The sequence below is a fragment of the Tritonibacter scottomollicae genome (genome assembly GCF_032924845.1).
In the GTDB taxonomy this organism is placed as follows: Bacteria; Pseudomonadota; Alphaproteobacteria; order Rhodobacterales; family Rhodobacteraceae; genus Epibacterium; species Epibacterium scottomollicae.
This window is the reverse complement of the sequence record NZ_CP136704.1, coordinates 3,625,172-3,735,306: the sequence shown is the minus strand read 5'-3', so window position 1 is coordinate 3,735,306 and position 110,135 is coordinate 3,625,172. Positions and strand designations below refer to the sequence as shown.

Sequence of the window (110,135 nt, the reverse complement as noted above, 5' to 3'; positions counted from 1 at the left end):
GACAACAGTTGCTGGATCAGGGCCGCCAGATGGGCAAGGCTGCCACCGCGTTGACCCTGTCCGCCAGCGGTCAGGCCAACGCCATCGAGGGCACGGTGCGGATCACCGCCAGCGACATTCTCTCCGCCCATGTGCTGCCGCCGGTGCTGCACCACCTGCGCCGGATCGCGCCCAACCTGAAGGTCGACATGGTGGCCACCAATGACATCCGCGACCTGATGAAACGCGAGGCCGATATCGCCATTCGCCATGTCCGCCCCGACCAGCCCGACCTGATCGCCCGGCTGGTGCATGAGGGTAACGCGCATTTCTATGCCGCCAGCAGCTATCTCGACCGGCGCGGCCGCCCGCAGGCACCGGCGGACCTGCCCGGTCATGACTTTGTCGGATTTGGCGACAACGCCGAGATGATCGCCTATGCGCAAGGCCTGAACCTGGAGATCACCCCCGAGCAGTTCCACATCGGCTCCCGCAATGGTCTGGTCGCCTGGGAGCTGGTCCGCAGTGGCTTTGGCATCGCGCCGATGTACACAAAGGTCGCCGAACAGACTGCAGGCATCGAGCGGGTCCTGCCCTGGGTCGATATACTGCGGTTTCCGTTCTGGCTCACCACCCACCGCGAAGTGCATACCAGCCGCAAGATCCGTCTGGTGTTCGATCACCTGGCCGAAGCGTTGAGCAATCAAAGCTGACGGGCTTTCTCTTGTCCCAAAATGGCGCAGCGCGCGCGAAGGGCTGGCCCCGCGCACCCGCAAAACGAACGACGAAAACGAAAAACGCGCCCCATAACAGGGCGCGTTGCTTCGATATATTTAGACGTGCAAGCGCGCGATCAACCGCGCAGGGTGCCGCCGGTGGCCTTGGTCACCTTGGTGACGATCTTCTCGCTCACCGCCTCGATATCCTTTTCGGTCAGGGTCTTGTCCGTCGGCTGCAGCCGCACCGCGATGGCCAGAGATTTCTTGCCCTCGCCCAGCGCGCCGCCGATGAACTCGTCAAAGACCCGCACATCGTTGATCAGCACCTTGTCGGCACCGGCAGCGGCATTGACCAGCGTCAGCGCCTCCACATCCGCATCCACCACAAAGGCAAAGTCCCGCTCCACCGCCTGCAGATCGCTGATCGCCAGCGCGCTGCGGCTGGCGCTGGATTTGCGCGGCAGAGGGATCTCGTCCGGATAGATGGTGAAGGCCACGGCAGTGCCCTTGATGCCCAGTTCGGCCAGTACCTTGGGGTGCAGCTCGCCAAAGACGCCCAGCGTTTTCTTCGGCCCCAGACAGATGCGACCATGACGGCCCGGATGCCACCAGGCCTCGCCCTTGCGCAGGACCTGCACCTTGGCCGGTGCGCCGATCGCGGCCAGCACCGCCTCGGCATCGGCCTTGGCATCATAGACGTCCCAGTTGCGCGACGCGCCATGCACGTCCTTGGGCCCGTTGCGGTTCACCAGCAGGCCCGCGATCTGGATGCGCTCATCGCCCGGCTCGCCACCGGTGAAGGCAGGTCCGACCTCGAACAGCGATACATCGGCAAACCCGCGCGCCTGATTGCGCGCTGCCGCCTGCAACAGACCGGGCAGCAGGTCCGGGCGCAGATGCGACATCTCCGAGGAGATCGGGTTGGCCAGCATGGTGGCGTCGGTGCCGCCGCCAAACAGACCCGCTGCGGCCTTGTCGATGAAGGTATAGCTCACCACCTCGTTGTAGCCGAGCGAGGCCGCGGTGCGACGCGCCATCTGCAGGCGGCGCTGCTGCGGCGTCATCACCGGCGCCGGGATGCCTGCGGTCAGACGCGGCAGCGGCTTACCCTCGAGCTTGGTCAGCGAAGCAATGCGGGCGACTTCCTCGACCAGATCCGCCTCGCCCTGCACATCGGGGCGCCAGCTCGGCACATGTGCCATATTGCCCTCAAGGCGAAAACCAAGCCGGGTCAGGGTCTGGCGCTGCTCGCTTTCGGGAATGTCCATGCCCACCAGCGACTGCACGCGTTCGGCGTTCAGCCGGTAGCTGCGGGAATGATCCGGCACATCGCCTGCAGCGACCACATTCGACGGCTCGCCACCGCAGAGATCGAGGATCATCTGCGTTGCGCGCTCCAGCCCCTCGTAGGTGTACTCCGGGTCGACGCCACGCTCGAAGCGGTAGCGCGCATCGGAATTGACCTTCAGCGCACGGCCAGTGGTGGCGATCTGAACGTGATCCCAGAACGCGCTTTCGAGGAAGACATCCACGGTCTCCTCGGTGCAGCCGGTTTCTTCGCCGCCCATGATACCTGCGATGCTCTCGGCACCATTGTCATCAGAGATGACCATCTGGCCCGGCTGCATCGTGTAGGTTTTCTCGTCCAGTGCCAGCAGCTCCTCGCCGCCCGCTGCCCGATGGATGCGCAGGTTGCCGGTGACCTTTGCCGCATCAAAGACGTGCAGGGGCCGGTTCTGGTCGAAGGTGAAGAAGTTGGTGATATCCACCAGCGCCGAGATCGGACGCAGGCCGATGGCATTCAGCCGATCCTGCAGCCATTTCGGCGAGGGGCCGTTCTGAACGCCACGGATCATGCGGCCCGTGAACAGCGGGCAACCATCCAGGGTATCGTCATCGATGGAGACCTTGATCGGGCTGTCGTACTGCCCCTCAACGGGCATGTAATCGCGGGTCTTCAGCGTGCCCAGACCGCGCGCCGCAAGGTCACGGGCAATGCCGAACACACCCAGCGCATCGGGACGGTTCGGGGTGATCGCGATCTCGATCATCGGGTCGACCTTGGCGGCGTCATTCTCCGCCAGCCAATCCACCAGCCGCTCGCCAACCTCACCCGAGGGCAGCTCGACGATGCCGTCGTGATCCTCGCCCAGCATCAGCTCTTTCCACGATGCCATCATGCCATGGCTCTCAACACCGCGGATTTTGCCCACGGAGAGGGTGAAATCCAGCCCCGGCACATAATCGCCCGGCTTGCACAGCACCACGGTGATGCCTTCGCGTGCGTTGGGCGCGCCGCAGACGATCTGCTTTTCGCCCTCGTCGGTCATCACCCGGCAGACGCGCAGACGGTCCGCGTCGGGATGCTGCTCGGCGCCCACCACCTTGGCCAGGGTAAAGGCCTTGAGGGCGTCGGCGGGGTTCACGACCTCCTCGACCTCCAGCCCGAGGTCGGTCAGGGTCTCGGTGATCTCCTCAACGCTTGCGTCGGTGTCGAGGTGGTCCTTGAGCCAGGAGAGAGTGAATTTCATCGGTCAGCGCCCTTTGGCAAAGTCATCAGGTTTGCCCATGGCAATGACAAAGATTGCCCCCGGGTTCAAGCCTTGGCGCACCGGAGCGGGACCATGACCGGCAACTGCGGCGCGATTGTCGCCGCGCGCAAGCGGATACCCTGCCGACAGGCGGCTCCTGCCCACCATCGCGACAGCCCTCAGGGGTAGGACGGAGCACGCCCCATCAGCTCGTCCAGCTGCCGACCGATCCAGCCATGCGGCACAAAATGCCCGCCCGGATGCAGATCCAGCGTCACCGCCCCCTTGGCGCAGGCCCAACTGGTACGCGTAAAGGTGAGGAAGCTGCGCAGTTGCCAATTGCCCTGCCCCAGCCCGGCAGCACAGCCCAGCCGGGCCCGCCAAAGCGCCACCGGATAGGTGGAGTCCCCGCCCGGCCCCATTGGGAAATCCATCACCGTATCGGACAGCCCATGCACATGGCGCACCACCGGCGGCGCCTCGGCGCAGGTCTCGCGCTGGTCGATACTGCCGGCGACCGCAAGCAGCGCCGCAAGGTCATCACCGCTCTCGCAGGCATAGCGCCAGGCCATCGCCGCCCCATAGGAATACCCAGAGACATAGATCTGCTGCGCATCCACCGGATAGCGCGCCAGGACATCCGCCAGCACCCGATCAGCAAAGCCCACATCTTCGCTGCCCGCGCGCCAGAAATCCCAGGTTTTGCGCCGCCCGTTCGGGGTGACCAGCAACACGCTCCGCCGCCGGGTGGAGGCACCGATCCGGTCACTGTTTTGCGCATGCACCCCGGTGCGCGCCCAGCCGTGAAAATGCATCAGCACCACCAGCGGCGCCTCGCCATCCCAACCGTCGGGCTCCATGACGTGATAAGAGCGCTCACCCAGCGTGCAGGGCACATCAAGATGGCAGCGCTCGGCCGCCATCTCGGCGTGCAGCGTCGGCGCAAGGGACAGGAGGGCGAGAGCACAGAGAACAAGGCGCAGCATAATCGGGAGCCTAGCCATCGCAGCGCCCCTGTCATCTCACATGTTTGTGGGAGGCTTATCGCTCATAGCGCTCCGCGAGCTCCTCATCCTCGCCCATGGCCGCGAGCTTGATCTCTCGGATCAGGCGAATGCTGGGCTTGGCGGCAAAGAGGATCGAGCCGATGAGGAACAGCCAGGTGCCTGCGGTCATCAGCCGCTCGGAGAAAAAGAAGATAGAGCCGATCACAAAGCTGAAGGCGGCGCCGAAATCCGCCAGCGTATAGGCGATCTCGAACCGGGCATAGCGGCGGCGCTTGGCAAGGCCGCCATGTTGGTGGTCGCGGTCAAAGAGCATGTGTGTTCTCCGGCTTTTGGGGTCCGGTGCGGAAGCTAGCGACGCAGGAGATGATTGCAAGCGGTCTGATATTGGTCGACGGCAACAATAGCTCCTCGCAAATGAGCCAAGCCACCCGATCAGCCCAAATAGAAAACCCGCCTGCAAGAGGCGGGTTGTTCAGAAATGCAATGTAAGCCGGATGCAGCCTTTAGCGGCTCAGGCCCCCGTGCAGCGTCGGCACGTCAAGGCAGCTGAAGCCGTAGTGGCGCAACCAACGCAGGTCGCTGTCGAAGAAGGCGCGCAGGTCTGGGATGCCGTATTTCAGCATCGCCAGACGGTCGATACCGATGCCAAAGGCAAAGCCCTGGTACTTTTCGGGGTCGATGCCACCGGCGGCAATCACCTTCGGGTGCACCATGCCGGAGCCGAGGATCTCCATCCAGTCGTCGCCCTCGCCGATCTTCAGCTGACCATTGTCCCAGCTGCAGCGAATGTCGACTTCGGCCGACGGCTCGGTGAAGGGGAAATGCGAGGCGCGGAAGCGCAGATCGACGCTCTCCACCTCGAAGAAGCTTTTGACGAACTCCTCCAGCACCCACTTGAGGTTGGCCATCGAGATGTTCTCATCCAGCGCAAGCCCCTCGACCTGATGGAACATCGGCGTGTGGGTCTGGTCGTAGTCGGCGCGATAGACGCCGCCCGGACAGATGATGCGCAGCGGCGCGCCCATCTTCTCCATCGAACGGATCTGCACCGGGCTGGTGTGGGTGCGCAGCACATGCGGCGGGCGATCATCGCCCTCGGCACGGTGCATGTAGAAGGTGTCCATCTCGGCACGGGCGGGGTGGTGACCGGGGATGTTCAGCGCGTCGAAGTTGTACCAGTCGGTGTCCACCCGCGGCCCTTCGGCAACGGAAAAGCCCATTTCGGCAAAGATCGCGGTCAGCTCCTCGGAGGCCTGCGATATCGGGTGGATCGAGCCCTGGCCGCGCGGGCGCGTCGGCAGCGTCACATCGAGCCATTCGGAGCGCAGACGCTCATCCAGCGCCGCATCGCCCAAGGCGGCCTTCTTGGCGGCCAGCGCCGAGTTGATCTCGTCTTTCAGCGCGTTCAGCGCCGGGCCCGCCACCTGGCGTTCCTCCGGCGTCATCTTGCCCAGCTCGCGCATCTTCAGGGCCACTTCGCCCTTCTTGCCGACAGCCGCAAGGCGCACGGCCTCCAGCGCGTTTTCATCTGCGGCTTCGGCGATCTGGCCGAGGTATTTTTCTTTAAGATCGTCCATGACGGCCCCTCACGTCTCGCTTTGATGTCCTGCTACCACACGAGGCGTCGAAAGCAAGCACCTGCGCCGCCCGTAGCCTCCACAAGGCCCCTGCCCTGTCCTCCCGGTCACAGGGACGCGCCTGTATCGACCGGTGGATCGCTGTGGCCTGATGTCACCCTGCGTCAACAAGAGCAATTCATGCCTCTTGCAAGCCAGCCCTCAAAGGCCCACTTTAAGGCGACTCCTTATCCTAGGCCCAACCTGATGCGTGACCGGATCACCCGAAAGCTGACGACGATTCTCGCTGCGGATGCAGAACAGTTCAGCACGGCCATGACAGCGGATGAGGTTGGTACCTTTACCGAGCTGCAAGCCGCAAGGGATGTGTTCTTCAAACTGATCGAGCGCCACGGCGGCCGGGTGGCCAATACCGCCGGCGACGGGCTGATCGCGGATTTTCCCTCGGTGGTCGAGGCGGTGCAATGCGCCATTGAGGTGCAGCAGGAACTGGCCGCCAAGGACAGCGCCCTGTCGTTCCGTATCGGCGTCAACCTCGGTGATGTGATCTGCGACGGTGACGACCTGATTGGCGAAGGCGTCAACCTCGCCGCCCGCCTGCAAACCATGGCAGAGCCCGGCGGCGTTTTGATCACGCAGCAGGTCTACGACCACGTCAAAAACAAACTCACCATCGGCTTTGAGTATCTCGGCGACCGCCGTCCGCGCAATCTGACCGAAGACATTCCCGTCTATCGCATCTCGCTCGGCGCACCACGCCACAGCCGCACCGCGCAGGTCTGGCAGGAACCGGATCCCTTTTCCGGTGCGCCCAAACGTGATTTCGCAGAGCCCGACAGCCCAGACCAAAGCTCAGCGCAGGCCGCCCCCCTGCGCGGCCTCGACAAACTGTGCGGACGACGCCTGCCGCTGGATGGCACAAGCCGTGGCCTGGGCATGGTGGCCGCGGGGCTGCTTGTGCTCGACCTGATCACCGGTCGCGGCATCTGGGCACATTGGCCAATGCTGGCCCTGTTTGCGGTGATTGCCCTGCGCGACGGGCACAGGATTGTGGGCCGGTCAGAGTTTCTGGGCGCGCCTCTGAAAATGTGGACCATCGCTGCATTTCTGTTCTGTGTGAACCTGTTCAGCTGGCAAGGGGCGCTCTGGTCCCTCTGGCCGATTGGCGGCCTCGCCCTGATCGGCCTGTTCAAGCGCCGTGGCGCCTCCCAACCCGAATAGGCCTGCGGAGACAAGCCACGAACGGCTCACCGCTGCTCCCCCGATCACATCCGCATCGCGAGCGCACCGCGCATAGAAAAACCCGCCGGATCGCTCCGGCGGGTCTAAATCAGCTCAGCTCAACCTGAAATCAGGCGGCCAGCGCGTCCTGTGCCTGACGCACGATTGCACCGAATGCTTCGGGCTCGTGCACGGCGAGGTCTGCGAGAACCTTCCGGTCCACTTCGATACCGGCCAGGGTCAGGCCGTTGATGAAGCGGGAGTAGGTCAGTGCCTCGTCGTGGCTGCGCACAGCCGCGTTGATCCGCTGGATCCACAGTGCGCGGAAATTGCGCTTGCGGTTCTTACGGTCGCGGGTTGCGTATTGATTTGCCTTGTCGACGGCCTGACGGGCGACCTTGAAGGTATTCTTGCGGCGGCCATAATAACCTTTGGCTGCCTTGATAACCTTCTTGTGACGGGCGTGAGTGACGGTACCACCTTTAACGCGGGACATATCTCAGAACTCCTCTTAGCGGTCGTAGGGCATGTAGCCCTTGACGGTCTTTGCGTCCGGTGCGGACAGAGTGGAGGTTCCACGCGCGTCGCGAATGAACTTGTTGCTGCGCTTGATCATGCCGTGCTGCTTGCCGGCCTGCGCGGCCAGGACCTTGCCGGTCGCGGTCACTTTGAAGCGCTTCTTGGCGCTCGACTTTGTCTTCATCTTGGGCATTTCCGTCTCCTTTTAAGTAGGTTCGCTACACACGCGACTCGGCATGCCACTTTGGCCGGTCGCGCGAACAGGGGTGCCTGTTACGGCAGCTCGCCCGAAAGGGCAAGCAGATTCGGTCAGAGAAGTTGGCCGATGACCCGGAAAAACACATCCGGCACATCCGTAAGCCTATATCCATCGGGGTGGGTCAATGCCGCCCAGGCGATACACCCGCCCCCCGAAAGCAACAACGCCACAGCCATCACAGGGCTGCGGCGATGCGCATATGCGGAAACGGCCGCGGGCACTCCAAGCCAGGCAAGAACCAGCCCAATCACCAGAAATGCATCCGCATCCATATCTACCAGCACCCTTCACTACACGAAGGGTAGCCTATTATTCCGGGTCGGTGTTGTAAATCAGGCGTTCATCACAGGGCGCGATCCGCAGGATGTTGGTGGTGCCCGGCACGTTGAAAGGCACACCGGCGGTCACAACCACCTGATCGGTCTCACCCGCGAACCCGCCCGACCGCGCCGCCCGCGCGGCGGACACCACAGCCCCCTTGAACCGATCGACCTTGGCGGTGATGACGCAGTTGCACCCCCAGCTGAGGCAAAGACGGCGGGCGGTGTTGGCCAGCGGCGTCAGCGCAAGAATCGGCACATAGGGCCGCTCCCGCGCAGTCAGCAGTGCAGTGGTCCCGGACTGGGTGAAACAGCAGATCGCCTTGATCTCGGTTTTTTCCGCGATCTCGCGAGCCGCGGCCACGATGCCATCCGCGATGGTGTCGCCCTTCGATGTACGAGAGGCAGCAATGATCTCGCGATAGGTCGGATCCTGCTCCACCTCGGTGGCCACCTTGTCCATCGTCTGCACCGCTTCGATCGGATACTGACCGGCCGCAGATTCCGCACTCAGCATGATGGCATCCGTGCCTTCATAGATCGCGGTGGCCACGTCAGAGACCTCGGCGCGGGTCGGCATCGGGCTCTCGATCATGCTTTCCAGCATCTGTGTTGCCACGATCACCGGCTTTGCGGCGGCACGGCTCTTGCGCACCAGGCGCTTCTGGATCGGCGGCACATGCGACACCGGCAGTTCGACACCTAGATCGCCACGGGCAACCATGATCCCGTCAGACGCGTCCAGAATCTCGACAAAATTGTCGACCGCAGCCGGTTTTTCGATCTTCGACAGAATCGCCGCGCGGCCATCTGCCAGGGTGCGGGCCTCGAAGACATCCTTTGCGCGTTGCACGAAGGACAGCGCCAGCCAGTCAACGCCCAGCGCACAGACGAATTCCAGATCCGCCCGATCCTTCTCCGACAAGGCAGCCAGCGGCAGGATCACATCCGGCACGTTCACGCCCTTGCGGTTGGAGATCGTGCCACCCGTGGTGACCACGCAGTTGGCGAAATCCTCACCGCAGTCTTCGACCTTGAGGCGAATTTTGCCGTCGTTCACCAGCAGCGAAGCCCCGGCTTCCAGCGCCTGGAAAATTTCCGGATGTGGCAGGCACACGCGGTTGATATCCCCCTCGGCCGGATCCAGGTCGAGACGGAATTTCGCCCCTTCTTCCAGTTCTTCCGAACCGCTGGCAAACACGCCAACGCGCAGTTTCGGCCCCTGCAGGTCGGCCAAAATCGCGATGGTCGAGTCCAGATCGGCCTCCACCTGGCGGATGATCTTGTGCTTGGAGGCGATTTCTTCGTGGCTGCCGTGAGACATATTGAGGCGGAAAACATCCGCGCCCGCTTCATGCAGCGCACGAATGGTCTCGTAGGTCTCGGACGCAGGGCCGAGTGTGGCCACGATCTTGACGTTGCGCGTGCGTTTCATGGGATCTCTATCCTCCGGCTGTCCGTGTTCAAAACGGCGGTGTCTCATATCAGTTCGCGCGACAGGGCCACTGGCGGACAGACCAGCGCAGCGGCTCATGTTATCGCAAACATATTTATTGGTCTTATGGCTCAGATCACGCTGTGCCGCAACTGTTCTCCAGCTTCGCCACCAAATGATGACAGGGCGGTTAAGGACCTGTGACAGGCACACCTTATTTCACCCTGCATCGCTCCGGCAACAGGGCTTCGGGCCAGATCCGCGCCTCATGCCACCCCATGACAGCAAAAAGCCCCCACCATTCGGCGAGGGCTTCGGGATCTTTTTCCGGAGGTCGCTGCCTAGGCTGCCAGCCCCTTGGATCCGATATCGAGGAATTTCTGGCGGCGATCCGAGATCAGCGCCTTGGCATCCATGTCTTTCATCTCGGCCAGCATCTCGGTGATGGCTGCCCCGACGGCGCGGTAGCTGGCCTCGGGATCGCGGTGCGCGCCGCCCAGCGGCTCCGGGATCACGCGGTCAACCACTTCGAGCGTCTTCAGGTGCTGCGCGGTCAGGCGCAGCGCTTCCGCGGCCTCGCGCATTTTCTCCGCATCTTTCCACAGGATCGAGGCACAGCCCTCCGGCGAGATCACGGAATAGACCGAATGTTCCAGCATCGCGACGCGGTTTGCAGTGGCAAAGGCCACGGCGCCACCAGAGCCACCCTCACCGATGATCACCGAAATCACCGGCACGCCAATCTTGAGGCTCATCTGTGTCGAGCGTGCAATCGCCTCGGACTGGCCGCGCTCTTCCGCGCCCTTGCCCGGATAGGCCCCGGTGGTGTCCACCAAAGTGATCACCGGCAGGCCAAAGCGGCCAGCCATCTCCATCAGCCGCACCGCCTTGCGATAGCCTTCGGGGCGCGCCATGCCAAAGTTATGGGTGATGCGCGATTTGGTGTCAGAGCCCTTCTCGTGCCCGATCACCACAACCGGCTGGTCGTTAAAGCGCGCAAGCCCACCCATGACCGCAAGGTCATCGGCAAAATTCCGGTCGCCGGCCAGCGGCGTGTACTCGGTAAAGAGCTTTTCCACATAGTCCTTGCAGTGCGGGCGCTCCGGGTGACGTGCCACCTGGCATTTGCGCCATGCGGTCAGATCCGAGTAGAGATCCGTCAGCAGCTGCGCGGCTTTCTTGTCCAGCGCGGCGGCTTCGTCATCCACATCCATTTCTTCGTTGGTGCGTGCCATCGCACGCAGCTCTTCCGCCTTGCCTTCGATTTCGGCCAGGGGTTTTTCGAATTCCAGATACTGGGTCATACTGTCTCTACTGTCACGGTTTATCCGTTATATGGACTTACCCTGCGTCCGATGCAACTCTCCGTGTCACATCCAGCGCTTTGCGCGACGGAGGAGGCAGACCACCGCCGCCCGTCTGGCTGCTGAAATGCGTGCCGCTGCGGCCGCAGGGGCAAACTCAGCAAGATTTGTCACGCGGCTCTCTGGCATCACGGCAATGGCACCACAGAGAAGGACAGGCGGATGGCCACAGACTACGAGGATCGCATCCGGCGGGTGCTGGACTACATCCACAACAATCCGGCGGGCGACCTCAGCCTTGATCGGCTGGCCGATGTGGCGGCGATGTCGCGGTTTCACTGGCACCGGGTGTTTCGCGCCCTCACCGGCGAGACCTGCGGCCAATCGGTGCGCCGCATCCGGCTGCACCGCGCCGCCGTGGCGCTGGTGACGTCGCAGACCTCCATCGAGGACATCGCCGCCACCGTGGGCTATCCCAACCGCTATTCCTTCTCGCGGGCCTTCACCGCAGCCTACGGCCAGGCGCCGGGGGCCTTTCGCACGGCCGGGCTGAACCTGCCCCCTGCCGCGCTTCGCGATCCAAAGGAGCTTTTTATGTATGATGTTACCCTGCGCAGCGAACCTGCGCGCCACCTCATCACGACCCCCCATCGCGGGCCCTACCCCGAAATTGGCCGGGCGTTCGAACAGTTCTCGGCCCTGGCCACCGCCCGCAATCTCTGGCCCGATCTTGGCCCCGTCATCGGCGTCTATCTCGACATGCCCGGCGCGGTGCCGGATGCCGAACTGCGCAGCTACGCCGGGGCTGAGTATCGCGCCGACACCACCCCCGAGGGTCTGGAGCCGTTTGACTTACCCGGTGGCAAGTCGGCCATCCTCACCTTCAAGGGGCCATATGTCGGGCTTTCTGCGGCCTATGACAGCCTGTTTGGCGGCTGGCTTCCGCAATCCGGCGAAACCCCGGCGGATGGACCCTGCTACGAGATTTATCTGAACGATCCGCGCAGCACCGCCCCCGAAGACCTTCTCACCGAAATCGTGCTGCCGCTGAAATAGAGCGCCAGCCTTTTTCGGCCCCGCCAAAAAAGGGCGCGCAAAGGCCCCTCGATGGGGGTTTTGCGCGCCACAACCCGATGTGCGTTTCTGGGTCCGCAGGGGATCAGTGCGGCCAGATCACCGGATAGAGCGAGCCCACCAGCAAGACGGCCATGGTCCAGTTGAAGGCCATCAACCGTCGCGGGCTGGTCAGAAACCGCGCCATTTGCTGGCCCAGCACCGTCCAGGACCCCACCGATGGCAAGTTGATCGCTCCAAAGATCACGCCAACAAGCAGGATCGCCCAGAGCGTATGATCCGGCGTGTAGGCGCTGATCGCCGTCAGGGCCATCGCCCAGGCCTTTGGATTGACCCACTGGAAGGCCGCCGCCTGCAGGAAGGTCATCGGGGTGCCCACATCACCGTCCGTCCCGGTCTTGGCCGCCCCTGCGTTGGCGATCTTCCACGCCAGATAGAGCAGATAGATAACGGAGCCGACCTTCAGCACCGTGTAGCTCACCGGATAGGCGTCAAAGACCTGCACCAGCCCTGCCCCCACCAACAGCACCATGAACACGAACCCCAGCGCCACCCCCAGCATATGCGGGATGGTGCGGCGAAAGCCGAAATTGGCACCGGACGCCATCAGCATCAGGTTGTTCGGCCCCGGTGTGATCGAGGAGACAAAGGCGAAGAGCGCAAGTGCGGCAACAAGGTCATAGGTCATCATGCGCAATACTTTGCCGCGAGACCGTACAAATGAAATTGCAAACTTGCACCGTTATCGCGTATTTACACAACAAATGGCGAAATCAGACCGAATAAACCAGCATATATTGCGTGAACTCACCAGCGACGGACGCCTCTCGAACCTGGAGCTGGCGGAGCGTGTGGGCCTGTCGCCCTCCGCCTGCCTGCGCCGCGTGCAGGAGCTGGAACGCGATGGGGTCATCACAGGCTACCGCGCAGTGCTGGACCCGCAGGCCATGGGCGTGGGGTTTGTCACCTATATTGGTGTGGGCCTGGGCGAGCACACCAAGGAGGCACAGGAGGCCTTTGAACGCGCAATGCGCAATGCGCCGGAGGTGGTGGAGTGCCACAATATCACCGGCACCATCGAGTATCTGCTGCGCGTCGAATGCGCCGACCTCAAGAGCTACAAACAGTTCCACACCGAAATCCTCGGCACCTCGCCCTTTGTGACCGCGATCACGACCTACGTTGTGATGGGATCGCCCAAGGACCAGCGCGCCTGATCCGGTCGCAGCGAGCACCATGGGTGTTGCATACCCTGCGCACGCCGCCTCAGCGAAATCTTCTTGATCTCTCGCTAGGATCTCAGGTGATCGCGATCATCGACCGGGCCTGACATCCCGGTCACCTAGGAACCGGCTCTCCCTGACGGGAGGCGTGCAGAGACAACGTTTAGCGCGCGGGTGGATACACCCGTCCATCTCCGATCTGGCGGCGCCGCCCCTTATCGTCCTGACATATCAGATCCCCAGCCAATCCGAGGATCTCGCACACAGCAACACTGACACGGCGCCCCTTCACTGGGACCGCCGGTTGTTCTGCTGCCGACAAGGCCGGCCTGGAGGGTTTGCGCCGCGCTGCGCGCGACGCCGCAGGGCCGGGGCCGCGCCTTCGGCGCGGCCCCGGCTTGGCCCAACGCTTTTGGGTCAGGTTTACCCTGATCCGCAAAGGGGCGGGAGCGCTCCCCTCCCACCCATCTCGAAACCTCACAGTCGCGCATTGTCTGGGCTGCAATAAACGCTTGAGCTCAACCCCACTTGAGACCGCAAGATCCCCGCAACGTCCTCATGCAGGAGAACGACCGACATGGACTTCACACAAGCGGGTATCATTCTGTTCACCCCCCACTATGAGGCCTGCATCGTTTTCTACGGTGAAGTCTTGGGGCTGACATTGCTCCACAGGATAGATCGCCCGGGAGAGACCCTGAGCACCTTTGACCTGGGGGGAGCCTACCTGATGATCGAACCGGAAGAGGCCGCAGGTCCGCGTGAGAGCGGGCTGCCGCTCAAACTACGCTTTAACGTGGCTGACGTGGTCGCCCGCTGTGAAGAGCTGCGGCGGCGTGGTGTGAAGGTCACGCTGCACCACCACAGCTGGGGCACCACTGCAGAGTTCCACGACCCGGCAGGCACACGTTGCGCGCTGCGGTCAGATGCGGGGTTTGGACTGTGAGATGTGGACAATCTCGCCCGGTGCGGGAAGATAGCGCGAGGAAGAAAGGCTCTGCCTCGCGCGCCGAGACGTTGTCCGCTCGACGTGGGAGCGGCAGCGCGATCGCCGCGCTTCAGCCGCTTTTGGCGATAAGTTCGGACTGCGCCACGATGACCTCGGCCTGTTTGATCGAGGCGATGTCGACCAAACGACCCTTGTAGACGGTTGCGCCCGCACCGCTGGCTTTGGCCTCTTCCATGGCGGCGAGAATGTCGCGCGCCTCGGCGACGGCCTCATCGGAGGGGGTGAAAACCTGATTGGCCAGGGCGATCTGTTTGGGGTGGATCGCCCATTTGCCGACCATGCCCAGCGTCGCGGAGCGTTTGGCCTGCGCGATATAGCCCTCGTCATCGGAGAAATCGCCAAAGGGGCCATCCACCGGCAGCACGCCATGGGTGCGACAGGCGGCGACAATGGCGGCTTGCGCCCAGTGCCACGGATCGGACCAATGTTTGGTGCCTTCGCGGAGCATATAATAGTTTTCCTGCGTGCCACCGATGCCAGTGGTCTGCATCCCCATGGAGGCGGCAAAATCCGCAGCGCCAAGGCTCATGGCCTGCAGGCGCGGGCTGCTGGCCGCGATGGCCTCGACATGGGCGATACCTGCGGCAGATTCGATAATGACCTCAAAGCTGATCGGCTTTTGACGGCCCTTGGCACGCTCGATCGCCGTCACCAGCGCGTCCACCGCATAGACATCCTCGGCGCAGCCCACCTTGGGGATCATGATCTGATCAAGCCGTTCGCCCGCCTGCTCCAGCAGGTCCACGACGTCGCGGTACCAATAGGGCGTATCCAGCCCGTTGATGCGCACGCTCAGGGTCTTGCGGCCCCAGTCGACCGTATTGATCGCCTCGATCACATTGGCGCGGGCCTGATCCTTGTCTGAGGGGGCCACGGAATCTTCGAGATCGAGGTTGATCACATCCGCCGCAGAGGCGGCCATTTTGGCAAAGAGTTTCGTGTTGGAGCCGGGGCCGAACAGCTGGCAGCGGTTGGGGCGGGCCGGGGGCGTGGGCTGAAGGCGAAAGCTCATCTCTGGTCTCTCCAGGTTCATAAATTCCAAAATTGGTTCATGTTTTGGTATTTCGTTGCTTACACAATGGCAAGTCTTATTTGCAGTTGCAGCATCTCAATGATGCCGCGCTTGCATAGTCTTTCTACGCGATCCGCGTCATCTCACGCGTATTCTGGCGTAGGGTGGGAATATCTTCGAAGAATTCACCTATTGCTCGAAGAATTCACCTCGAAGGCCTGCTGCACTGGCAAATTAGACAGGAAGTTGCAGCGCGATTGCCGCAAGCTACCTTGAACTCTGACGAATTCCAAAAAAGGACGCTGGATATGATCGAGACCCCTTATCTCCTGTTCCTCGGCGATGCGCCCGACATGCTGGCCGCCAAGGTTGCCATTGGCATCCGCGACTGGCGCCCCGACCATGCAGTTGGCCAGATCAGCCTGCCCGGCTGCGGTGCGAACCTCGGCCTCACCGAGATGACGCTGGCAGAGGCCAAGGCCGCCGGGGCCAAAACGCTGGTGATCGGTGTTGCCAACCGAGGCGGCAAGATCAGTCAGGAATGGAAAAAAGTGCTGGTGCAGGCGCTGGAAGAGGGCTTTGACCTTGCCTCCGGGCTGCACAACCTCTTGCGCGACGAGCCGGATTTGGCCGCCGTGGCCGAAGCAACCGGGCGCACCTTGCATGATGTGCGGGTGCCTTCAGTGCAGTATCCGATCGCCGATGGCGTCAAGCGTCGCGGCAAGCGGTGCCTCGCGGTGGGTACCGATTGTTCGGTCGGCAAAATGTACACCGCACTGGCAATGGACGCAGAGATGCAGGCGCGCGGTATCAAATCCACCTTCCGCGCCACCGGACAGACCGGCATTCTGATCACCGGCGACGGTGTGCCTTTGGATGCGGTGATCGCTGACTTTATGGCTGGCTCCATCGAGTACCTCACCCCCGACAATGATGACGACCACTGGGATCTCATCGAGGGTCAGGGATCGTTGTTCCACGTGTCCTATTCCGGTGTGACCATGGCACTGGTGCATGGCGGCCAGCCCGACGCGTTGATCCTGTGTCACGAGCCGACCCGCACTCATATGCGCGGTCTGCCCGATTATGATGTGCCCTCGCTGGAGGAGCTGCGCGATGTGGCCCTGCCGCTGGCGCAACGAGCCAACAAGGACTGCAAGATTGTCGGCATTTCCGTGAACACCCAGCATCTGGGTGAGGAGGAAGCGGTGGCCTATCTGAAGGAAGTTGAGGGCCGCATGGGCCTGCCTGCGGTGGATCCCTATCGCCACGGTGCCGGTCGTCTGGTGGACGCGCTGGCTGCGGTCTGATTGAACATCTTTGCCGGGGGCGTCTGCGGATCTCGCAGGAGCCTCCGGCGGAGGTATTTTTGAAAAGATGAAGAAGGGGTGGCGGCGCTGCCCGAAGGGAGAGCCATGAAAATCACTGTCACCCCCGATGTGTTCAAACTGGCGCAGGTGTTCACCATCTCGCGCGGATCGCGCACCGAGGCCAAGGTGCTGACGGTTCGGGTTGAGGATGGAGATCATGTGGGCTGGGGCGAATGTGTGCCCTATGCGCGCTATGATGAGACGCTGGAGTCGGTAACAGCAGAGATCGAAGCGCTGCCTGACGTGTTTACGCGCGAGGAACTGCAATCGCTGCTGCCCGCCGGGGCCGCGCGCAATGCGGTGGATTGTGCCCTGTGGGATCTGGAGGCCAAGAAGGCCGGCAAGCCGGTCTGGGAATTGGCTGGGCTGGATCAGCCGGGGCCAGAGATCACTGCCTATACGCTGTCGCTGGCCTCTCCTGAAGAGATGCAGACACAGGCCGCAGAGAATGCCCATCGTCCGCTGTTGAAGATCAAGCTCGGCACGCCCGAGGATATGCCCCGCCTTGAGGCGGTGCGCGCGGGCGCGCCCGAGGCGCGGATCATCATTGACGCCAATGAGGGCTGGTCGGCCGAGGTTTACGCCGAGCTTGCACCGCATCTGCTGCGCCTTGGGGTGGAGCTGGTGGAACAACCCCTGCCCGCAGGTGAAGATGAGGCCCTGATCGGGATGGAACGTCCGGTGCCGGTCTGCGCTGATGAGAGCGCGCATGACTGCGCCAGCCTGCCGAAACTCAAGGGCAAATATGATGTTGTGAACATCAAACTGGACAAGACCGGCGGCCTGACAGAAGCCTTGAAATTGCGCGATGCGGCGCTGGCCGAGGGCTATCAGGTGATGGTCGGCTGCATGGTGGGATCGTCGCTTGCGATGGCGCCCGCGACGCTGGTGGCGCAGGGTGCGCTGGTGACGGATCTTGACGGGCCGCTGCTTCTGGCCGAAGACCGTCCCGAACCGCTGACTTTTGACGCCGACGGGGTGCACCCCCCTCGGCCTGCGCTCTGGGGCTAAGGAGACGACCATGACCCGTACCGTATATGTAAACGGCGACTACCTGCCGGAAACCGAGGCCAAGGTCTCTATCTTTGATCGCGGCTTTCTGATGGCGGATGCGGTCTATGAGGTGACCTCGGTGCTGGGCGGCAAGCTCATTGATTTTGAGGGCCACGCAGTGCGCCTGAAGCGGTCGCTGGATGAGCTGGAGATGGCCGAACCCTGCACCAAGGACGAGCTGCTGGAGATCCACCGCAAGCTGGTGGAGCTGAATGGTATCGACGAGGGGCTGGTCTATTTGCAGGTCACGCGCGGCTCGGACGGGGATCGGGATTTTGTGTTCCCCTCCGCCGACACCAAGCCGACCATCGTTTTGTTTACGCAGAACAAACCCGGTCTGGCCGATAGCCCGGCGGCCAAGAAGGGCGCCAAGATCATCTCGATCGAGGACATCCGCTGGGGCCGTCGCGACATCAAGACCGTGCAGCTGTTGTACCCCTCAATGGGCAAGATGATGGCGAAGAAAGCCGGTGCAGATGATGCCTGGATGATCGAAGATGGCCATGTGACCGAGGGCACCTCCAACAACGCCTATTTCGTCAAGGATGGCGTGATCGTCACGCGCCCGCTGTCCAATGACATCCTGCACGGCATCACCCGCAAGGCGGTACTGCGCATGGCCGAAGAGGCGCAGTTGAAGGTCGAAGAACGCCTATTCACCATCGACGAGGCAAAAGAAGCCGACGAGGCGTTTACCACCTCGGCCTCTGCCTTTGTGATGCCGGTCGTGGAGATCGACGGTGTCGCGCTGGGGGACGGCACGCCGGGCCCGATCGCCAAGCGCCTCCGCGAGATTTACATTGAAGAAAGCGTCAAGGTGGCGGTCTGAACACCGCGAGACGTGACGCAATTATTCAAAAGGCCGCTCCTTTGGGGGCGGCCTTTTTTGCTGTCACTGATCCGACATTCCCAAAGTTGACGCCGCGCAAGGTAGCTGTTTGAGGGCAGCCTTTTGGCGCGCTGTCCCTTGGCCGCGCCGGGCGCAGCAAGGGGCGGGCTATGCTGTGCCTCCCAGTCCAGGACAAGGGTGACCTGCGTCCCTGCCTGCGCCAGCGCAGGAACGCGGGCCCGCTCAGCCCTTATCGGTGCCGACGTTTTCCGCAAAAGCCTGCTTGAACGCATCCTGCGTCTGCGCGCTGGCATCGGTCTGATAGTTGGCTTTCCACTCCGCCATGGTCATGCCGTAGAAGATCTCGCGCGCATCCTCCTTACCCATCTCGATGCCCCTCTCGTTTGCCGCTTCCTGATACCAGCGGCTCAGGCAATTGCGGCAGAACCCCGCAAGGTTCATCATGTCGATATTCTGCACATCGGTCCGATCTTCCATCAGATGCTTGCGCAGACGACGGAAGGCAGCGGCTTCCAGTTCGAATTGCGTCTGGGCGTCGATATCCGGCTGGGTCATGTCTCGCTCCTGTAGATGGGTTACGTCAGAGGTAGCAACGACAACGACCTGCGGCAAGGCGGCACGCTCGCCCGCCCGAGACCGCTACGGGGCAGAATCGGACGGCTTAGTGCCGTGACCCGCAGCGCGATCACAAGCTGCGAACGACGGCGATTCTGGCCGCGAGCACCGCACGACAAGTAGCGCGCAGCAAACACCAACGCGACGAGTGACGACGCCCTAGGCAGAGGAGCAAGTCATTGATTTGATTTGGGGGATTTCCATGGTGCTGCTGGAGAGAATCGAACTCTCGACCTCTCCCTTACCAAGGGAACCGATCTATTCTGAAATACCTCAACAAAACAATCTGTTGCGCGAAATTTGAAAATCACCTGCACGCGCATTGCACCACTTTAGGTTTCAACCGCACCGCTTGGCTACCAAATGAAAGCGCAAAAGAGAGGGCCGCACCAGCTGGCGCGGCCCCAAACTGGCACGGAAAAGCCTAACCAAACCGTGCATAGGCATCAAAAACGTGCGCTCGCGCTAAGAGTTGACCAGCGCCCAAATCGTGTCGGTCAACTCTGACAAACCTCGATTGTTATCCACGAACAAATCGGCATCGTCCTTGGTCAGATCCATGCTTGCGGCTGGCTCCAAGGGCAGGCGCTCGGATGCATCCACCCAAATCACCACATCAAACAAACTCTTGCTGCGGTCAAACTCGGCACGGCTGCGCATCCCCACGTAAATGGGGGCCAGCGCCAATACCTGTTCCGCCAAAGATGGACCCGGGCGAAGATTGTAAGCCTCGATTGCGTGGCGCCATAAAGCGCGGTGCTTGCGCCGATCCTCGAAGCAAGCGCGCCAATCAGCATACAGATCTGACACCAGAGGATAGACAGCCCTAGCCGCACAAAACTCTGAGCTAGAGATGAACGCCACACCCAACTCGCGCCCCAGACACAGCGCCGCAGCGTCTTTTCCGTGTTCCGCGTGCCCGATCACAAGGATTTTCATACCTGGCCGAATGGTAGAGGCACGTTGGCCGGGCGGCGGCACCACACCCCAGCCGTTGCAGGCGCCACACTCGTGCATCACGCCACCTCGGCTTGTCTCGCTCTTTGTGCCACCGCATGCGGCGCACACTACCCGTTCACCCTGCATATTTAGGCTCCTCCACCAATCGACAAACAAGCATCGCCCCGCCAAGGGTCACGACACAGAACAGCAGCGATAAGCCAAGGAAGCCCCCAGCGTGGGCAGCCCGTGCCCACAGGCGCAATTCGACGCGGAATTTCACATGCATCATAGCGCGCACCTCAGAACGGGATTTCATCGGGAATGGGTGGATTTTGGCCAGCGGATTGACCGCCGCCAGATTGGCCGCCGTAGTCGCCTGCCTGCCCCCCACCAGACTGACCACCGGCCCCATTGGGATCCTTGCGGTCCAGCATTTCCAATGTGCCATTGCGCCCACGCAGCACAACCTCGGTGGCGTAGCGATCCTGCCCATTTTGGTCCTGCCACTTGCGGGTTTCCAGCTTGCCCTCGATTAGCACCTTGGCACCCTTGCGCAGGTACTGCTGACAAATCCGGGCCAGCGGACCAAAGATCGCCACACGGTGCCACTCTGTCTTTTCCCGGCGCTCGCCCGTGCTTTGATCCTTCCACGTCTCAGTGGTGGCCACATTGAGATTGGCCACCATACTGCCATCGGTAAAGGTTCGCACCTCGGGATCCCGGCCGAGGTGCCCGGTCAAAAAAACCTTGTTCATATTCAGGGCCTCATTTGTGCTTGGCTTTACCGCAAGCATTACCGCTTCCACATGCCCCAGATTATTCGCCCTGATGGCTTCGGTGGAATGACCAAGCTTTTGAGGCACTAAGCGTGAAGAGGGCGACTCGTGTCGCCCTCTGCTCATTCAGAACCATACTTTGCTTGGCTTTTTGAAGTGGTTTGGCGCTCACCAACCCCGCTTCTGCCCTTCAGTAAGCGCGCGAAGAATGGCGGCAGTGCCGCGTGCCTCTAGGGGGCTGGACATCGCTCACATCGCGAAAAAGCGCAGAAAGCGTAGTTTGCAAAGTCGTGGCAGCGGGCCACCTTGAAGGGGTGAACGGCCCATAGCTGCCCTTGGGCGGTGGTCGTTGTCGCTGCGGTGCGCCCCGTCGGACCTGACATTCGCTGCACGAGAAGCCAAACTTCCAACGGGGGAATTGGGAACAAAATGCGCGCTCAATGGAGCGGACCTTAAGACTGAAAGCAGTAATTCAGTATTTCCCCAAAACCGACCTCTTCGCGCTCCAACCTGCGTTCTAGCTCTTCCAACTTAGCGATGCTCTGATATTCGTCGCTAAACTCAATGCAAAGTTGAAAACTTACATCCTCCTGCTTCCCGATATTGGTTAGCTGGTCGCTAAGTGTGTCCAAAACATGGGACGCAAGTTCAACTTGAAGCTTTCTGAATCGAATAAGACGATGACAAATAAAGAAATCTGAACGGTTAGTATGCGACGATACTGTTCTGCTCCAGCCCGTAAGCCTAGTAGCTGTAAATAGCGCTTCATCCTGGACTTCTTTCCAGACGCGAAAGTCAAAATGGTTCTTTGGATTTGGATTTTCATGCGTTGGGCGAGGCATATGCTTTACCCCACCATCATGCGCATACCTGTCCAACGTCTTGAGGATACGATTTTGGTAACGCACCTTCCTCTGTATTGATCTCTTCCAATCAAAAAAGAGGAGGTTCTGACGTTTCAGGAAACGAATTTCGCGCTGCACAAGTTCGTCGTCTCTGTCCCAGTGCCGTCTAACTCGTCGAGGTATATATTGAAAAACTAAGCCTAGAAACCTAAAGATCGAGCTAGCTGGGATGGCACGAAAAAACTGACCTTCATCCTCATGCTCTTGTAGAATGTACACCGCTTTACCGTGGCAAATGAGGCTTTGAACCACCTCTTCGACCAGCTCTTCTACTATAGAGTGCCCACCCGAATAGTTGTGCCTGATGACGAAAGCCCCCACCAGCTTGTCCTGCAGTTCTTGGTTATTCGATGAAATCCGAAAAGTATTTGCATCTCGCCGCGAACCGCCGAAGAACATATTATGAAAGTCATCATTGAACATGTTCTGGTTGAAGTTACCCATGTGGTCAACGGGACGAAAAACCATCGCTTCCAGCGCATTGGGTGAAATCTCGTGACTAACGAAAAATTCAGGAGCATCGAGAGAAACTCTCATTCTGCCTCTCCTTCTCGCCGCTCAAGTCGCGACTTGAATCTAGTGATTCGGTGGCCGACTTGGTCATCCGACAGGTTAACTTCATCTAGAATATGTAATGCAAAGAAGACGTCGCTGGCACTGTAGTAGCCGCCTCGAAACTCATCGACAATGTCGCTAGGGTGCTTTGGTCCATGTGAAGAAAAACGATCATTGTAGCCTGCATCTCTCAAGAGGGCTTCGAATTTCATCGTCCACTCGGCTCTAATCATGTCTCTCGGGGAAGCGCTCATGCTAAATTTTCTGCTATCGCTCAACAGAATCGTTCTTTCCAAATAGCCCTTGCGGTCCTTGGCGGCTTCTATCAAGCCTTCCCAAATTTGAAGTGGGATAGTCTTAAGTGCCTCATTTTGATGATGCTCAGAGTACAAAATTGCAAACCCTAGAAGCGTTGCAAGGTCCTTGTTAGCGCTAGAAACAAGGTGAAGACGAAATTCTTGATTTACGTCCAAGTCTGGGTCAATGAACTTGAAATTTACGGCCAAAAACGCCAGTCCAAAAAATGTTTGAGAAACCCGCTCCAACACATCCTCATCGTTCTGGTGAAGCGCATTGAGGCATTCATTGGCGAGCACGAAATATGTCTGTCCAAAGTGGTCAGGAAGGCTAGTGTCGTGTCCGCGAGAGGAAAACAAATGGCTTCCCAACTTTATGTCGGACAAGAGTTTCATCAATTCACTGCGTTGGATTTTAAATTGGCTCCGAACCTTTGCAAAATCCAAGGCTGGAAGCTTGTACATTTCGTCATCATACCGCTGGTACTCAGCGTATCGTGAAAACAACCTGTCCAAGTCATCATACCAACCGGGCAGTTTCCAGTTCGAGTGGAGGGTACTTAAAACGACTTGGGTTGCTGCCGCTGGATGTCCCGATGCCACCAGTGTTTGAGTAAACTTCGGAAGTTCGATACTCTCGAAATCCGCTACTGTTTCGACGATTTTGATGTACTCTTCCAAAACGGCCTTGATGGTCAGTTGCTGCAAATACTTCGGTCGAGACAAACGACGCTGCTCAATTTTTTGCTCGAAGACTATTCTCTTTTGAAGAGGACGAATTTTGACTTGTAGAAATATTGGAAGATTCTTGCTTGCAACGAAGGACCAATCATCTTCAGCGAAGAACTGCATCAGTTCCTTGTCAAAGGTCTGTATCCTGCGCAACGTTTCAAGAAAGAAGTTCTGAACGATAGCTACCCATGTATCAGCCAATGCAATTGCGTGCTTTGATGCTTCGCTATTCTTTCCTTCAAGCTCTGGCAGGTATTTTTCAAGTAAGAGCCGCACCGCTGCGAAGTCGTCCAGCCCTGTCTTAAAATATAGTCCATTAGCATATACGGATGCGCGGAGGGAAAGGTCTAAAACCAGTCGCAGCGATAGTTCCCACCTCTTCGCCTTCAAAGCCCGTTCGAGATGTTGATGAATTTTCTCGAGTGTCTCTTTCTCAAGCCAGTCCAAGTCCGGTCGTTCTTCGGGCGGGAGTTGGGAACTTGTTTGGAGGGCAATTGAGGTAGCCGAATCTCCAGCTAGGAACCAGTTCGGGTGGAACTGAATTCTTGGGAACCAGTAACTGTCCTCGGGAATCTTGTGCTTATGTTGCAAATAGTAAGCCAGAAGGCCTGAGTACCTTTTGGTTAGCAACGGCAAACTTTGCTCAACTTTACTTTGCTCAGTTTGCAGCTTTTCGTTTATGAAATCGAGTTGTTTCAGCTTTGTTTTAGTTAGTTGAGAAAAATGGTTCTGATAGGAAATTGAGTTCCGGTCCTGAGCGACGCGCTCGATATTTTGAACGATTTTTGGGACGATTTCACCGTCAATCAACGGCGTAAGCTCAAAGAACTCGAACAAGCGTCGACCAATGGGGAAAAGTGTCAAGACAGACAACACAGTCAAGCAGCTTGAAACCACGTATACTGCAAGCCCTGTCTGATGGTCAAAGATGTTGATAGCTGTGACCGTGAGGCAGAATGCGGTCGCGAATATGAGAATTGACGTGTACAGGTTGCCGACTTGTTCGCCTATCAGCAAGCTGATGATTTTTCGATTCAACTTGGCGTAACCGGTGCTGAGAATGATACCAATGGTCGCAAAATATATCGAAAAAATTGCAGCCAAGAGAACTGCGTAGAATTCAAGTTGTCCGTTATAATCGTCGTGTGAAGACACATCAGGCCAACTCGTGAGCTGAAACTCATCTACTATGCTATGTTCTGCGTATTCCAATGCTAGCAAGGAAAAGCCAACGGCGAGAAATTTTTTCAAACCAATCCAGATAAGCTGCCAGCCAATCCGCGATTTCTGAATCTGCGCTCTTACACCTGAGGAGCCATCATGCCTCAGCTTTTCGGCACGAAAAATCTGCCGCGAGAACCAACTTCTTGCTTTCCAAAATCCGCCTGTGGAAACCGCCCAAACTCTTAATCTTGTTAACAATTCGTATTCCCAATCAGCTATAGGGACCTATATGCCTTCGCGGGCGTACAGATTTCAGTTTTTTGAGCCGACCTTTTCCAAATAAGAAGAGAAGTGTTCTCCAACCAGTACCACACTAGCTCACATAGCATGTTGCTGAGACCAACCGTGTTCTGCAACCCATTGTTGAAATTCTTTTCGGTGTGTGCGTTAAACGACTGCTTGTGAAGCTATCATTCAACTGTTTCCCACTGCAGCGAATTTCCGCTTTCCGCCCCCCGTGTCGGTGCCTGGCACCATGCTGCGCCTTACACGAATGTCGTGAAGGGGCTGTCTCCGGCCACCCAATGCCACAAGCACGGATGACAACTTGCAGGCAGCGTAAACGCTTTTGACAAACAAGGTACTTTGATCAGATGCCTTGCATTACCTGTCGCTGCAAATCAGTCAACATTCGCCAGCCCCTTCCTCTTGCGCGCAAGACGGTCGCGGATTTCGTCGGACACGGCCCAGACGGCCGCAGCGGTAAAAAACATCAGCAACGCCCAGACCCACGGCGGCGCCTCATTGCGCACGGTAATGGATTGCACTTCCTCGGCCCGCACGCCGGTTTTGCCGGTGGATTGTTCGATGCTGCGCGACTGCGGCCGCACCAGCCGCAGATCATTTTGGGTGGAGGTGCCGCCCACCACTTGCGCGTTGCTGCGACCCGCCTGGACATTGGTGGCCACACTCGGCCCACCCCCGGGAAGGACACCACGCACCAGCTGTTTAGAAACGGATCCGCAGCTGGCAAGGGCGGCCATGATAATAACCGCCGCCCAAAGGCTTGCGCCCCGCGTCACAAGCCCACCGCCTGCACATGCATCCAATCGAAATCGCGGGCACGGCCGAGGCTAGTCCAGCCCTCGGCTGCCCACACATCCCAGAAGGGTACAGCGTCCCGATGTGCCAAACGTGCGCGATCCTTCCCCCAATTCAAGCGGTTCCGCGCGGGGTCAAAGTCAATGGCGATGCCATAGGCATGGGTGGACAGGCTTGTGCCCCCCCGCTTTGTCCGGTGGTTGAAACAGCCGCCAAACAGATGCAGGCCGAGGTCTTCTATCTGTGACGTGGCATAGATCGCCGCGATCCGGTCAAAGGCTCGCTGCGCGCTTGGTGCAACCAATTCGTGACAGCTGAAAGAGGTGATCACCTCCGCAGTATCCCACGCCAGCACCATCCGCCACGGTACAGTTACCCGCCCGGCAGTACATCGGGCCGACCCCGCCGGACCAAAGCGGCTTGCCATATCCGCCTGGCGCCATGGCAAGCCTGCACCAGACCACGCCAAATAGGCCGCATCTGTTTGCGGCCCCCAATGACCATCCACCGGGCCGGGATCATGGCCGAGGCTAGCAAGCACCGCCTGACCAGCTGCGACCAGCTGGCGATCCACGCCGATCAGATCCGGTCGGTTGCGCACCTCGGGCACACAGGCCACCGCAGATAGCGTGCGTGCGCCCGTGATCCCGTCGATTGCGCCAGTATATCTGGCTTCCACGCGCAGCAGTCGCTGCACGCGCTTTACGCGGTCAGAGTACATTTGACCCCTCCAATGTCAGATAGATGATCCACAGGGCGACGCAGACGGCGCCCCAGATCCAGAACCGGGTTTCACGGCGGGCGGCCGCTTTGGCCGCCACTCGGGCAGCCTCAGCTTTCCGCATTGTCCGCCTCCTTGGCGGCCCAGAACCGCCTCAGGGTGTCGATCACGAACCCCGCAAAGCCGATGCCGCCGAGACCGACGACAAAGGACGAAAACCCGGCAGGATCCGCCGGGGTGATTTTTCCGATTAGCGGCGACAGCACCGGGGCTACCAGCGGGCCGAGATAAAGGGCGCAGATACACCCAACCACCAGGGACACCATCCCATCGGTCCAGCTTTCCCGCAGGGTTAGCCAGCGGACCAAGCCACCAGCTGCACCGGCTAGCGCCATCTGCCCCACGTCAGAGTAGAGCCACGCCCACAACCCGGAAAAGATCCCTTCCTTACCGATCATTGCCGCCCCTTCTGTGCACATTGCACGTTTTTACGTTCCACTTGGGCGCACCTGTACGCCTAATCGATCCGGCCATCTGGCACAGAATAGCTAGTCGGCCGATCAAACTTTATGTCGGCCCTCAATTTGTTGCTTGTCAGGCGGCCGGGGTACCAAGCTTCAAAACCGCTGTCAGATTGGTGATGAATGTGGAACCGCTTGCAGCAGCCATGCGCTTGAACTGGCGCAAATCCAAGCCATCCACGGTGTCAGGGATCGCATCGAGATCAGCGATGACCTGCTGCACGGCTGCGACCTGCGGAATGGTGGATACAAAGGGTTCCTCAGATGGGGTTGGGGTGATTTCAGTCATATGCCAGGTCTCCTTTGGCTTTGGTTAGATGTTACGCGCGACCATGACGGTCGTGTCGTGGAAGAATGCCCCTGCGTATCCGACATCCGGAACCAAACCGGGGCGCAGTCCGGCTATTGCGATGCGATCCAAAAGGAACGCGGTGTCGTCGATTTGTCGCAGCCTTGGAACCCATGCCGCCCCCGATCCCGTGTAGAGAAACGAGGTGTAGTGCGGCGCGCAGACAAATGATCCGGGCGCGGGCGAGCTGATGGTGTAGGTACGAGTGGCCCCGTTCTCCAAGACAGCCACCATATCGGCCTGTGACATGTAGAAATGCCCCGCGAGCGAGATCATCTTGGCGCGGCTATCAAAGGCGACTGCGCCGCCGGGCTTGCGGATCTGCATGCCGTAGTCGCCACTCAGAGTGGCGGGCAGATTGTCACCGGCCATCTTGAATGGCAGGCCCGTGGCATCTGTTCCAACCGCCCACATCATGACCCGTGGCCCATTGCTGGGATACCGAAACGGCACCCCCAGCATGCCCCAAATGCCCTCGCTCGGCATTTTCACAAAGGGAAAGGTGTTTAGGGGCCAATCGTCATTGCCGGTGAGGACGCGGTAATAGTTATAGAGGTCCTGCGTCCGGCCCGTTGTGATCCACTTGGTACCCTTTGCAATCTGCTCAAAGCGGGGCACTTTGGGATTAGATCCAGTGTAGGTCGACCAGTTGTAGAACAGGTGCTTATCGAACCCGATGGACGGCAGAGTGGCCAATCGACGGGTGACGCCACTGTCCATTTCAAAAAGAACGTCCTCATACTCGGTGATTGTTTCACCAAGATCATTTTGCAGAGTGATACCATAAGCCATTTCAAAACTACCTGTAGTGAATGCCCCAAGCGAACCAGAGAAACACAGCACTGGTGCCGTAGGTTTCCCCGGCCACTGCGGTCAGTTCCTTGGTGGAATTGTCCCAGTGCAGGGTTGGCATGGAGATTGGGTTGTAAAAGAACTCGCCACTGCGCGCGCCGGGGCCTGCACCTTCGCCATGTACGAAATTGTCATAGATGGTGTAGCGGAACCCCAGCGGAGCCATCATCAAGGCCCCCCGGTTATCATCAAAGTCCGGAAAGGTGCCCAGCGACCCGGTGAAGGTTGTGGACCACCCGATGCGAAACACGCGGCGCGGCAGGGTCTGCCTTCCCTCCAGAACCAAAGACCCGTCCGCATTCCTCATCTCAATTCCATAGGCCATTAGGTGAGCCTCCCAATGACGACCCGCGCAACACCGCTGCTGTCGAACACCCGAATGCGATCATCCTCGATCTCCACACGCTCGCCGCTGGAGGCGCTCTTGAAATGACCGATGTTGGCGGTGATGGCCGACAGCTCATTGACGTTGACTTTTTCGGCAGTCACCGCGCCGGTGGCGATGCGATTGCCGTTGATCAATGTGGACCCTTGCGGGCTGTAAGGGGTTGGCAGGGTCGCGCTCTCAGTCGTCTGCGCGAGCTGCGGCTTGTGGACGAATATATAGCTGTTTGAGTGACCCGGATTGGTGGCCTTTTTGCGCAGGTGGATCGTCGCATAGGCGGCCCCTACCGGAACCTGGGCCTTCCCCCAAAGACGGGGCCAAAGCTCAGGGTTGATCGCGGACCCCGAGAACCCATTGTTGCTTTCAAGAGCACCCGAATAAGATACCAGCGCCCCTGCCGCGTCTGTGAACTGGATACGAAGCTCAGCGCTGCACCTGTGCGCTGACACGTAGGCGCTAACCTCAACCCACTCACCCGCAAGCACGGCGACGCCATTGGCTGCAGATACTCCGTTACCGTATCGTGGATGATAAACAATATCGCGATACCCATCCGTTGCGCCAGAGTCCTGCCAGACCATGAGCGTCGGGTAGAACTCTCCGGCATAGGACTGGCCTGCCGGTCGGGTTTGGATTGACGAGTCAGTGTAGCCAGAGCCAGTTCCGGTGCCAAAATCCCAACCTGCAACCCCATCAACAAAGTCGGTATTGCCCAAGAGGTTTTTACCCAGCCCAACGGTCAGCCGGTTGGTGGCCATTGACCCCTCTGCGATGACATCCCCCAGAAGCTCAAGAACGGACCCTCCAGCACCGCTCGGATCGCTCCAGGAGTTTGCCCTGAAGCCCGCAATTCTCCCGCCGTTCGTCTCAGCAGTGACACCCGCGAATGCGGACGAAAACCCGTCCACATCCGCCTGCGTCTGCAGCAGACTTGTAACGGTGGCCGAGCTGCCGTTTGTGTCGGTGTTCAACTCAGTCAGCATGTTTGCCAGCGCCGTGCCGGTCAGAGCGTTTATGTCGAGGGTCTTGATCTCATCAATCGCCCCGCTCAGCTCGTCGGCATCGGTGATGTCCTCGATCTTGATGTAGGAGATACCGATAAAGCCGGGTGATAGCGATGCACGCTCCCCCCGGATCAGGATGCCAGGGCGCCAGTATTGGGCGGTCTTCTCGTTCGTGCAGGTCACCTCTGCAGTGTATTCCCCCCAGACACCTGACGGAGCGGGGGTAACTGCGGTCGCCATCGCATTCGACCCAGCATACGCAAAGTTCCGGTCCATTCTGCGGATGAACAGTTGCAGGATATTCGGATTGCCCGTCACGGTGCCCTGAACATAGCACCCGACAGACACGCGATAGCGACGGCCCAATTCAGGTGTAAAGGCACCACGCGACCAGAGGTGGACCTGTTTCGTGCCGTCGATCTCTGAGGCGTCAAGCCTGGCGTACCGGTATCCGGGGCCAGCAAGGCTGTTGAAGGTCCAGTATGGAATAGCAGCCTCATTGGCTGGCGACCCATCGGGGGCGCTTTTCCAGAACTTCCCCCTGTCCGCAAAATCCGGCACCATCGTCATGGCACGGGTCGTGTCTATTTCCGCACGCAGAGTAGTTTCTGACACGGTGACCGCGCTGTCGGCCTGGGCGCGGGTGTAGTAGTTCTGGGACAGGTCCGAAGACACCCCGTCAATCGAAGCCTGCAGGGCTGTTTCAGACGCTGCGATTGCCTCCCCGGTCTGCACCGCTGTCAGGTAGTTCTGGGAAAGGTTGGCCCGGATCTCGTCAGCTTCGGTCGTATCCTCTGCCCTGAAGTATGACACTTGCCACGTACCGTCGCCATGGGCGCCGGTCCCGCCATATAGGCTGAGCAAGCGGATACGGATAAAAGCCGTGTTCGGGTCGGGAGCAGGGGGGATTGCCTTTGCACGGAGTTTGACCCATCCGTCTTCCGCCCGGAGCGGGTTGACGGCACGGGTCCATCCGTCAACGTCGCTAAGGGAGAATGCCCCCAGGTACCCGCCGTTGGCTGCTAGATAGACGCCATCAAGAACAAACCGCTCGGCGGTCCCGCCGGTGATCGTGCTGTCAATCGTAACGCGTACCTCTGCCTCTGCCTCATAGGTATGACCAGCGACAAACGGGAGCAGCGCAGCGTGGGATAGCTGCTGAAAACCGCTTCTCTCGAAGACCCACCTCCCGTCAGATTGCTTGATATGGGATGAGTCGATCAGCGGGGGGCTGATCCCGCCACCGGGGTGACCCGTCCAACCTGTGGTGCCCTCTACAAAATCCCAGCGCATGTCGCGGTGCAGTACAGACGAAAGCCGTGTGACGTCCGTCTCGATGTTCTGGATGTCGCCCGCATTGGCGAGTGCAGCAGCAGCAGCGGCCCCTGCTTCATCTGACGCGTCCTGCGCCGCCTGGTTGGCAATATTGGCGGCGTCGGTTGCGTTCTGTGCATCCGTGAGAGCCTGCGCCGCGCCCTGCCCTGCAGCGTCCGCCGCCGCCTGCGCATCGTCGATGATCTCGGCAATCGACGGCATGTCACCAGCGCCAAGATAGACTGCGGGAGTGGTGGCCTCGACCCAATCGGTCCAGCTTCCGCCCTGCATGGCGCGAATCCGCGCACGGGCGCGATAATCTGTACTCGGCAATATCCCACCGGACAGTATCAACTCACCACTAACCAGATCGGTCTCAGCACCGGACGCCACAGGCGTGCCGTCAGCCAGCTGCAGGCGCCACTCCAGTATGTCATCAGATGCAATCTGCGACGGGTTCCAAGTCATCCGCAAGGCAGCACGGCGAGCGGTACTTGCGCCATCCACTAGAACATGAGCAAGCAAGCCAAACCCCGGTACAGTCCGCAAGTCCGGCACCACGACGATAGGGCTGGGGGTCAGCGTCACCACCTCATCGGACGGATTCCAGACAAAGTCCGCCGCGTCGCGTTCCCGCAGCGCCATGGTCTGCAGGCACGTCACCAGATCATCGGTCAGGTCGCCCACCTCGAAGATCTTCGACGTGTAGCCCTCACGCGCGCTTGTCCAGCTGCATGTGTCCAGCGGCTCCAGCGTCATGGCATCCGGTGGCAGGGTCAGGCCATGACGGCGGAAACGTCGCTCATCCTCGATCCATGCTTGCATCAAACGCTGTGCCTGATTGCCGGAATTGACCGCTGGCAGATCTACCTGTGCCACCAGCTGGCGCCCGCCGTCCTCGCTCTCCCATTCCGCATTGTAGCGCGGCGGCGCGTCCCGCACCTCCCACAACGCGGATGGATCCGGGTAACTTGCGTGGATCGCATTGTGGACACCATCCAACCCCGGGAACGGGGTCAGGGTCTGGCTGCGATCCGCCACAATATCCTCATCCGTGAAGAAATAGACGGGCAAAGCAGGCGGACCGACGCGAACCTTGTAGACACCACCAAACTCCACCAGCTCCGCGCTGGCAGCGTTCTTGAGTTGATCAATCACATCGGCGGGCTGATCATCGGTGGAAACCTCCAGCCCCGCCCGATACTGCGCAACACTTTGGCCCTCGGCCGTCTGAACTGGTGCATCGCATTCGTTCATCGCGGCAAACCAGTTTGACAGCGGCAGATCCTCACGCTGCACGCGACCGCCCCAGATGGACCCATCCGGCAAGGTAATACCGCGCAGGATGTTGTAGATCATCACAACAGGATTTTCCGTAAACTCCCACGTTGACGGATCCGCCCATCGGTGTGCGCCAGAACCGCCCACACTGGTATCCAGGCGCGGATCATAGAGCGGGATCCCCAGAACCTCGAAGCGCACAGCAGGCAGCTGGTTGAACAGGGCACGATTATAAAGAAAGGTCAGGACCGCATAGGAAACACCGGCACCAACCATGTCCTCGGACCATGGGCGCTCCGGGTGGCCCGCGTATTCGGCCATCATGATCGGATCCGCTGCAGTCTGGCTGCCGTTATGCCAATTCACATAGAAATGGTGCGCGCCATCGCGCAGCATCCCGCGCCATGTATTTAGACCCGGGGCAGGCTCAAGGTCTGCGACGTATTCACCGGCCACCATGACCCGAGACATTTCGACACCGGGCAGATCAGACACATCCACCACGTAGTGGAGGTACCGGTTTGGTACATCACCGCTGTTCGGTGTCGAATAGGGCGGGCAAACCATATTGCCAGCCGTCGCCGTGCGGCCAAGAATGAAGGTTTGCGGATTTACCCCGCCGGTGGTCGTGGTGTCGGTGCGGATCCCCGGCGCGCGTTGCGCCTTTGGCTTGCCCTGCAATGCAGTGGAGAGTGCCGACAATGCCAGCGAAACACCGATCCGCACAACAAAGGCAGCAACGGCCGAGGATGCGGCAAAAGTCTGGATTGCCGTTATGGCAGCAGCCAGCGGGCCAGCGGCCGCTGGGTCCGGCGTCAACACAAAGACGCAGGCAACAGCCAGCACGATCAGAATGTTGCTCATACCGCAAACGCCCCTTCGACTGTAAGACGATCCGCAACAACCAAACCGGACGGGCGCAGCATGTAGACGCCAGCACCTTGGAAAACACCAAGCGCGCCCCGCTCGCCCTCCACATCACTCGGCATCACAGCCAGATCACCAACCTGCGCCAACGCAGGCGCCACGGCGTTGAACAGGCTTTCGGCCAAGGCGATATGATCGGCAAAACCCTGTGCCTGCAGAACCTCATGGCCCTGATCCAACGTGCGATAGGATCCACGGTACTCGGCCGCCAGGTCACAGCCGGTCATGGCTGCAACCGCCCCGGCGGCAAACAGCGCGCAATCGTGCTGACCGGGCCGAAACTTGGCGCGCGCCACTTGGTTCAAGTACACACTGAGGCGCGGCCGCCAGTCCGGCAGACGTTCTAATTTGTTGCCGGTCATCATGAGCGCAGCTCCCCCCAATAGACCGGGACGGACCCGGAAATATCGCCATATTTGCGAAATTCATCCTGCGGATCGCGGCGACGGTGGCTTTCGTCGGATTTCTTGAGCGGCAGCTGGCGGGTAAGTACCCGGGTTTCGCTTACAGCCTGCACCGCCACAGCCGGAGTGCCGCCCGGCTCTGCCCGGGGGAAATCAATGCCGTCAATGCTGCCGCGAAAGACCCGATGCGGTTGCCCGACCTGCACCCGGGTGGCAGGATCCAGAAACATGCGGTGGACCTCAATCGGCGCGAACCGGGTTTCATACCCCTTGACCAGATCCTCAACCTCGGGCGCAACGGCTGAAAGCTGGATGCGATACACACGCACCTGCAAACCAGATCCTGCAGAAATCGGTTCCGACTGCAAAAGAGGCCCTGCACCCAGATAGGTGCGATCCTGCCCGCCGATCCGCACCACCAGATCATCCTCAGCACTACACAGACCAAGGGTCTCTGGCGCACCGAATTGATTGCGCGCGGTGATCCAAACCAGCCGCACGGAAACAAGCCCCTCGCGATTTGCCAAATACGCGAGGGTGTCAGCGTCATAGCTTCTCATGGTGTTTACCTCCGCAAAGTCTGGCGGAACTCAAACCCGATCCCGCTTGTGACGTTGCCCTTGGTAGTGCCGTAACTGACCGATCCCGGGACAATCCCCGCCAGACAAAACGGCTTGATCAAATCAACCGCCGCCCCGGGCGAGGCGCCCGCGCGAATTGCCGGTGTGATCATCAAATTTGGGGTATTGCCATCGCTTGCGGCCGCAGCACCTTCCACGACGCGATGCAATGCCCGCCGAATACCATGCCCCGGGTCATAGTCGAATGACAACAGATCCCCCGATTGCAGCGCAAACCCCTCGGGAAGACCACTCAAACGCAGCAGTTGCGGATCCAGCGGGTCAACGGCGAGGATCTGCGGCGCAGCCCCCTGCAGCACAGCCCCAAGAGAGTCTGCCGCAGGGCCGACCTGTTGCGCTTTAAAGGCCTCGAACTTGCGCCCGGGCACCTCCAAAGCCGCCAGCATCGCCTCCACCTTGTCCGACGCTCGCTTGCTCATTGGGGCAAGGGACACAACACCACGCCACAACGGCGGCGCCACCTCGGCCGCTAGGATTTCGCCACCAGACAGACCTGTGTGTTGGTCCTGGCGTGACAACCAGAATTTGACCTCTTGCACTGGCAACAGATCTAGGAAATCGGCGCGGGTCAGCGGGAACGTGAAAGCCATCAACCGATCCTCCGAGGGTCATTGTTGATTGCAGCGACAGACCGAGGCAAAACCTGCCGATCATATTGCTGGATTGCCTCATGAGCGCCTTGCCGGGCCATATCGCGGATTTGCGCATCCGTATTGGCGCCGTACACATTCACATTCAACTGAGGCGTGCCATTCGATGCAGAGGAAATCGGCGCACGCTGACCCTTAGTGTGATCAATGACGCTTTCCTGCGGGTGGATCATGGCCAGCATCCCGCCCTTGCCATCAAGGCCGCCGCTGCGCGGAGCGCTTCCCGTGTATCCACCACCGTCGAAACTGAGCAATTCGCCGACCGAGGCAAAAATCCCCGTATCCTTGAAAAGCCCCCCGAATGCGGCATTGGCGAACATGCCCGCGAGGTTTTGCAACAGACCGGACACGGCATCGCTGGCGCTTTGCGAACCCGTCACAATATCCGCCAGCGCCCGGGTGGCCGAGGATCGCAGACTTTCGGCTGCCGACTTCGCACCCTCGAATTTGCTTTCGACCGCGCCCACCGCCTCCTCATACTCTGCGGCGGACAACTTGCCTGCCCGATAGAGCACGTCCAACTGTGTGAGTTGATCCCGGTAGCCACTACCGGCCACTGCGGCATCACCAAACACGCCCCGGATCCGCTCAACCACGGCAGCGTAATCCGTCAATTCCGGCACAGCGGCCGAGGCCGCCCGGCCGCTGGCCTCCACCGGCCCCCTCAAGCTCGGCTCAATCGGATTGATCGCCGTGCCCTCGACCGAAACCAGCCCCCCGCCAGATTGGCCGATGGCCCCCTCCAGCGCGGTCATATTGCTAGCGGTACGATCCAGATGCGCCTGCAACTCACCGTCTACCTTGATCAGCTCCTGCCGCTGTACGATCAGCGCGGCGAGCCTCTGCTGCTCTTGCTCGTAAGCATCGGCGCGCCTGCTGGTGGCAATGTCGCCATGAAACCCCGAGGCCATCAGTGTCGATTGCGCGTCATTAATCTGCGAGGTCAGGCTGGCCCAGCTCTCAGACCCCAGGACCATCGCCTTATGTTCCGAGATCGCGGCCTTTGCGTTTGCATGCCGAGTGCGGGCCTCTTCCAACTTGGCCTTGGCGACCGCCTGGCTCATGGTCACACCACGCCCCAGCGCCTGATCCAACAACTGCGACTGGCGGATTTCGTCGCCCATCGCCATCACCAGATTGTCAGTGGCTTGTTGCAGCTGGGTCTGCGGTTCAAGAAAATCCTGCACCGCATCAATGCTTGAATTAATGAAACGCGCGAAATCGGCCAATGCAGTGGCGCCCCCCACCAGAAGCGGGGCCAATTCGACCAATGCGCTATTCAGCTGCGCGTCGATCACACGGGACATTAGGTCCAGTTTCGTCTGTGCATCCTCGGCACCGCGGATCAGGCTTTCATCAATGATGATCCCAAGATCCCGCGCCTCTTGACGCATGCGATCCATGCCTGCGCTGCCCTCGCGCAACAGGTTGACCATGGCCACGCCCTCGCGCCCAAACAGGGCGGCAGCTGCGGCCGCGCGCTCGGTGGGATCGGCCAAACCAGCGATCTGATCGGCCACCTGTTTCATGGCCTCATCAAGGCCAGCCGTGGCCAATTCGCCCGCGTCCAGCCCCAACTGTTTGAGCATCTTAGAGGCCGCGCCGCCGCCTTGCTGCGCCTCCCCCAGCCGCTTGTTGAACCGCTCCAGAGAACTATCCAGCGCACCCTGTGCCACACCTGCGCTCTCGGCAATCGTGCGCCATTCCTGCAGCGCGTCGGTGGTCAGGCCGATCTTGTCAGCGGTTTTGCCAATGTCATCCAGCGTCGAAACCGTCCGCTGCAGCTTGCCAATCACCGCCCCCGCGCCAAGGGCCGCGATCAATGGCCCCATCCGTTTGGCTGCAAACCCAAGCGCGTCAAAGCGCTTGGAGATCTTGGACAGGTCGCGCTGCGAACGGGCCGCAAATCGCTCCACTCGGCGGATATTGCGATCCATCGCGCGGGCAAATTCACGGTCCCGCGCGGCCAGCACGATATTCAGGCGCTCAAAATCTGTTCCGCTCATCCGTAAAGCCTCACCAATTCGTCCACCTCAGCCTTGCTCGGCGCAGTCCCGCCGGGCTTCATCGCTTGCGCCTGGTCCTCATAGCCGCGCTTGATCAGCAGCCAGTCACGCGGGCACATTGCCCGCACTTGGTCCGGCAGGATCCCCAGCGGCGCTGCGCTGCGGATGATCCGCCTCACGCTCCAAGCGCGGGATCGGTCTTTTTTTCGGGTTCATCCTCTGGCGGGGCGTCTGGCTCATCGCCGCCGCCCTCGACACTGTCAGGCATGAACGCCACGCCGATCAGCCCCTGCGCGATCTGATAGAGGAACAGGTTTTGATCCGGGCCAAGGCCCGCCACGAGACCATCCGCCGCCGCGTCCAGCATGCCGCCGCCGACAAGCCCCAAGGCCACCATGTCGCGCACCTCGCGCGCGTTTGGCTTCGCGGATCGGCCAAAAAAGCCATCCCACACGTCAAAGATCCCCCGGTGCTGATCCTCAAACCGCTCAATCTCTGCATTCCGCAGAACCAACGGGCGCGACGATCCGGCCAATTCCTCGACCAGACCGCCCCGGGGCGCTTGTGCCGCGATACCCATGGATTAGGCGGGCGCCATGGTGGTGAATTGCACCGCGCCGCTACTGGCCCCGGTGATCGAGAACGTTACCGTTCCATCATCGCCCAGCTGCAGGGTGATGGAAAAAACCCCCTCATATGTGCCCCAGGCGGGCACAACCAGCTGGAACGTGCCTTCCATGCTGTCACCATGCACCGACGTTTTCAGAAGCTCCTCGGCGGCGTCGTTGACCACACGGCCATCGCCGGAAAAGCCAATGCTACGCACACCATCCAGCGATTTTGCCCACAGCGGCCCCTCGGGGTTCATCGCATCCGGCACCGTGGCGTCGATGCGCTCGCCATTAATGTCCAGCGACTTGCCGGTGATCCCGGTCAAGGCGATGAAACCGCCCGCGCCGTCAGAGATTTTCAAGAGCCACGCGCGGCCCACTTTCGGTCCAGACATGCCGGATCCTCCTTTTTTATTCAGATTGAAAGGGAAACCACCCCGCCGGGCAGCATCAGGCGCTAAGGCGCACAGTCAGGGCCACGCGGCCCTCATAGGATTTGCCGTCCCGGGCACGGTCTACGGCCCAGGTCTGCACCTCCACATCCACGACAGTGAAACCGTCGCAAATCAGCGTTTCAGAGCGATGCAACCCGGCTTGGATCGCCTCGCAGATCCGCGCGGCCTCCACCCGCCCACCGGACTGACCGGGGCGGGAGTGAACGACCAGACCAGCCTGCACTAATGCGCCTAGTGTGCCGTCGGTGTCATCGGCCACCGGCTCAAGACGACCGAGGCGGATATAGGGAAATCCGATCCCCTCGCCCGGCTCATCCACCACCCGATCCCCGACAATCCCGGTCACACCGGGATCGGCCAGAAGCGCAGCGATCAGCCCCGCCATGGTCGCGGTCACATATCCGTCAGCCACGGCTCGCCACCTCTTTTGCAGCCTTGCGCACGGCGCGGCTTATGCGATTGCGAAACTTCTTGCCGAGGTATTGCCGGGTGCGCTGCACATGGTGGCTTCCTTCGGTGGTGCCCCGGTCGCCCTTCTTGCGGCCGTGTTCGACAGAATAGGCGCGGTCTTTGTCGGCCTGCGGCGCACCGGAGGCGATCACCACCACCTCGCCCACCATGCCGTTGTCATGGTATTCCGTGGTGATCTCATCGCGGGTTTCGCCGGTGGTATTTGGCGCCAACACGCGGGCCACCCGGGCGCCTTCCTCGGTGCTGGTGGCGATGGACTTTCGGACGTGGCGCCGCTGCGCATCCGGCAGCGAAGACAGCTTGCGGATCAGTTTTTTATGGCCCTCAACCTTCATTCAACCGCACCCCCGCGCTCCAGCAACAACTCGACGCACTCGCCGCGTCCTTCGGGATCAATCGGCGCGCCTTTGATGGCCCAGATCTGACTGCGCACCTTGACGCGATCCGCGCCGGTGATCCCCCACGCCGGGCTTGTTAGACTTGCGCGGATCCGCAGCGTCGCCGTCGCTGTATCCTCCAGCCGACCGGCTGCAATTTTCTCTTTGCCAGACGTCTGGCGCAGCCACCCCCGGGCAGAGAACAGCCGCACCCAGTCACCGGGCTGCAAATTTCCATAGCGGTCACGACCGCCACCTGCGGCCATGCGCTCGACCAACACGGCATCGCGATACTTGCCCGCCCCCATGCCTACGCCCCGAACTCGCGATAGGGCGCCAGCATGGCTTTCACCCCATAGGGCACCTCTGCCATGACACCGGGCGCGACCGCCTCGCGGTTTACATACCAATGCGCAACCAGCAGACGAATGGCCTGCAGCACACTTGACGGCCATCCCTCGGGGAATTCCTCATCCAAATCGCGCCGGAGGTGGCGAAGCACATGATCCTCGGCCGCGTCCATATAGCCAGTGATCAGAGAATCATGGCCCAGATCATCCTCGGGCACCCCAAGGTGCACCTTCATATTCTCCAGCGCGATCTGGGTCATTTCGCAGTCACCTGGCCTGTTGCATCCTCTCCGGGCGCAGCTGCCTTAGCATCGGTGGTCACATCGGGATCGGGCTTTGCAGCAGGCCCGACTTTCAGATCCTCGACTTTCGTCGGCATAAGCGATTTGACTTTGTCCAATTCGGCCTCGGCTTCCTTTTTGCTGATCTCCTTCAAGGCCGGATCCTTGGCCCCGATCAGCGCCTTGATCACCTTGGCACCGTCCGCGCCTAGCTTGGCCGTTTCATAAACCCCGGGCCGCAGGGTGCCGATTTTGGTGTGGCGGGTTTGGCTTACTTTCACAAACACGGGCTTTCCCCCTTTGCGTTGAATAGAAAACCCGCCCGGGTCATCCCGGGCGGGTCACGTCAGATCGACATGCGGACAGATCAGGCGAAGGTGAAATCCCCAGCAACCATGGCGGCCGGGCGCTTGTGCGCCAACGCGGCCCGCTTGCGCGCTTTCATGGTCAGCATGTCCTCGACAAAATTCTGATCGTGTTCCGAGGAAATCAGCACTTCGGCCTCGCTGCGATCATAGTAGGTCGCGGCCATTTCCAGATCGCCGGTCAGCCATTCATTCTGGGACATGGTGGCGCTTTCCACCACATCCTTGCCCCAAAGCAGCGGCGTGGACTGCGCGTGCGGATTGCCGAAGATATAGCGGCCTTCTGCGTCTTTCAGCAGGTCGATGGCCGCCCAATCCAGCGGGTTCAGCACAAAGGCGGTGGGGATGTAATCCGCCAGAACCACCTGTAGCACCGCAAGGCGCAGACGGTCGATCCGGGTCTGGTTCGGCAGACCTGCGGCCGCAGCGAAGGCGGTCGCGTTTGGGATCAGGCCGTGCAGGTTTTCACCAATGCCATCCCCTGCGAGGATCTGCTTTTCCTCCTCCAGATCCAGCCCATAGCGCAGCTCCACGTCGATCTCGGTCTGGAGTTGATCCGCGTCTGCCATGGTTTCCTCGGTGATGTTGGTCACAGCACCGATTTTCTTCACCTTGGCGTCCGATTTTTCCCAGCCAAAGGACGAGGCCGGATAGGTGCCCCCTTCTGCGATGGCTGCCGTGCCATCGGTGCGCAGCACCTGTTTGCGAAACGTCACAAGATTGGACCCGGTACGCCCACGGCTCAAAAGGTTGACGATCCGCAGGCGGCGGCGGGCCATGTTCACCGGCGCGCGTTCTTCATCGCCGGTGATCAGACCACCCCCAGACCCAGAGGCCGAGGTGACGGCATTGTTGACCGGGATCTGCAGGCTGCCTTTTGCACCGTTGTCCAGGAATGCCTTGATCTGCTCGCTCCCCTCGGCGAGCGCCGCCTGCCCCATGGTCATAACCGCAGCGGAACCACCACGCCCCGCACCTGCGGCCACCGACTGCGATAGCTCAAGGAGCTGTGCAGATTGCCCCTCCAGCTGTTCGGTGATCTTGTCAGCAGTTTGTTTCAGCGTATTCTGCTCGGTCAGAAGCTGATCGGCCTGACGCTTGGTTTCCTGCGAAACATCACCGGCCTGTTTGGCCTGCCTCAGCGCATCTTCTGCGGTCTGTTTCACCTCGCCATTCAGGCTGTCCAGTTTCTGGTTGACCTCGCGCAGCAGGCGCTCCGGGTCCGCCGCTTCATTGCGCAAACCGGACAGCAGAACAGCCGAGGAGGGCGCAGCCGGGATCATTGCCGCCACTGCCATGGCGGGCATCATGGATTTTTTCATGTCTGATTTCCTCAGTTACAGTGAGTTGATTTTGGTAAGCGCACCCTGCGCCCACTCAGCCACGGCAGCGCCAGACGTGCCGTTTGCGGGGGCAGCGCCTGACGTGCCCCCGCCTTTGATCGCCGCCACAAGATCGCGACGGTCAGATTTCGGAATGCGGATCCCACAGGCCAGAAAAAGATCCAGTTTCTTTTGCGCGGCCATGGGCGACAGGTCGGCGGAGGCTTGCGCGCTTTCCACCACATCACTGTCCAGCAGCCCATCGGCAAACCCCTGCTCCACCGCAGCGCCACCGCCGATCCACGTTTCCCGGTCCAGCTGCTGCGCGATCTGCGCGACGGTCTGGCCGGTGCGGGCCGCGTAAACCTCGGCCGCCGCTTGGTCGAACGGCTCCAGCCAAGCCGCCACATCGCGGAACGCATGGCGGTCGCCAGCGGCTGCAACCCATGTGTTATGGATCATCAGGAAGGCCGCCCGGCCGATCAGAACCTGATCACCGGCCATCGCGATCACCGACGCGGCAGAGGCGGCCATCCCAAGGATCCGCACCGTCACCTTGCCCTTGTGTTCACGCAAAAGGTTGTAGATGGCCAGCCCCTCGAAATAATCACCGCCCGGGCTATTGATATTCACCACCACGTCACGATCCCCAATGGACCGCAGCGCCGCCGCGATCCGCTTGGACGTGACACCATCGCCCCACATATCCGCGCCAATCGGATCCAGTACCGAAACGGTGGCCACCTCGGGATCCTCAGCGGTAGCGGCCCGCAGATCCGGGTTCCATCGCTGCGCCGCGCTTGGCGTCAGGTTGCTGGAAACACCGGGGCGGCCCGGAATTGTAGCGCGTGGAAGATTGCGATTTCCCATGGATTAGTCCTTTCCCAGATCCTGAATTGGAAGCATGGCGCCCTGCGCCAGCAGGTCATTGGCCGAGGGATCCGAATGGGGCGGCAGGTTCAGCTTGGCCCGCCGCTCATTCGCGGTCATGGTCGCAGAGCTTGCCATTTTGCTCAGAAACTCGCCCTTGGCCTTGCTGTCCATTTGCAGCAGCGCCTCGCGGTTAAACTCGACAAACCACCGGCGGCGGCGTTCGCGCGGGATCAGGTCCAGACGCGCCTGCGCCTCGATCTTGCGCAGGCTTGGGTTTAGGCCCAGCGTCAGCCATGACAGCATGATCGCCTCAACACCGCTGCCCCACATGGTCTGACCTTGCGCCGCGTGCCCCACGATCACCGGCGGCGTCCCAAACCAGCGGCACACGTCCTCGACATTGAACCGGCGCGTGTCCAGCAGCTGCACATCCTCGGGGTTCATCTGCAGCGGCTGAAACTTCAACCCCGCCTCCAACGCCATGATCTTGCCGCCGTTCTTAGAACCTCGGTAGGTCTCCAGAATGCGCTCCAAGGTCGTCCTCTGGGGGTCCGTCAAGGTTTGATCAGACGTGACCACACCGCTGGCCATCAGGCCCGATTTGAACACCTCACTGGCTGAGTTATCCGCCGCCACGGCAGCCCCAAAGGCATTCGCCCCATATTTGATCGCAGACAGGCCAAGGCCCGTCCCAGCGCCGAAGCCACGCACATGAAACACCTTCTGCGCGGGCAGCACCTCGCGCTTGCCGCGATCTACGAACGAATATTCAAACTCTCCATTCGGCAGGCGCCGGGGTGTGACACCCTGCAACGGCCGCAAGCCCACCAGCCGGTTGCCGACTTCCAATCGCTCCGAATAGCCATTGCCATTCAAAACCGTTTGGGCGGCCATGCCCTCCCAATAATCAACGGCTGTCATACCCGGGCACGGCGAAACCGTCAGGATCTCGGACAGATCGGTTTCAATACGGTGTTTCGATCCGTCCGGCTGGCGCTCATAGACAGCCAGGGGCAGCGTGGCGACCGCCTGCGCATTCTTGCGCACACAATCAAACGCGGCCGAGATTGTCATGGCAGTGGATTGGCCCACCGCAACGCCCGAGACAGTCACCGACGCGGCTGCATCGTTTGCGTTGAGCCAACCAGATTGCCCGGCTGCAAGTTCGTTTCGCACGGCCCGGGCGGCCGCTTTGATTAGTCTCGCTGCGATCATATCACCAACACCGGATTGCTTAGGAAATCATCCAGGCCGCCACCCTTGGCGACCGGATTGCGACTCATCAGGAAGACCGCGTTAAAAATCCCGATCAGAGGATCAATTTTCGCGCGGCCCGACACCGCCTTTTCAACCGCGACCGCGTTCCCGCGATCCACGGTTTTTGCATTGCCCACGCACCAAGTCAGCATTTCCTGACCGCAGGACACGAAAGACCCATCCCGCAGCTTGCGCTCCAAGCCTTGGATCGCGGGAGACAGGCGCCAGCCTTGGCTGATAGAGGACAGCAAATCATCCTGCATTTCTTTGGCCACCAGTTCATCGACCAGCGCCGTGATCCCGGCGGGATCCAGACCTATCCCGTATTTCTCAGGGAACAGACCGGCCTTGTGGATCCGGCTGCAAATTTCGGCCACCTCACGCAAATCCTGCGAGGCGTCATCGCACAGGATCACATCACCCTGTTTCGCGAAATCCTCCAACTGGCTGGCAATGTCCTGGCGCCGCTTTAATACCTCGGGCTGTGCCCAGGCGCGCGCCCACCCGTACCATCGCCGTGTTTCCTTGTGGCGCCCCACCAACCCCAGCCCCAGAAGGTCATCTAGACCGCCCCCGTCGATCCCGGCCGTGATGCAGTCCGACTGTTCCAGCAGCTGCTCCAGCGTCACCAACGGCACATCCTGCGGCCAAACACTTGCGCCAATCCATGTTTCCGCGTGGGTGCCCATGCCGATCTGAATATTCAGATGCTGGGTGGCCCAAACCAACTCCTCATCAATCCCCTTGGCCTCGGCCATGCGGTAGAGGTTCATCAGGCGATCAATGGTGATGGATCGGCCGAGGTTCGGCAGCACCATCGGCCACAGGCGCGGATCCCGCCACGCCTTGTCCTTGCTCTTTTGGATCGCCTCGGGGAACTCATAGAGCATCGCCAGAAGGCGGCCGCCCTTGTGCTTTCCGTCGCGCACCTCGCGGGCGTATTTCAGTTCCTGACGAAACACGCCCTTTGGCGGCTCATCGCTTTGCGTTGTGATGACCAGCAACAGCGTGTCCGGCTGGGTGATCATCCCGCCGCGCAGCTGCGCCAACACCTTGGCCGCGTAGGCGTTGCCACCCAGAACGTGCAATTCGTCAATGATCACCAGCTTTGGGATCTTGCCCGTCACCACCTTGCGATCAAATGACTTGACCGCCAGCGTGGCGCCGGTCCAGCGATCCACAATTTCCTGCGTTCCCTCGCGCACGTTGAAACGGTCCTGCAGGTAACTGCGGCCCGTTTCGGGATCCTCGGGGTCTGCCTCAATCATCCCCGCCATCTGGCTGAAACAGGTATCTGCCACGTCCTTTGTGGGACCGACGATCAGCATTGTGGCGTTAGGCGTTTGGTTCATCAGCAGCGCCGTGATCCCAAGCGCCGCTGAATTGGTGGTTTTGCTGTTTTTCTTTGGGACGAGGCAAAAGATCTCGCCCACCCGGTTTTCGCCGGTCTCAGGATCCCGGCTCCCAAACGCGGCACGCACCAGCGCCCGGAACCAATCGCCGCAGGCGGTTTCCATGCGCGGCTGCCCCAGAACATCAGGCAGGCGCAGTTCATTAAAAACATCCACCGCCTTTTCGGCCGCCGCTTCATCCAGCGGCAGATCTGGGATCGGCGGCAACCCGGCCTTTAGCCGGTCCTCCCAATCGGGGCAGGCAAAATCAAACGGCATTTATTGCAAGATGCTGCCCCACCGGCCGGTGGGTTTTTTGGCGGCATCGGCCAGCTGCTCTTTCTTGCCTTTGGCCGGGGTTTCCTCCTGCTCGGGCGTGGCTGCCTCGGGCTGTGTAGGGCGCAGAGGTGGAGCGGCTCGGCCCTTTTCTGCCATCGCGATCACACGATTTGCGGCCGTCACGTTGCCGTCGCGCATCCGCCGGTGGATCGCCAAAATCGCCTCTCCTTCGACCCGATCCGCCGCCTCGGTTAGCTCTAGGGAAAAATGATTTCGCAACGTCTTAACATCGCACCCCAGATAACGCGCAATCCGCTGCTGGGTCCAACCAGCCGCTGACAATGCAATGACAGCCTCTTGTTTTTCCTTAGTTTTTTTATACCCCGGGCGCCCCCAGCTTTCCTTGTTCTGTTCATATGGATCCCCCAACAGGTCACGGGGGCCGCCTTCCTGTTGAAAATCGTCACTCATAGGGAAAAAAATCTCCAAATGCGGGGGAGTGCGGGTTCGCGCGCTCGAAGGTTTTAGACTTTTGACCCACCCCCCGGGGCACCGTCCCGGGCGGCGGCGTGTTCGGCTGCCTGCTTTTCAGTGTCATGGAACCGCTTGCACACGGCCTGCAGATTGCATTCATCCCAGAACAGCGCGAGGTTTCCCCGATGCGGCTCTATGTGATCCACCACCGGACTGTCTGGCTCTGGCGCCTTCCCGACGAGCAGGTGCGGCACGGCGCAGCCCTGGCACATCCACCCGGCCCGGGTCAGGATAACCAAACGCAAATCACGCCAGCGCTTTGTGCGGTAGAGACGGCGCAGATTGTTGCCCTCGACACGCGCCCGATCCCGGGCACGCTCCGCCTCGGCACGGTCCACGAAGCCCACGACGCGCGGGGTAAAGCCCAAGCGCCGGGGCGGCCCCTTCAAGCGCGCCACAGGATCACCTCATGTCTGGAATAGAAAACCCGGCGCCCAAAGGGCTGCCGGGTGGCTGACGCACCTTTGCGCCGTTGTTCATAGGTATGTCCGAGACGGTCAGTTTGTGTCAAATCGTTTTCTTGGCGGCATGCGCATAGCCCATTTCCAACGCGATCAGATCCAGCGTTTTCAGCACGGCATCCCGTACCTTGTTGCGGTAGGACGTGCGGGCGGGCCAACCATGGCGGCGCAGGATTTCATCCATACTGAGACAGTCCACACACGCCAGACAAAGCGCGTCAAACACTTTTACACTATAGCGATTGGCCGTGCGGCGGCGCACGGCCAGCGCCACACGCGGCACCCGGTTGGCGCGGGCCTTGCGGCGATCCAATGGCCAACCGTTCGCCATCGCCTCAAAGTCGCGAAGACGCGCAGCGTGCTTTACGCGGGTGGTGGCGCCACCGTCTGAGATTTCGCCCTTACTGTCCGATCCCGCGAAATTGGAACCGGGCACAGCGCCCAGCCGCTCCGCTGCATCTACAATCATCTGCGCCACCACTAGGCGCGGGTCAGCTGAGTCCATAGAAGACAGCAGACGCGGCAAGCTGCGGCGTGCCGTCCTGTAGCCTAACGGCGTCACACGCTCGGCCTTGCCGCCCGGGATCGACCGGGACAGCTCCACCAGCTGCACCGGGGCACCCTGCAGGGTTCCGGGCAGCCGGGCACCCACACCCCTGCCCGCTTGCATCCGACGCACACCGGCCGCCTTCACCAGCTGCAAATTCATATTCGACAGATAGAGGGCAGCGCGCCCCAACTCAGATCCAGTCAACACGGCAAAATCTCCATATATAGGGTGGATCCGGCCTATACCCACAACATGCTGTAAATGATTGGGATTAACCCCAACCCTATGGGATTAGAATGGGATCAGCATGGGATCAGTGAGCATTGATAAGTAACTGTTTTAATTCACAAATGCATCACAATGGGATCAATGGGACCAGTTTTTGCGCCTGACATGCGCGACACTTTCGCGCCACCCCGCACCCCCTTTTCACGTAATAGGCGAAGCCCAGAGAATTGGTCCCAATGATCCCAAACCGCACAAGCGCTCATTTATCTCGTTGGAAAAAAACGGAAATTCATCGGGACCACCGGGCAAATATTGTCCCCACATCAGGGATCAGTGGGACCAGTGGCGCGCGCATGACCTCATTAGAGTGCAGGGGTGCGGGGATTTGCAGTCGCTTTGCACGGCCGGATCCCCCCGCCGCAGCCGTCGCCGCTCCGCTTTCGCCACACCCAAGGGCGCAGATCCCACGGGATACAGCAAGCGCAGAGGCGCAGGTGTTGCGGGATCGGCCGAGCGGGCGCATAGTCGCGCCGCATTGAACAGGAGAAGATTGCCCTATGATCCGCTTTCCTCTGGCCACATTGACGGCCGTTGCTCTGACCCTCACCGCCTGCAAAGATGACAGCGAGACCAAGGCCGGGTGCAGCAAACCAGCTGCTTATGAGAGAGCCAAGGCAGAGGTGAAGCGAAACCTCAAATCCCCGTCCACTGCAGAGTTCCCTCCGCTCCCGAGCGGCCCGCTCTACTCGAACGGGCAGGTGATAATTTCCGAAGGTTCCGCAATCTGCCAATTTACGGTGTCAGCATGGGTAGACGCACAAAACGCATATGGCGCGATGCTACGAAGTAATTTCACCGTGACCCTTACGCACAACCCAACCTCCGATGATTGGCACATCAACGAAACATTGATCGCTGCAAGATGACCGCACGATTCGCAGCCAGGCAATTCATCAGGTGATAAACCGACCTCGGCCACCAATGTGGCCAAGTAAAAGCGGCTCATAGGTCAATCGGCATCAAATAAGCGCGGGCTGCCGGTCATCTGGCGCGGGGTGCGGGGCAGCACGCCACGTCTTGCGCCGCCCTGCCAACGGATCCTTGGCATCCACCAGCGCGCGGCACCGGGCGCGCGCCTGCGCCTTGCACCCCTCGGCCCCACAGGTTTTGATCGGGCGCTGAATCGGGATCCCGAGGCGCGGCGCGGGTGCAAAGCCAAAGGGTGCGACAGGGGTGCCGCAAAAATCACAGCGAGGCATCATGCAGCTACCCGCTCAAGCCCTTGGCCCGCCCACTGTAGTGCGGCCGCTTCCATCATGCCCGGAAAGGACCGGCTGCGGAGCCGTGCCCGCTCTGCGCTGGGTGGCATTCGGTGGATCTTGTTCCATCGCTTCCATTCGTCAGAATTGCGCTCAGGCTCGATCAGCATGTTGGTGGGCATCAAGGGTTGCAGATTGCGCAGATACCAGCCGGTTGATTTATAGGCTGACTCACCAAACCAGAACGGCTGCACCAAGTGCGGCCCGGGCAGATCGTGCGGCATGCGATCGCGTGCCAGATCGTTCATTTCGGGGTTTTCAATCGCGACCCGCTCGATTGGAGCATTCCAACAGGCGGTAAACACACTGACCCCTAGCTCAAATTCCTCCAACATGCTGGCAAGGGTTCTACCTTTGGGCAGTTTCTTTGGGGGCGTCCATTTGCCCGGGCCAGACATCCAACGGCGGCCGGATCTACACAGGCGCGTGCAAGGTGGGTGCATGACCGCTAGAAGATCCCAGCCGTCCAGCAGGATCCCGTCCCGGATATCGCAGCGGATATGTCGGTTAGAGCCATCCTCGGCCGCCTCCAGATCGCAGGACCAGACGTCATGCCCCAGACGGTCGAAAGCACGGCGGGCGATGCCAGAGGTTTCACAACCAACAAGGATTTTTAGCGGCCTAACGGATGCGTTCATTTCCGCGCCTCCAGCCGTTCCCGGTAAACGTCCAGACGGGTCAATGCATCCTGTTTCAGGCGCACGCCGCGATACACATAATTGCTGGATTTCACGCGCTCGAATGTCTCGCCATTTGGGCCTTTGATGGCGCCCACGCGCAGCAGCATCTGATTGGACAGGTGGCGCGAGGTCCACGCGGCATTGCCATTATCCAGCTGCCACGCATTAAAAGCGTCATTCATAATGCGGGCCATAACGTCATCCTCGGGCGATCCGGTAATTTCGCATTCGTCCTCCAAGAACTGGCGCACGGGGTCGCTTGTCAGGCGATAGTCGGCTGTAGCCTCCAGAATGGCCTCGGGCGGACGTAGGCCGCCTTGCATCCAATCCAGCGCGCCCTGCACCATCCACGACAGGATCCCGTCACGCTCGGCCCAGAGCTTTTGGGGCAGCAGCGGATCCACTTCGTCCTGGGGAATCTGCTGGAGGAACGGGACCAGCATGATCCGGCGCCAAATGCCATCATCTGCACCGCGCACTTCGGGCCGATAGTTGCCGCCAATGGTCAGTTTGAACTCGGGCACCACCTCCACAAATTCCTGCATCATGCGGCGGATCATGATCGCCTCGCCGCCGGTGAGGGATTTGATAAGGGCTTCCTTCATCTTCTGACCCTGTTCCGGCTCAGAGGCGCGCACATAGCGGGCGCCGGGCAGGCGAACGAGATCAGGGGTGGCGTCGGATCCCTTGCGCTGTTCCGATCCGGTCAGCGTTTCAATCGGGATTGTGGTGCCGTAATCATCCATGATCCGGCCGATCAGATCCATCAGGGTGGATTTCCCGTTCCGGCCACCCCCAAACAGAAAGGCCAGCTTTTGCTCAGTGGTCAGCCCGGTGAGATTGTAGCCACACCACCGCTGCATGAAGTCGCGAATTTCGCGTTCCGGCAGGATACGCTTTAGGAAAGCAAGGAAGGTGGGACAGGTGGCGCCGGGATCATATTTGGCCCGCACCATCTTGGTGATCATGTCGGCGCGGTCGTGATCCTCCAGTTTGGCACGCGGCACCAGCTGCGCCTTTTCTCCCCACTCGGCGGCATGTTCATCCTCGACCATGGAAAACCGCAAAACGCCATTCTCGACGCAGAGTGCCAACTTATCTGCATTCAGATCATCAACGCGCACGGCCTTGGCCGGTTGCGCCTCTTGCAGCATGTTGGAAATCTTACTGCTATTGCCCGAGGCTCTGGCGTGGTCGCGGTGGCTTTTCCTGAGGCCCGCTATCGCCTTTTCGGCCGCAACGCCTTTCTCGCGAATCCCCTCCAATTCCTCCAGCCGCTCCGCGTCACCTTCTGCTCGGTCCTTCACCTTCACGCCGATCAGCTTGCGATATTCCGCCTTCACCTCGCGCCAGAGATCCAGCGCATCACGCTGCCAATCATCCAGCGCAACGAACGGTATTTCGTGCAGTATGCGGTCAGAGATTTGCTGTGCGTCCCGGCGCACCAAGATTTCATCCTCATCAGCCTGCCAGCGACGGCCGTCCCAGCGATACCAACCGAGGCGCGGCACCCAGACGAAATCCCGCCCGAAATAGTGGATCAGGCGCTGCCCGTTGCCGTAATCGGTCAGCGGAAAACTTGCACCTTTTGCCTCGGGCTTATCTTCCAGATAGGCATCATCCGGCGGGCTTTCTTCATGCGGAGGCAGTGGGCTGCCCCGATCTTCCTTCGGTCCGTCATCGCCCTGCGGCATGTCAGCAGCATCAGGGGTGCCCATGTCCACCTTTTCGGCTTGTGCAAATGCTGTGTGGATCCCGTTATCATTCGTCATTTTCGGGGGCCTTCCTTAGCATGTCATTCAAATCGCGGCCCTGTTCGGCCTTCACAATCCAGCCCTGCAGCCCGGGATGGTGGTGGGCTGCCCGGCGCAGACCAGACAGAAGTTTTGCGCGTGTGGAATTGGGATCGCTGTCACCGTCCTGAATAAACACAAGGCGAGTGATCCCGTCGGGCGGCAACCAAGCATCGCCGTCTTGCAGATCAGGCTGACCGCTCCAACGGGCACCCGGCGTCTTTTCCATGATCCCGCCCATATTGCCGAGGTCTACCCCGGCCCAATAGACCGCATCGGTGCGGATCCCGGCCGTCAGGGGCGACAATGTGGTTTCGATCCCCTCACCCATGATCATAAGGCCCGTGTCATTGAACCGGGTCAGGCGAATGGCTCCGCCCTTTTTGGATCCGCGCACCAGCTTGGCAGGCCACGGCTTGCCCTTTTCGTCGACCGCGCTGCCATCTGGCGCAACCACGAGCCGCTTGCGCCCGGGCCGGTCGGGGTCGAGAAAGGTCTGATGCACCGCAGTCACGCGGCCGTTGCGGTCTTGGATGGCCGCGATCATGCATGGCCCATGAAACCAATCGACCACCCCCCGGCCCGCAAAATACTTGCGGTACGGATGATGCGGCAAATACCGCAGCGTGGGCGGCCACTCAGGCAACCGGATCCCGCGACCGGCCAAATAAGCCTCGACCGCGGTGCCAGCACCGGACTGCGCGGTGTGCCAGATTTCGCGGGCGTCGCGGATCGCCCTGGCGCGCGATTGCGCGGCATAGTCCGCCTGTTTGCGGGCCTGTTCCTCGGCCGCCGCGCGGCGGCGAGACAATTCGGCGGGATCCGGCTGCACATCTTCCTCGCCCGCCAAATAGGACAGCGCCGCCTTGAAATCACAGCCCATAACAAACTGCACAAGGGCCAGACCATCGCCGCCACTGGAACACTGGCGACAGATATAGACGCCGCGCGCTGGATTGATTGCAAACCTGTCAGGGTGGCGCTTACCACCGTCTCCGCACACTGGACAGGCGCCCACATGCTCGACACCGGCGCGGCTTAGGCCACTGATCCCGAGGCGATGTGCCACGTCCATGATCGGAATGGATTTCGCCAGATACCGGCGGCCATCATCCCGCGTCATGACGACACCTGCGGGGCCACCCCATCCTCAAATCGAAAACACGCGGGCGCCTCCAGACAATATCCCAATCCGGTGAATGTGGCGATTGTGACCGGCAGGCGGCGTTGTTTCACAATTCGGCGCAACTTTGCGATGCAGGACACCACCTTTTGCGGCGGGGCCCAATCATCCACCACCCGATCCAGAGAGCGCGCTGCGATCAGGCTTTGCATCGAAACGATGTACCCGCGCCGCGCGTCCAGCGCCCGCAAAACCCGCACATCAGCGGGCTGCAGGCCGGGGGCAATGCGATGCACCCCCAGAAAAAATTCGGGCACCGGATCCAGATACAGCCGCAACAGATCCAATGCGTACTCCACGCGATCCTCGGGCGGTTGCGCCATGACCTCGGCGCGCAAGGGGGCCAGTGGATCCTGCATGTCAGCCCCGCCTCGTCCACTGGCGACACCGGCCGGCATCCGTGCGAAGTGCCTTTTCGGTGCCGAAATGGTCACAGGCCGCGTGGGTAGGCTCCCCGCCCACAGGGCGCAGCTGCCCACGATAATGGGCACACGTTCCACAGATACGCTGCAGCGCTAGGGCGCATTGCGGATGGCGCGGGTTTGCGTTGGGCTGGCGCAGGGCAGTGAAGATTGCAAAGCCGCGCTCATCACAGGAAGCAGTCATGCGCCGCCCCTCCGATTGGCCGCAGATTGTGCATTTCTGCGGAGGGGATCATTCGGCAGAACCTCCGGCGCGGCACGCATCAAACTGAGATACGCCCGAGCAATTTGCAGCATGATGGCATCGGGCGAGGTGTTCGCCTCGACTGCCATCAGATCCACAAGGCGGCGATCACTGCGCGGCAACTGATCCACCAGATCCAAGGTGCAAGAATTAGCCATTGTCCCGCCCTCCTTTTGGCCGCGCCAACCGGATGGCGCCCAAGCGGGGCAGAACCTTGCCCTTCTCGTGCGCAATCTCATGGATCCTGCACGTTAAAACGTTCGCAGTATCCATGTTTATCCCGCGCATCGGGTCGCTCAGGAAAGTGCGCAGCGTATTGGGACCGATTTCCACCGATACGGCCAACGACCTGGCCGACACACTCAGCACACCAAGACAATCCTGCACCCAAGTGCGAAATTCAGCGGATTGGGGAACAATCGCGGGCGTCACTTGCGGTGAACTTGGACGGGTATTCCTTACCTGCATTCTTTACTCCTTTCAGAACCGGGCGATTTTGCCACTACATGTTGAATAATGCTGGCATCGCACACAATAATGTGCATCGCAAGGCGCAAATCTGGGGGAGTGCACGCTTTTGTGCCATATGCCCGGAATAAAAAGAAAATCCTTGAACTAGTGCGACAACTAGTGCCTTAACTTCCATGCACACAAAAGAGTGCATGAAAAAGGGCCGCCAGCGGCGTGACGCTCGCTGGCAGCGTTGAAAAAACCGAACACATAAAACGGATACAATAATGGATAACAAAGACGCGAAGGCCGATCCGCGTGTTGACATTGCCCGGAAAAATCTTCGGATGGCCGCAGCAATGAAAGATATGAACCTTTCGGAAGTCTCCCGCCAAGCTGGCATGTCACGCAACGGCCTAAGCCAATTTATTTCAGGTCGCACAACGCTGTCTTATGCCAATATGCTGCGCGTTTGCGACGTGCTGGGCGTGCCGATCAGCCTAGTCCACAAGGCAGATTCGATCACAGAAGCGAAAATTAGACTTCACCGCACACTTGAGCGGATGCCTGATCATCTAACACTGCGCGCTGTTGAGATTGCCCGCGAGGAGACTGGCGGGGCGCACTAGCCTCTGCCACCAAAGCCTCCAACCGATCCACGACCCGGGATAGCGCTTCATCGCTTTGCCCTTCCAACTCCCGTAAGACCTTATCCATATTGGACCTCTTCATAATTCGTACTTCCTAAATCTATCTTCCGAGCCATTCAGCCCGTCCCGCACCCACCGGTTTACCGTTAGACCGCAGCATTATCCGTTTGCAATGATTTTTTATCTTGTCGATGCACTTTTTTGTGTGCTACGCCAAGTGCACACAAAAACGCGCAAGGCACGCAATGAATAACAAAGAGCCGGAAAACCTGCGTCTCAAGACCGCCCGCATCGGTCTGGCCGTAACCGATTGGTTGGGCGGCCTCTGTATTGTCGCGCTCGCGGCAGTGATCATCGGAAAGCATGCGGGGCTACTATGAAGGAGCAGCCAGCACCAACTGCAGAACTCCTCTCCACCCCCGAGGCCGTGGACCACCTGGCAACGCTCGGTGTGCGAACGTCACGCCGAAAGCTGGATGATCTTCGGGCGCAGGGAAAATTACCATACGTCGCCGCCCACGGGCGGGTGCGGATCCTGTACCGGAAAGAGGATCTGCGCGCGGCATTTTTAGAGGAAAAGACAGAATGCCCCTCAAACTCTCGAAGCGCTCCAAAAACGGGCCGTACTACGCCCGAGGCACCGTCGCCGGACACAAGATTTTTGAAAGCACTGGCCTTAGCAACAAGAGACAAGCCGAAGCGTGGGCGATCCGAAAAGAACACCAAATCCTCGAACGTCACGCCCTTGGCGGCAAGGCGACGCTGACCTTTGCCGAGGCAGCGCATGACTACATGATGACCGGCGGCGATGCGCGGTTTCTCGAAAAGATCCTGCTTCACCTCGGCCCGGATCAGCTGGTGTCAAATATCGACAACCACTTTTTGCTGCAGCTTGCTGAAACGCTCTACCCAGACGGATCCGCCGCGACAAAAAACCGGCAGGTGATCACGCCGGTGAGCGCGATTATCAACATGGCGGCCGATAATGGCAAAGCTGACCACCGTCGCTTTCGCAGGCTCAAGGCCAAAGGCGCGAGAACGCGGTGGCTTACCCCGGAAGAGTTTGAGGCGCTGTGCGATCAGGCGCCACCGCACCTGAAAGTAATCCTGACGTTCATGATCGGGACCGGCTGCCGGACCTCAGAAGCTCTTTCCGCCGATGTGCGATATTGGCACGCCTCGACCGGGGAGATCTGGCTGCCCGAAACAAAGAACGGGCACGCCCGCATGGTGCAAATGCCGCAGCGGGCGCGGGATCTGATCCTATCGCACGGGGTTCCCCGATCTGGCCCTTTGTTGCGCAGCCACAAGGGCCTAGCCTACGTGGCGCGAGACAACAGCGGCGGGCACATCAAGAAAGCCTTTTGCACCGCCCGCGAGAATGCCCGGCTTGGGGCAGACGTTACCCCGCACGTACTGCGCCACACATGGGCTACGTGGTTCTATGCGTCCACCCGGGACTATGGGCGGCTGCTGGATCTCGGCGGCTGGCGCACCAGCAGTACGGCAGAGCGCTACCGCAAACTTGCGCCCTCAGATCTTGGCGAACGGCTCAAGGTTTACGGATGGGACTTTTCTCGGTTGGGCGATCAGCTGCCAAAGCCGGAGGAGCGCCGCGCGGCTATGCGGGCGGTCTAAGATAAAGGAGAGCGCCATGTTCTCCTCGAATACAGCTTCGAAATAACCAGTTAAGCGCTGGCGTTACTCCTCCATGCTATGGCTCTGGCTGCACTTGAGCTCGACGCCAACACAGGCTGTTCATCTCGCTACCGACTAAAGTTCTGTACAGAAATGCGCATAGTCTTGAATTACCTCGCCAGTTGGTTGCCGCTTGCCGACAGCGAGATGCTACTCTTCGCGCTTGACATATCCAGATCTGTGATGACGCAACAACCAACCTTTGGCTACAACAGAAACAGTTTTTCGACGATGGTCTGTATCTGACAACTCCGAAACTACCAAATCAGCTTGCTCGAGTTTCTGAACTTGCCCCCTCATGTTCTGGGAAGAATTAAACCCGAACTCTTCGTGATCTGAAGGACTAATCGAGCCACCTTGCTCACAAATGTCATCAAACAGTTTCCATGCACGCGGAGGCACATTTACCGCCGCCATGTAGGCCTCACTTTGATCAGCAAGCCATATCTCAAAGAGCTCATCTAAGATCTCTTCGTCGTGGTTGGCCTGATTGCTGTCACTCAGCCACAGAGAAAAGTCACCACAAAACTTTAGAGTGTCTCTCAGGTTTTCATTCAGAACGTGGAATGCGTGATTAAAAGATCTTGGGCCAACTGGAGGGATTGCATCGTCTCTAAGTCGAAATTCTCGTACCCTAGTTTGCACCAGATCTTGAATCGCGTCGGCGCTGAGGGGCGTAATTTCAATCGGTTCTTGAAGTCTGCCCTGTAGACGCTGGCTGCTCGCAACGCTCCGCACGATACCTCGCGCCCCACAAACCACCCACTTAATTCCGTGTTTCGCAAACAAGTCATCGCGTAGCTCTTCAAGTCTCTGCCGCGCGACTTGTGACGTGTTGAGGATTTCGAGGTTGTCGACTACGCACAGTATCCCCCCTTCATCGTCGAATGCGGACTTTAGAAGCCTGTCAACGAGGGCGAAAAAGCCATGAAGATCAAACCCACTTGATTCGTTTGCGGCTTTACCGCCGCCCAGACTAAAACCGGCAGCGGACGCTGAACCATTTAAAAAGATTGGGTTTTCAAGCCAAGCTTCAAGAGGGCTCAGGCCGAACTGGAGGTCGAGTTGACTTCGCAAAGTTTTTTCGTTCTCGATAAAGTGGGACGCTATTGCTGCATAGACTTTTCTTTTGAAATCGAGAGCGGAATCTTCAAGTGTCAACTGAAACGGTTCAGGAAGAAGCAGGATGGAGCTTTTGCCCATTCCCTTTGACTGATTTTCCAGCTGAAACCCGCCCACCATAACAAAGCTGGTTTTCCCAACCCCATTTGGACCCTCGATGGTAGTTACAGTCTTAAACCCTGTTATACGGTTCTTTAGCCCCTTAAGTTCCTTATCCCTACCGACAAGCAAACGCTCCCCCCGCGCATTGCCGGATATAGGATGCGTGTCGTACAAGTTTTTCGTGAAGCCAAAGTCTTTCCACATACTCAATAATTCCTCGAAGCTAGGCGGCATCGCAATCAATTCAGTTTGCACAATCTAGCCATGAGGTCACCCGACAACAACACTGCATGTGCGAGTGCGCACGATCACACGGCTCACTCCATAGACGGTAGATATTTCACTTGCCGGAAGCCTAGAAAATAAGAGGTATTCGTATGGCTACTACCCCCACACATACCGTGCATTGTGCTTTATCAACAGCAACGCCCAAGTCGCGGCGAGTCGCATCACTTATTGGGGCCAACCGTCTCCGGCGCGGGAAGCTACCCTGCACGCGTTTTGCACACTATCTCTGGCGAACGTCGGGAAAAACAGGTTCAAACCGTGCGATGCACGTTAACGTGCTCAGATCGCATCGAAAGAAATACAGCAATAAGCTATTACATTCCAAAGGTTTACCTGTCAGGAAATGGTGCTGCTGGAGAGAATCGAACTCTCGACCTCTCCCTTACCAAGGGAGTGCTCTACCTCTGAGCTACAGCAGCGCCGTGAGGGGGCTTCTATGCATATTCGCTGAGGGATGCAAGTCCATCTGGACGGTTTTTTTTGACTAAGTTAGACAGGCTATATGGCAGAGAAAAACAAACCTTCCGGCAACCGGTCCGAGGCCTCTCGCGAGGACCGCCTGAAAGCGGCCCTGAAGGCAAACATGGCCCGGCGAAAGGCGCAAGCCAAGGCCCGGACCACACAAAAAGACGACGCTTCGCGCGACGCTAAAGGATAGAGCAGATGGATTCGATTTTGGTTACAGGCAACGGCTCGCTGCACGGAGAGATTCCGATCGCCGGGGCGAAAAATGCCTGCCTGACACTGATGCCCGCGACCTTGTTGAGCGAAGAACCGCTGACGCTGACCAACGCGCCGCGGCTCAGCGACATCCGCACCATGACCGCGCTGCTGCAATCGCTGGGGGCCGAGGTCTCGGCACTGCAGGACGGTCAGGTTCTTGCGATGTCGAGCCATGGTCTCGACAATCACACCGCCCATTATGACATCGTGCGCAAGATGCGCGCCTCGATCCTCGTGCTGGGGCCGATGCTGGCACGCGACGGCCACGCCGTGGTGTCGCTGCCCGGCGGTTGCGCGATCGGCGCGCGCCCGGTCGACCTGCACCTTAAGGCGCTCGAAGCGCTGGGGGCGGAGATGGAGCTGCGCGACGGCTACGTGCACGCCAAGGCCCCCGGCGGGCGTCTGACCGGCGGCACGTTCGAGTTCCCCATCGTTTCCGTCGGCGCAACCGAAAACGCCCTGCTGGCGGCAACACTGGCCAAGGGCACCACGGTGCTGAAAAACGCCGCGCGCGAGCCGGAAATCATCGATCTCGCCGACTGCCTGCGGGCGATGGGCGCGCAGATCGACGGCGACGGCACCGAGACGATCACCATCCAGGGCGTCGACCGGTTGCACGGCGCGACACATCCGGTGGTCACCGATCGGATCGAACTGGGCACCTATATGCTGGCGCCTGCGATCTGCGGCGGCGAGGTCGAGCTGCTCGGCGGACGCCGCAACCTGCTGGAGGCCTTCTGCCAGACGCTGGAAGCCGCCGGTGTTGAGATCAGCGAAACAGACAAGGGTCTGAAGGTGGTGCATAAATCAGGCCGTGTGAAGGCGGTGGATGTGGTCACCGAGCCCTTCCCGGGCTTCCCCACCGACCTGCAGGCACAGATGATGGCGCTGATGTGCACCGCCGAGGGCGTGGCGACGCTGGAAGAGAAGATCTTCGAGAACCGCTTCATGCATGCCCCCGAGCTGATGCGCATGGGGGCGCAGATCGACGTGCAAGGCGGCACCGCCAAGGTGACCGGCGTCGAACGCCTGAAGGGCGCGCCGGTGATGGCCACCGACCTGCGGGCCTCGGTTTCGCTGATCCTCGCCGGGCTTGCGGCCGAAGGTGAAACCCGCGTCAGCCGGGTCTACCACCTTGATCGCGGGTATGAACATGTGGTGCGCAAACTCTCCGCCGTTGGGGCGAAGGTCGAACGCATCAAGGAAAATTGATGTCGGATGCAAGCTTTGAAGATGGCCGCGAACGCCCGCTGAACCTCGGTGCCTATGAGGCGGCGGACTTGGAGGTGATCTCCTCGCTGGTGCAGGACGCGGTGTTCCCGGTGACCGAGATGAGCTGGCGCGCTTCGGAGCGCCGCTTTGCCATCCTGATGAACCGCTTTCGCTGGGAAGACCGCCCCGCCGCCGAACGACGTGGCCGCGCCTATGAGCGGGTGCAATCGGTGATGGTGGTGGACAATGTGCTCGGCATCGCTTCGCAGGGGATCGACCGGAGCGACAAGAACGTGATCCTGTCGCTGCTGTCGGTCACCTTCGAGCCGGGCGAGGATGGCGCTGGCCATCTGCTGCTGACGCTCGCTGGCGATGGCGCAATCCGGCTCTCGGTCGAGGCGCTGGACGTCACGCTGAAGGACGTCACCCGCCCCTATCGCGCCCCCTCGGGCCATGTGCCGCAGCACGGTGATTGACAGAGTGGCTTGAGGCCTGACGGGCTGCGGTTTAAGCAGGGCCAAACCTTGAAGGAGGCCGCAATGCCTGTGTTCCTTGATACAACGGACAGCACATTCGAACAGTCCTTTGCCGCATTGCTCGGTGCGAAACGCGAGGACAGCCCGGATGTGGATGCAACCGTCGCCGGGATCATCGCCGATGTGCGCGACCGTGGCGATGCCGCGCTGCTGGAGCTGACGGCGAAATTCGACCGACTGCCCCTGACCGAGGCCTCGGCCCTGCGCATCAGCGCCGAGGAGGTCGATGCGGCCATCGCTGGCGTCAGCGATGAAGACCGCGCGGCGCTGGAACTCGCAGCCGAGCGCATCCGCGCCTATCACGCCGAACAGATGCCCGAGAACAAGACCTGGACCGATGCCAGCGGTGCCACGCTGGGCTGGCGTTGGTCGGCGGTCTCTGCGGCTGGGCTATATGTGCCCGGTGGCCTTGCCAGCTATCCGTCCTCTGTGCTGATGAACGCGGTGCCGGCCAAGGTTGCGGGCGTCGAGCGCCTCGCGGTGACTGTGCCGACCCCGGACGGGCAGATCAATCCGCTGGTGCTGCTGGCCTGCCGCATTTCCGGCGTTGACGAGATCTACCGCCTCGGCGGCGCGCAGGCGATCGCCGCGCTGGCCTATGGCACCGAAACCGTCGCGCCGGTGGACAAGATCACCGGCCCCGGCAACGCCTTTGTCGCAGCGGCCAAGCGGCGGGTGTTCGGCAAGGTCGGCATCGACATGATCGCGGGCCCGTCGGAAATCCTGGTGATCGCCGACAAGGACAACAACCCCGACTGGATCGCCCTCGACCTGCTGAGCCAAGCGGAGCATGACGAAAGCGCCCAATCGATCCTGATCACCGATGATGCGGAGTTTGGCAAGGCGGTGGCCGCAGCGGTCGACGCGCGGCTGGAAACGCTGGAGCGACGCGCCATCGCGGGCATCAGCTGGCGCGACTTTGGCGCAGTCATCGTGGTGAAGGATCTGGACGAGGCCGCGGCCCTGTCGAACCGGATCGCCCCGGAGCACCTGGAACTCTGCGTCGCCGACCCGGTGGCGTTGAGCGAACAAACCATCCACGCAGGCGCCATCTTCATGGGGCAATATACGCCCGAGGCGATCGGCGACTATGTCGGCGGCCCCAACCACGTGCTGCCCACGGCGCGCTCGGCCCGATTCTCCTCCGGCCTGTCGGTGATGGATTTCATCAAGCGCACCACCCTGAGCCAGATGACACCGGAGGCCCTGCGCGCCATCGGCCCCGCCGCTGCCACCCTGGCAAAAAGCGAGAGCCTCGAGGCGCACGGCCTGTCGGTTCTGGCGCGTCTGGATGCGCTGAATACCTGATAAAAAACAGCTAAAGCTCAGCTTAGCGGGCTGCCCTCCGCGAAGCTGAGCTTCTTGCTGACCCGGACGCCGAAGCTTCGGGCACAGGTTGATTAAAGTCCACACAGGGTTAACAGAGGATTGACGCAGGTCTGCACCAATCTGATTTTGCGCCCCTGCCACCCCATTTAACGACACCATAACGCTACACTGCCGCACTGATTGCGCAGGGTCAGGTGCAGCGGCTGATTGTGCGCGCGCAAAGGATCAGCTACGTCTTTGAGAGAGACAGAACTGGGACCAGAGCGATGAGCCGGATCAGCCATATTGAACTTGACGACCGCAACCTGCCACCTCCGACACCGGAGATCGAGCAGGAGCGCAAGGTGGCCGTGTTCGACCTGATCGAGGACAACAGCTTTGAGTTGCCGCAAACCGGTGCTCCGGATGGGCCCTACCGCCTGTCCCTGTCGATCCGCGAAAAACGTCTGGTGTTCGACATCCAGACCGAGGACGGCGACAAGGCGGCCGAGTTTCACCTGTCGCTGTCGCCCTTCCGACAGGTGGTCAAGGACTATTACCAGATCTGCGAAAGCTACTTCAACGCGGTGAAAACCCTGCCCCCGAGCCAGATCGAGACCATCGACATGGCCCGCCGCGGCATCCACAACGAAGGCAGCCGCGTCCTGCAGGAGCGGCTGGAGGGCAAGGCCGGGGTGGACACCGACACCGCCCGCCGGCTCTTCACGCTGATCTGCGTCCTGCATTTCGGAGGCTGATGCGTGACGGAGCTGCCGCAGTCCATCTTGTTCTGCTGTGACCACAATGCGGTGCGATCCCCGATGGCCGAAGGGATCATGAAGAAACTTTATGGCACCGGCACCTATGTGCAGTCGGCGGGCGTGAAGAACGATCTGGAGATCGACGGCTTCTGCATCAGCGTCTGCAAGGAGATCGACGTGGAGCTGTCGCGCCACCGCTCCCGCTCTTTCGACGAGATGGTGCAATGGGGCGACGACATCTCCTCCTATGATCTGGTGATCGCGCTGTCGCCCGCCAGCCAGCGCCGAGCGCTGGAACTGACCCGATTTTATCACCTCGATGTCGATTATTGGCCAATTATGGACCCAACTGGGCTCGGCGAGTCGCGGCAGGCCAAGTTAGAAAGCTACAGGCAAACCCGAGACCAGATCCTCGAGCGACTGATAGCACGCTGGGGACACCCAACGGAGACTTGAATGACCGACACCATCGCCCGCTACTTCGCCGCGTTTAATGCAGACGACACCGATGGCATGCTCGCCTGCCTCGCCGATGATGTGGCGCATCACGTGAACGAGGGCGGCATCCGGATCGGCAAGGAAAAATTCGCCGAGTTCTGCGCCCATATGAGCCGTTGCTACAAGGAAGAGCTGACCGATATGGTGATCTTCGCGACAGCTGACGAAGGGCGCGCGGCGGCGGAATACACCGTGAATGGCACCTATCTGGCCACGGACGACGGCCTGCCGGAGGCGCATCAGCAGCGCTACAAGCTGCCTGCCGGGTCGTTCTTCGAGCTGCGCGACGGGCTGATTACCCGGGTGACCACCTATTACAGCCTCTCTGACTGGATCAAACAGGTCTCGACCTGATGCCCCTGCGGATCACGGCCCTGACCGGCGCGGCACTGGCGGCGGCGCTGGAGGATGTGGCGCGTCTGCGGATCGAGGTGTTTCGCGCCTGGCCCTACCTCTATGACGGTGATTTGGCGTATGAGCGGGACTACCTGCAAAGCTACCGCGACAGCAAAGGCGCGATCGTCGTTGGGGCCTATGACGGTGATCGACTGGTAGGCGCGGCCACTGGCACGCCGCTTGCGGATCACGCGGAGGATTTCGCCGATGCCTTTGCGGGCAGCGGGCTGGATCTGGCAGAGGTGTTCTACTGCGCAGAATCAGTTCTGCTGCCCGCCTATCGCGGTCAGGGTGCGGGGCATGGGTTCTTTGACACCCGCGAGGCGCACGCCCGCGCATTGGGGTTCGCAAAATCGGCGTTCTGCTCAGTGCAGCGACCGCAGGATCACCCGCTGCGCCCCGATGGCTATGCCCTGCTGGATCCATTCTGGCGCAAACGTGGCTATACCCCCCTGCCCGGCGTGGTGGCGGAATTTGCATGGAAAGACGTGGATCAGCCCGCCGAAACGCGCAAACCGCTGCAATTCTGGTGCCGAGACCTCCACCACCCCTAGTGGCTGCGCATGGCAGCAGAGACTTTTCCACCGCGCCGCAATCGGTTAGCCCTATGGGCAGACCTGCATCGGAGACCGCCATGAAGATTGCAACCGCCGCCTACCCCCTCGACTGGCTCGACAGCTGGTCCCAGTACGAGGATAAACTGTCGCGCTGGGTGTCAGAGGCCGCCGGGAACGGTGCCGACCTGCTGGTCTTTCCCGAATATGGCGCGATGGAGCTGGCGACCCTGGACGGCGCCGACGTGGCTGGCGACCTCGAAGGCTCGATCCAATCGGTGTCCGACAAGATGGAGGCCGCCGCCACCCTGCACCAGAAGCTCGCAGCCGAACACAAGGTGCATATCCTCGGCGCATCGGCTCCGGTGCATGCCGGGTTTGCGCGCCCGGTGAACCGGGCCGAGTTCTACACGCCCACCGGCCAGCGCGACCATCAGGACAAGCAGATCATGACCATGTTCGAGCGCGACCCATGGGATATCGCGCCGGGCGGCCCACTCAAGCTGTTTGACACGGCGCTCGGCAAGATCGGCGTGCTGATCTGCTATGACAGTGAGTATCCATTGCTGGGCCGTGCGCTGGCGGAGGCGGATGTGATCCTCGTCCCCTCCTGCACCGAAGCGCTGGCCGGATACTGGCGCGTGCGCATCGGTGCCATGTCCCGCGCGCTGGAACAACAATGCGTCACCGCCATGTCCTCGGTGGTCGGCAGCGCGAGCTGGTCCGAGGCCGTCGATGAGGGCTGTGGCATGGGCGGCATCTTCGGCCCGCCCGACACGGGCTTTCCCGGCACCGGCGTGATCGCCGAAGGCACGCTGAACCAGCCCGGCTGGACCTATGCCGATGTGGACTGCGCGTCGATCGCCCATGTCCGCCGCGAGGGGGTCGTACGCAACCGCAGCCACTGGAACGAGCAGGAATCACGCGCCCAACATGTCGTTAAGCAGGACTTGCGATAAAAGCGCCCTTGAAAATCGGGAGAAATACGCTCATTTAAGCGCACGTCCCGGCTTCGTTCGGGAAATTACAACTATGGAGACAACATGGCCAAGGAAGATACGCTCGAATTTCCCGGTGTCGTGAAGGAACTCCTGCCAAACGCGACGTTTCGGGTCGAGCTGGAAAACGGCCATGAAATCATAGCACATACGGCAGGCAAGATGCGCAAGAACCGCATCCGTGTCCTCGCAGGCGACAAGGTTCAGGTGGAAATGACACCCTATGACCTGACCAAGGGACGAATCAACTACCGCTTCAAGTAAGCGCGATTCGCTCAAGACGGTAAGAGCCCGGCCCGGTGCCGGGCTTTTGTTTTGCCCCTACTTGTCTTTTGATGGGGTTTTCCGGCGCCATCGATGGGCATAGAACCAAGCGGCGCAACAGCAGGAGTTCAGGCATGGGTTTCATTCTTGGATCAGGCAGCCCCCGTCGGCTGGAGCTGCTGGCGCAGCTCGGCGTCACGCCCGATGACGTGCGCCCACCGGATATCGACGAAACCCCGCTGAAGGCGGAGCTGCCGCGCGACTACTGCACCCGCGTCACCCGCGAAAAGGTTCAGGCAGTCCCCGCGGCGCCGGATGATCTGGTGCTCTGCGCTGACACGACAGTCGCACTTGGCCGCCGCATCATGGGCAAACCCCGCGACGCCGGCGAGGCCGCCGAATTTCTGCTCGCCCTCTCCGGTCGCCGGCATCGGGTCATCACCGCCGTGGCGTTGCGCCGGGGCGACCAGCTGTGGCAGCGTGATGTGGTCAGCCAGGTGAAGATGAAACGCCTCTCGGACGAGGAGCTGAACGGCTATCTCGCAACCGGCGACTGGGACGGCAAGGCCGGGGGCTATGCCATCCAGGGCCCCGCCGGGGCGCTCATCCCGTGGATCAGCGGCTCCTTCACGGCCATCGTCGGCCTGCCGCTGGCAGAAACCGCAACCCTACTGCAGACTGCAGGATACCCTCTCTACAAGGACAGCACGCCATGAAGGGCACGCAGATCATTCTCGACCACATCGACGGCCACGAGGCCGCTGCACGGATGGTCGACGGCACGCTTGAGGATTTCCTGATTGCAGGCGACGCGCCGGTGCCGGGCACCATCTACCGCGCCCGTGCCGACCGCCCGGTCAAGGGACAGGGCGGCATGTTCCTGACCACGCCGGACGGCCCTGCCTTCCTGCGTCAGGTCAAGGGGCTGGCTCCCGGTCAGCTGCTGCTGGTCCAGGTCACCGGCCATGCCGAGCCCGGCAAGGCACTGCCGGTCACCCAGAAGCTGTTGTTCAAGAGCCGCTATGCCATTGTCACCCCGGATGCGCCGGGGCTGAACATCTCCCGGTCGATCCGCGACGAAGACGAACGCGACCGCCTGCTGGAGATCGCGCATGAGGAAATGGGCGAGTCAGACTACGGCTTGATCCTGCGCTCCGCCTGCGCCGGTGCCGATCCGGAGGAGATCGGCGAGGACATCGCCAGCATGGTCACCGCCGCCCGTCAGGTGTTGGAAGACACCGGCACCGAACCAGAGACGCTGCACGAGGGGGACAGCCCGCATCTGCAGGCCTGGCGCGAATGGGCCGAGCCTGCGCAGATCGAACAGGAGCCCGGCGGATTTGAGCGCTGCGGCGTGCTGGAGGCGCTGGACGGGCTGCGAACGGGGCGCATTCCCCTCGGTGGCGGTGGCTTTCTTTACGTGGAGCCCACACGCGCCCTGGTGGCGGTGGATGTGAACACCGGCAGTGACACCTCGCTTGCCGCCGGGGTCAAGGCCAACATGGCCTGCGCCCGCACCCTGCCCCGCGCCTTGCGCTGTCTGGGACTGGGCGGCCAGGTGGTGATCGACGCCGCCCCGATGCCCAAGAAGGACCGCCGCGCCTTTGAAAGCGCCCTGCGCGCCGCCTTCAAGGTGGATCCGGAGGAGACAACATTGGCGGGCTGGACCACGCTTGGACACTTTGAGCTGCAACGCAAACGCGGCCGCCTTCCTCTGATGGAGATCCTGAAATGAGCTGCCCTCTCTGCGGCGAGACCACCGACCAGGCGTATCGCCCTTTCTGCTCCAAACGCTGCGCCGATCTGGACCTGTCCAAATGGCTGAACGGCGGCTATTCGGTCCCCAGCGAGGATCAGGAAGACCTTGAAAACGCACTGGAAGACCTGGGAAATCAAGGTCAGACGGAACATTAGCGATTTTCTTTGAAAAAGCCTCTGGACACCATCGCGCCCAGAGCATAGAAGGCCTGCACCCAAGGCGATAAGCCTTCCCGTGCCCGGGTAGCTCAGGGGTAGAGCAGTGGATTGAAAATCCTCGTGTCGGTGGTTCGATTCCGCCCCCGGGCACCACTTAACTCTCTGATATCGTTGAGTTTACTGCTCATGTTTGATCCTCACTTTGGTCGGGTTTGACGCTTTTCGGCGAAGGTTTGACAATCTTCGCGCGCCTTTCGTTTTTTTTCCAGCATCTCCATGGTCTGGCGGTTCTTTTCGGCAAGATTTGCCGAGCGGGAATAGTGTCGCGCCATGGATGGTGTCTTCTGCCCTAGAAGGTCTGCGATACGGCGTTCATCAAGGCCAGCTTCGCGCAGGGTGGTTGCTACCGTGTGTCTCAGGCCTTTGAGTGTGAGGCCTGGTGCGATCAGGGCCTGTTCTTCCAGTTTGATCTTGAAACGGTGCCAAACTGTTGAAAACCCGTTGTAAGTCCATGCTTTGCCGCGCGAACTGGCAAGGACGGTTTCAGCCTCATGCTCTAGAAACAGGTCTAAAGCCGCCTGCAAAGTGGGGCTGATCGGAATTGCGACTTCTTCGCCGGTCTTGCCGCGCACGCCCCAAATAGTATCGCCGTCGAGCTGATCCTTGCGGAGATTCAGCGCATCCGAGGGATCGAGGCCGGTGTTCATCATCAAAGCAAGTGCTACGCGCACATGAGGTCTTGCTCTTGGCAGGACAATGTCCCGCTCTTCGATACTCCATGGTCGGTTTGCGTAGGCAAGATCGCGCGGACGGCGCTTTGGGATTACGTCTTTGGCGTAATTGGCCGCGATAAGTCCTTTTGGAATATTATATTTGAAAACCTCACTCAATAGCGTGCGCACCATGTTGGCGCGCCGCCAGCCAATCTTCTTTGCAGCCTTGTCATGGATGCCTGAGACAAGAGGGGTGTCAATTACATGGACCGGCGTGTCTTTGATCGTCTTTAGAAAATCGGCGCAACCTTGATAATTACCCCGCGTTATTTCAGCGAGGCTCTGAAAATGCTCTGTTTCGAAATAGTTCTGAACAAGTCCTCCAAGTGTGCCTACTTTCGGTGCCCTCGCCTTTTGCGCCTCTGCAATCGCACGAATAGTTTCGCACTCAGCAAAGAACTCCGCAGAGCCGATTGGGGATTTCTCAATGTCAATCTTGTGGCCCGTGGCGCGGTGGTAGCAACGCGTTTTTCCATGCCGGTCCTTGAAAATCTTGAACCCTTTGACGCGCACTTGAGTCATCAAAGTCGACCCAGGATGTCATCCCGCGTTTCAGTCATCGCGCCTGACTTCACGCCGTCGATCCAGAGGTCGATGTCTTTGCGATCCCAAAGCAGCGTGCCCTTCTTCAACTCAACTGGGCGCACCGGGCAAGCCGCCTTGAAGTGCTTCACTGGCAAACCAGAGTAACTTGCGGCCTCAGATTGCTTCATCATGCGTTTGTCGATCACGCTAATATTGAGATTGGTCGTAGTCATTGCGTATGTCCCCCGTCAGTTTGCAGCCGTTATCTCGCTTTCACAGCTTTTGACTTTGGTCGCGTTCTTCTGGAACCGTTCCCAGCCGCTCATCGTCAGTCGTTTGGTCTTCGATGATATTGCTATGAACTCCAGACGCCCATCGTTCATGAGTGCGCGAATTTGCGCAGGGCTGAGACCTACGATCTCGCTTAGTTGTTTCGGTGAAAGCAGACGTTCTTGCTCCAAAGTTGTCTCCTTTTCTTATAGTTGGCCGGAATCCCTTGTCTTAAGTCATCCTGCATGGTCAGATAACAAAACAAACCAAAGTTTGTCATTTTTTGCACACTGCTAATAAATGCACATTCGTCAACTGGGAACCACACGTGGCGCAAAAAACGTCTGAAATGTTCATTGGCATCGGGGCCAGGCTTGCAATTACGCACAATGAAACTGGCTTGTCTCAGACGGACTTGGCCAAGGAAATTGGTGTCTCGCTGCGGGCTTACCACAGCTATGAAAAAGGTGAGCGCGGCCTCCCCATAGAGGCGCTGGTGTTGCTTCATGACAAATTCAGCGTTGATGTGAATTGGATTCTTCTCGGCACGAAATCTGCACGTGTCGAACACGATATTGACGCGCTTGAAGAATTTGAAACCTCGCTTGATCGGTTCCTGGTCGAACAAGGCATACGGATCAAAAGCGAAAAGCGCGGGGCCATTGTCGCGCGGTGGTATCGGTCGCTAACCGATGGAAAAGAAGTCTCAATGGAAGACGTTCATACGTGGATCGAATTGCTAAAGGAGTAGACTATGATGCTTTCTAACATTCCGCACATGCAGCGGCAAAAACTGGTCATTCTGGAGCGGGTGCGGAATGATGTTGGTCGTTTCACCAACCCTGTTTTCAATGCTTTTTTGATAGCGACTGCGGTATATCTACCCTGCTACGGCAAGCTCATGCTTTTCTCAACATCTGGCGCGCTCGATCCGCTGAACGTTCTCCTTGTACTGTCCGCAGTTGCCCTTGTTTTAATGTCTCCTGCTTTTGCACTTGCTGCCACGGTCGAGGTCTATTTCGCCCGCCGTATCGCTAAGGCATCGCGGGCTTCCCGAAATATTGAATTTGCATGATGCAACCTGAGGTCGATCTCTTTAAGGTCGCTCTAAAATATACAAGTGATTTCAAGGCTAACCGCCGATGTCTTCAGACATTTCTGACCTGATCCTCTCCCTTACGCCCGAGGATGGCTCTTCAATTGGCAATGGTGCAATGCTCGCGCTCCTGCGCGAGCATGTCCCGACTGTGACCGATGAAGCCTATGAAGAAGCCCGCGACGCTCTGGTTGACGCGGGCACATTGGCGCGGGGCAAGGTGTCTTCCATAGACCTTGAAAAGCTCCCTGATGGCTTCCGACTTCAAAGGATCAGAAGAACTTTTGGCCGCGCAACTTGTTCGGATCGTGGAAGAATTTATCGACTCTGATGTGCTTGAAATACCTTCGCTCTTCCATTCTGATCCACTACGTCGCCGTATCTTAATAGCGCTGAACATTGACTTGATCGTGCAACACCTGATGCGAAGCGTTGATGAACAAAATAGGACAAATTTGACACCAATCTTTGACGAAGAAAATCTGATCGGCTCGACCGGTCAGATGCGCACTTGGTATACAACGAAGCCGAATTTCCCGGCCGTAAAATCACATATAAGCCATCTAGTTGGCGACTCTTCTTGGGAGGGGCACGCCGCCAATGTGCTCGAGAAATCGGATAGTGTTTTGACCTACGCTAATAATAACCATCTTGGTTTTCAAATTCAATATCTGTGTGTGGGGGGGGGGGGGGGTGCACGTCGTCGCTATCTGCCTGGCTTTCTAGTGAAGTATGCATCCGGCAAGATGTTAGCTTTGGAAATAAAAGGCTCTGATAGCCCTCAGAACAAGGCCAAACGAGACGTCCTGGGCGAGTGGGTTGAAGCCGTTAATTCGGTTGGTGGATTTGGGCTTTGGCCCTGGGATGTGGCATTTCAACCGACTGAATTACAGGACATTATTGCCCGCCATTCGACAGATCGAGTTGAGAAATAATGAGAATTAGCACTACTGGAAAAGCGATAGTTCGCCATTCTGAAACTGGAGAACTATTTGAGATTGAGCCTGATGAAATCGATTGGGAAGTGGTCGCGAGCCAAGAGCGGGACATGGGGCCTGATCGGCTGTGGGGTGCCTCAACAAGTCGAGATGAGTTGGGCGATCTTCGCTGGGAGATGTCGGAGTATCCGGAAGGTTTCCTGGGTGAGCCTGTTGCAGACCTTAACGGTCATAAACTCGAGCAAAATTTTTCGGTTAGTATTGAGCATGAATCAGACTTTGACGATCAGGACTTCGATGAAGACGATTTCGACCGCGAAGCTGCAACCGAAGAATTGAAAGAATGGTTCTACGCAAACTATGAAGATCCAGCCAACTCATTGCCGCACATTTCGGCGGAAGGTGGCTACCAATGGATTTATGGGGGACCGGAAACGCCACAGGGGGCACTTGGTGACAACTTCTCTGGTGAGTATCCAGAAGATTTCATCGACAAGGTTGCCCAGGAGATTATTGACGAACGTGGACTTTGGGACTGGTCGCCAATCCCTGGACCCGAATTTTACGATGACGATGACGATGATGATAGTGATATCCTTGAAGGCCAGCGCTTCGAAGATGACGCCGATAAATTAAGTCGGCTTCTGCCGTTGGCAGAGGAATTGATACAAGATCAAGAGACCGGCACTTTTCGTGTGCGATTTAAAGAGGTTGTTAAGCCTGGCCTATTGGCCGCAACGCTGTCTCAGCTGACTGATGCAATTGAAGATGTGCTCGAAAACCAGTCCAATGGGCTGAACGCGAACTCCTTAGAAATCCGCAAGCTGCGTAGAACTATTGAGCGCTATGCAAATGACCCTCAACGGGTCGAGATGGACCTTACTACGGTTCACCATAGCCTGACGGTTCAAATCGGTTCAGGCGAGTTGCCTCCGTCTGATGAGAACAATGCCCTACTTCTGGCGTTGCAAGAAGGTGCTCAGGGCATACGCGCGACTGACACCGAAGTTTCTGAAAATCGGAAAATTCTACAGGAACAGTCCCTTCGCGAGCTGTCTTCTGAAGGCCTCGCGCAATTGGCCGATGCTGCGCCTATTCTTGAAACCCTCACCGAAGGTGATCTTCAAGAACAGATGCGTGAAGATGTCTTGTTTCTTACTCAAGAGATGCGTGCCGGGCCGCCGCAATTGCCTGGCGTAACAAGGGCAGATGCGATTATCCCGGGCCGCGATGAAGCGGTGCGGGTGTTTGGCAGATCGGCGCGAATCCTCATTGTTTTGCGAAACACGCCAGACCTCGTTGAAAAAATACATGCAAGCGCGGGATTCAAAGCTCTCAACATTTTAGCGGTTCTGGGTAGTTTAGTCTCATTGGGCCTGATGCTTTTTTGAATTCTTAGAGAACTCGGTCGAACAGGAGCATGCTGTGTGCGGCTTGGTCGGCTCACTTACCAATTGATGTTTGGATGCGGCGACCTTGCCAGACTTCGCCGCCTTCCGGGCCGAGGTGAAGAAAGCCTTTAAGGCTGAAATCCCGCTTTCCGAACGCTCCGACTGGAAGACTGGATCACTCGCGAACGCGCCGAGATCGCTCGCCTCACCGCCGAAACCGCCTAGGCCGAGTCCAAGATCGACGGCATCGTCTACGACCTCTTCGACCTCGGCCTCGACGATTTGTCCAAGCTGGCGCTCGATGGTCAGCAGGCGGCGGGCAACGGTGAGTGCGTCGAGATCAACGCGGCCCGCCAGCATGGCGCGGTTCAGCCAGCGGGCGATCTGGTTGAGGTTGCCGCCGATGCGCCCAACGGCCAGCACGAGCGCAGGATCTACGCGGGGTATTGGCTTGCGACGGCGGGCCTCGGTCAGCCCAAGCGCCTCGCGCAGCAGGGTCGCAGCGGGCAGGCCTGCGGCCTCGGCCTTGGCACGCAACTGGGCCTTCTCTGCGGCGGTGCACCGGAAGACGAAGGTCTCGGTCAGCTGCTCTTTGGTGCGGGCTTTTCCCGCGCCGGTGGGGTTCGAAGGGGAGGCTTGCCGCCCCTCGCAAGGTCCCGTGTCAGCAGCGCCAGCGTATGACATGGGTCGCCTTGCTGTTTGCTCTTCGGTGGGATCGATTGCGGTCATGATCTGAGGCCTGCGGCTTGGATTTGTGCCAGCGTCACCAGCTTTGAGGTAAGCAATGCAGTCACTTGCGGGGACGTGATGTGTTTGCACATCGGGCTGCGGTCACTGATCCAGCAGGCCAGCCGCGTGTGATGATCGGCCTGCAATGCTGCCGCTTTTTCTCGGTCTTCCGCTTGCTTCTCGACATAGGCCTGCCAGCGTCTCGACTGAAACCAGTTGTCGGAAAAGCAGACCTTGGAACGGGTGAAGCCTGCGCTGTCGGTCGCGTAGGCTTGGACGGCCTGCCGCAAGTCCTCCGGCCCGATCCCTTCCTTCATGGCCTCTTCGATATGTGCAAGGCAGGCCGCTTTGCCGCGCAATCGGTCGGGCGGGTATGCCCGAAGGACCTCATTACAGGTTGGCGTGACGATCAGGAGCAGGCGCGGAAAAGAGCCGCTTCTTGCGACAGCGGCATCTGTCTTTTTGCGCGAGACGCCGCCTTAGCTGGAGACGACCCGTTACTGATGTCCTGACCATAGCAGTCCATCAGGTAATATCCTTATCGAAGGTTGTCCCTGATCAACGTTCACATCCAAGTCTCCGCATACATTTCAAGCTAATCATACATGCATGGAAAGGAGATAAGGACATGCTTACCAGACGCGCCGCGCTTATTGGGGCCGCAGGGATTGCAGCGATACCCGTACTTCACAAAACTGCTCAAGCAGAGGAGATCATGGACACATCCATGGTCCCACCAGCTGATCTGTCTAAGCTCAAGCGGGTGAAACGTAAATTAGTGCGCCCTCCGATGGTTCACGAGCACGAGCAAGTGGCTTCGACAGAGCCGCAAATTATCGAATTCGAGATGCAGATCGTTGAAAAGGAGATCGAAGTCGATAGCGGTGCCTACCTACAGGCCATGACCTTCAACGGGTCAGTACCAGGACCTCTGATGGTCGTACATGAAGGTGATTATGTTGAGCTTACGCTCTACAATTCTCCTGAAAATCTCATGCAGCATAACATTGACTTCCACTCAGCAACCGGTGCCCTTGGCGGTGGTTCTCTGACGCTGGTCAATCCCGGTGAGAAGACAACATTGCGGTTCAAGGCAACACGTCCGGGCACCTTTGTCTATCACTGTGCGCCGGGTGGCCCCATGATCCCATGGCACGTCGTCAGCGGGATGTCGGGCGCGATCATGGTGTTGCCCCGCGATGGCCTGAAGGATCACAACGGCACCCCCGTCAGCTATGATCGCGTATTCTACATCGGCGAGAATGACTTCTACATCCCGAAGGATGAAAACGGCGAATACAAACGCTTTGAAGATGTCGGCGAGAGCTATCCCGACACGCTGGATGTCATGAATGGCCTGATCCCGAGCCACGTCGTTTTCAACGGCAAGGTCGGCTCTTTGACCGGTGACAATGCGCTGCACGCGACGCAGGGCGAGAAGGTTCTGTTTGTGCACTCGCAGGCAAACCGTGACACCCGTCCGCATTTGATCGGCGGGCATGGGGATCTGGTCTGGGAAACCGGGAAATTCAACAACCCACCGGAGCGCGACCTTGAAACCTGGTTCATCCGCGGCGGGTCTGCTGGGGCAGCGCTTTACGAGTTTTTGCAGCCGGGCGTCTACGCCTATGTGAACCACAACCTGATCGAGGCGGTAAACCTAGGCGCAACCGCGCATGTCGTGGTGGACGGCGATTGGAACAACGATCTGATGGAGCAGGTCGAAGCGCCAACAGCCTATGACGCAGCCTATGAAGGCAAGACCGCACTCCCATAACCCACAGGTTTTATAGAAGCACAAGGTCGGCCGGCCCCACCGGCCGTCTTTGCAGCGCTTGGGAGATCACCGATGAAACCATCATTCAAGAATGTTGTAGCCACGAGCCTTGTGGCTTTGATCGCACTGGGCGTCGCGGTTTTGACCCGTGCCCCCTCCCCCAGCCTGTCACCAGAGGTGGACCTCATTGAGGTTCCGAGCGGGCGCATCAGCTACCGCCCGTTTGGCAATTTTGTCGAGAATGGAAAAACGCGCTCACCACGTCCTTACGTGATTGAGGTCGCGGAATTTTCCATCATGAAATACCAAGTCAGTCGCCGAGAATATGCTGCATGTGTCTCCGCTGGGGCTTGCCCCCCGGTGCCAACAATGGGCGGAGATTATCCGCAAACCCATGTAAACTGGAAAGACGCCAACGCCTACGCAACTTGGTACTCCCGCAAAACCGGCGAAAACTGGCGCCTTCCCAGCGACATGGAATGGCAGCTGGCCGCAGGCGAGCGTTATGGGGATGCGGCCCCTGACACCCGGGAGATGGACCCCGGACAACGCATGCTGGCCCAATACGCGGCAGGAACTTTGCTGCGTGGAACCGCCAGTCCTGCGTTGCGCCCGGCCGGCGGATTTGGCCTCAACTCGCGTGGTATTGCAGATATATCAGGCAATGTCTGGGAATGGACCGATGGCTGTATGCAAAGTGGCTCATTGCACCCGGACGGCACCGTTCGAGAGAGCGAACCCTATTGCTGGGTTCGCATTGCAGGCGGCATCCACCGCGCGGCAATCGTCGATTTTGTCCGCGACGCCAGCGTCGGCGGCTGTGCCGTAGGATTGCCACCGGATCATCTGGGATTTCGTCTGGTTCGGGAACACGCTGAGGCTCCCAAACCCTGGTGGTGGCCTTTGTGGCAAAGGATGCGCCCCGGTCACGACGCCTGACTGTAACGACCGTTCATCGGTGCATAGGCATCAAAACAGCTGGCGATGATCCGCGTCAGCGCCCGCCCCTCTGGCAGTATCTCAAACCCATCGTGCCGGACCTGAACCATGCCGTCGAAGCGATCAATCACAAGGGCGTTTTCTGGTCGCAACGCTTCCGCAAGAGCGCCGAATTCTCTGGACAGCTCCGCGAAATCGAGCTGGAGATCACACATGATCATCTCGATGGCGCGGGCGCGCAAAAGGTCTGTATGGCTCATCATGTGGCCTCTTGCTCCGGCTAGTTCTCCGGCCTCAATACGCTGAACATAGGCAGGGGTGGCGGATGCATTCTGGATATAGCCGGTGGGCAGTCGCGACACCGAAGACGCGCCCAACCCAATCAGGGTGGAGCAGCTATCATCCACATATCCTTGAAAATTTCGCCGCAGCCTCCCTGTCTCCATGGCACGGGCCAGCCCGTCATCAGGTTTGGAGAAATGATCAATCCCGATGCTGCGATAGCCCGCATCACTGAACCGCGTTGCAGCGTATTCAGCAAGATGAAAACGCTCCACCTCTTTGGGCAAGGATTTCTCATCAATCAACCGCTGCCGTTTGGACATCCATGGCACATGCGCATACCCAAAGAGCGCAATCCGATCCGGCGCCAGATCCAGCACCTTTGAAACCGTATCATCCAGTCGGGTGATATCCTGATGTGGCAGACCATAGACTAGATCGGCGTTCAGGGACTGAATGCCTGCCGCGCGCAGATCCTCCACGCAGTGCCGGGTGACATCAAACGGCTGAAGGCGGCCTATGGCGTTTTGCACCTTGGAGTCAAAATCCTGAATCCCGAGCGAGGCCCGATTCATCCCCTCCGCGGCAAGTGCTGTGATCTTGTGGCGATCCACCATGGTCGGATCGATTTCCACCGAAAACTCCCAATCCCCGGTTGGCGGGATCACCGCCTTTACGGCTTGTGCCAGCCGATGGATCAGCTCTGGTGGCAGGATAGTGGGCGTCCCGCCGCCCCAATGCATCCGCCCCATGCGCAGACCCGCAGGCAGGATACGCTTCAGCAGCGCCAGCTCCTGCTCCAGCGTCGCGATATAGCTTTCAACCGGGCTGAGCGTCTTGGTCCCCTGCGTGCGGCAGGCGCAAAACCAGCACAACCGCTCGCAAAAAGGGATATGCAGGTAGACAGATACCGGATCTCTGGGATCAAGCGCACTTAGGGCTTCGGTCTGCTCGACGCTGCCGATCTCGGGCGCAAACCCAGGCGCGGTTGGATATGAGGTGTAGCGGGGCACCCGTGCCTCAAATAGGCCATGGGCTCGAAGGCGATCAATCTGTTTCATGGGGCGACCCTGCGCCAGGCCCGAGGACGGGACTTTGTTTGGGATCAATATTCGCGCTCAAATCTCAAAATTCGCAATGCGTGTGTCTGGCCGCTGATCTGGCGTGCCATCATTGGGTTGGCTGATCACGGCATCAAGACTCCGCTCTTGAACTGCGCCGTCCAATTCAGTGTTCTTGAAAGGGTGACGCAGATCATCAGGAAGAGACATGGGCGACACGGACCGAGAGCACAAAGAGACTGCACACTATTCATCACCTCCCTGCGCATCCAGCGAACTGGAGGTTGATCATCTATGGCACCCTGCAGGGCCACCGACACAAGCGCAGGACGTACCCAGTTGGCGGCGGGCAGAACGCCAGCGCCTCCGAGGTCTTCGCATGGCGATCTCTGCAACTGAGCGACACATGTTGGCAGTTCAACTGGCGCAGCACCTGCAACAGCTGCTCGCTCGACATATGGAAGGCACGCGCACGCCGGTGGTATCAGCCTATTGGCCAATCAAGGGGGAGCTGGATTTACGCCCCCTGATGACGGAGCTATACAACGCAGGCACCGAGATCGCGTTGCCGGTGGTGGAAACGCGAGCCGCACCACTGGTCTTTCGGCGCTGGACACCCGCAACGCGCATGGTACGTGGTGATTGGAATATCCCGGTGCCGCCGGCAGACGCTCCGGAACAAACGCCTGATATTCTATTGGCCCCTTGCGTGGGCTGGAGCGCGGATGGCTATCGGCTTGGGTATGGCGGCGGCTACTTTGATCGTACGCTTGCGAGTCTGAACTCAGCCCCCATTGTGATCGGGATCGGGCTGCTGCAATCCCGGATCGCAACAATCCATCCTCAGCCACATGACATCAGGCTCGACATGATCATGACCGAACAGGGTGTGGCCAACACTTGAGTGATGCAGGATAGTCGGGCAAAGGCGGCTTCGAAATTTTCTCCGATGTCCAAACCGTGATTTTCTGATAGGTCGCTGCTGAGTAAGATCTGACTGACGCCAGCAAGAGGCCGCTTTGAAACAGCTCGACGAAAGCCTGCTCGCGGGATTACCCCCTTTCAGTCTCCTGCAGCGCGGGGATATTCGCGAAATTCTGGATCAGGCCACACCAAAGCGGGTCGAAGCCGGCACAGAGTTCTTTCACGAAGGTCATGACGCAGAGCGGTTCTATCTGCTGCTCGACGGCTACATCCGCGTCGTCAAAGTCACGCCAACCGGCGAGCAAATCATCGCGTTGCATATTTCACCGGGACAGCTCTTTGGCATTGCCCCTGCCCTCAGCCGGGACACTTACCCTGCCACGGCCATTTCCGTAGCTGAGTCCATCGCGCTGTCATGGCCGGTCCGCCTCTGGGCAGATTTCACCACCCGGTATCAGGGGTTTGCGACCGAAAGCTACAGAACCCTCGGCGAGCGGCTCGGCGAAATGCAAAGCCGGATCACCGAGCTTGCCACTCAGGCGGTTGAACAGAGAATCGCGACAGCACTGCTGCGTCTTGTGAACCAGTCGGGGCGCAAAACGGATCAAGGAATCGAGATCGCCTTCCCCATCACACGGCTCAATATCTCCGAGATGACCGGAACCACGCTGCATACGGTTAGCCGCTTGCTGTCCGCATGGGAGCGTGACGGGATTGTTGCCTCACGACGCAAGCACATCGTGATCACAGACCCGCATCGCCTGATGCTGTTGAGCACGCCAGAGAGCTAAGCCTAAGGCGAGTTGAATGTCACGAACCGGAACCACATCGCGTTTCCGGTTGCTGTTTCAGCTGTTGCACCCTCTTTGGGTCTTGCAGAACATCACGGAACGCCTGTTCCTCCAGCCCATATTCATCACACGCATCGATCACGGTGTGAAACGGGGCAATCGGACAGCCCGGACACAGCATTCTGTAGGCGAGAAACACCGCCACCATCTCCGGCCAATTCGCGAATAAATCCGCAAGCGGCAGATCAGGGTCTTCCGGGTCATGTTTCGCCATCGGTCAGTTCCTCCCATTCATACATTCTGCATTCACGAACAGATCCGAACTTTGCGCTTGCGCAACATCTGACACACGTCGGCCTTTATGGGTGGGGTATCCGCAACTGTACTCAGGACCGCGACATGTCAGAGATACTTACCAAATCGCGGGCCAGGAACGTGTTTTACGGAGGCTCCTTGTTCTTCGTTGTCGTGTTCGTGGCCATGACCGTGCATAGCCACCGCTATATCGTCGAAACCTCCACCGCCGGAATGCCGCTGACCGACGAGGTGCGCCTCGGCAAACACGTCTGGGAACGTGCCTCCTGCATCAACTGCCACACTCTGCATGGCGAGGGTGCGTATTTCGCACCTGAGGTGGGCAATGTGATGACGCGCTGGGGCGTCCTTGATGACCCCGAAAGCGCATTTGAGATCCTCAATGGATGGATGCAGGCCCAGCCCTCGGGCATCGAGGGACGCCGTCAGATGCCGTTCTTCGACCTCACGGAAGAAGAAACCCGCGCCCTCGCAGAGTTCCTGAGATGGGCCGACCAGACCGACACCCAAAACTGGCCACCCAACGACGCAGGCTGAGGGAGAGGCGCGCAGCACGCGATCAGTTCTTCATGTTCTGATCACTGCTGGCGCAAGGAGAAAATCATGAAATATCAATCACAAAAAGTGGCCTACGCCTATTTCCTCGTGGCGATGGCCTTGTTTGCGATCCAGGTACTGGGCGGACTGCTCGCTGGCTGGATCTACATATCCCCCAATACGCTGAGCGAGCTTCTGCCGTTCAACATCATACGCATGCTGCATACAAACGCGCTGATTGTCTGGCTGTTGCTAGGCTTCTTTGGCGCCGCTTATTATCTGGTGCCCGAAGAAAGCGAACGAGAGCTGTTTTCGACCAAACTGGCCTATATACAGCTTGCGATCCTGGTCGTCGGCACTCTCGGTGCCGTGGTGTCCTATCTCGTGGGCATCCATGGCGGGCGCGAGTTCCTCGAACAGCCGCTTTGGGTGAAATTCGGCATCCTCGTTGCGGCGGTGATCTTTCTCGTGAACATCTCGCTCACCGTCTTGGCCGGACGTAAAACCGCGATCACCAATATCCTGCTGATGGGGCTATGGCTCCTGTGCCTGCTGTGGGTCTTCGCCTTCATCAACCCCGACAACCTGTCGCTTGATAAGATGTACTGGTGGTTCGTCGTGCACCTCTGGGTCGAGGCCACATGGGAACTGGTGATGGCGGCAATCCTTGGCTACCTGATGCTGAAGATGACCGGCGTCGACCGTGAGGTCGTTGAAAAATGGCTCTATGTCATTGTCGCGACTGCTTTGTTCTCGGGCATTCTGGGCACCGGTCACCATTTCTTCTGGATCGGGACACCGGGATACTGGCAGTGGATTGGGTCGATCTTCTCGGTGTTCGAAGTGATCCCCTTCTTCGCGATGATGAGCTTCGCCTTTGTCATGGTCTGGAAAGGTCGCAAGAACCACCCCAACAAAGCAGCCCTCCTATGGTCGCTTGGGGCCTCGACCGTCGCGTTCTTCGGCGCAGGCGTCTGGGGCTTTCTGCACACGCTGCATGGGGTCAACTTCTACACCCATGGCACCCAGATTACCGCAGCCCACGGTCACCTCGCCTTCTATGGGGCCTATGTTGCGATGAACCTTGCAATGTTCACCTATGCGATGCCGCAACTCCGGGGCCGCGCGCCCTATAATCAGGTGCTCAACATGGCGTCCTTCTGGCTGATGACCGGGGGCATGTGTTTCATGACTTTCGTGCTGACGTTTGCGGGCACAATCCAGACCCACATGCAGCGCATTGTCGGCGACTATTACATGGAAGTGCAGGACCAGCTTGGCCTCTTCTACATGATGCGGTTCGGCGCAGGTGTTGCGGTGGTCCTTGGGGCACTCCTGTTCATCTACAGCCAATTGGTCGTGCGGCGTGAACTCATCGCGCCCGGCCCAGTCACAACTCCGGGAGAGTGATCATGAACGCAATCAACACCCCGAAAGTCCCGTTCTATCAGGCGGCACATGACGAGGTTTCGGTCTTTGAAATGGCACAGGCGAACCAATTGCCAATGTTGCTGAAAGGCCCGACCGGCTGCGGCAAGACCCGCTTTGTGGAACATATGGCAGCCCGGCTCGGGCTGCCCCTCGACACCGTTGCCTGTCACGATGACCTCTCAGCAGCCGATCTGATCGGACGGTATCTGCTCAAAGGTGGCGAAACAGTCTGGGTCGACGGGCCGCTGACCCGCGCGGTACGCGAAGGTGGGATTTGTTATCTCGATGAGGTGGTCGAGGCCCGCAAGGACGTGGCCGTGGTACTGCATCCGCTGACCGATGACCGCCGCCGGTTGGTGATCGACCGCACGGGCGAAGAACTGGTGGCCCCCAAATCCTTCATGCTGGTGGCCAGCTTCAACCCCGGCTACCAGAACATCCTGAAAAAGCTCAAACCTTCGACGCGGCAACGTTTTCTGTCCGTTGGCTTTGATTTCCCGGAGGCCGACATTGAAACCGCAGTGGTGACCGAGGAAAGCGGCCTGGATCATGATCGCGCAGCAGCCCTGGTACGACTGGCGGGGCATATCCGAAACCTCTCGGGTATGGATCTCGAAGAAGGGGTCTCGACCCGGCTGCTGATCTACGCCGCCACGCTGATTGCAAATGGCATGAGCGTGGATCGTGCGCTGGAGGTGGCGATCATCGCCCCCCTCAGTGACGAGGCAGACGTCTGTCAGGCGCTGCGCGACCTCACTGCATCTGTCTACGGGTGACATCATGATGCACGCGCTTGACCTTCTTGAACCCGAAGAGACCGTGGGCAACCTGTGGCACAACATGGCCACACGCATCGGGGCGGAGCGCCCCGATGCGGAGGCGGCGGTGCACTATGGCGATGTCCGTGGCAGCGTCGCCATCCTGTTTCGCGCTTTGGGTGGCAACAGCGGCGTTGAGATCCTCGAAGCGCCGGCAGCCGCCTTGGAACACCGCACAGATCGCCTGCGCCGCATCGGCACCCCGCGTGAGATCGGCTATGTCGCCAGCTTTGATGGTGAGCGGCTGCGCCTGCCACCAGTGATGGACGCTTTCCCGACCCAGACCCTCAACCGACAGGCCTATCTGTGGCTCGCTGCCATGGGCTCACATATTGACCTACCGACTGCGCCTGCTGATCCCTATCAGGCGGATCAGGGAGAAATTGCCGCAAACGCAAAGGCGGCGGATCACGCCTTTTCCACCTGTCCGGGCTTGCGCAACGCGTATGCTGCGCTCTGCAGCCATATCGCAGCAACGCGGCAACGCACCGGCCTGCCGCGCTTTGAGGCACGCATCGAGCGGATGATCCTTGACCAGCTTGGATCGCCCTGTGTTGTTGCGGACCGATGCGATTGCACTGCACCACGAGGATACCGCAGCTTTCAGCCGCTCCCGATCTGGCTACGCCTTCCAGCAGCACGCAAGGGCCGACCGCCTGTCCCCGATACCGAGAAGGCGGACACGCCCAGTGTGGCTATGGCCACCCGCAAGACCGGTCTTCGCGAAGAGCGCGAACAGGCCGACCGCAAAGACAGCTTCATCGTTCATCGGTTTGAGTCCATCCTGTCCTGGGCCGAAAGTCTGAACATCAACCGGATGGTGGATGACGACGACACCGAGAACGCGCAAAAAGCGGCGGAGGATCAGGACAACATCACCCTGTCCCAGCAGATGAAGCGCGCAGCCTCGCGCTTGCGGATCTCTCTCGACCTGTCGCCGCAAGATGCGGAACACGAACGCCTGGCGGATCGTTACACCTACCCTGAGTGGAACCATCGCCTTGGTCGCCATATGCCGGACCATGCTCGCGTACTGGAGGTCGACGCCGACCCGGCCATGGATTTCTGCCCCGATCCGCGTCTGGTGGCGCGGGTGCAGCGCCAGTTTGCGCCGCTCATGCCGAAACGCGTGATGCTGACGCGGCAGCTGGACGGTGAAGAGTTGGATCTGGACGCGGCGGTACAATCGCAGGTCGATCAGCGGATGGGGCAACAAGGCAGCGACCGTGTCTGGCAGGCTAACCGCCCGATGGCACGGGATCTCAGCGTCGCTGTCCTGATTGATTGTTCCCGTTCAACCGAAGCCACCGTGGGCGCACGCCCTGTTATAGAGACCGCCCGCGAGGCGCTGACCGCGCTGGCTGCAGGGATTGCAACCGCCGGCGACCGGCTTGGCATTTGGGGGTTTTCCTCACTGCGCCGGGACCGGGTCTTTCTGACCCGTGCCAAACGCTTTGACGAACAGATGGATGCGGATATCACCGCCCGTATCGGCAGCTTCACGCCCGGGCACTACACACGGCTTGGCGCTGCAATCCGACATGCTTCCGCCCAACTGGCCCAAGAGGGCAGCGCCCGCCGCCTGCTCCTAGTATTGACCGATGGCAAGCCCAACGATCTTGACCACTACGAAGGTGTACATGGCATCGAAGACAGCCGCATGGCAGTGCGCGAGGCCCGCGCGCTCGGGCATGCAGTGCATGCGGTGGTAATCGACGCCGACGGGCAGGACTGGTTTGCGCGCATCTTTGGCCGCGCCGGTTTTACCCTGCTGCCGGACCCGGACAGATTGCCCCGCGCCCTGCCCGAGATCTATCAATCCCTTACGATGGAGCACTGAAATGAAACGTCTTTATTGCACGCTTGCTTCCCTTCTGATCCCGTTTTCCGCGCATGCCGACCCCTTCGAGCGCCCCATTCCACAACCGCAAACCGACGTCGCGGAGTTCTGGTTCTTCATCGCATCCCTGCTGTTGCTCGCAGCATTGGTCTCCGTACATGTGCTGGTGAGCCGGAGATGATCCCGCGCGTGTCCTGCAAACTAGTGGCCTGCCTCTACCCCTTGGCGGCGGGGGCCGCTGCCATCAACGTCTTTTTTGCCTCGCTGATCGGCAGTTGGCTCGGATGGAACGTGCTCACCCCGCATATGAGCGTGGTGATCGGAGGAGTGCTCGGCCTACCCGCGGCATGGATGTTTGCCCGCCATATCCATGGGCTAATCACCCAGGCCGAGAAAACATGACCGGCTGGCAGGAATTCGCACTGGCGCTGGGGGCCTTTATGCTCAGCCACCTTCTGCCGCGTGTTGCGGGCCTGAGGGGGACCCTGATAAGGCTCCTAGGGAGGCGCGCCTATTTTGCCCTCTACGGGCTGGCGTCGCTGATCCTGTTGGGCTGGGTGATTTCAGCCGCAGGCCGCGCGCCCTATATCGAGCTTTGGCCCCAGGCACCATGGACGCGATGGGTTCCGTTCGTGGCAACACCAATTGCGTTCGTGCTGGCCGCCTGCGGGATCGGGGCCGGACTGCCCGGTAGCCTTGGTGCCAGTCGCAGGCGAGAGTATGATCCCGCCCACCCCGGCATTGCCGCGATCACCCGCCACCCTGTGCTGCTGGCGCTCACACTTTGGGCTCTGGCACATTTGCCGCCCAATGGCGATCTGTCGCATGTTGTCCTTTTTGGTCTTTTTGCACTGTTTTCGCTGCTGGCGATGCCTGCATTTGACCGGCGGGCACTGAGAACCTTTGGCCCTGGCGCTTTTGCCGGTGCGCCGATCCTGTCGCTTCGGCCAGTGTTTGATCACGCATGGTGGCAGGAAAATACCCGCGCCGTTATGTTGCGCGGCGCGGTTGGCGTGTTGCTCTGGTGCGTCGTCTTGCACCTGCATGCATCTGCTATCGGCGCATGGCCATTTCCCGGATAATCCCTGCGCAGCACATGTGTCCCACCCCACGCAGACATCAGGCACATGAAACGATGCAGGCGGATAATCCCGCCTGCATCTGCATTCTACCGGCCTAAACTTCAGATCAACGACTGCGCAGCGGTGTCGGCCGTTTGCGATCCTGGCGTTGCATCGCGAGCCACGGCACAAGCTTCCAGCAGAGCAGCGCAAAGGAAAGCGTCCAGAACAACGCCGCCAGATCAAGCCCCGTGACTCCGCCCGGGAACTCGACATGAGGGAATAACCGCCCCAACAGTGCTGGTATCAATCCTATGAAGGCGAGGTTCAGCACCGATCCCGACACCAGCGCACGTCCGGTATGCCCCATTGTCGCCCGCATCATCACGGCAACCGTCATGCCGCCAATCGCGCCGATACCCCAGATGTGCAGGCCAGCGCTGGCGTCAAGAGACCCAATCGCCGCCGCCGCATTTGCCAGCATCCCGACCGGCGCAAACAGGAACGCGACATGCAACATCGCCAGTACCGGATTGCGCAGCGTCGACAATCCACGCCAACGCGCCAGACGTACAGTTTGCAGCATGGCCGCCAGACACATGAGTACCGCAGCACTCAGGGTCTGTGGCCAGATGCCCCAAACCACCAGCGCCGGAAGAGTGGCCAGGAGGCTCAGCTGGTCAAACGTTCCGAAGGGCTTAGGAAGATGGCGATCCCCCTTCTGGTTCAACCAGTTGCGGGTAAAGCTTGGAATGATGCGCCCGCCGATCAGCAACACGAGGAAGATCACCAGCCCCAAGCCCAGTCGCCGGCTGACGACCGCTTGCCCCACCAGCGCACTCTCGGCAAAAAAGAACAGGTTACTCAATCCAAGAAGCGAAACCGGCACCAGAACCATCAGGTTGCGCCAGTTCTTTCCCGAGATGATTTCACGCGCCACCAGTACCGCCAGCACAAGGAGGAACGCGCTATCGATACTGACGACTATGCCCCACGGCAGGGGCACCGCACCAAAGACAGCAATGCGCCCCGCCAACCATAGCATCAGCATCGCACACAATGGCCGGCCACGGGTCGGCATGCCACCTGTCCAGTTGGGCACCGCGGTAAACAGAAAACCTGCAATCACGGCACTGCCATAGCCAAAGATCATCTCATGACTGTGCCAATCAGCGGGCATCAGAACACTTTGCAGCGTCAGCCCGCCCGTCCAGATCAGCATCCATAGCGGTATGATCACAACGGCGAACAGGCACGCAGCCATGAAGAACGGGCGAAACCCATAGGACAGGAAGGCGGGGCCGGAATAAGATTGAGGGTGCGACATGTCGTGTTTCCTGCAGCGGGACAAAAAAGGCGACACCGGGAAAGTGCCGCCCTTGTTTTTGGTTATCCGGAATTTTCGTTCACTGAACTCGCGCGAACAAATCTTCAAAGCGACCTTTGGATTTGCCTCTTTGCTTGACGCCCTGAGCCGCCTCCAAGTTCACGGCGTCCCCGACCTGAATAAGCGCAACCATACCCATGCCGTAGTGCGGGGTGCATTTGATACCATAGAGCCCCTCGGCATCCACCGTCAGCTCATAGTCGACATTGAACTTGCTCTTAAAGCTCTCGCTCCCTTCAGGCAGCATCCCCTTGATGCTTTCCACATTGTGTCCCTTGTCAGTGGCAATGAAATGAATGACGTCACCGGGCATAGCTTTGACGTAGGCGGGTTCAAAAACCATCGCGCCGGCCTCACCTTTGTTGAGCATCTTCACCTCAAAGGTTTCTGCTTGGGCGATGGCCGCAGTACAGGCGAAGACAATGGCGTAGCTGATTTTCTTGAACATCTGAGTTCCTTTCATGCGTTCTGTAGATTTCTTTTCTGAACGCTTTATCGACCATCTGAGGAACGTATTTGTTGTTCTTCGACAAACTTCGAAGCAAAGAAGCGGTATGCCAAGAGCGATGTAGCGGTTGAGGACAGCCATCCAGATTTGTATCTCTGCGGCCTGCTGATCGAAGTCCCGTGCCATCAGCGATTAGCCCATCAGCTTCACGCAGTGCATCTTGGTCTCGATACGGCTCCGGCGGTGATATCCATATAGTTGTCGCTAAAGTGGCCACCGTAGCTATCGTGACCCTCGCTCCGCTTGGTTTCGTGCGGTCGACCCGGCACTTGCCGGCTTCTAAGAAGGGCCGTGGTAATCCCCCCTAAAATTAGTGGTGTTCAAAAGTAGAATTTTCTCGGCAAGATATCTGAGGAGATTTACGATGAAGAACGGACGATACAGCGACGCGCAGATCATGGCGATCCTGAAGTTGGCAGAAGGTGGTGTGCCGGTCTCAGAGCTTTGCCGCGAGCATGGGATGAGCAGCGCCAGTTTCTACATCTATGGATGTCTCTCCCTTTGCAAGATTTTCGCTGATCTGTTCCACCGCCAGGTCCCAGGTTACAAACATCTATCCGGCGTCACCCTTCGATGGTGCGCCCAAATGGGAATTCCGCGTGGTGAGCCTCAACAAATGGTCGGCCTCAGCAGGCCATTATAAAAGCCAGGTTCCTCACACACCGGAGTTTGCCGGTCGGTTCATTTCATTGATCTTCTTGCAATCCTTGTTGCGCGCTTAAGCGTGGGCGCGGAACTCTTCGTTTCTGTTCAGCATGGCCCAGATGATCCGGGCGTTTTTGTTGGCCACGGCGACGATAGCGCGGTTCATACCGCGTCGTTCGCGAAGGCTGTTGACCCATTGACTGAAGGGGTCCGTCTTTCGCTGCGCTACACGGACTACTGATCGGGCACCATGGATCAGAAGGGTTCGGAGATGTCTGTCTCCGCGTTTGCTGATCCCCATGAGTAGCCTCTTGTCGCCGCTTGAATGCTGCCGTGGAACCAGCCCCATCCATGCGGCCAGATGTCGGCCGTTCTTGAACTCACGGCCATCGCCCACGGCTGCGACAACAGCGGTCGCTGTCTTTGGGCCGACACCGCAGATGCGTGCGATCCGGCGGCAATCCTCATTGGACTTGAACACTGCATCAATGCGGCGGTCGAAGGTTGTGATCTGAGCATCAATCTGTCCCAAGAAGTCGAACAAGTCGCCAATGATCTCTCGGCTCATTGCGCTCAGCCCGTTCGTCTGGTTCTCAAGTATCTCTGGGATGGCCCGCCGTGCCCGTCCGATCGATAAAGCGATAGGTATGCCGCGGTCCAACAGCAGGCCCCGCATTTGGCTCACGAGTGCGGTCCTGTGATTGACGAGGCGGCGGCGCGCCCGATGCAGGGACTGAATATCCTGTTGTTCTTCTGATTTGGTCGGCACGAACTTCATGTTCGGAAGCATCAAGGCGGTACAGATGGCCTCGGCATCGTTCTGATCGTTCTTTTGATGCTTGACGAAGGGCTTGACATACTGCGGCGCGATCACCTTGACCGTATGGCCAAGCGCCTCGAACTGCCTCTGCCAATAAAATGCCCCTGTGCAGGCTTCGACACCAATGACACAGGGCTCCAGTTCAGCAATCTCGGCGAGTAATCCTTCTCGGCGGAGGCGGCGTTTCAATACGGCCTGTCCGTTAGCGTCGACTCCATGCAACTGGAACACGTTCTTGGCCAAATCAATTCCAATGAATGCGACTGTCATATCTCTCTCCATTCTACTGCGTCGCACCCGCAGCGTTGCTGATTGCGGGAGAGACATCCATCCCATTAAATGGCGGGCTAAGTTTGGCGGTATGGATGCGTCTATGATGTCCGAGATGAAGGACATGGCGGAAGAGAACCGTCGCCTGAAGCGCTTGTATGCCGAGATGAGCATGCAAAATGATCTGCGGAAGGAAGCGCTTGTAAAAAAGCGTTAAGGCCGTCTCAGGCCGAGAGATGGCCATGAATGCGGTCGCACAAACCGGGGTCAGCATTGCGCTGGCCTGCCGTGCATTCGAGATCAGCGAGACCTGCTACAGATACAGTTCTGTACTAAGCGATGAGAATGAAGAGATCGCCGAGTGGTTGGAACGTCTGACGGCCAATAAACGCAACTGGGGCTTCGGCCTGTGCTTTTTGTATCTGCGCAACGCGCAGGGCTATGGCTGGAACCACAAGCGGGTCTACCGGATCTACTGTGAGCTGGAGCTGAACTTACGGATTAAGCCTAAGAAACGGCTGAAGCGGGACAAACCTGAACCACTGGCTGTACCTGACAAGCCAAACGAGACATGGTCGATGGATTTCATGGCGGATCAGTTGGCAGATGGTCGTTCGATCAGAACACTGAACGTTCTGGATGACTTCAACCGCGAAGGTTTGTGCATCGAAGTGGACTTCTCGCTACCGTCAGAGCGCGTCGTGCGCAGTTTGAACCAGATTATCGAATGGCGAGGAAAGCCCAAAGCCATTCGTGTCGACAACGGTCCAGAATATGTCAGCGGAAAGCTGATGGAGTGGGCTGAAAAACACAATGTTCGACTGGAATACATTCAGCCCGGCAAGCCCCAACAGAACGCCTATATCGAGCGCTACAACCGCACCGTTCGTGGCGAATGGCTAGGCCAATATATCTTTGAAACCATTGAGGAGGCACAGGACCAGGCAACTGAATGGCTCTGGACTTACAACAACGAGCGACCCAACATGGGCATCGGCGGCATGACACCCGCCATGAAACTAAAAGCAGCCGCATGAATTCTACGGCTGAGCCCCATTAAAAATGGGGGATTACCCTAGGGTCAGGACTCGTTATCCTTCATAGCCAGAAGATGACGAGAGCGGCGAGAGCGATAGCTGCCAGGAACACTGTTGGTGATCTGTCGTATCGTGTTGCGACCCTTCTCCAGTCTTTCAGCCTGCCGAACATGATCTCGATCTGGTTGCGGCGTTTGTAACGGCGCTTATCGTACTTGACAGGGGTTTTACGCTGTTTGCGCCCAGGGATGCACGCCTTTATCCCCTTGTCTTCCAACGCTTCTCTGAACCAGTCAGCGTCATAGCCCCGGTCGCCCAGCAGCCATCCGACCGTCGGCAGGCTGCTGCACAGAGCCCGTGCTCCGACGTAATCGCTGACTTGGCCGGCAGTGATGAACAAGTTGAGCGGGCGACCACGGCTGTCGCAGATCGCATGCAGCTTCGTGTTCATCCCGCCTTTTGTGCGACCGATCACCCGCCCGCGCTTGTCTCCAGGTCCCCTTTTTTCGCCCGTAGGCTGGAAGCCGTACGGTGCGCTTTGAGATACGTCGCATCGATCATGACAGTTTGTTCTTCGCGATGATCTGCGGCCAGACCGACCAGCATTTGTGCGAAAATGCCCTTATCGCTCCACCGCTTCCAGCGGTTGTACAACGTTTTGTGTGGGCCGTATTCCTTCGGTGCATCACGCCACCGCAAGCCATTGCGATTGATGAAGATAATGCCACTTAGGACCCGCCGGTCATCAACTCGCGGCTTGCCGTGAGACTTGGGAAAGAAGCGCTCAAGACGCGCCATCTGCGCATCGCTCAACCAGAAAAGATCAGACATCGTCACCGCCCATTTTTGATGCGGTGAATCACGCAGCCAACCGAAAATCAATGGGTCCTGACCCTAGGCTCCAAACTCATTGTTTTAGAGCCAAAACAAGACGAGTGCTGCGAGCGCGATTGCGGAGAGGGAGACTTTCGGACACCTGTCATATCGGGTTGCGACAGGCCGCCAGTCTTTGAGCCTGCCGAACATGATCTCGATCCGAATGCGCCTCTTGTATCTCCGCTTGTCGTATTTGATAGGTTTGTCGCGCGACTTCCGTCCTAGGATGCAGGGCTTAATGCCCTTTTCTATCAAGGCGTCACGGAACCAGCCCGCATCGTATCCTCGATCTCCAAGTAGCCAGTCAGCCGATGGCAGGCTGCTTACCAACGCCCTGGCACCGGTGTAGTCGCTGACCTGACCCGCGGTGATGAAGAACCGGATCGGTCGCCCGACGGCATCGGTGACGGCATGTAGCTTTGTGTTCATGCCACCTTTCGTACGCCCGATCAGCCGACCACGCCCCCCTTTTTCAACCGCAGGCTGGAGGCCGTGCGGCGCACCTTGAGGTAAGTCGCGTCGATCATGACCGTCTTCCGATCTGTTCCCTCCGCAGCCAGCGCCACCATGATCCGAGCAAACACGCCCATGTCGCTCCACCGCTTCCAGCGGTTGTAAAGCGTCTTGGGCGGACAGTATTCCTTTGGCGCGTCGCTCCAACGCAAGCCATTGCGGTTAATAAAGATAATGTCACTCAGGACACGCCTGTCATTAACGCGTGGCTTGCCATGGCTCTTCGGAAAGTACGGTCGAAGCCGGGCCATTTGCTCGTCAGTCAGCCAGAAAAGATTGCTCATCACGCCCCCTAACATTTGGGAGCCTGAATCAAGATCGCCCGCAAACGGCAACCAAATTAATGGGTCCAGAGCCTAACCTGCTGGGGCCACGTCAAACTGATGCCCGACTCCAGTTTGATCCAAAGACGCATCACAGAGGTCCCCTGGCACTTGTTCGCCTCGCCGGACATGGCCCGGAAAATTGGGGCCTCCGCCTCCCCAACGGACCTCAATGACGTGCCGGGCCTTGCACTTGGCTGGCGGCCAGAAGGGAGTTCCTGGTCGCTGGCCGGACCCGACGGATGCACAGCCTAGGTCCCATACCCCGTGCGCCTGCGCAGCGATGATATGGCAACCCTCAAACAAGCGGCCGCAGACGGGCTCGGCGCGGTCGCCCTGCCAGCCTATGTCTGCGCGGAGGATATCGCCTCGGGACAGCTGAGCCAAATCTTGCCGGACTGGACCGCTGGGACGCCCGCAATCAGCCTGCTGATGCAGGAGCGAAGGGGCAACCCGCCACAGGTCGACGCTCTCGCCACGTTCCTGCGGAACGAACTCCCGGGCGTTATGCGCGAGACCGACGGCGGATAGCGCAACTCACGCCCAAGAGACCTAGGACCGTGGCCCGGAGCCAACCTTCAGTCGCGCTGGGGAGGCTTCGCCGTGGTCAGATGTGATGATGTGCCAATTTATCGCACTCTGCAGTGCGATAAATTTATATATCATACTGATTGGTACGATAAATGCAGAGAGACCAATGGAACAGTTACTTCACCTCATCCTGACACACCCTCATTCGATCATGTTCATGAAGGTGGTTCTGACCTCCTTCTTTTGGATTGCTGGGGTGTTCGGGATCTTTAACTTCAAGACCATCGTCCAGGAGATGATCGATGCCAAGCTTCCGCGACCGGCAATGTTCGCCGTGGCGACCATTCAGTGCCAGCTTGTCGGATCCGCGCTACTGATCACTGACCTCTGGGATATGGCATGGCTCGGGGCGGGGGCGCTTGGCGTATTCACAGTCCTATGCATTCCGATCGCCCACCCGTTCTGGAAGTTCGAGGGCGAGAAGGGAATGTATGAGTTTCAGATTGCTCTGGAACATATTACCGTGGTGGGTGGCCTGATGATCGCCGTTGCGATTTCCTTGATTTACTGAGAGCAAACACTGTGAAAGCAAAAGAGCAAAGGCGACCTCGCGGACGGCCCAAGGATGCCTCGAAGCAGACCGCCTTGCTCGGCGCAGCACGGCGGCTGCTTCTGACGAAGGGTCCCGATGTCACCACCGATGAGATCGCTCTGGCGGCTGGAGTGTCCAAGAGCACTCTCTATGCAAACTTCAAGGGTAAGGACCAGCTGGTCGAGGCGGTCATTCGTGCCGAAGCGGACAAGACCATCACTGAAGAAGACTTTGCCTTTCTCGTGCAGCCGCCGGTCACAGCGGCGACACTGGTGGCGTTTGGGCGGAGGTTTGTCGGCTTCGTCAACAGTCATGACTTGATTGCCTGGGACCGGGTCATTGCCTCCCTCGAGGCTGTTCGCCCCGAACTTCCTAGAAAGTTCTTTGAGTTGGGCCCGGGCCGAGGTCAGCGGCTCCTGAAAGAGCTTTTGGACAAGGCTGTTGCGGATGGCCTCATACAGACAGGCTCAACCAAGGTTGCAGCAGATCAGCTGACAGGGCTTTGGCTTGGGTTTTCAAATCTCGAGGTCAAGCTTGGCGTGCGTCCGCCGCTGTCAATCGCGGAGATAGAAGCCCAGGTGGAATCTGGGGCCGAGATATTCCTTCACTACTATGGAACCAAGCCCTAGCCGTCTGATGAAAGGTCGTTTGGGGTTCAAATACGCGCTGGACGTTCATCGCGGACCGTTAATTGATCGCCGGTAACAACAGGTCACCGACGATCTCCCGGGGGCAGAGTCACAGGCTGGGGTCAGGCGGCACTTGTCCAGGCCCCGCTTTGGGCGGCCTCCCGGGCGAAGTCCATAAAGTCGCGAGGGCTGCGGCCAAGCGCCCGCATCACGTCGTCAGTGATGTGTGCATTGCGCCCGTCCAGGGTTTCGCGTGCAATGCCGGTGAAGACGTCGGCGACGAAGGCGCCACCAGCCTCGGCGATGGTGCCGTGGAATTCCTCGAAGCTGATCGGGACATGTCGGATCTCGTGTCCGATTGCCTGCGATAGGTCATCTGCCATGTCCGCGAAGGACATCAGTCCCGGGCCGGTCACCTCGTAGAGTTGGCCCCGGTGGCCGTCTTCGGTCAGCGCTGCAACGGCCACGTCGGCAATGTCATCGATGTCGATGATCGGCTCGGCGATATCGCCGCCAGGCATTGGCAGGACGCCCGCCAGCACCGGATCACGCAGGTAGCCTTCCGAGAAGTTCTGCGCGAACCAAGCGGCCCGGACGATGGTGAAGTCGACGCCGGAATTGCGCACCACGTCCTCGCCCAGCCTGGCGTGGTGTTCGCCGCGGCCTGAAAGCAGAACGAGGTGCTCGACGTCCAAGTCGCGAGCCGTCTCGCACAGGGCCCCGAGCTTATCCACCGCTCCGGGGAAGGCGAGGTCCGGAAAGTAGGTGACATAGGCCGCGCGCACCCCGTGCAGGGCGGGCGCCCATGTCTCCGGTGCCTCCCAGTCGAAGGGCGTTGCGGAACTGCGCGAGCCGCGGCGAACGGGAAGGCCCCGCGCATCAAGACGGCTCGCAACGCGCTGGCCGGTCTTGCCGGTCGCGCCGATGACGAGAATGGGTTGGTCTTGCATCGGGTATCTCCTTGGCTTTGGTTGCGATGTCCAGGGAATAGGCGCTGGCAAGGCGTCCGGTATTGACCCGCGATGCCAGTCTATTGACTACGGTCGCCAATATGCCCTTTTTTCAGTGAAAAGTATCCTTGCGGTAGGACGCCGGTGTTTTGCCGACCCAGCGCTTGAACGCGCGGGAAAAAGCGCTCTGCTCGGAGAAACCTGTCAGAAACGCGATTTCGGCCAACGAGCGGCACTCATCTTGCAATAGTCCCTCGGCGAGATCGCGACGGGTTTGCTCGGTCAGTATTTGAAAGGTCATTCCGTGATCGGAAAGCCGCCTGTGAAACGACCGCGCGCTGAGCCCGAGGCTGCGGGCGATCTCGGGCATCTTTGGCGCCCCCTCGCTCAGGGATTGGGCGATGGAGGCTTTTGCCTGCACAACCAGTGTCGGCTCGCGCGTAACTTCGGACAGTTCGGCGTCCAGATGCGGCGTTAGGTACTTCGAGATCCCCTCGTCCCCGAGGATGTTGGGCCGTGCCAGCGTCTCTTCGGAATAGAGAATCGCATCTAGATCAGTGTCGAAACGCACCGGGCAACCAAACCACTGTTCATGCGCCGTGATCGAGTGCGGCGCGGGATGCTGGACCAACACCTCCAAAGGCGCGAGCGGTTCCGGGCAGACTTGCCTTGCGATGGACACGGCGCTCGCGAGGGTCGCCTCGTTCGACAGGCGCATCCCTAGGCGACGCTCACCCGCCCGGTGCAGGATGAAGAGCGTTCCCTCCGTCGTCGGTCGTAGCTCGTATTCAGCGACGCTGGTCCACAGGCGCGCATAGCGTTCCACCCGTGCATAGGACGCCCCAAGCGTAGTGGCGGCCTTAAAGGCAAGACCAAGCGCCCCGTATTCGTCAAGCCGCATTGAGGCTCCCGTGCGCACCGGCAGGTCGGTCACATCTATTTGCTCAGCAATCCTTTCAAGGAGGTCATAGTAGCGCTCCGCTGGAATCATCTGCTTGGGGTTCCAAGGGCAATTGACGTCAATCTCGACCAGAGACAGCATCTTGGCCGCGTCGATTCCGTCGCCAGCCGCGGCGACGATTTTATGCGCGAAGAGCGACGTCACATACCCCATGACCACATTCTACGACACGCGAGATAGGCAGCCAACCTTGCGTGCAATTTCCCGAATAAAAGAACCGCCTCGGGTGAGATGGTTGCGGAATTTGTAGGGTTTATTTTAACGTTACCCCGCCTCACGCGGGATCAGCTTGACGGTGGGATCGCATCGTCGATCCCGAGGCCCACAAACCAGCGGAACAGCAGGTTGTATTCCATCTGTTCCATGAATTGTCGCTCGGACCGGATCAAGTAGGGGATCTGCAGCAGGCCGGCCCGGATCAACCGTTCCGGCGCGATGGAGGGGCGGCCCGGCGTTGTTGCGCAAATCCCTGGGGATTCATCTCGTGGATCCAGCATGCTAGCTGTGCAGCATGAGCAGACCTCCGAAGACGACATACAAGACGACCAACTGGAAGAGCTACAATCAGGCGCTGAGGCAGCGCGGTTCGCTGACCGTCTGGTTCGATCCCTCTATGCAGTGGGAGGCGGTGCCGTCCGGGCGGCGCGGACGCCAGCAGTCCTATAGCGACGCCGCGATCCAGGCCTGCCTGACCCTGAAGGTCCTCCTCGGGCTGCCACTCCGCCAGGCGACAGGGTTAGTTGCGAGCCTGCTGGAACTGTCCGGCCTTGGCTGGTCCGTGCCTAACTTCAGCACCCTGTCGCGTCGCCAAAAGGCCTTGGACGTCAGCATCCCGTATCGGGGCTCCAAGGGCGCGCTTCACCTGCTCGTCGACAGTACCGGCATCAAGGTGGAAGGTGAAGGCGAGTGGCACACGCGCAAGCATCCCTCTCACACATGCAAGCATATGTTGCCGGGCAATGGGTGGCTCGCGACGCAGGGTTTGGCGCAAGATCCACCTCGGGATCGACGAGGAAACATTGGAGATCCGGGCGGTCGAGGTCACCTCCAGCAACGTCGGCGACGCGCCGATGCTGCCGGACCTGCTTGCCCAGCTCCCGGCGGAGGAGGAGATCGCCACCGTCACCGCCGACGGTGCCAATGACACCCGCGCTTGCCATGATGCCATCGCGGCCCGCGGCGCGGCGGCGGTCATTCCGCCGAGGCGGACTGCGAGGCCTTGGAAGCCGGACACGGCCGGAGCCCGGGCGCGAAACGAGATCCTGCGAGCATCGAAGCACTTGGGTCGGGCGCTGTGGCGAAACTGGAGCGGGTATCACCGCCGCAGCAGGGTGGAGACGAAAATGAACTGCGTGAAGCTGCTCGGCCAGAGGTTAATATCACGGGACTTCGACCGCCAGGTCGCCGAAGTTCAGATCCGTGGGGCGGTCATGAACCGCTTCACCGCCCTCGGCATACCTGTCACCGTGGCCCTAGGATAAGTGTGTCCGGGGAAAGCGGAACTCTGGCTGTTAGCTGATTTGTGCAACAGCGCCCTGAGAAGCGATCAGCACTCCGAAAAGGCGTGGATCAAAGCAGCATGGATTTTCGTAGGGAAAATAGCACCTGGCCGCGCGAGAGAGGCAAATCCTCTGACGAAAAAGGCAGAACTATCTGGTTCTTTTTAATGAGAAATGGTGGAGCCTAGCGGGATCGAACCGCTGACCTCCTGCATGCCATGCAGGCGCTCTCCCAGCTGAGCTAAGGCCCCTTACCACCGTCTTGAGCAACGCTCCGTTCGGTGTGTGGTGATTTAAGGGAGGCGGCGGCGGGCTGCAAGTGGAAAATGAAGCAGAAACATCAGTTTTTTCAACATGGCCATTTGCGCCTCTCGGTCGCCCCCTCAACCCAAAAACCAGCGCCCGTGCACCCCCATCGGGCGCACGGAAACGCTGCAGACGTTTTCAGGTGTCGTCATCCTCGGACGCCACGTCTGCGATTTCGTCGAGGGATACATCATCCTCTTCGTCATCTTCCAGAACGTCATCGCCGAGATCCATGTCCACGGCGTCATCATCATCTTCCAGAACCGCGCCGTCGGCATCGGTCTTTTGCTTCGCCTTTACGCTTGCAGCGTCCTCGGCATCAGCTTCGATCATGCGGCTTTTGCTGGTGTCAACCGCGACGACATCGCCTGTGTAGGGGCTGACGATCGGGTTCTTGTTCAGGTCGTAAAAGCGCTTGCCGGTGGTCGGGCAGACGCGTTTCGTACCCCATTCTTCCTTGGGCATGTGGATCCCCTTCAAAAAATAGCGTGAGTCGGTGAGACGATTCAGGTGCCTTGCCATAAGCGGCAGACCCTGTCAAAGCCTTTGCAGCCTTGCATCCGAAGTGGGGAAACCATGTCAGAGCTGAGCCTGCCCGGAGATCCGGAGGTCCGTGTCACACTGCGTCGCTCAGCGCGCGCGCGGCGATTGTCGCTCAGGATCTCGTCGCTGGATGGCCGGGTGACACTGACGTTGCCGAAACGGGTCTCGGAACGCGAAGGGCGCGCCTTCGTGCTTGAAAAAGAGGACTGGATTCGCGCCCACCTCGCGAAGCAACCAGAGCAGATCATTGTCGCCCCCGGCACCCGCCTCCCCGTTGATGGCGATATCCTGGAAGTGCGCACGGGGACCGGTCGCAGGGTTCTGCGCGAGGAGGGCGCATTGCGCGTCCCCGGCCCGGCACCGATGCGGCGCCTGGAACGCTACCTGCGGGAACTGGCCCGGGACAGGCTGGCGTCAGCATCGGACGCCTATGCTGGCCGTTTGGGGCAAAAATATACGAGCCTTACGCTGCGCGACACGCGGTCACGCTGGGGGTCATGTTCATCGGCTGGTGGATTGATGTACTCTTGGCGACTGATCCTCGCCCCGACCGAAGTGCTTCACTACGTTGCGGCGCATGAGGTGGCGCACTTGGAGGAAATGAACCACTCCCGCGCGTTCTGGAACGTCGTCGAGAGGCTCTATGGGGATTACGCGGCCCCGCGTCGCTGGTTGCAGGCCGAGGGCAACGCCCTGCATCGATATCGTTTTGACGGGCAAATCGAAAACGATTGATCTTCCGACGCTTTGTGATCACATAAGTCGTCATGGACAAGCTGCTCACGGGGAACCGCCCCACTGCCGAAAATACGGGCTCGGCCCATGATCGCGTCTACCGGGCGCTCCGCACCCGTATCATGCATGGGGCGATCTTACCCGGCGCGGCCCTGACACTACGTGGCATAGGCAAGGAATACGGCGTCTCGATGACGCCCGCGCGCGAAGCTGTGCGTCGCCTCGTTGCGGAAGGCGCATTGTTTCTGTCATCCTCGGGACGGGTTTCGACTCCGGAGCTTTCAAATGACCGAATCGAGGAACTGGCGGCACTGCGGGCGCTGATCGAAGTCGAATTGGCCTCTCGCGCCCTGCCCCGCGCTCATATGGCGCTGATCGACAGGCTGCAGACCATCAACGGCACGGTGGCTGAGACCATCTCCAAACGCGATGCGGTGGGCTACATTCGAACCAATCTCGAATTCCACCGGACACTCTATTTGCGCGCACAAGCACCCGCCATGCTGGCCATGGCGGAAACCGTCTGGCTGCAGCTCGGCCCCACCATGCGGGCGCTCTATGGTCGCCTCGGACGCACAGAAGCCCCCCACAACCACAAGCTCATCATTGCGGCGCTCAAGGCTGGTGACGAGCCCGGCCTGCGCCTCGCCCTGCGCTCTGATGTCACCCAAGGGTTGCGATTGCTGGCGGGGTAACTGCCGAGCGGTCTTTCGCGTTATTCTCGATTTCAAAAATATAACGCTTGCTATTCAAGTGAAAGAAGCGCATTCAAGATGGGCAAAGCTGCTTCTTACGATCTACTGTTTCCTTACGGCCCAGTTGTTCAGACGAGACACTTAGGCCAGGCCATCGCATGTTGCGGATGGTATTTCTATAGGAGACAACACGATGGCTAATGGCACCGTGAAATGGTTCAATTCTCAAAAAGGTTTTGGCTTCATCGCACCGGAATCCGGATCCAAGGACATCTTCGTCCACATTTCCGCTCTGGAGCGCGCTGGCATTCATCACCTTGACGACGGTCAAGCCGTGACCTTCGACATCGAAGCTGGCCGTGATGGCCGCGAGTCCGCCAGCAACCTGGCACTCGCCTGAGCCTCTTTCGGCTTCACGAGAAAACGAGAGCATCCTTTCGGGGGTGCTCTTTTTTTGTACGCCGGCCCAGCAGCGGCGACAGACTATAATAAAAAAGAATGGAAAATCCACATGATGGAAATTTATTGGGGTAGCCCGATGACCTTGGAGTCATCCACCGCAGGCACCCAACGCAAAGTCACCACAATCGAAGAAGCCCAGTATTGCCTTCAGCATGCATGGCCTCTGTCCGACACGACCCGCGACAGTGCCCTGGAGCAGGTCGAGGCCGCGATGGTCTGCATGGTGTCCGTGAGAGACGCCCGCGCGGCCTTTCTGTCCGCGGCTCGAGCCGCTGGCTTTCGGGCGCGGCAAGACGGGGATGTACAGTCGCTTTGATCTTGAATAGACGGCTGGGTGAGAGGTTCACCCGGCTTGGAGGTGTGGCGCGCAAAATCTGCGCCGATCCGAGCGCAATTTACGCACGCCGCGCATCTCTCGAATCGGAAGATGCGCCCGCAAAGTAGGAGCGCGTCCCGATGACCAAGATCACCCAAGAAGAGCTCGACAAGGCAGGCCAGCAACCCCGGCGCGAAACCGCGCTTGAAAAAACCTCGCGCGCAGCCCGTGAAATCATGGATGACGAGGCCGAAGAGCGCCGCGAAAAAACGGAAAAACTGCGCAAGGCCCGCCTGAAAGATACAGGCCGCGCCCGCCCCGTTGCCAAAGCCACCGAAGACGCCGAGAACGGCTAAGGGCCGTCGAGCAGACACGCACTGTTGATCAGCCCCATGCGGTTGCCCAACGACGACTGCATCCACGACCCCCTTTCGACCGCCTCGCTAAAAAAGGGGCGCCAGAGAAACCTCTGCGCCCCACCTTCCCTACCAGAGCTGGTCGACCAGCTTTTCAGCTCATGCCGGCATTCTTTTGCAAGACAAGGAATGTCATCAACCCAAGCGGCGGCAATCTGCGCTGATCGGCAGGGTGCAGCGATGGCTCCTGCAAAACCGTCTCGATCCGAAAATCTGAATGCCAGCCGATCAGGTTGGCCAAGGGGGCCGCAACCTTCTCGACCCCGGCCATAACGCCGGTGGTGCGGGCAAAATGGTTGGTAATCACGACCTTGCCGCCGGGTTTCAGAACACGAGCAATCTCGGACATCACCTTTTCCGGCTCGGGCACCACCGACAGCACATGCATGGCGGCCACCGTGTCAAACGTCGCATCCGCGAACGTCAGCGCGCGCGCATCCATCCGTTCCAGATTGATCCGGCTTTCAAGGTTCAGTCGCTTTACCTTCTGCTGCGCCTTGGCCAGCATCTCGGCACTGAAGTCGACGCCCGTCACCCGCACCTCAGGCGCGTAATGCGGCAGCGATAGACCGGTGCCAACACCCACCTCCAGAACATGGCCCTGGCGCTTGTTGATGAAATCGACAGCATTGCGACGACCAATATCAGTGAGCGCACCAAAAGTCCGATCATAGACCGGTGCCCAGCGCGCATATGACGTTTCGACGGCTTTAATTTCCAAATCAATGTCCTTTTCTATCTTCAGCCATCCGGTGGGACAGAACGCTCCAGATGACTACAATCAAGTAAGCGAGGCAGAGAACGACAAGGGTGATCCAAGCATAAATCAGCACGGCCGACCCAAGTACAGCAAACCCCACGAGGAAAAACTTCACGTTGTTGCGAGAAATGCGTGCGGTCTTGAAGGACCAGACCGGAAAGCGGGCGATCATCGCCCAGCCTACCAAAATCAGATGCAGGCAGATGACGAGATCCGGCAGCAACCGAGCATCCGCAAAGGCAAACGACAGAAACATCGGCAGCATGGCCAGTAAGGCGCCCGCCGGTGACGGGATACCGGAGAAGTAGGCGCCTGCAGCTTCGCGCTCTTCTTCGCTGTCAGCCTTGGCCGCAACGTTGAAGCGCGCAAGCCTGACCACGCAGCAGGTCGCAAAGATCAACACGGTGATCCACGCCACGCCACGCAAATCCTGAAGCGCCCAGAAATAAATGACCAGTACCGGGGCGACCCCGAAGTTCAAGAAATCCGCCAGAGAATCGAGCTCTGCGCCCATCTTGCTGTCGCTGTTCAGCAGGCGGGCCAACCGCCCATCCAAACCGTCCAGCACACAGGCCGCGAGGATCAACTGTACGGCCAGCACGTAATTTCCTTCGACACCGAAGCGAATGGCTGACAGGCCTGCACAGATCGCCGCGATCGTCAGCATGTTGGGAATCAGCTGGACGATGGTCAGATGTGTAGATGTATTCTCGGTGTCTTCAGGCATCACTGATCGCCTGGGCATTGCCCACATCCGGGACTTCCGACAAATCGGCCAACACGGTTTCGCCGGCAACCATGGTCTGGCCAATCGCCACGAGCGGCGACACACCTTCGGGCAGGTACACATCAAGACGTGACCCGAAACGGATCAGACCAAAGCGCTCGCCCCCGGAAAGCACAGCCCCGGGTTTTACGAAACAGACAATCCGCCGTGCGACCAGCCCCGCGATCTGCACCACCGCAAGATCACGACCGTCAGCCATACGGATCGCAAGTCCGTTCCGCTCGTTGTCGACACTGGCTTTGTCCAGAGATGCATTCAGGAACTTACCCGGCCGATATGCAACTGCCGTGACCTCACCAGCCACCGGCGCACGGTTGATGTGACAGTTGAACACGCTCATGAATACGCTGACTCGTGTCAGTGGCGTATCCGGCAGCCCCAGTTCGGCCGGAGGTACAGCCGGCTCGATCAGCGAAACGATGCCATCCGCCGGAGAGACGACCAGCCCCGGTCGCTGCGGCGTCACCCGTTCCGGGTCACGGAAAAAGTAGTAGCACCAGACGGTCAGGCCGACACCGACCCATCCCAGGATGGGGGTCAGCAGGAACAACCCTACCGTCACAGCGGCGAAGATCGCGACAAACTTGCGCCCTTCCGGATGCATGGGTTTGATGAAGGTCCCGATCATGTTCATTGTTTTTTCCTTTGTCTTGGGACGGTCAATCCAGATATCGGCGCAGCAGTCCCTGACCTGCCTCGCATATCGGACCGTTTACGTTCCCGTAACATGTCCTGACGCTCCTCGCTACTGACCGTGATGCGGAAACCACCGTGCTTCGGAATTTGTCTGCCGACTTCCGGACTGCACGATGCCTGATTTCCCATGCCAAGTGCGCATCAATGGCGCAGACAGCAGGGAGGCGAGCCTGTTCCTGTCGTCCTGCGACGCCAAACATACGCCTCAAGACCCGAACGCACCGCTCCTCAGAATGAGCCACTTAACAGCCTGTTAAACAACCCTGAGTAGGCTTGAAGCGTTAGTGTTGCCCCGCGTTTGCTGCAGGGTGTGGTCAAAGGGTTTCCGCGTGCGTGAAGTAATTTCATCGTCGCTCTCCGATTCCGAGGGCAAGCCAGAGTTCGATCAGGACCTTGTGGACGCGATGCGATGGTTCGATCTGTCGGATCATGATCGCGCCCTAACCTCGGAACTGGGCGACATCGCAGACGATGTGGGAGAGCGCATCATCGAGGCGTTCTATACACATTTGCTGGCGGACGAGACGGCGTCACGGCATTTCCGCGACGATGCGCATATCGCGCAGGTCAAGAAAGGCCAGATGCGCTACTTTCGAGAGCTGATCAACGCCGACCTGGACAGTAGCTATATCGCGGATCGCCGCCGGATCGGCAGCATTCATGAACGCACCGGCGTGACACCGACCCTTTATATCGGCGCCTATGCGTTCTACCTGAACAAGCTCGCGAATGTCGTCCTTGATCGCATGGAGGATGATCCTGCCAAGGCGTTCAGTATGGTTCTGTCGCTGTTCAAGATTGCCCATTTCGACATGGCTTTGGCGCTGGAAACTTATGCCGACACACGAGAAGAGGCCATCAAGGCACGCGAAAGGGAGCTAAGCGAGCTGCCCACCCCGGTTCTGCAACTGCGCCCCGGATTGCTGCTCATCCCCGTGGTTGGCACATTGGACAGCTATCGCGCCCGCGCTCTGACGATACAATTGCTGGAAGGCATCCAAGAGCATCGCGCACGCGCCGTGGTGCTGGATATTACCGGCGTCGCAGCAGTCGACAGCGCCGTCGCCAATCACCTGATCCAGACAATGGCCGCCGCGCGCTTGATGGGGGCGCAACCCGTTCTCACCGGCCTCTCCGCAGAGGTGGCACAATCTCTGGTCAAGGTCGGCGTCACCGCCGAAGCTCTCAGCACCGCCGGCGACCTGCAACGCGGCATAGAACTGGCAGAACACCTGCTGGGGGAGTGAACCGATGACTGTGACGGTTCCGATCCTGCGGCAAGGCTCTGCGCTGATTGCCTCGATCCAGGAAGACCTCTGCGACAGCGATATTCTGAACCTGCAGAGCCGCATACTCGAGGATGTGATCCGCTACCGCGCCAATGCAGTGATCGTCGACGTCAGCGCCATCGGCATTCTCGACAGCTTTGGCACCAAGACCCTGATCGAAATCGCCCACTCGGTAAAGCTGCGCGGCGCCAAAATGATTATCGTCGGCATTCAGCCGGACGTGGCAATATCCATGGTATTGCTTGGCCTCACACTCAAGAACATCCCGACTGCGCTTGATCTCGACCATGGCCTCGCTCTGATCAGGGAAACCTGACATGCAGGTTCCGGCTCCGCTCGATGCCATGGTTCAGGCCATTCGGCGCGATGCCGACGTCATCTCCGCCCGCCAGATGGGGCGCGCATTGGCCGAGGACCTCGGGTTCAACCGCCCGGACCAGGCGCTTGTCGCGACCGCGATTTCAGAACTGGCACGCAACATCGTCGTTTACGCCGATCATGGCGAAATTGAACTGACCGCCCTGCAGCAGGGAGACAGGCAGGGCATCCGTATCATCGCCCGCGACCATGGCCCTGGAATCGCAGATCTGGAGCGCGCGCTGTGTGACGGGTTTTCCACCGGCAACAGCCTTGGTCTGGGCCTACCCGGCACTCGCAGAATTATGGACGAGTTCGACATTCGCTCCCCCCCTGGCGAAGGGGTTACGATCATCGCCGTGAAATGGCAGCTGCGATGACCCAACACCTCATTGCCCCACCTGGCGCGCGCCACGCACTGTCATGGAGCATGTCAGAGAGCTCCAAGTTCGCCGACAGCAGCGGAGATGGCTACATGCTGTTGCGTGACGGGGCGCATATTCGGATTTACGTCGTCGATGGAATGGGCAGCGGAGCCGAAGCGAACACTGCTGCCGACACGACATTGGCGCATCTTCGGGAGGCGGGTGGATATGATATGGAGATCGCGTTCGATCAGGTGCATGCAGCCCTGCGTGGTATCCGGGGCGTGGCGCTGGCCGCTGCCCAAATAGATCTCGAACAGATGATGTTGAGCTGGAGCGCAGTCGGAGACATCGATGGCGTCCTCGTCCGCAACGGCAGGATTTCCGGAAGCTTGATTCAGAAAAGCGGAACGCTCGGACTTATCTACGATGGCATTCGCCTGACCAGCGCTCCACTGCGGGTCGATGATGTGATCCTCCTGACCACAGATGGAATCAGTCGCAACTACCGTTCTGATCTCGACGCCACCGGTCCACTCTCGGATATCACCTCGGGCATCCTCAGGCATCACGGGCGCCCGACTGATGACAGATTGGTTCTTGGCCTCAAGGTGGTGGCCGCGCCATGATTGACCACGACAGCAACAGCCGCGCCGACGCGCCCCGGTCCTTTGCTCAAAGCTATGCGACAGCCCTCGCAACCTATGTGCGCGATGGGAATGAAGAGAACCTGTCGCGGGCCTACGACTGCGCCAGACAGGCTTTGCAGAGCTCGATTTCGATCGGGCAATTGGGCGAACTCCATTTCCAAGCAGCGCAGACGCTGTGCAACGGTTCGCCGTCCCCCTCGCCTGAAACCAAACGGACCGAGGAGTTCTATCTCGAGGCTATTTCGGTCTACGACATGGCGCTGCGTGGCTATGGCGAAAGCGTCGCCCAACTGACAGCAGAGGTACTGGAACGCAAGCGCGCAGAACAGGAGCTGCGCGATGTGACCTATGAACTGGCTCGGCAGCGCGACAGTTTGGATCAGCAGGTCAAGGCACGTACCCGCGAACTCCAAGCGGGATTGGAGAGGTCAGAGCGCCTCAACAGCCAATTGCAGCAAGCCAATCAGGAACAGGCGCAGTTCACCTACGCCATCTCCCACGATCTGAAATCTCCGATCAATACCATCGCGATGTTACTGGACATCATTTCAGTTGATCACCAGGAGCACCTGGATTCCGAATGCCTTGAACTCATTGATGCCGCCCAGGCGACCGCTTCGCGCATGTCCCGGATGATCACTGGCATCTTGCAATATGCCAGGCTCGTGGGTCAGGAGGCGGAATTCGAGACTGTGTCGCTCGACAAGCTGTGCCGCGACGTTCGCGACGACTTGCGCCAGGAAATCACGGCTGGAAAAGCAGAAATCGACATCTCCCCGCTTCCGGATGTGCGGGGCATGCCGTCACAACTGCGCAGCCTGCTCCAGAATTTACTCTCCAACGCGATAAAGTTTCGCGACCCGGCACGCCCCGGCCGCATCGCCGTCTCCGCGGCGCCGAAGCCGCGGAATTGCGCGGCTGAGATTACAGTCAGCGACAACGGAATCGGCATACCCGAAGCCTATCGGACAAGGATCTTCTCGCTGTTTCAACGGCTACACACCTACGACGAATACTCTGGCTCCGGAATTGGACTAACGCTCTGCCAACGTATCGCCGGATACCACGCCGGAGATATTCAAGTTGTCTCGAACGACCAGGGAGGAAGCTCCTTTATCGTGAGACTATGGATAAATGAAAGGGAGCGCGACAATGGCACTCAATCGGGTGATGACGGTTGATGACGACCGCTTTGATCAACTGGCGTATCGACGGATATTGAAAAAAACCAACGCCGAAATCGATCTATTGCCGTTTCAGTACGCAACCGAGGCGCTGGAATACCTGAAATCCCCGACGCGACAGCCGGTGGATGTAATTCTACTCGACATCAACATGCCGCGAATGGATGGATTTGAGTTTCTGGAAGCAGCGAAAACGGAGCTCGAGAACCAGATCGTGATCATGGTGACCACCTCTATGGATCCGCAAGACCGCAGTCGTGCCGAGACCTTTGCCCCGGTGCGCGGCTATTTCAGCAAACCTCTGACGATAGACGATATTTCCGTAATCGACAGGCTGGTTGCTCAACAATAGGCTGTCTTATATCTCGTTCTTGATCGCCGTTTTGATCGCTACTCGCGTTTATTGCTTGGCAGAACGTGACCGCGCTCGCATTTCGCAACTTCGAAAAATGTTCCATGACCTCGGAGAAATCGGCAGATTCTCGCTTGCGAGTATTAGGCGTCTTGGCACACACGGCTTTTTGACAGAATGTTACGGCGCCTCACGACCATAAAAAAATGCCAGAGAGTACCGTGCAGAACCTCATCCGTATCTTCCGCCCGAACCCGCTTGTCAGTGGACTTCTTCTCATTGCAACGCTGGGCCTAACGGCCTGCGGCGAGGCTCCTGGACGTGATGAAGGCGCAATTGATCCGAACCGCCTGGCCTTTGCCATGCGGGAGGCCGAGAGCCTGCAATCCCGTGGCGCGCGCGTGTGGTGCGTACCGTTTGCGCGCAACCTCTCCGGCGTCGAAATTCGCGGCAATGCCCGGACATGGTGGCGTCAGGCTCAGGGTGAGTTTGAGGTCGGCAATACCCCGACCATCGGTGCGGTCATGGCGTTCAGTGCCACTCCGTCCATGCCGTTGGGCCATGTGGCCGTGGTTTCAGAGCTTGTGGATGATCGCATGTTGCGCGTGGATCACGCCAATTGGCGCCGCAACAAAGTCTCGCTCGGGATGTCAGTGATCGACGTCTCGGAGAACAATGACTGGTCCCGCGTCCGCCTAGAAAGCAATCCCGGCGCCTATGGCAGCGTCTACCCGATCAATGGGTTCATCCGCCCGCAGCCAACCACCTGAGCGGGCACGAGCCCGACCCGTTAGAGCGCAGGCCATCTCTGATGGCCTATCGCTGCTTCGTCGTGGCTCTCACAGTTGGTCTGTCTCGCTACATTTGTAGGCGGATTTGGACAACCATTCGGGACAGATCTCTACACCCCAGCCCGGCAAGTCGCTGACACGGGCCTGACCCTCGGAAATCGTGAAGGGGTCGTTGCGAAACAGGCCGCGCTGCCACGGGTAGTAATCGTCGCCTTCGATCGAACATTCTAGATAGCGCCCGGGGTTCGGCACGGCCCGCATCAGATGCATGGTGAACAGCGTCACCAGAGACAGATTCGCCGCATGGGGCGTGCAGGGCAGCCCTGCCGCGTGCCCCATACGCGCCACATCCATACTGCGCACCATGCCGCCCAGATACAGAATGTCTGGTTGGATGATATCGACCACCCGATTTTCGATCATCCGTTTCCAGTGCTGCATGTCGCAGTCCTGCTCACCGCCCGCGACGTCAATCTTTAACGTGCGGGTAACCTCGGCGGTCTGTTCCTGCTCCCAATAGGGACAGGGCTCCTCAAAGTGTTCATAGCCGCTGGCCTCCAACATCCGGCCCACTTCAATCGCACGGGAGGGGCTGAAGCCTGAGTTCCCGTCCACCAACAGCGCGGCATCCGGCCCCATGGCCTTTCGGAGGGCCGGAATGATGGCCTCGGTACGCCCCTCCCATTCATCGCGATCCTGACCACATTCGGCGCCGACGCGCACTTTGAAAGCATCGAACCCGTGCTGGTCCCGCAGCCGTTGCATCCGGTCCGCTTCGTCTTCAGGCGTGATGTCACGTCGCATCGACGAGGCATAGGCGCGCACCGGACCGGCAGAGCCGCCGAGCAATTCCGCCACAGGCTTGCCCGCCACTTTGCCGCGCCAATCCCAGACTGCTGTATCCAGCCCCGCCATGGCACGGCGCAGATAGGTGCCGGGAAATTTGTGCTCGCGCATCGGGATCTCGGCGGTGACCTCTTCCAGTGCATCCATTCCGCGACCCAGCGCCCAAGGGGCCACCTGCCGGTGCAGAATCTCGCAGGTCAGGTCACTGTTGTAGGTGGAGACCTGCCCCCAGCCCGTCGTTCCATCCTCTGCCGTCACCCGGACAAAACCGATCAACGGGGTGCAGAATGTTTCCACCTTGGCGATGCGAGGGCCGGTGTCATCTGTGCCACGCGCAGTTCTAACCGGTACAGCACCGGATGTGGAATATGGCGTACTCATGCGTCCTCCAGGATCAGATCAGCGGCGCGATGGGCCAACATCATGGTGGGCGCATTGGTATTGCCCGAAGTCAGGTTCGGAAACACCGAGGCATCGACCACCCGCAGCCCCGCCACTCCATGCACCTTCAGGCGTGGCGAAACAACGGAGTGTCTCGCGTCCGGTCCCATTCGACAGGTGCCGGTCGGGTGAAAGACGGTTCCGCACCGCTCGCGAAAATCGGCCAGGATCTGTTCCGGCGTCAAACACCGCAGATCAGGCGCCATCGGCCCCTCTATCAGGCGCGTCAGGGCGGAGGTCTGCGCCAGTCGCTGACACAGCATCCCCCCTGCAATGACCTGCGCCTGATCCTCCTCGGTCGCCAGAGAGTTCGGACAGATACGCGGCGGCGCGGACGGATCTGCGGCGCGGATGTCGATACGCCCGCGGCTGGTGGGACGCGCCGGTTGAAAGCCGAGGATGAACCCCGGAAAGGGATCCGGTTGCACCACCGTCCGTTTGCCGTTTGGCGTGGTGGTATAGGTGACGGGGTTGAAGTAAAGTTGTTGATCCGGGGCGCTCATATTGGGTGAGGATCGAAAATAGCCGCCGCACTGGTTCACAGATAGCGACAGCGGGCCCCGCCGGGTCAGCACATATTGCAGTGCTGCACGTAGCTTGCCATGCAATGGGCGCAACAGAGTGTTCAACGTCGGCTCGGTCGCACGAAAGTAGTAGTTGATGCCCAAGTGGTCCTGGAGATTGCCACCGACATGGGGCGCATCCAGCAGCGGTGTGATGCCATGCGCCTGCAGGTCCTGCGCAGGCCCCACCCCGGAGCGCTGCAACACGCAAGGCGAACTGACTGCACCGGCTGCAAGAATGATTTCCCGCCCGGCGCGCAGGCTGAGGGTTCGCCCCCTGTGCTGCAGCCGCACCGATACAGCCCGCTTGCCATCAAACTCGATCCGCTTGACCAACGCCCCGGTCATGAGCGTCACATTTGGTCGTTTCAATGCTGGCGCGAGATAGGCACGGGCAGAATGCATTCTGCGGCCACCGCTGGTGTTGATGTGGTAGGCTGCGGCCCCCTCACATGCCTCGCCATTGATATCGGAACTGCGCGGCAGCCCTAGCTCCTGAGCCGCGTCAAAGAAATGACGGGTGGCCGGGTGAATTTGGTCGGACACATCCTGCACGGTCATCGGCCCATCCCCAGTTCGGGCGCCGGATGGGCCGATGCGGGTTTCCATCTGATCATAGGTTTCACGGACGGTGTTCCAGTTCCAGCCTGTTGCGCCCGCAGCCTCCCAATCATCAAAGTCGCGCGGCAATCCACGGGCGTAGACCAAGGCGTTGATCGCGCCGGAGCCGCCGACGCCCTTGCCGCGTGGCCAGTAGCTTTTGCGCCCGCCAAGCGCAGCTTCGGACTCGCTCTCGTATTTCCAGTTCACCGACGGATCAAAGAAGGTCTTGCCATAGCCCAACGGCAGCGCAATCCAGGGCGAGCGCCCGCGCCCGCCAGCTTCGAGTATCAATATCTTGTGCCGTCCCGATGCGCTTAATCGCTCCGCCAACACGCAGCCCGCCGATCCCGCGCCGATGATGATGTAGTCAAATGTCGCCAACGTTCGAGCCACCTGCTCCCTGTCCTGTCGCAAAGTCGTTACAAAGCGGGCATGCAAATCCAAAACGAAAAATAATTCGTCAGACCCTTAAAAATTTTCGCAGCACATCTATGATCCGCGCATGTACAATGACCTACCTCCCCTCCCCTGGCTGCGCGCGTTTGATGCGAGTGCTCGGCTCGGAAATTTCACACTCGCGGCCAAAGAGCTTGGACTGACGCCCTCGGCCGTCAGCTATCAGGTGCGGGGGCTGGAGGCGCAACTCGGGCATCAACTGTTCCACCGTGAGCACCGTGTGCTGACCCTCACCCGGCTTGGCCAAGCCTATTTGCCGATCGTCACCAGAGCCTTTGCAGATCTGGATGCCACCACCTCCAACCTGTTCGGTAAAACCGCCGGAGACGAGGTGTGTCTGCGCTGCCTGAGTTCGCTCAACCTGTTGTGGCTGGTGCCCCGTCTCGACGTCTATCGACGTCGCCATCCGGACAGCCGGTTGCGCGTTCTCTCAGCGTCCTGGTCCGAAATGGCCGCAGGTGAGGAAATTGATATCGACATACGATTTGGGGACGGCACCTGGGTGGACGGCGAGGTCGTGCCGCTCATGCATGATGCCATCATCGCGGTTTGCGCCCCTGAACGGCTGACGGATGGCACCTTACAGGAGCTGGCGGAAGGTCCCTTGATCGAGTTGGCGGGAGTGGTCGATACGTGGCAGCATTTTTTCGCCTCACACGAGGTGACAACTCCGATCACCGCCCCATCGCTCAAGGTGGATCAGTCGCTGATCGCACTGGAGCTGGCTAGCAGGCGACACGGGACCGCTCTGGTCGCGGAAACTCTTGCGCAACCCTATCTGGACAGTGGAAAACTGGTGCGTGCGACGGATTTGTCCCTGCCCGCCCGGCAGGGGCATTACCTGGTGCTGCCCACGGCGCGCAACAGCCGGCGACCGGAGGTCGAGACAATGGTCCTGTGGTTGTTGGCAGAAGCCGCGGCCGGTCCACAGGCACCGATCACGCACGCGACAGAAGGCCCGCCTGTGACAGGCGGGCCTTGGTAAACTTCAGATGACAGAACTGACATCAATACTCTTTAACAGTCGTGTCTCGCATCAGCCCTCGTAGGCTTCCATCGACTTCAGCTTGTCCTCGGTCATCGGCAGGTAAACGCGAACGTCGTTACCGTCGGTTTCATGCAGGATATCAAGCTTGTTCAGGTCAAGTTTCACCGGCTTTTCACCAATCCCAAGGAAACCACCAACGTCCACGATTGCGTGGGTCAGCTCGCCCTTGTCGTTCAGAACCAGTTCAGACACTTCGCCGATCCACTCATCCTTGGTGTCATAGGTGCGCGCACCAGTCAGCATCTCTGTCGTCAGATCGTTGTTGTCCAGCTGGGCATAGCCTTCGCGCATCATCGGTTCGCGTGCCATGTCACCGTCGGTGGCCTCATCAGCCATCTGCTGCACGTCCTCGGACGTATTCTCCGCCGCGTCGCCAAGTTCGGCAGCCGCCGTCTCTGCAGAGGCCTTTACGTCAGCAGCCGTATCCTTGGCCGCCGCTGCGGTGTTCTCCGCCGCCTGCTCAACGCTGTTGGTCAGGTCATTCGCAGCAGTGTGCTCATAGGCCGGTGCATCCTCAAACTCCGATACATTCGCCTGCATCACCAAGAAGTAATCTGCGTCATCTTGCTCGGTGGCGCTGTCAGAGACCAGCTTCAGGGCGTTCATGTCGACAGCGATTTGACGCTCGCCGATACCCAGGAAACCACCAATATCGACCAGTACCGACTGGATCTTGCCATCGCGGGTCAGCACGATGTCATGCACCTCACCGATGTTTTCCCAGCCGTCCTGAACACCATTCGAGCTGGTGTTCTCAACACCAGTTTCAGTGCTGTAGATGTTTTGCCCGATGAAGTCGGACGCTTGAATCGCCATCGGATCTGCTTCGGTCATGAACTTTTGTTCATCGGCAAATGCCATGGTGGAAGTGGCGGTAAGAAGTGCGGTAGAAATCAGAAGATTTTTCAT

General features: G+C 59.5%; 124 protein-coding genes, 3 tRNA genes and 6 pseudogenes (1 of these 133 cut by a window edge). 58 read left to right on the top strand and 75 right to left on the bottom strand.

The features are described 5' to 3' along the window. Positions 1-692, top strand: the 3' portion of a protein-coding gene (locus R1T40_RS18505; protein ID WP_106164182.1) for a LysR family transcriptional regulator. 199 nt of this gene lie to the left of the window's left edge; the window shows 692 of its 891 coding nt (coding positions 200-891); its start codon lies off the left edge, out of view; it ends in the stop codon at positions 690-692. 140 nt (positions 693-832) lie between these two features. Here R1T40_RS18505 and pheT read toward each other — a convergent pair whose 3' ends face one another. The 5 genes from pheT to pheS form a co-directional block, all read right to left on the bottom strand. Further along, positions 833-3,229: a phenylalanine--tRNA ligase subunit beta gene (gene pheT, locus R1T40_RS18500; RefSeq protein WP_317385185.1), complete on the bottom strand. Its 2,397-nt coding sequence runs from the start codon at positions 3,227-3,229 to the stop codon at positions 833-835. A gap of 3 nt (positions 3,230-3,232) precedes the next feature. Beyond that, a complete protein-coding gene (locus R1T40_RS18495) occupies positions 3,233-3,397 on the bottom strand; it encodes a hypothetical protein (protein WP_317385184.1) in 165 nt (54 codons plus the stop codon). An 11-nt stretch (positions 3,398-3,408) separates the two neighbouring features. Beyond that, the gene (locus R1T40_RS18490; protein ID WP_317385183.1) at positions 3,409-4,215 is read right to left on the bottom strand and encodes an alpha/beta hydrolase family esterase; all 807 of its coding nucleotides are present in this window, start codon (positions 4,213-4,215) and stop codon (positions 3,409-3,411) included. Positions 4,216-4,270: 55 nt separating this feature from the next. After that, positions 4,271-4,549, bottom strand: coding sequence for a YrhK family protein (locus R1T40_RS18485; protein ID WP_106164180.1), 279 nt, complete (start codon positions 4,547-4,549; stop codon positions 4,271-4,273). A 190-nt stretch (positions 4,550-4,739) separates the two neighbouring features. Next, positions 4,740-5,813, bottom strand: a complete 1,074-nt coding sequence (gene pheS / locus R1T40_RS18480; RefSeq protein WP_317385182.1) for a phenylalanine--tRNA ligase subunit alpha — start codon at positions 5,811-5,813, stop codon at positions 4,740-4,742. Positions 5,814-6,059: 246 nt separating this feature from the next. Here pheS and R1T40_RS18475 point away from each other — a divergent pair, with 246 nt between their 5' ends. Then, complete coding sequence (locus R1T40_RS18475) at positions 6,060-7,034, top strand: adenylate/guanylate cyclase domain-containing protein (RefSeq protein ID WP_317385181.1); 975 nt, start codon at positions 6,060-6,062, stop codon at positions 7,032-7,034. Positions 7,035-7,164: 130 nt separating this feature from the next. On the opposite strand, the gene rplT is transcribed toward R1T40_RS18475, so the two are convergent. The 5 genes from rplT to R1T40_RS18450 all read right to left on the bottom strand — a co-directional run bounded on the left by rplT (position 7,165) and on the right by R1T40_RS18450 (position 10,871). After that, positions 7,165-7,530: a 50S ribosomal protein L20 gene (rplT, locus tag R1T40_RS18470; RefSeq protein WP_024088794.1), complete on the bottom strand. Its 366-nt coding sequence runs from the start codon at positions 7,528-7,530 to the stop codon at positions 7,165-7,167. Between the two features lie 15 nt (positions 7,531-7,545). Beyond that, complete coding sequence (rpmI, locus tag R1T40_RS18465) at positions 7,546-7,746, bottom strand: 50S ribosomal protein L35 (RefSeq protein WP_106164177.1); 201 nt, start codon at positions 7,744-7,746, stop codon at positions 7,546-7,548. A 116-nt stretch (positions 7,747-7,862) separates the two neighbouring features. After that, positions 7,863-8,084: a hypothetical protein gene (locus R1T40_RS18460; RefSeq protein ID WP_317385180.1), complete on the bottom strand. Its 222-nt coding sequence runs from the start codon at positions 8,082-8,084 to the stop codon at positions 7,863-7,865. A 37-nt stretch (positions 8,085-8,121) separates the two neighbouring features. Continuing rightward, positions 8,122-9,567, bottom strand: a complete 1,446-nt coding sequence (gene pyk / locus R1T40_RS18455; RefSeq protein ID WP_317385179.1) for a pyruvate kinase — start codon at positions 9,565-9,567, stop codon at positions 8,122-8,124. A gap of 341 nt (positions 9,568-9,908) precedes the next feature. Further along, complete coding sequence (locus R1T40_RS18450; RefSeq protein ID WP_106164174.1) at positions 9,909-10,871, bottom strand: acetyl-CoA carboxylase carboxyltransferase subunit alpha; 963 nt, start codon at positions 10,869-10,871, stop codon at positions 9,909-9,911. Positions 10,872-11,093: 222 nt separating this feature from the next. Between R1T40_RS18450 and R1T40_RS18445 the strand changes: the two genes are divergently transcribed. After that, the gene (locus R1T40_RS18445) at positions 11,094-11,927 is read left to right on the top strand and encodes an AraC family transcriptional regulator (protein ID WP_317385178.1); all 834 of its coding nucleotides are present in this window, start codon (positions 11,094-11,096) and stop codon (positions 11,925-11,927) included. A 103-nt stretch (positions 11,928-12,030) separates the two neighbouring features. Here the strand turns inward: R1T40_RS18445 and R1T40_RS18440 are convergent, their stop codons facing one another. Then, entirely contained in the window at positions 12,031-12,633 is a 603-nt protein-coding gene (locus R1T40_RS18440) for a LysE family translocator (protein WP_317387002.1), read from the bottom strand. Positions 12,634-12,709: 76 nt separating this feature from the next. Between R1T40_RS18440 and R1T40_RS18435 the strand changes: the two genes are divergently transcribed. Together R1T40_RS18435 and R1T40_RS18430 are read left to right on the top strand one after the other, a co-directional pair. Continuing rightward, complete coding sequence (locus R1T40_RS18435) at positions 12,710-13,162, top strand: Lrp/AsnC family transcriptional regulator (protein ID WP_106164172.1); 453 nt, start codon at positions 12,710-12,712, stop codon at positions 13,160-13,162. A 583-nt stretch (positions 13,163-13,745) separates the two neighbouring features. Further along, positions 13,746-14,114: a VOC family protein gene (locus R1T40_RS18430; protein WP_317385177.1), complete on the top strand. Its 369-nt coding sequence runs from the start codon at positions 13,746-13,748 to the stop codon at positions 14,112-14,114. Between the two features lie 112 nt (positions 14,115-14,226). On the opposite strand, the gene R1T40_RS18425 is transcribed toward R1T40_RS18430, so the two are convergent. After that, positions 14,227-15,189 (bottom strand): L-malyl-CoA/beta-methylmalyl-CoA lyase, encoded by a 963-nt coding sequence (locus R1T40_RS18425; RefSeq protein WP_317385176.1) that lies wholly within the window; start codon positions 15,187-15,189, stop codon positions 14,227-14,229. A gap of 308 nt (positions 15,190-15,497) precedes the next feature. Here R1T40_RS18425 and dgcN point away from each other — a divergent pair, with 308 nt between their 5' ends. The 3 genes from dgcN (at position 15,498) to R1T40_RS18410 (ending at position 18,441) form a co-directional block, all read left to right on the top strand. Beyond that, positions 15,498-16,499, top strand: coding sequence for an N-acetyltransferase DgcN (gene dgcN / locus R1T40_RS18420; protein WP_317385175.1), 1,002 nt, complete (start codon positions 15,498-15,500; stop codon positions 16,497-16,499). 105 nt (positions 16,500-16,604) lie between these two features. Further along, positions 16,605-17,570 carry an N-acetyl-D-Glu racemase DgcA gene (dgcA, locus tag R1T40_RS18415; RefSeq protein ID WP_317385174.1) on the top strand — a complete coding sequence of 322 codons (966 nt, stop codon included), beginning with the start codon at positions 16,605-16,607 and terminating at the stop codon, positions 17,568-17,570. Between the two features lie 10 nt (positions 17,571-17,580). Then, complete coding sequence (locus R1T40_RS18410) at positions 17,581-18,441, top strand: D-amino-acid transaminase (RefSeq protein ID WP_106164167.1); 861 nt, start codon at positions 17,581-17,583, stop codon at positions 18,439-18,441. Positions 18,442-18,684: 243 nt separating this feature from the next. Here R1T40_RS18410 and R1T40_RS18405 read toward each other — a convergent pair whose 3' ends face one another. The 31 genes from R1T40_RS18405 to R1T40_RS18255 form a co-directional block, all read right to left on the bottom strand. Further along, positions 18,685-19,017 (bottom strand): DUF1244 domain-containing protein, encoded by a 333-nt coding sequence (locus tag R1T40_RS18405; RefSeq protein ID WP_317385173.1) that lies wholly within the window; start codon positions 19,015-19,017, stop codon positions 18,685-18,687. A gap of 525 nt (positions 19,018-19,542) precedes the next feature. Then, a complete protein-coding gene (locus R1T40_RS18400) occupies positions 19,543-20,016 on the bottom strand; it encodes a hypothetical protein (protein WP_317385172.1) in 474 nt (157 codons plus the stop codon). A 302-nt stretch (positions 20,017-20,318) separates the two neighbouring features. Beyond that, complete coding sequence (gene ssb / locus R1T40_RS18395) at positions 20,319-20,774, bottom strand: single-stranded DNA-binding protein (protein ID WP_317385171.1); 456 nt, start codon at positions 20,772-20,774, stop codon at positions 20,319-20,321. 473 nt (positions 20,775-21,247) lie between these two features. Beyond that, positions 21,248-22,237: a hypothetical protein gene (locus tag R1T40_RS18390; RefSeq protein WP_317385170.1), complete on the bottom strand. Its 990-nt coding sequence runs from the start codon at positions 22,235-22,237 to the stop codon at positions 21,248-21,250. Further along, positions 22,234-24,705 carry a hypothetical protein gene (locus R1T40_RS18385; RefSeq protein ID WP_317385169.1) on the bottom strand — a complete coding sequence of 824 codons (2,472 nt, stop codon included), beginning with the start codon at positions 24,703-24,705 and terminating at the stop codon, positions 22,234-22,236. The genes R1T40_RS18390 and R1T40_RS18385 overlap by 4 nt, the downstream gene beginning before the upstream one ends. A gap of 422 nt (positions 24,706-25,127) precedes the next feature. Then, a complete protein-coding gene (locus R1T40_RS18380; RefSeq protein ID WP_317385168.1) occupies positions 25,128-25,490 on the bottom strand; it encodes a bacteriophage spanin2 family protein in 363 nt (120 codons plus the stop codon). A 35-nt stretch (positions 25,491-25,525) separates the two neighbouring features. Continuing rightward, positions 25,526-26,269, bottom strand: a complete 744-nt coding sequence (locus R1T40_RS18375; RefSeq protein ID WP_317385167.1) for a M15 family metallopeptidase — start codon at positions 26,267-26,269, stop codon at positions 25,526-25,528. Continuing rightward, on the bottom strand, positions 26,259-26,393 hold the full coding sequence (locus R1T40_RS18370; protein WP_317385166.1) for a hypothetical protein: 135 nt from the start codon (positions 26,391-26,393) through the stop codon (positions 26,259-26,261). The genes R1T40_RS18375 and R1T40_RS18370 overlap by 11 nt, the downstream gene beginning before the upstream one ends. Then, on the bottom strand, positions 26,380-26,727 hold the full coding sequence (locus R1T40_RS18365; RefSeq protein WP_317385165.1) for a hypothetical protein: 348 nt from the start codon (positions 26,725-26,727) through the stop codon (positions 26,380-26,382). Before R1T40_RS18365 ends, R1T40_RS18370 begins: the two co-directional genes overlap by 14 nt. A 136-nt stretch (positions 26,728-26,863) precedes the next feature. Then, on the bottom strand, positions 26,864-27,079 hold the full coding sequence (locus R1T40_RS18360) for a hypothetical protein (RefSeq protein WP_317385164.1): 216 nt from the start codon (positions 27,077-27,079) through the stop codon (positions 26,864-26,866). 24 nt (positions 27,080-27,103) lie between these two features. Further along, positions 27,104-27,931, bottom strand: a complete 828-nt coding sequence (locus R1T40_RS18355; protein ID WP_317385163.1) for a hypothetical protein — start codon at positions 27,929-27,931, stop codon at positions 27,104-27,106. A gap of 7 nt (positions 27,932-27,938) precedes the next feature. Beyond that, entirely contained in the window at positions 27,939-28,298 is a 360-nt protein-coding gene (locus tag R1T40_RS18350; protein ID WP_317385162.1) for a hypothetical protein, read from the bottom strand. A 17-nt stretch (positions 28,299-28,315) separates the two neighbouring features. Next, positions 28,316-32,839, bottom strand: coding sequence for a phage tail protein (locus R1T40_RS18345; protein ID WP_317385161.1), 4,524 nt, complete (start codon positions 32,837-32,839; stop codon positions 28,316-28,318). Continuing rightward, positions 32,836-33,267 (bottom strand): DUF6950 family protein, encoded by a 432-nt coding sequence (locus R1T40_RS18340; protein ID WP_317385160.1) that lies wholly within the window; start codon positions 33,265-33,267, stop codon positions 32,836-32,838. Before R1T40_RS18340 ends, R1T40_RS18345 begins: the two co-directional genes overlap by 4 nt. After that, positions 33,264-33,866, bottom strand: a complete 603-nt coding sequence (locus R1T40_RS18335) for a hypothetical protein (protein ID WP_317385159.1) — start codon at positions 33,864-33,866, stop codon at positions 33,264-33,266. Before R1T40_RS18335 ends, R1T40_RS18340 begins: the two co-directional genes overlap by 4 nt. 5 nt (positions 33,867-33,871) lie before the next feature. Next, positions 33,872-34,537, bottom strand: coding sequence for a hypothetical protein (locus tag R1T40_RS18330; protein WP_317385158.1), 666 nt, complete (start codon positions 34,535-34,537; stop codon positions 33,872-33,874). After that, positions 34,537-36,603: a hypothetical protein gene (locus R1T40_RS18325; protein ID WP_317385157.1), complete on the bottom strand. Its 2,067-nt coding sequence runs from the start codon at positions 36,601-36,603 to the stop codon at positions 34,537-34,539. The genes R1T40_RS18330 and R1T40_RS18325 overlap by 1 nt, the downstream gene beginning before the upstream one ends. Positions 36,604-36,778: 175 nt before the next feature. Beyond that, positions 36,779-37,183, bottom strand: a complete 405-nt coding sequence (locus tag R1T40_RS18320; protein ID WP_317385156.1) for a GTA-gp10 family protein — start codon at positions 37,181-37,183, stop codon at positions 36,779-36,781. A gap of 3 nt (positions 37,184-37,186) precedes the next feature. Next, positions 37,187-37,609, bottom strand: coding sequence for a phage tail tube protein (locus R1T40_RS18315; RefSeq protein WP_317385155.1), 423 nt, complete (start codon positions 37,607-37,609; stop codon positions 37,187-37,189). A 55-nt stretch (positions 37,610-37,664) separates the two neighbouring features. Then, the gene (locus tag R1T40_RS18310; protein ID WP_317385154.1) at positions 37,665-38,081 is read right to left on the bottom strand and encodes a DUF3168 domain-containing protein; all 417 of its coding nucleotides are present in this window, start codon (positions 38,079-38,081) and stop codon (positions 37,665-37,667) included. Further along, positions 38,074-38,475 (bottom strand): hypothetical protein, encoded by a 402-nt coding sequence (locus R1T40_RS18305; protein WP_317385153.1) that lies wholly within the window; start codon positions 38,473-38,475, stop codon positions 38,074-38,076. Before R1T40_RS18305 ends, R1T40_RS18310 begins: the two co-directional genes overlap by 8 nt. After that, positions 38,472-38,825 carry a head-tail adaptor protein gene (locus R1T40_RS18300; protein WP_317385152.1) on the bottom strand — a complete coding sequence of 118 codons (354 nt, stop codon included), beginning with the start codon at positions 38,823-38,825 and terminating at the stop codon, positions 38,472-38,474. Before R1T40_RS18300 ends, R1T40_RS18305 begins: the two co-directional genes overlap by 4 nt. A 2-nt stretch (positions 38,826-38,827) precedes the next feature. Next, positions 38,828-39,127: a head-tail connector protein gene (locus R1T40_RS18295; protein WP_317385151.1), complete on the bottom strand. Its 300-nt coding sequence runs from the start codon at positions 39,125-39,127 to the stop codon at positions 38,828-38,830. Beyond that, positions 39,124-39,435 (bottom strand): hypothetical protein, encoded by a 312-nt coding sequence (locus R1T40_RS18290; RefSeq protein ID WP_317385150.1) that lies wholly within the window; start codon positions 39,433-39,435, stop codon positions 39,124-39,126. Before R1T40_RS18290 ends, R1T40_RS18295 begins: the two co-directional genes overlap by 4 nt. Positions 39,436-39,515: 80 nt before the next feature. Further along, entirely contained in the window at positions 39,516-40,835 is a 1,320-nt protein-coding gene (locus tag R1T40_RS18285) for a phage major capsid protein (protein WP_317385149.1), read from the bottom strand. A gap of 15 nt (positions 40,836-40,850) precedes the next feature. Further along, positions 40,851-41,705, bottom strand: a complete 855-nt coding sequence (locus R1T40_RS18280) for a head maturation protease, ClpP-related (protein WP_317385148.1) — start codon at positions 41,703-41,705, stop codon at positions 40,851-40,853. A gap of 3 nt (positions 41,706-41,708) precedes the next feature. After that, complete coding sequence (locus R1T40_RS18275) at positions 41,709-42,884, bottom strand: phage portal protein (protein ID WP_317385147.1); 1,176 nt, start codon at positions 42,882-42,884, stop codon at positions 41,709-41,711. 35 nt (positions 42,885-42,919) lie between these two features. Continuing rightward, complete coding sequence (locus R1T40_RS18270; protein ID WP_317385146.1) at positions 42,920-44,635, bottom strand: terminase large subunit; 1,716 nt, start codon at positions 44,633-44,635, stop codon at positions 42,920-42,922. Continuing rightward, on the bottom strand, positions 44,636-45,106 hold the full coding sequence (locus R1T40_RS18265; RefSeq protein ID WP_317385145.1) for a hypothetical protein: 471 nt from the start codon (positions 45,104-45,106) through the stop codon (positions 44,636-44,638). A gap of 53 nt (positions 45,107-45,159) precedes the next feature. Next, complete coding sequence (locus tag R1T40_RS18260; protein WP_317385144.1) at positions 45,160-45,567, bottom strand: HNH endonuclease; 408 nt, start codon at positions 45,565-45,567, stop codon at positions 45,160-45,162. A 109-nt stretch (positions 45,568-45,676) separates the two neighbouring features. After that, complete coding sequence (locus R1T40_RS18255; protein ID WP_317385143.1) at positions 45,677-46,387, bottom strand: hypothetical protein; 711 nt, start codon at positions 46,385-46,387, stop codon at positions 45,677-45,679. A 578-nt stretch (positions 46,388-46,965) separates the two neighbouring features. Here R1T40_RS18255 and R1T40_RS18250 point away from each other — a divergent pair. After that, a complete protein-coding gene (locus R1T40_RS18250) occupies positions 46,966-47,334 on the top strand; it encodes a hypothetical protein (protein ID WP_317385142.1) in 369 nt (122 codons plus the stop codon). A 332-nt stretch (positions 47,335-47,666) separates the two neighbouring features. Here the strand turns inward: R1T40_RS18250 and R1T40_RS18245 are convergent, their stop codons facing one another. The 5 genes from R1T40_RS18245 to R1T40_RS18225 form a co-directional block, all read right to left on the bottom strand. Continuing rightward, entirely contained in the window at positions 47,667-48,062 is a 396-nt protein-coding gene (locus R1T40_RS18245) for a hypothetical protein (RefSeq protein ID WP_317385141.1), read from the bottom strand. A gap of 299 nt (positions 48,063-48,361) precedes the next feature. Continuing rightward, positions 48,362-50,179, bottom strand: a complete 1,818-nt coding sequence (locus tag R1T40_RS18240) for a DNA primase family protein (protein ID WP_317385140.1) — start codon at positions 50,177-50,179, stop codon at positions 48,362-48,364. After that, positions 50,169-51,323 carry a DUF7146 domain-containing protein gene (locus R1T40_RS18235; protein ID WP_317385139.1) on the bottom strand — a complete coding sequence of 385 codons (1,155 nt, stop codon included), beginning with the start codon at positions 51,321-51,323 and terminating at the stop codon, positions 50,169-50,171. Before R1T40_RS18235 ends, R1T40_RS18240 begins: the two co-directional genes overlap by 11 nt. Continuing rightward, positions 51,320-51,742: a helix-turn-helix domain-containing protein gene (locus tag R1T40_RS18230; RefSeq protein ID WP_317385138.1), complete on the bottom strand. Its 423-nt coding sequence runs from the start codon at positions 51,740-51,742 to the stop codon at positions 51,320-51,322. The genes R1T40_RS18235 and R1T40_RS18230 overlap by 4 nt, the downstream gene beginning before the upstream one ends. A 243-nt stretch (positions 51,743-51,985) precedes the next feature. Further along, entirely contained in the window at positions 51,986-52,207 is a 222-nt protein-coding gene (locus tag R1T40_RS18225) for a hypothetical protein (RefSeq protein WP_317385137.1), read from the bottom strand. Between the two features lie 579 nt (positions 52,208-52,786). On the opposite strand from R1T40_RS18225, the gene R1T40_RS18220 reads away from it, so the two are divergent. Further along, positions 52,787-53,128: a helix-turn-helix domain-containing protein gene (locus R1T40_RS18220; protein WP_317385136.1), complete on the top strand. Its 342-nt coding sequence runs from the start codon at positions 52,787-52,789 to the stop codon at positions 53,126-53,128. Between the two features lie 167 nt (positions 53,129-53,295). Here R1T40_RS18220 and R1T40_RS18215 read toward each other — a convergent pair whose 3' ends face one another. Then, positions 53,296-53,514, bottom strand: a complete 219-nt coding sequence (locus R1T40_RS18215; protein WP_317385135.1) for a hypothetical protein — start codon at positions 53,512-53,514, stop codon at positions 53,296-53,298. A 220-nt stretch (positions 53,515-53,734) separates the two neighbouring features. Here R1T40_RS18215 and R1T40_RS18210 point away from each other — a divergent pair, with 220 nt between their 5' ends. After that, on the top strand, positions 53,735-54,787 hold the full coding sequence (locus tag R1T40_RS18210; RefSeq protein WP_317385134.1) for a tyrosine-type recombinase/integrase: 1,053 nt from the start codon (positions 53,735-53,737) through the stop codon (positions 54,785-54,787). Between the two features lie 210 nt (positions 54,788-54,997). Here the strand turns inward: R1T40_RS18210 and R1T40_RS18205 are convergent, their stop codons facing one another. Further along, a complete protein-coding gene (locus R1T40_RS18205; protein WP_317385133.1) occupies positions 54,998-56,326 on the bottom strand; it encodes a hypothetical protein in 1,329 nt (442 codons plus the stop codon). Positions 56,327-56,703: 377 nt separating this feature from the next. Continuing rightward, a tRNA-Thr gene (locus R1T40_RS18200) sits at positions 56,704-56,778 on the bottom strand. 244 nt (positions 56,779-57,022) lie between these two features. On the opposite strand from R1T40_RS18200, the gene murA reads away from it, so the two are divergent. The 13 genes from murA to R1T40_RS18135 all read left to right on the top strand — a co-directional run bounded on the left by murA (position 57,023) and on the right by R1T40_RS18135 (position 65,679). Further along, positions 57,023-58,294, top strand: coding sequence for a UDP-N-acetylglucosamine 1-carboxyvinyltransferase (gene murA / locus R1T40_RS18195; protein ID WP_317385132.1), 1,272 nt, complete (start codon positions 57,023-57,025; stop codon positions 58,292-58,294). After that, positions 58,294-58,770 (top strand): DUF2948 family protein, encoded by a 477-nt coding sequence (locus tag R1T40_RS18190; RefSeq protein ID WP_317385131.1) that lies wholly within the window; start codon positions 58,294-58,296, stop codon positions 58,768-58,770. The genes murA and R1T40_RS18190 overlap by 1 nt, the downstream gene beginning before the upstream one ends. A 63-nt stretch (positions 58,771-58,833) precedes the next feature. Next, a complete protein-coding gene (gene hisD, locus R1T40_RS18185; protein WP_317385130.1) occupies positions 58,834-60,138 on the top strand; it encodes a histidinol dehydrogenase in 1,305 nt (434 codons plus the stop codon). A gap of 287 nt (positions 60,139-60,425) precedes the next feature. Beyond that, a complete protein-coding gene (locus R1T40_RS18180; RefSeq protein WP_317385129.1) occupies positions 60,426-60,896 on the top strand; it encodes a UPF0262 family protein in 471 nt (156 codons plus the stop codon). Between the two features lie 3 nt (positions 60,897-60,899). Then, positions 60,900-61,355, top strand: a complete 456-nt coding sequence (locus tag R1T40_RS18175; protein WP_106164162.1) for an arsenate-mycothiol transferase ArsC — start codon at positions 60,900-60,902, stop codon at positions 61,353-61,355. After that, entirely contained in the window at positions 61,356-61,751 is a 396-nt protein-coding gene (locus tag R1T40_RS18170) for a ketosteroid isomerase-related protein (protein ID WP_317385128.1), read from the top strand. Further along, a complete protein-coding gene (locus R1T40_RS18165) occupies positions 61,751-62,347 on the top strand; it encodes a GNAT family N-acetyltransferase (RefSeq protein WP_317385127.1) in 597 nt (198 codons plus the stop codon). The genes R1T40_RS18170 and R1T40_RS18165 overlap by 1 nt, the downstream gene beginning before the upstream one ends. An 80-nt stretch (positions 62,348-62,427) precedes the next feature. Further along, positions 62,428-63,306, top strand: coding sequence for a carbon-nitrogen hydrolase family protein (locus R1T40_RS18160; RefSeq protein ID WP_317385126.1), 879 nt, complete (start codon positions 62,428-62,430; stop codon positions 63,304-63,306). Between the two features lie 84 nt (positions 63,307-63,390). Further along, a complete protein-coding gene (gene infA / locus R1T40_RS18155; RefSeq protein ID WP_005978431.1) occupies positions 63,391-63,609 on the top strand; it encodes a translation initiation factor IF-1 in 219 nt (72 codons plus the stop codon). Positions 63,610-63,743: 134 nt separating this feature from the next. Beyond that, a complete protein-coding gene (locus R1T40_RS18150; RefSeq protein ID WP_106164158.1) occupies positions 63,744-64,325 on the top strand; it encodes a Maf family protein in 582 nt (193 codons plus the stop codon). Further along, positions 64,322-65,344: a ribonuclease E/G gene (locus R1T40_RS18145; RefSeq protein ID WP_317385125.1), complete on the top strand. Its 1,023-nt coding sequence runs from the start codon at positions 64,322-64,324 to the stop codon at positions 65,342-65,344. Before R1T40_RS18150 ends, R1T40_RS18145 begins: the two co-directional genes overlap by 4 nt. Further along, positions 65,341-65,523 (top strand): DNA gyrase inhibitor YacG, encoded by a 183-nt coding sequence (locus tag R1T40_RS18140; protein ID WP_317385124.1) that lies wholly within the window; start codon positions 65,341-65,343, stop codon positions 65,521-65,523. The genes R1T40_RS18145 and R1T40_RS18140 overlap by 4 nt, the downstream gene beginning before the upstream one ends. An 81-nt stretch (positions 65,524-65,604) precedes the next feature. Further along, a tRNA-Phe gene (locus R1T40_RS18135) sits at positions 65,605-65,679 on the top strand. 44 nt (positions 65,680-65,723) lie between these two features. On the opposite strand, the gene R1T40_RS18130 is transcribed toward R1T40_RS18135, so the two are convergent. The 3 genes from R1T40_RS18130 to R1T40_RS18120 are packed head-to-tail and all read right to left on the bottom strand — an operon-like array spanning position 65,724 to position 67,285. Further along, the gene (locus R1T40_RS18130; RefSeq protein ID WP_317385123.1) at positions 65,724-66,821 is read right to left on the bottom strand and encodes a tyrosine-type recombinase/integrase; all 1,098 of its coding nucleotides are present in this window, start codon (positions 66,819-66,821) and stop codon (positions 65,724-65,726) included. Then, positions 66,821-67,057 (bottom strand): hypothetical protein, encoded by a 237-nt coding sequence (locus tag R1T40_RS18125; RefSeq protein WP_317385122.1) that lies wholly within the window; start codon positions 67,055-67,057, stop codon positions 66,821-66,823. Before R1T40_RS18125 ends, R1T40_RS18130 begins: the two co-directional genes overlap by 1 nt. Before the next feature lie 15 nt (positions 67,058-67,072). After that, positions 67,073-67,285, bottom strand: a complete 213-nt coding sequence (locus R1T40_RS18120; protein WP_317385121.1) for a hypothetical protein — start codon at positions 67,283-67,285, stop codon at positions 67,073-67,075. Positions 67,286-67,422: 137 nt separating this feature from the next. Between R1T40_RS18120 and R1T40_RS18115 the strand changes: the two genes are divergently transcribed. From R1T40_RS18115 to R1T40_RS18100, 4 genes are all read left to right on the top strand, one after another. After that, positions 67,423-67,845, top strand: coding sequence for a helix-turn-helix domain-containing protein (locus tag R1T40_RS18115; protein WP_317385120.1), 423 nt, complete (start codon positions 67,423-67,425; stop codon positions 67,843-67,845). A gap of 3 nt (positions 67,846-67,848) precedes the next feature. Next, a complete protein-coding gene (locus R1T40_RS18110) occupies positions 67,849-68,169 on the top strand; it encodes a hypothetical protein (RefSeq protein ID WP_317385119.1) in 321 nt (106 codons plus the stop codon). Between the two features lie 272 nt (positions 68,170-68,441). After that, positions 68,442-69,125, top strand: a complete 684-nt coding sequence (locus tag R1T40_RS18105; protein WP_317385118.1) for a hypothetical protein — start codon at positions 68,442-68,444, stop codon at positions 69,123-69,125. Further along, complete coding sequence (locus R1T40_RS18100; protein WP_317385117.1) at positions 69,125-70,519, top strand: hypothetical protein; 1,395 nt, start codon at positions 69,125-69,127, stop codon at positions 70,517-70,519. Before R1T40_RS18105 ends, R1T40_RS18100 begins: the two co-directional genes overlap by 1 nt. Here the strand turns inward: R1T40_RS18100 and R1T40_RS18095 are convergent. Both R1T40_RS18095 and R1T40_RS18090 read right to left on the bottom strand, forming a co-directional pair. Beyond that, positions 70,496-71,248, bottom strand: a complete 753-nt coding sequence (locus tag R1T40_RS18095) for a plasmid mobilization protein (protein WP_317385116.1) — start codon at positions 71,246-71,248, stop codon at positions 70,496-70,498. The genes R1T40_RS18100 and R1T40_RS18095 overlap by 24 nt on opposite strands. Further along, the gene (locus R1T40_RS18090) at positions 71,245-71,565 is read right to left on the bottom strand and encodes a hypothetical protein (protein WP_317385115.1); all 321 of its coding nucleotides are present in this window, start codon (positions 71,563-71,565) and stop codon (positions 71,245-71,247) included. The genes R1T40_RS18095 and R1T40_RS18090 overlap by 4 nt, the downstream gene beginning before the upstream one ends. Before the next feature lie 311 nt (positions 71,566-71,876). Here R1T40_RS18090 and nirK point away from each other — a divergent pair, with 311 nt between their 5' ends. Together nirK and R1T40_RS18080 are read left to right on the top strand one after the other, a co-directional pair. Then, the gene (gene nirK, locus R1T40_RS18085; protein WP_317385114.1) at positions 71,877-73,025 is read left to right on the top strand and encodes a copper-containing nitrite reductase; all 1,149 of its coding nucleotides are present in this window, start codon (positions 71,877-71,879) and stop codon (positions 73,023-73,025) included. Positions 73,026-73,097: 72 nt separating this feature from the next. Beyond that, on the top strand, positions 73,098-73,964 hold the full coding sequence (locus tag R1T40_RS18080) for a formylglycine-generating enzyme family protein (RefSeq protein ID WP_317385113.1): 867 nt from the start codon (positions 73,098-73,100) through the stop codon (positions 73,962-73,964). Here R1T40_RS18080 and hemN read toward each other — a convergent pair. Further along, entirely contained in the window at positions 73,952-75,307 is a 1,356-nt protein-coding gene (gene hemN / locus R1T40_RS18075; RefSeq protein ID WP_317385112.1) for an oxygen-independent coproporphyrinogen III oxidase, read from the bottom strand. The genes R1T40_RS18080 and hemN overlap by 13 nt on opposite strands. Positions 75,308-75,515: 208 nt before the next feature. Between hemN and R1T40_RS18070 the strand changes: the two genes are divergently transcribed. Continuing rightward, positions 75,516-76,211, top strand: coding sequence for a 5-formyltetrahydrofolate cyclo-ligase (locus R1T40_RS18070; protein WP_317385111.1), 696 nt, complete (start codon positions 75,516-75,518; stop codon positions 76,209-76,211). Positions 76,212-76,326: 115 nt separating this feature from the next. Further along, positions 76,327-77,022 carry a Crp/Fnr family transcriptional regulator gene (locus R1T40_RS18065; protein WP_317385110.1) on the top strand — a complete coding sequence of 232 codons (696 nt, stop codon included), beginning with the start codon at positions 76,327-76,329 and terminating at the stop codon, positions 77,020-77,022. A 19-nt stretch (positions 77,023-77,041) separates the two neighbouring features. Here R1T40_RS18065 and R1T40_RS18060 read toward each other — a convergent pair whose 3' ends face one another. Continuing rightward, positions 77,042-77,296, bottom strand: coding sequence for a DUF1858 domain-containing protein (locus R1T40_RS18060; protein ID WP_106164149.1), 255 nt, complete (start codon positions 77,294-77,296; stop codon positions 77,042-77,044). A 125-nt stretch (positions 77,297-77,421) separates the two neighbouring features. Between R1T40_RS18060 and R1T40_RS18055 the strand changes: the two genes are divergently transcribed. The 7 genes from R1T40_RS18055 (at position 77,422) to R1T40_RS18025 (ending at position 83,045) form a co-directional block, all read left to right on the top strand. Beyond that, positions 77,422-77,874, top strand: a complete 453-nt coding sequence (locus R1T40_RS18055; protein ID WP_106164148.1) for a c-type cytochrome — start codon at positions 77,422-77,424, stop codon at positions 77,872-77,874. Between the two features lie 66 nt (positions 77,875-77,940). Next, entirely contained in the window at positions 77,941-79,284 is a 1,344-nt protein-coding gene (locus R1T40_RS18050) for a cbb3-type cytochrome c oxidase subunit I (protein WP_106164147.1), read from the top strand. Positions 79,285-79,286: 2 nt separating this feature from the next. Further along, a complete protein-coding gene (locus R1T40_RS18045; RefSeq protein ID WP_317385109.1) occupies positions 79,287-80,081 on the top strand; it encodes a CbbQ/NirQ/NorQ/GpvN family protein in 795 nt (264 codons plus the stop codon). Between the two features lie 4 nt (positions 80,082-80,085). Beyond that, complete coding sequence (locus tag R1T40_RS18040) at positions 80,086-81,963, top strand: nitric oxide reductase activation protein NorD (protein ID WP_317385108.1); 1,878 nt, start codon at positions 80,086-80,088, stop codon at positions 81,961-81,963. 1 nt (position 81,964) lies between these two features. Further along, positions 81,965-82,144: a hypothetical protein gene (locus R1T40_RS18035; protein WP_317385107.1), complete on the top strand. Its 180-nt coding sequence runs from the start codon at positions 81,965-81,967 to the stop codon at positions 82,142-82,144. Further along, a complete protein-coding gene (locus tag R1T40_RS18030; protein ID WP_317385106.1) occupies positions 82,141-82,365 on the top strand; it encodes an NnrT protein in 225 nt (74 codons plus the stop codon). The genes R1T40_RS18035 and R1T40_RS18030 overlap by 4 nt, the downstream gene beginning before the upstream one ends. After that, positions 82,362-83,045, top strand: a complete 684-nt coding sequence (locus tag R1T40_RS18025) for an NnrU family protein (protein ID WP_317385105.1) — start codon at positions 82,362-82,364, stop codon at positions 83,043-83,045. Before R1T40_RS18030 ends, R1T40_RS18025 begins: the two co-directional genes overlap by 4 nt. 106 nt (positions 83,046-83,151) lie before the next feature. Here R1T40_RS18025 and R1T40_RS18020 read toward each other — a convergent pair whose 3' ends face one another. The 3 genes and pseudogenes from R1T40_RS18020 to R1T40_RS18010 all read right to left on the bottom strand — a co-directional run. After that, positions 83,152-84,351, bottom strand: coding sequence for an NnrS family protein (locus R1T40_RS18020; RefSeq protein WP_317385104.1), 1,200 nt, complete (start codon positions 84,349-84,351; stop codon positions 83,152-83,154). A 79-nt stretch (positions 84,352-84,430) separates the two neighbouring features. Continuing rightward, positions 84,431-84,859 (bottom strand): pseudoazurin, encoded by a 429-nt coding sequence (locus R1T40_RS18015; RefSeq protein WP_106164291.1) that lies wholly within the window; start codon positions 84,857-84,859, stop codon positions 84,431-84,433. A gap of 99 nt (positions 84,860-84,958) precedes the next feature. After that, positions 84,959-85,123 (bottom strand): annotated as a pseudogene (locus R1T40_RS18010) (IS5/IS1182 family transposase); the annotation flags it as partial. A 160-nt stretch (positions 85,124-85,283) separates the two neighbouring features. Between R1T40_RS18010 and R1T40_RS18005 the strand changes: the two are divergent. Next, positions 85,284-85,400: pseudogene (locus R1T40_RS18005) on the top strand (transposase); the annotation flags it as partial. Positions 85,401-85,637: 237 nt separating this feature from the next. On the opposite strand, the gene R1T40_RS18000 reads toward R1T40_RS18005, so the two are convergent. After that, the gene (locus R1T40_RS18000; RefSeq protein WP_317385103.1) at positions 85,638-86,654 is read right to left on the bottom strand and encodes an IS110 family RNA-guided transposase; all 1,017 of its coding nucleotides are present in this window, start codon (positions 86,652-86,654) and stop codon (positions 85,638-85,640) included. 67 nt (positions 86,655-86,721) lie between these two features. Between R1T40_RS18000 and R1T40_RS17995 the strand changes: the two are divergent. Next, a pseudogene (locus R1T40_RS17995) lies at positions 86,722-87,691 on the top strand (IS3 family transposase); the annotation flags it as partial. 61 nt (positions 87,692-87,752) lie between these two features. Here the strand turns inward: R1T40_RS17995 and R1T40_RS17990 are convergent. After that, positions 87,753-88,522, bottom strand: a pseudogene (locus tag R1T40_RS17990) (IS5 family transposase). 84 nt (positions 88,523-88,606) lie between these two features. After that, positions 88,607-89,364, bottom strand: a protein-coding gene (locus R1T40_RS17985; protein ID WP_317385102.1) for an IS5 family transposase whose coding sequence is annotated in 2 segments (ribosomal slippage) — positions 88,607-89,043 and positions 89,043-89,364 — 759 coding nt in all. Because the reading frame shifts where the segments join, the coding sequence is not laid out codon by codon here. 306 nt (positions 89,365-89,670) lie between these two features. Here R1T40_RS17985 and R1T40_RS17980 point away from each other — a divergent pair. The 3 genes from R1T40_RS17980 to R1T40_RS17970 all read left to right on the top strand — a co-directional run bounded on the left by R1T40_RS17980 (position 89,671) and on the right by R1T40_RS17970 (position 91,155). Then, complete coding sequence (locus tag R1T40_RS17980; protein WP_317385101.1) at positions 89,671-89,934, top strand: LysR substrate-binding domain-containing protein; 264 nt, start codon at positions 89,671-89,673, stop codon at positions 89,932-89,934. A gap of 166 nt (positions 89,935-90,100) precedes the next feature. Continuing rightward, positions 90,101-90,505: a DoxX family protein gene (locus tag R1T40_RS17975; RefSeq protein WP_317385100.1), complete on the top strand. Its 405-nt coding sequence runs from the start codon at positions 90,101-90,103 to the stop codon at positions 90,503-90,505. Between the two features lie 74 nt (positions 90,506-90,579). Next, the gene (locus R1T40_RS17970) at positions 90,580-91,155 is read left to right on the top strand and encodes a TetR/AcrR family transcriptional regulator (protein WP_317385099.1); all 576 of its coding nucleotides are present in this window, start codon (positions 90,580-90,582) and stop codon (positions 91,153-91,155) included. A gap of 122 nt (positions 91,156-91,277) precedes the next feature. On the opposite strand, the gene R1T40_RS17965 is transcribed toward R1T40_RS17970, so the two are convergent. From R1T40_RS17965 to R1T40_RS17955, 3 genes and pseudogenes are all read right to left on the bottom strand, one after another. Then, positions 91,278-92,105, bottom strand: coding sequence for an NAD(P)H-binding protein (locus R1T40_RS17965; protein ID WP_317385098.1), 828 nt, complete (start codon positions 92,103-92,105; stop codon positions 91,278-91,280). Positions 92,106-92,217: 112 nt separating this feature from the next. Continuing rightward, positions 92,218-93,219, bottom strand: coding sequence for an AraC family transcriptional regulator (locus R1T40_RS17960; RefSeq protein WP_317385097.1), 1,002 nt, complete (start codon positions 93,217-93,219; stop codon positions 92,218-92,220). A 146-nt stretch (positions 93,220-93,365) separates the two neighbouring features. Continuing rightward, positions 93,366-93,515, bottom strand: a pseudogene (locus R1T40_RS17955) (transposase); the annotation flags it as partial. 62 nt (positions 93,516-93,577) lie between these two features. Between R1T40_RS17955 and R1T40_RS17950 the strand changes: the two are divergent. Beyond that, positions 93,578-94,547: pseudogene (locus tag R1T40_RS17950) on the top strand (IS5 family transposase). A gap of 193 nt (positions 94,548-94,740) precedes the next feature. Here R1T40_RS17950 and R1T40_RS17945 read toward each other — a convergent pair. Then, positions 94,741-94,816, bottom strand: a tRNA-Ala gene (locus R1T40_RS17945). Positions 94,817-95,009: 193 nt separating this feature from the next. Then, positions 95,010-95,336, bottom strand: a complete 327-nt coding sequence (locus tag R1T40_RS17940) for a TIGR02300 family protein (protein ID WP_106165372.1) — start codon at positions 95,334-95,336, stop codon at positions 95,010-95,012. 111 nt (positions 95,337-95,447) lie between these two features. Between R1T40_RS17940 and R1T40_RS17935 the strand changes: the two genes are divergently transcribed. The 5 genes from R1T40_RS17935 (at position 95,448) to R1T40_RS17915 (ending at position 97,978) form a co-directional block, all read left to right on the top strand. Continuing rightward, a complete protein-coding gene (locus R1T40_RS17935) occupies positions 95,448-96,149 on the top strand; it encodes a M48 family metallopeptidase (RefSeq protein WP_317385096.1) in 702 nt (233 codons plus the stop codon). A gap of 32 nt (positions 96,150-96,181) precedes the next feature. Further along, positions 96,182-96,844, top strand: a complete 663-nt coding sequence (locus R1T40_RS17930; RefSeq protein ID WP_106165360.1) for a GntR family transcriptional regulator — start codon at positions 96,182-96,184, stop codon at positions 96,842-96,844. A 193-nt stretch (positions 96,845-97,037) separates the two neighbouring features. Continuing rightward, the gene (locus R1T40_RS17925) at positions 97,038-97,244 is read left to right on the top strand and encodes a cold-shock protein (RefSeq protein WP_106165359.1); all 207 of its coding nucleotides are present in this window, start codon (positions 97,038-97,040) and stop codon (positions 97,242-97,244) included. Positions 97,245-97,355: 111 nt separating this feature from the next. After that, positions 97,356-97,622: a DUF982 domain-containing protein gene (locus R1T40_RS17920; protein WP_106165358.1), complete on the top strand. Its 267-nt coding sequence runs from the start codon at positions 97,356-97,358 to the stop codon at positions 97,620-97,622. Positions 97,623-97,762: 140 nt separating this feature from the next. After that, positions 97,763-97,978 carry a hypothetical protein gene (locus tag R1T40_RS17915; protein ID WP_207796978.1) on the top strand — a complete coding sequence of 72 codons (216 nt, stop codon included), beginning with the start codon at positions 97,763-97,765 and terminating at the stop codon, positions 97,976-97,978. Between the two features lie 154 nt (positions 97,979-98,132). Here the strand turns inward: R1T40_RS17915 and R1T40_RS17910 are convergent, their stop codons facing one another. The 3 genes from R1T40_RS17910 to R1T40_RS17900 are packed head-to-tail and all read right to left on the bottom strand — an operon-like array spanning position 98,133 to position 100,249. Continuing rightward, on the bottom strand, positions 98,133-98,759 hold the full coding sequence (locus tag R1T40_RS17910) for a class I SAM-dependent methyltransferase (RefSeq protein WP_317385095.1): 627 nt from the start codon (positions 98,757-98,759) through the stop codon (positions 98,133-98,135). Position 98,760: 1 nt separating this feature from the next. Further along, positions 98,761-99,525 carry a CDP-alcohol phosphatidyltransferase family protein gene (locus R1T40_RS17905; protein ID WP_106165356.1) on the bottom strand — a complete coding sequence of 255 codons (765 nt, stop codon included), beginning with the start codon at positions 99,523-99,525 and terminating at the stop codon, positions 98,761-98,763. Beyond that, positions 99,518-100,249, bottom strand: coding sequence for a phosphatidylserine decarboxylase (locus R1T40_RS17900; RefSeq protein WP_317387001.1), 732 nt, complete (start codon positions 100,247-100,249; stop codon positions 99,518-99,520). The genes R1T40_RS17905 and R1T40_RS17900 overlap by 8 nt, the downstream gene beginning before the upstream one ends. 361 nt (positions 100,250-100,610) lie before the next feature. Here R1T40_RS17900 and R1T40_RS17895 point away from each other — a divergent pair, with 361 nt between their 5' ends. From R1T40_RS17895 to R1T40_RS17865, 7 genes are all read left to right on the top strand, one after another. Then, the gene (locus R1T40_RS17895; protein ID WP_106165370.1) at positions 100,611-101,528 is read left to right on the top strand and encodes a protoglobin domain-containing protein; all 918 of its coding nucleotides are present in this window, start codon (positions 100,611-100,613) and stop codon (positions 101,526-101,528) included. Between the two features lie 4 nt (positions 101,529-101,532). After that, positions 101,533-101,886, top strand: a complete 354-nt coding sequence (locus tag R1T40_RS17890) for an STAS domain-containing protein (RefSeq protein ID WP_317385094.1) — start codon at positions 101,533-101,535, stop codon at positions 101,884-101,886. A 1-nt stretch (position 101,887) separates the two neighbouring features. Next, on the top strand, positions 101,888-102,307 hold the full coding sequence (locus R1T40_RS17885) for an anti-sigma regulatory factor (protein ID WP_317385093.1): 420 nt from the start codon (positions 101,888-101,890) through the stop codon (positions 102,305-102,307). Between the two features lie 95 nt (positions 102,308-102,402). Beyond that, complete coding sequence (locus R1T40_RS17880; protein WP_317385092.1) at positions 102,403-102,921, top strand: SpoIIE family protein phosphatase; 519 nt, start codon at positions 102,403-102,405, stop codon at positions 102,919-102,921. After that, the gene (locus tag R1T40_RS17875; RefSeq protein ID WP_317385091.1) at positions 102,918-104,123 is read left to right on the top strand and encodes a sensor histidine kinase; all 1,206 of its coding nucleotides are present in this window, start codon (positions 102,918-102,920) and stop codon (positions 104,121-104,123) included. Before R1T40_RS17880 ends, R1T40_RS17875 begins: the two co-directional genes overlap by 4 nt. Further along, entirely contained in the window at positions 104,095-104,478 is a 384-nt protein-coding gene (locus R1T40_RS17870) for a response regulator (protein WP_317385090.1), read from the top strand. Before R1T40_RS17875 ends, R1T40_RS17870 begins: the two co-directional genes overlap by 29 nt. Positions 104,479-104,684: 206 nt before the next feature. Next, positions 104,685-105,248 (top strand): CHAP domain-containing protein, encoded by a 564-nt coding sequence (locus R1T40_RS17865; RefSeq protein WP_317385089.1) that lies wholly within the window; start codon positions 104,685-104,687, stop codon positions 105,246-105,248. A 69-nt stretch (positions 105,249-105,317) separates the two neighbouring features. Here R1T40_RS17865 and R1T40_RS17860 read toward each other — a convergent pair whose 3' ends face one another. Together R1T40_RS17860 and R1T40_RS17855 are read right to left on the bottom strand one after the other, a co-directional pair. Further along, positions 105,318-106,496 carry a mandelate racemase/muconate lactonizing enzyme family protein gene (locus R1T40_RS17860; RefSeq protein ID WP_317385088.1) on the bottom strand — a complete coding sequence of 393 codons (1,179 nt, stop codon included), beginning with the start codon at positions 106,494-106,496 and terminating at the stop codon, positions 105,318-105,320. Continuing rightward, positions 106,493-108,103: a GMC family oxidoreductase gene (locus tag R1T40_RS17855; protein ID WP_317387000.1), complete on the bottom strand. Its 1,611-nt coding sequence runs from the start codon at positions 108,101-108,103 to the stop codon at positions 106,493-106,495. Before R1T40_RS17855 ends, R1T40_RS17860 begins: the two co-directional genes overlap by 4 nt. A gap of 121 nt (positions 108,104-108,224) precedes the next feature. On the opposite strand from R1T40_RS17855, the gene R1T40_RS17850 reads away from it, so the two are divergent. Beyond that, on the top strand, positions 108,225-109,163 hold the full coding sequence (locus R1T40_RS17850; RefSeq protein WP_317385087.1) for a LysR substrate-binding domain-containing protein: 939 nt from the start codon (positions 108,225-108,227) through the stop codon (positions 109,161-109,163). A gap of 51 nt (positions 109,164-109,214) precedes the next feature. Here the strand turns inward: R1T40_RS17850 and R1T40_RS17845 are convergent, their stop codons facing one another. Then, entirely contained in the window at positions 109,215-110,135 is a 921-nt protein-coding gene (locus tag R1T40_RS17845) for a PRC-barrel domain-containing protein (RefSeq protein WP_317385086.1), read from the bottom strand.

Bases quoted from the DNA above. Each gene is read 5' to 3' on its own strand.
- pheT (WP_317385185.1), bottom strand. From the start codon at position 3,229: ATGAAATTCACTCTCTCCTGGCTCAAGGACCACCTCGACACCGACGCA.
- R1T40_RS18495 (WP_317385184.1), bottom strand. From the start codon at position 3,397: ATGGTGGGCAGGAGCCGCCTGTCGGCAGGGTATCCGCTTGCGCGCGGC.
- R1T40_RS18490 (WP_317385183.1), bottom strand. From the start codon at position 4,215: ATGCTGCGCCTTGTTCTCTGTGCTCTCGCCCTCCTGTCCCTTGCGCCG.
- R1T40_RS18485 (WP_106164180.1), bottom strand. From the start codon at position 4,549: ATGCTCTTTGACCGCGACCACCAACATGGCGGCCTTGCCAAGCGCCGC.
- pheS (WP_317385182.1), bottom strand. From the start codon at position 5,813: ATGGACGATCTTAAAGAAAAATACCTCGGCCAGATCGCCGAAGCCGCA.
- R1T40_RS18475 (WP_317385181.1), top strand. From the start codon at position 6,060: ATGCGTGACCGGATCACCCGAAAGCTGACGACGATTCTCGCTGCGGAT.
- rplT (WP_024088794.1), bottom strand. From the start codon at position 7,530: ATGTCCCGCGTTAAAGGTGGTACCGTCACTCACGCCCGTCACAAGAAG.
- rpmI (WP_106164177.1), bottom strand. From the start codon at position 7,746: ATGCCCAAGATGAAGACAAAGTCGAGCGCCAAGAAGCGCTTCAAAGTG.
- R1T40_RS18460 (WP_317385180.1), bottom strand. From the start codon at position 8,084: ATGGATGCGGATGCATTTCTGGTGATTGGGCTGGTTCTTGCCTGGCTT.
- pyk (WP_317385179.1), bottom strand. From the start codon at position 9,567: ATGAAACGCACGCGCAACGTCAAGATCGTGGCCACACTCGGCCCTGCG.
- R1T40_RS18450 (WP_106164174.1), bottom strand. From the start codon at position 10,871: ATGACCCAGTATCTGGAATTCGAAAAACCCCTGGCCGAAATCGAAGGC.
- R1T40_RS18445 (WP_317385178.1), top strand. From the start codon at position 11,094: ATGGCCACAGACTACGAGGATCGCATCCGGCGGGTGCTGGACTACATC.
- R1T40_RS18440 (WP_317387002.1), bottom strand. From the start codon at position 12,633: ATGACCTATGACCTTGTTGCCGCACTTGCGCTCTTCGCCTTTGTCTCC.
- R1T40_RS18435 (WP_106164172.1), top strand. From the start codon at position 12,710: ATGGCGAAATCAGACCGAATAAACCAGCATATATTGCGTGAACTCACC.
- R1T40_RS18430 (WP_317385177.1), top strand. From the start codon at position 13,746: ATGGACTTCACACAAGCGGGTATCATTCTGTTCACCCCCCACTATGAG.
- R1T40_RS18425 (WP_317385176.1), bottom strand. From the start codon at position 15,189: ATGAGCTTTCGCCTTCAGCCCACGCCCCCGGCCCGCCCCAACCGCTGC.
- dgcN (WP_317385175.1), top strand. From the start codon at position 15,498: ATGATCGAGACCCCTTATCTCCTGTTCCTCGGCGATGCGCCCGACATG.
- dgcA (WP_317385174.1), top strand. From the start codon at position 16,605: ATGAAAATCACTGTCACCCCCGATGTGTTCAAACTGGCGCAGGTGTTC.
- R1T40_RS18410 (WP_106164167.1), top strand. From the start codon at position 17,581: ATGACCCGTACCGTATATGTAAACGGCGACTACCTGCCGGAAACCGAG.
- R1T40_RS18405 (WP_317385173.1), bottom strand. From the start codon at position 19,017: ATGACCCAGCCGGATATCGACGCCCAGACGCAATTCGAACTGGAAGCC.
- R1T40_RS18400 (WP_317385172.1), bottom strand. From the start codon at position 20,016: ATGAAAATCCTTGTGATCGGGCACGCGGAACACGGAAAAGACGCTGCG.
- ssb (WP_317385171.1), bottom strand. From the start codon at position 20,774: ATGAACAAGGTTTTTTTGACCGGGCACCTCGGCCGGGATCCCGAGGTG.
- R1T40_RS18390 (WP_317385170.1), bottom strand. From the start codon at position 22,237: ATGAGAGTTTCTCTCGATGCTCCTGAATTTTTCGTTAGTCACGAGATT.
- R1T40_RS18380 (WP_317385168.1), bottom strand. From the start codon at position 25,490: ATGGCCGCCCTTGCCAGCTGCGGATCCGTTTCTAAACAGCTGGTGCGT.
- R1T40_RS18375 (WP_317385167.1), bottom strand. From the start codon at position 26,269: ATGTACTCTGACCGCGTAAAGCGCGTGCAGCGACTGCTGCGCGTGGAA.
- R1T40_RS18370 (WP_317385166.1), bottom strand. From the start codon at position 26,393: ATGCGGAAAGCTGAGGCTGCCCGAGTGGCGGCCAAAGCGGCCGCCCGC.
- R1T40_RS18365 (WP_317385165.1), bottom strand. From the start codon at position 26,727: ATGATCGGTAAGGAAGGGATCTTTTCCGGGTTGTGGGCGTGGCTCTAC.
- R1T40_RS18360 (WP_317385164.1), bottom strand. From the start codon at position 27,079: ATGACTGAAATCACCCCAACCCCATCTGAGGAACCCTTTGTATCCACC.
- R1T40_RS18355 (WP_317385163.1), bottom strand. From the start codon at position 27,931: ATGGCTTATGGTATCACTCTGCAAAATGATCTTGGTGAAACAATCACC.
- R1T40_RS18350 (WP_317385162.1), bottom strand. From the start codon at position 28,298: ATGAGGAATGCGGACGGGTCTTTGGTTCTGGAGGGAAGGCAGACCCTG.
- R1T40_RS18345 (WP_317385161.1), bottom strand. From the start codon at position 32,839: ATGAGCAACATTCTGATCGTGCTGGCTGTTGCCTGCGTCTTTGTGTTG.
- R1T40_RS18340 (WP_317385160.1), bottom strand. From the start codon at position 33,267: ATGATGACCGGCAACAAATTAGAACGTCTGCCGGACTGGCGGCCGCGC.
- R1T40_RS18335 (WP_317385159.1), bottom strand. From the start codon at position 33,866: ATGAGAAGCTATGACGCTGACACCCTCGCGTATTTGGCAAATCGCGAG.
- R1T40_RS18330 (WP_317385158.1), bottom strand. From the start codon at position 34,537: ATGGCTTTCACGTTCCCGCTGACCCGCGCCGATTTCCTAGATCTGTTG.
- R1T40_RS18325 (WP_317385157.1), bottom strand. From the start codon at position 36,603: ATGAGCGGAACAGATTTTGAGCGCCTGAATATCGTGCTGGCCGCGCGG.
- R1T40_RS18320 (WP_317385156.1), bottom strand. From the start codon at position 37,183: ATGGGTATCGCGGCACAAGCGCCCCGGGGCGGTCTGGTCGAGGAATTG.
- R1T40_RS18315 (WP_317385155.1), bottom strand. From the start codon at position 37,609: ATGTCTGGACCGAAAGTGGGCCGCGCGTGGCTCTTGAAAATCTCTGAC.
- R1T40_RS18305 (WP_317385153.1), bottom strand. From the start codon at position 38,475: ATGAAGGTTGAGGGCCATAAAAAACTGATCCGCAAGCTGTCTTCGCTG.
- R1T40_RS18300 (WP_317385152.1), bottom strand. From the start codon at position 38,825: ATGGGGGCGGGCAAGTATCGCGATGCCGTGTTGGTCGAGCGCATGGCC.
- R1T40_RS18295 (WP_317385151.1), bottom strand. From the start codon at position 39,127: ATGACCCAGATCGCGCTGGAGAATATGAAGGTGCACCTTGGGGTGCCC.
- R1T40_RS18285 (WP_317385149.1), bottom strand. From the start codon at position 40,835: ATGAAAAAATCCATGATGCCCGCCATGGCAGTGGCGGCAATGATCCCG.
- R1T40_RS18280 (WP_317385148.1), bottom strand. From the start codon at position 41,705: ATGGGAAATCGCAATCTTCCACGCGCTACAATTCCGGGCCGCCCCGGT.
- R1T40_RS18270 (WP_317385146.1), bottom strand. From the start codon at position 44,635: ATGCCGTTTGATTTTGCCTGCCCCGATTGGGAGGACCGGCTAAAGGCC.
- R1T40_RS18265 (WP_317385145.1), bottom strand. From the start codon at position 45,106: ATGAGTGACGATTTTCAACAGGAAGGCGGCCCCCGTGACCTGTTGGGG.
- R1T40_RS18250 (WP_317385142.1), top strand. From the start codon at position 46,966: ATGATCCGCTTTCCTCTGGCCACATTGACGGCCGTTGCTCTGACCCTC.
- R1T40_RS18245 (WP_317385141.1), bottom strand. From the start codon at position 48,062: ATGTTGGAGGAATTTGAGCTAGGGGTCAGTGTGTTTACCGCCTGTTGG.
- R1T40_RS18240 (WP_317385140.1), bottom strand. From the start codon at position 50,179: ATGACGAATGATAACGGGATCCACACAGCATTTGCACAAGCCGAAAAG.
- R1T40_RS18235 (WP_317385139.1), bottom strand. From the start codon at position 51,323: ATGACGCGGGATGATGGCCGCCGGTATCTGGCGAAATCCATTCCGATC.
- R1T40_RS18230 (WP_317385138.1), bottom strand. From the start codon at position 51,742: ATGCAGGATCCACTGGCCCCCTTGCGCGCCGAGGTCATGGCGCAACCG.
- R1T40_RS18225 (WP_317385137.1), bottom strand. From the start codon at position 52,207: ATGGCTAATTCTTGCACCTTGGATCTGGTGGATCAGTTGCCGCGCAGT.
- R1T40_RS18220 (WP_317385136.1), top strand. From the start codon at position 52,787: ATGGATAACAAAGACGCGAAGGCCGATCCGCGTGTTGACATTGCCCGG.
- R1T40_RS18215 (WP_317385135.1), bottom strand. From the start codon at position 53,514: ATGCTTTCCGATGATCACTGCCGCGAGCGCGACAATACAGAGGCCGCC.
- R1T40_RS18210 (WP_317385134.1), top strand. From the start codon at position 53,735: ATGCCCCTCAAACTCTCGAAGCGCTCCAAAAACGGGCCGTACTACGCC.
- murA (WP_317385132.1), top strand. From the start codon at position 57,023: ATGGATTCGATTTTGGTTACAGGCAACGGCTCGCTGCACGGAGAGATT.
- R1T40_RS18190 (WP_317385131.1), top strand. From the start codon at position 58,294: ATGTCGGATGCAAGCTTTGAAGATGGCCGCGAACGCCCGCTGAACCTC.
- hisD (WP_317385130.1), top strand. From the start codon at position 58,834: ATGCCTGTGTTCCTTGATACAACGGACAGCACATTCGAACAGTCCTTT.
- R1T40_RS18180 (WP_317385129.1), top strand. From the start codon at position 60,426: ATGAGCCGGATCAGCCATATTGAACTTGACGACCGCAACCTGCCACCT.
- R1T40_RS18170 (WP_317385128.1), top strand. From the start codon at position 61,356: ATGACCGACACCATCGCCCGCTACTTCGCCGCGTTTAATGCAGACGAC.
- R1T40_RS18165 (WP_317385127.1), top strand. From the start codon at position 61,751: ATGCCCCTGCGGATCACGGCCCTGACCGGCGCGGCACTGGCGGCGGCG.
- R1T40_RS18160 (WP_317385126.1), top strand. From the start codon at position 62,428: ATGAAGATTGCAACCGCCGCCTACCCCCTCGACTGGCTCGACAGCTGG.
- infA (WP_005978431.1), top strand. From the start codon at position 63,391: ATGGCCAAGGAAGATACGCTCGAATTTCCCGGTGTCGTGAAGGAACTC.
- R1T40_RS18150 (WP_106164158.1), top strand. From the start codon at position 63,744: ATGGGTTTCATTCTTGGATCAGGCAGCCCCCGTCGGCTGGAGCTGCTG.
- R1T40_RS18145 (WP_317385125.1), top strand. From the start codon at position 64,322: ATGAAGGGCACGCAGATCATTCTCGACCACATCGACGGCCACGAGGCC.
- R1T40_RS18140 (WP_317385124.1), top strand. From the start codon at position 65,341: ATGAGCTGCCCTCTCTGCGGCGAGACCACCGACCAGGCGTATCGCCCT.
- R1T40_RS18130 (WP_317385123.1), bottom strand. From the start codon at position 66,821: ATGACTCAAGTGCGCGTCAAAGGGTTCAAGATTTTCAAGGACCGGCAT.
- R1T40_RS18125 (WP_317385122.1), bottom strand. From the start codon at position 67,057: ATGACTACGACCAATCTCAATATTAGCGTGATCGACAAACGCATGATG.
- R1T40_RS18110 (WP_317385119.1), top strand. From the start codon at position 67,849: ATGATGCTTTCTAACATTCCGCACATGCAGCGGCAAAAACTGGTCATT.
- R1T40_RS18105 (WP_317385118.1), top strand. From the start codon at position 68,442: ATGGCTTCCGACTTCAAAGGATCAGAAGAACTTTTGGCCGCGCAACTT.
- R1T40_RS18100 (WP_317385117.1), top strand. From the start codon at position 69,125: ATGAGAATTAGCACTACTGGAAAAGCGATAGTTCGCCATTCTGAAACT.
- R1T40_RS18095 (WP_317385116.1), bottom strand. From the start codon at position 71,248: ATGACCGCAATCGATCCCACCGAAGAGCAAACAGCAAGGCGACCCATG.
- R1T40_RS18090 (WP_317385115.1), bottom strand. From the start codon at position 71,565: ATGAAGGAAGGGATCGGGCCGGAGGACTTGCGGCAGGCCGTCCAAGCC.
- nirK (WP_317385114.1), top strand. From the start codon at position 71,877: ATGCTTACCAGACGCGCCGCGCTTATTGGGGCCGCAGGGATTGCAGCG.
- R1T40_RS18080 (WP_317385113.1), top strand. From the start codon at position 73,098: ATGAAACCATCATTCAAGAATGTTGTAGCCACGAGCCTTGTGGCTTTG.
- hemN (WP_317385112.1), bottom strand. From the start codon at position 75,307: ATGAAACAGATTGATCGCCTTCGAGCCCATGGCCTATTTGAGGCACGG.
- R1T40_RS18070 (WP_317385111.1), top strand. From the start codon at position 75,516: ATGGGCGACACGGACCGAGAGCACAAAGAGACTGCACACTATTCATCA.
- R1T40_RS18060 (WP_106164149.1), bottom strand. From the start codon at position 77,296: ATGGCGAAACATGACCCGGAAGACCCTGATCTGCCGCTTGCGGATTTA.
- R1T40_RS18055 (WP_106164148.1), top strand. From the start codon at position 77,422: ATGTCAGAGATACTTACCAAATCGCGGGCCAGGAACGTGTTTTACGGA.
- R1T40_RS18050 (WP_106164147.1), top strand. From the start codon at position 77,941: ATGAAATATCAATCACAAAAAGTGGCCTACGCCTATTTCCTCGTGGCG.
- R1T40_RS18045 (WP_317385109.1), top strand. From the start codon at position 79,287: ATGAACGCAATCAACACCCCGAAAGTCCCGTTCTATCAGGCGGCACAT.
- R1T40_RS18040 (WP_317385108.1), top strand. From the start codon at position 80,086: ATGATGCACGCGCTTGACCTTCTTGAACCCGAAGAGACCGTGGGCAAC.
- R1T40_RS18035 (WP_317385107.1), top strand. From the start codon at position 81,965: ATGAAACGTCTTTATTGCACGCTTGCTTCCCTTCTGATCCCGTTTTCC.
- R1T40_RS18030 (WP_317385106.1), top strand. From the start codon at position 82,141: ATGATCCCGCGCGTGTCCTGCAAACTAGTGGCCTGCCTCTACCCCTTG.
- R1T40_RS18025 (WP_317385105.1), top strand. From the start codon at position 82,362: ATGACCGGCTGGCAGGAATTCGCACTGGCGCTGGGGGCCTTTATGCTC.
- R1T40_RS18020 (WP_317385104.1), bottom strand. From the start codon at position 84,351: ATGTCGCACCCTCAATCTTATTCCGGCCCCGCCTTCCTGTCCTATGGG.
- R1T40_RS18015 (WP_106164291.1), bottom strand. From the start codon at position 84,859: ATGTTCAAGAAAATCAGCTACGCCATTGTCTTCGCCTGTACTGCGGCC.
- R1T40_RS18000 (WP_317385103.1), bottom strand. From the start codon at position 86,654: ATGACAGTCGCATTCATTGGAATTGATTTGGCCAAGAACGTGTTCCAG.
- R1T40_RS17975 (WP_317385100.1), top strand. From the start codon at position 90,101: ATGGAACAGTTACTTCACCTCATCCTGACACACCCTCATTCGATCATG.
- R1T40_RS17965 (WP_317385098.1), bottom strand. From the start codon at position 92,105: ATGCAAGACCAACCCATTCTCGTCATCGGCGCGACCGGCAAGACCGGC.
- R1T40_RS17960 (WP_317385097.1), bottom strand. From the start codon at position 93,219: ATGGGGTATGTGACGTCGCTCTTCGCGCATAAAATCGTCGCCGCGGCT.
- R1T40_RS17940 (WP_106165372.1), bottom strand. From the start codon at position 95,336: ATGCCCAAGGAAGAATGGGGTACGAAACGCGTCTGCCCGACCACCGGC.
- R1T40_RS17935 (WP_317385096.1), top strand. From the start codon at position 95,448: ATGTCAGAGCTGAGCCTGCCCGGAGATCCGGAGGTCCGTGTCACACTG.
- R1T40_RS17930 (WP_106165360.1), top strand. From the start codon at position 96,182: ATGGACAAGCTGCTCACGGGGAACCGCCCCACTGCCGAAAATACGGGC.
- R1T40_RS17925 (WP_106165359.1), top strand. From the start codon at position 97,038: ATGGCTAATGGCACCGTGAAATGGTTCAATTCTCAAAAAGGTTTTGGC.
- R1T40_RS17920 (WP_106165358.1), top strand. From the start codon at position 97,356: ATGATGGAAATTTATTGGGGTAGCCCGATGACCTTGGAGTCATCCACC.
- R1T40_RS17915 (WP_207796978.1), top strand. From the start codon at position 97,763: ATGACCAAGATCACCCAAGAAGAGCTCGACAAGGCAGGCCAGCAACCC.
- R1T40_RS17905 (WP_106165356.1), bottom strand. From the start codon at position 99,525: ATGCCTGAAGACACCGAGAATACATCTACACATCTGACCATCGTCCAG.
- R1T40_RS17890 (WP_317385094.1), top strand. From the start codon at position 101,533: ATGACTGTGACGGTTCCGATCCTGCGGCAAGGCTCTGCGCTGATTGCC.
- R1T40_RS17885 (WP_317385093.1), top strand. From the start codon at position 101,888: ATGCAGGTTCCGGCTCCGCTCGATGCCATGGTTCAGGCCATTCGGCGC.
- R1T40_RS17880 (WP_317385092.1), top strand. From the start codon at position 102,403: ATGCTGTTGCGTGACGGGGCGCATATTCGGATTTACGTCGTCGATGGA.
- R1T40_RS17875 (WP_317385091.1), top strand. From the start codon at position 102,918: ATGATTGACCACGACAGCAACAGCCGCGCCGACGCGCCCCGGTCCTTT.
- R1T40_RS17870 (WP_317385090.1), top strand. From the start codon at position 104,095: ATGGCACTCAATCGGGTGATGACGGTTGATGACGACCGCTTTGATCAA.
- R1T40_RS17865 (WP_317385089.1), top strand. From the start codon at position 104,685: ATGCCAGAGAGTACCGTGCAGAACCTCATCCGTATCTTCCGCCCGAAC.
- R1T40_RS17860 (WP_317385088.1), bottom strand. From the start codon at position 106,496: ATGAGTACGCCATATTCCACATCCGGTGCTGTACCGGTTAGAACTGCG.
- R1T40_RS17850 (WP_317385087.1), top strand. From the start codon at position 108,225: ATGTACAATGACCTACCTCCCCTCCCCTGGCTGCGCGCGTTTGATGCG.
- R1T40_RS17845 (WP_317385086.1), bottom strand. From the start codon at position 110,135: ATGAAAAATCTTCTGATTTCTACCGCACTTCTTACCGCCACTTCCACC.